General features: G+C 71.4%; 97 protein-coding genes, 3 tRNA genes and 2 pseudogenes (1 of these 102 cut by a window edge). 39 read left to right on the top strand and 63 right to left on the bottom strand.

Translation table 11 applies throughout. The annotated features are described in order from the left end of the window. Positions 1-50 precede the first annotated feature (50 nt). The 5 genes from ACK1X7_RS17150 to ACK1X7_RS17130 all read right to left on the bottom strand — a co-directional run bounded on the left by ACK1X7_RS17150 (position 51) and on the right by ACK1X7_RS17130 (position 4,884). Positions 51-1,229 carry a Cmx/CmrA family chloramphenicol efflux MFS transporter gene (locus ACK1X7_RS17150; protein WP_413115295.1) on the bottom strand — a complete coding sequence of 393 codons (1,179 nt, stop codon included), beginning with the start codon at positions 1,227-1,229 and terminating at the stop codon, positions 51-53. A gap of 285 nt (positions 1,230-1,514) precedes the next feature. Continuing rightward, positions 1,515-1,940, bottom strand: coding sequence for a Fur family transcriptional regulator (locus ACK1X7_RS17145; protein ID WP_137965691.1), 426 nt, complete (start codon positions 1,938-1,940; stop codon positions 1,515-1,517). A gap of 181 nt (positions 1,941-2,121) precedes the next feature. Further along, positions 2,122-2,994 (bottom strand): metal ABC transporter permease, encoded by an 873-nt coding sequence (locus ACK1X7_RS17140; RefSeq protein ID WP_361498550.1) that lies wholly within the window; start codon positions 2,992-2,994, stop codon positions 2,122-2,124. 1 nt (position 2,995) lies between these two features. Further along, positions 2,996-3,883, bottom strand: a complete 888-nt coding sequence (locus ACK1X7_RS17135; RefSeq protein ID WP_413115294.1) for a metal ABC transporter ATP-binding protein — start codon at positions 3,881-3,883, stop codon at positions 2,996-2,998. Positions 3,884-3,894: 11 nt separating this feature from the next. Continuing rightward, complete coding sequence (locus ACK1X7_RS17130) at positions 3,895-4,884, bottom strand: metal ABC transporter substrate-binding protein (protein WP_413115293.1); 990 nt, start codon at positions 4,882-4,884, stop codon at positions 3,895-3,897. A gap of 150 nt (positions 4,885-5,034) precedes the next feature. Between ACK1X7_RS17130 and ACK1X7_RS17125 the strand changes: the two genes are divergently transcribed. Together ACK1X7_RS17125 and ACK1X7_RS17120 are read left to right on the top strand one after the other, a co-directional pair. Further along, positions 5,035-6,417, top strand: a complete 1,383-nt coding sequence (locus ACK1X7_RS17125) for a glycine--tRNA ligase (RefSeq protein ID WP_361498544.1) — start codon at positions 5,035-5,037, stop codon at positions 6,415-6,417. Positions 6,418-6,554: 137 nt separating this feature from the next. Further along, complete coding sequence (locus ACK1X7_RS17120; protein WP_228052951.1) at positions 6,555-6,848, top strand: hypothetical protein; 294 nt, start codon at positions 6,555-6,557, stop codon at positions 6,846-6,848. Here the strand turns inward: ACK1X7_RS17120 and ACK1X7_RS17115 are convergent. After that, entirely contained in the window at positions 6,817-7,416 is a 600-nt protein-coding gene (locus ACK1X7_RS17115; protein WP_398160025.1) for a hypothetical protein, read from the bottom strand. The two genes, ACK1X7_RS17120 and ACK1X7_RS17115, sit on opposite strands and share 32 nt — an antisense overlap. A gap of 93 nt (positions 7,417-7,509) precedes the next feature. On the opposite strand from ACK1X7_RS17115, the gene ACK1X7_RS17110 reads away from it, so the two are divergent. Then, entirely contained in the window at positions 7,510-8,724 is a 1,215-nt protein-coding gene (locus tag ACK1X7_RS17110; protein WP_390793314.1) for a sensor histidine kinase, read from the top strand. Then, on the top strand, positions 8,712-9,356 hold the full coding sequence (locus ACK1X7_RS17105; RefSeq protein ID WP_413115292.1) for a response regulator: 645 nt from the start codon (positions 8,712-8,714) through the stop codon (positions 9,354-9,356). Before ACK1X7_RS17110 ends, ACK1X7_RS17105 begins: the two co-directional genes overlap by 13 nt. A 91-nt stretch (positions 9,357-9,447) precedes the next feature. Here the strand turns inward: ACK1X7_RS17105 and ACK1X7_RS17100 are convergent, their stop codons facing one another. Then, a complete protein-coding gene (locus ACK1X7_RS17100; protein WP_398160026.1) occupies positions 9,448-11,001 on the bottom strand; it encodes an MFS transporter in 1,554 nt (517 codons plus the stop codon). A gap of 111 nt (positions 11,002-11,112) precedes the next feature. Between ACK1X7_RS17100 and ACK1X7_RS17095 the strand changes: the two genes are divergently transcribed. Next, positions 11,113-12,057 (top strand): helix-turn-helix transcriptional regulator, encoded by a 945-nt coding sequence (locus tag ACK1X7_RS17095; protein WP_385142268.1) that lies wholly within the window; start codon positions 11,113-11,115, stop codon positions 12,055-12,057. Between the two features lie 202 nt (positions 12,058-12,259). On the opposite strand, the gene ACK1X7_RS17090 is transcribed toward ACK1X7_RS17095, so the two are convergent. Then, the gene (locus ACK1X7_RS17090; protein ID WP_390793317.1) at positions 12,260-13,750 is read right to left on the bottom strand and encodes an MFS transporter; all 1,491 of its coding nucleotides are present in this window, start codon (positions 13,748-13,750) and stop codon (positions 12,260-12,262) included. Positions 13,751-13,878: 128 nt separating this feature from the next. On the opposite strand from ACK1X7_RS17090, the gene dusB reads away from it, so the two are divergent. From dusB to ppdK, 6 genes are all read left to right on the top strand, one after another. Beyond that, entirely contained in the window at positions 13,879-15,078 is a 1,200-nt protein-coding gene (gene dusB, locus ACK1X7_RS17085; RefSeq protein WP_413115291.1) for a tRNA dihydrouridine synthase DusB, read from the top strand. Positions 15,079-15,191: 113 nt separating this feature from the next. Next, complete coding sequence (locus ACK1X7_RS17080; RefSeq protein WP_413115290.1) at positions 15,192-16,439, top strand: hypothetical protein; 1,248 nt, start codon at positions 15,192-15,194, stop codon at positions 16,437-16,439. Further along, positions 16,436-18,658: a caspase family protein gene (locus ACK1X7_RS17075; RefSeq protein WP_385146914.1), complete on the top strand. Its 2,223-nt coding sequence runs from the start codon at positions 16,436-16,438 to the stop codon at positions 18,656-18,658. The genes ACK1X7_RS17080 and ACK1X7_RS17075 overlap by 4 nt, the downstream gene beginning before the upstream one ends. Before the next feature lie 15 nt (positions 18,659-18,673). After that, on the top strand, positions 18,674-19,660 hold the full coding sequence (locus ACK1X7_RS17070) for an AAA family ATPase (protein WP_390793320.1): 987 nt from the start codon (positions 18,674-18,676) through the stop codon (positions 19,658-19,660). Beyond that, positions 19,660-23,172, top strand: coding sequence for an SAV_2336 N-terminal domain-related protein (locus ACK1X7_RS17065; RefSeq protein WP_385146920.1), 3,513 nt, complete (start codon positions 19,660-19,662; stop codon positions 23,170-23,172). Before ACK1X7_RS17070 ends, ACK1X7_RS17065 begins: the two co-directional genes overlap by 1 nt. 565 nt (positions 23,173-23,737) lie before the next feature. Next, positions 23,738-26,464, top strand: coding sequence for a pyruvate, phosphate dikinase (gene ppdK / locus ACK1X7_RS17060; RefSeq protein WP_398160029.1), 2,727 nt, complete (start codon positions 23,738-23,740; stop codon positions 26,462-26,464). A 158-nt stretch (positions 26,465-26,622) separates the two neighbouring features. Here ppdK and ACK1X7_RS17055 read toward each other — a convergent pair whose 3' ends face one another. From ACK1X7_RS17055 to ACK1X7_RS17025, 7 genes are all read right to left on the bottom strand, one after another. Then, positions 26,623-27,711 (bottom strand): methyltransferase domain-containing protein, encoded by a 1,089-nt coding sequence (locus ACK1X7_RS17055; protein ID WP_413115289.1) that lies wholly within the window; start codon positions 27,709-27,711, stop codon positions 26,623-26,625. A 207-nt stretch (positions 27,712-27,918) separates the two neighbouring features. After that, positions 27,919-28,110 (bottom strand): hypothetical protein, encoded by a 192-nt coding sequence (locus ACK1X7_RS17050; protein ID WP_413115288.1) that lies wholly within the window; start codon positions 28,108-28,110, stop codon positions 27,919-27,921. Next, on the bottom strand, positions 28,107-28,706 hold the full coding sequence (locus tag ACK1X7_RS17045) for a hypothetical protein (protein WP_413115287.1): 600 nt from the start codon (positions 28,704-28,706) through the stop codon (positions 28,107-28,109). Before ACK1X7_RS17045 ends, ACK1X7_RS17050 begins: the two co-directional genes overlap by 4 nt. 113 nt (positions 28,707-28,819) lie before the next feature. Further along, positions 28,820-30,031 carry a helix-turn-helix domain-containing protein gene (locus ACK1X7_RS17040; protein ID WP_413115286.1) on the bottom strand — a complete coding sequence of 404 codons (1,212 nt, stop codon included), beginning with the start codon at positions 30,029-30,031 and terminating at the stop codon, positions 28,820-28,822. Positions 30,032-30,347: 316 nt separating this feature from the next. After that, positions 30,348-31,553: a helix-turn-helix domain-containing protein gene (locus ACK1X7_RS17035; RefSeq protein WP_398160034.1), complete on the bottom strand. Its 1,206-nt coding sequence runs from the start codon at positions 31,551-31,553 to the stop codon at positions 30,348-30,350. Between the two features lie 75 nt (positions 31,554-31,628). Beyond that, the gene (locus ACK1X7_RS17030) at positions 31,629-32,825 is read right to left on the bottom strand and encodes a helix-turn-helix domain-containing protein (protein WP_385146938.1); all 1,197 of its coding nucleotides are present in this window, start codon (positions 32,823-32,825) and stop codon (positions 31,629-31,631) included. 211 nt (positions 32,826-33,036) lie between these two features. Further along, positions 33,037-33,354, bottom strand: coding sequence for a DUF6087 family protein (locus tag ACK1X7_RS17025; protein WP_398160035.1), 318 nt, complete (start codon positions 33,352-33,354; stop codon positions 33,037-33,039). Positions 33,355-33,619: 265 nt separating this feature from the next. On the opposite strand from ACK1X7_RS17025, the gene ACK1X7_RS17020 reads away from it, so the two are divergent. Both ACK1X7_RS17020 and ACK1X7_RS17015 read left to right on the top strand, forming a co-directional pair. Then, positions 33,620-34,525 carry an NADP-dependent oxidoreductase gene (locus tag ACK1X7_RS17020; RefSeq protein WP_413115285.1) on the top strand — a complete coding sequence of 302 codons (906 nt, stop codon included), beginning with the start codon at positions 33,620-33,622 and terminating at the stop codon, positions 34,523-34,525. A 434-nt stretch (positions 34,526-34,959) separates the two neighbouring features. Then, the gene (locus ACK1X7_RS17015) at positions 34,960-36,075 is read left to right on the top strand and encodes an ArsR/SmtB family transcription factor (RefSeq protein ID WP_390793326.1); all 1,116 of its coding nucleotides are present in this window, start codon (positions 34,960-34,962) and stop codon (positions 36,073-36,075) included. Positions 36,076-36,219: 144 nt separating this feature from the next. On the opposite strand, the gene ACK1X7_RS17010 is transcribed toward ACK1X7_RS17015, so the two are convergent. From ACK1X7_RS17010 to ACK1X7_RS16965, 10 genes and pseudogenes are all read right to left on the bottom strand, one after another. After that, the gene (locus ACK1X7_RS17010) at positions 36,220-37,083 is read right to left on the bottom strand and encodes a carbohydrate ABC transporter permease (protein WP_361510313.1); all 864 of its coding nucleotides are present in this window, start codon (positions 37,081-37,083) and stop codon (positions 36,220-36,222) included. Beyond that, entirely contained in the window at positions 37,083-38,024 is a 942-nt protein-coding gene (locus ACK1X7_RS17005; protein WP_390793327.1) for a carbohydrate ABC transporter permease, read from the bottom strand. Before ACK1X7_RS17005 ends, ACK1X7_RS17010 begins: the two co-directional genes overlap by 1 nt. Then, positions 38,024-39,289, bottom strand: a complete 1,266-nt coding sequence (locus ACK1X7_RS17000; RefSeq protein WP_413115284.1) for an extracellular solute-binding protein — start codon at positions 39,287-39,289, stop codon at positions 38,024-38,026. The genes ACK1X7_RS17005 and ACK1X7_RS17000 overlap by 1 nt, the downstream gene beginning before the upstream one ends. A gap of 101 nt (positions 39,290-39,390) precedes the next feature. Beyond that, positions 39,391-40,644: a 4-carboxymuconolactone decarboxylase gene (gene pcaC / locus ACK1X7_RS16995; protein WP_413115283.1), complete on the bottom strand. Its 1,254-nt coding sequence runs from the start codon at positions 40,642-40,644 to the stop codon at positions 39,391-39,393. Positions 40,645-41,214: 570 nt separating this feature from the next. Then, positions 41,215-42,504 carry a 3-carboxy-cis,cis-muconate cycloisomerase gene (gene pcaB / locus ACK1X7_RS16990; protein ID WP_385157037.1) on the bottom strand — a complete coding sequence of 430 codons (1,290 nt, stop codon included), beginning with the start codon at positions 42,502-42,504 and terminating at the stop codon, positions 41,215-41,217. Between the two features lie 25 nt (positions 42,505-42,529). Then, entirely contained in the window at positions 42,530-43,282 is a 753-nt protein-coding gene (gene pcaG, locus ACK1X7_RS16985; RefSeq protein ID WP_413115282.1) for a protocatechuate 3,4-dioxygenase subunit alpha, read from the bottom strand. After that, entirely contained in the window at positions 43,282-44,049 is a 768-nt protein-coding gene (gene pcaH / locus ACK1X7_RS16980; protein WP_413115281.1) for a protocatechuate 3,4-dioxygenase subunit beta, read from the bottom strand. The genes pcaG and pcaH overlap by 1 nt, the downstream gene beginning before the upstream one ends. A 66-nt stretch (positions 44,050-44,115) precedes the next feature. Beyond that, positions 44,116-45,324, bottom strand: a complete 1,209-nt coding sequence (locus ACK1X7_RS16975; protein WP_385110623.1) for a thiolase family protein — start codon at positions 45,322-45,324, stop codon at positions 44,116-44,118. Positions 45,325-45,458: 134 nt separating this feature from the next. After that, a pseudogene (locus ACK1X7_RS16970) lies at positions 45,459-46,223 on the bottom strand (CoA-transferase subunit beta); the annotation flags it as partial. Next, the gene (locus tag ACK1X7_RS16965; protein WP_385157049.1) at positions 46,220-47,044 is read right to left on the bottom strand and encodes a CoA transferase subunit A; all 825 of its coding nucleotides are present in this window, start codon (positions 47,042-47,044) and stop codon (positions 46,220-46,222) included. The pseudogene ACK1X7_RS16970 and the gene ACK1X7_RS16965, both read right to left, overlap by 4 nt. 232 nt (positions 47,045-47,276) lie before the next feature. Here ACK1X7_RS16965 and ACK1X7_RS16960 point away from each other — a divergent pair, with 232 nt between their 5' ends. Beyond that, positions 47,277-47,717 (top strand): MarR family winged helix-turn-helix transcriptional regulator, encoded by a 441-nt coding sequence (locus ACK1X7_RS16960; protein WP_078641284.1) that lies wholly within the window; start codon positions 47,277-47,279, stop codon positions 47,715-47,717. 344 nt (positions 47,718-48,061) lie between these two features. Here the strand turns inward: ACK1X7_RS16960 and ACK1X7_RS16955 are convergent, their stop codons facing one another. From ACK1X7_RS16955 to ACK1X7_RS16945, 3 genes are all read right to left on the bottom strand, one after another. Beyond that, positions 48,062-48,904, bottom strand: a complete 843-nt coding sequence (locus ACK1X7_RS16955; protein ID WP_413115280.1) for a putative protein N(5)-glutamine methyltransferase — start codon at positions 48,902-48,904, stop codon at positions 48,062-48,064. Between the two features lie 138 nt (positions 48,905-49,042). Further along, positions 49,043-49,891, bottom strand: coding sequence for a helix-turn-helix domain-containing protein (locus tag ACK1X7_RS16950; protein ID WP_385154782.1), 849 nt, complete (start codon positions 49,889-49,891; stop codon positions 49,043-49,045). A 21-nt stretch (positions 49,892-49,912) separates the two neighbouring features. Beyond that, positions 49,913-50,602 carry a DUF6879 family protein gene (locus ACK1X7_RS16945; protein ID WP_413115279.1) on the bottom strand — a complete coding sequence of 230 codons (690 nt, stop codon included), beginning with the start codon at positions 50,600-50,602 and terminating at the stop codon, positions 49,913-49,915. A 258-nt stretch (positions 50,603-50,860) separates the two neighbouring features. On the opposite strand from ACK1X7_RS16945, the gene ACK1X7_RS16940 reads away from it, so the two are divergent. Next, entirely contained in the window at positions 50,861-51,166 is a 306-nt protein-coding gene (locus tag ACK1X7_RS16940; RefSeq protein WP_361510461.1) for a hypothetical protein, read from the top strand. 340 nt (positions 51,167-51,506) lie between these two features. Beyond that, positions 51,507-51,923 (top strand): hypothetical protein, encoded by a 417-nt coding sequence (locus ACK1X7_RS16935; protein ID WP_361510464.1) that lies wholly within the window; start codon positions 51,507-51,509, stop codon positions 51,921-51,923. A gap of 1 nt (position 51,924) precedes the next feature. Here ACK1X7_RS16935 and ACK1X7_RS16930 read toward each other — a convergent pair whose 3' ends face one another. From ACK1X7_RS16930 to ACK1X7_RS16895, 8 genes and pseudogenes are all read right to left on the bottom strand, one after another. Then, a complete protein-coding gene (locus ACK1X7_RS16930; RefSeq protein ID WP_413115278.1) occupies positions 51,925-52,857 on the bottom strand; it encodes an oxidoreductase in 933 nt (310 codons plus the stop codon). Between the two features lie 100 nt (positions 52,858-52,957). Continuing rightward, a complete protein-coding gene (locus ACK1X7_RS16925; protein ID WP_413115277.1) occupies positions 52,958-53,878 on the bottom strand; it encodes an alpha/beta fold hydrolase in 921 nt (306 codons plus the stop codon). Between the two features lie 259 nt (positions 53,879-54,137). Then, positions 54,138-56,552: a glycoside hydrolase family 3 N-terminal domain-containing protein gene (locus tag ACK1X7_RS16920; RefSeq protein WP_413115276.1), complete on the bottom strand. Its 2,415-nt coding sequence runs from the start codon at positions 56,550-56,552 to the stop codon at positions 54,138-54,140. A gap of 72 nt (positions 56,553-56,624) precedes the next feature. Next, positions 56,625-57,440 carry a carbohydrate ABC transporter permease gene (locus tag ACK1X7_RS16915; protein WP_385154800.1) on the bottom strand — a complete coding sequence of 272 codons (816 nt, stop codon included), beginning with the start codon at positions 57,438-57,440 and terminating at the stop codon, positions 56,625-56,627. A gap of 104 nt (positions 57,441-57,544) precedes the next feature. Then, positions 57,545-58,489, bottom strand: a complete 945-nt coding sequence (locus tag ACK1X7_RS16910) for a carbohydrate ABC transporter permease (RefSeq protein ID WP_413115275.1) — start codon at positions 58,487-58,489, stop codon at positions 57,545-57,547. Beyond that, positions 58,489-59,847 carry an extracellular solute-binding protein gene (locus ACK1X7_RS16905; protein ID WP_385154797.1) on the bottom strand — a complete coding sequence of 453 codons (1,359 nt, stop codon included), beginning with the start codon at positions 59,845-59,847 and terminating at the stop codon, positions 58,489-58,491. Before ACK1X7_RS16905 ends, ACK1X7_RS16910 begins: the two co-directional genes overlap by 1 nt. A 291-nt stretch (positions 59,848-60,138) precedes the next feature. Beyond that, a complete protein-coding gene (locus tag ACK1X7_RS16900) occupies positions 60,139-61,182 on the bottom strand; it encodes a LacI family DNA-binding transcriptional regulator (protein ID WP_413115274.1) in 1,044 nt (347 codons plus the stop codon). A gap of 605 nt (positions 61,183-61,787) precedes the next feature. After that, positions 61,788-62,995: pseudogene (locus tag ACK1X7_RS16895) on the bottom strand (RNA-guided endonuclease InsQ/TnpB family protein). 174 nt (positions 62,996-63,169) lie between these two features. On the opposite strand from ACK1X7_RS16895, the gene ACK1X7_RS16890 reads away from it, so the two are divergent. From ACK1X7_RS16890 to ACK1X7_RS16880, 3 genes are all read left to right on the top strand, one after another. Beyond that, positions 63,170-63,763: an RNA polymerase sigma factor gene (locus tag ACK1X7_RS16890; protein WP_385156219.1), complete on the top strand. Its 594-nt coding sequence runs from the start codon at positions 63,170-63,172 to the stop codon at positions 63,761-63,763. Position 63,764: 1 nt separating this feature from the next. Continuing rightward, positions 63,765-65,018 carry a CU044_5270 family protein gene (locus ACK1X7_RS16885; RefSeq protein WP_413115273.1) on the top strand — a complete coding sequence of 418 codons (1,254 nt, stop codon included), beginning with the start codon at positions 63,765-63,767 and terminating at the stop codon, positions 65,016-65,018. 78 nt (positions 65,019-65,096) lie between these two features. Next, positions 65,097-66,353, top strand: coding sequence for a hypothetical protein (locus ACK1X7_RS16880; protein ID WP_413115272.1), 1,257 nt, complete (start codon positions 65,097-65,099; stop codon positions 66,351-66,353). A gap of 462 nt (positions 66,354-66,815) precedes the next feature. On the opposite strand, the gene nirD is transcribed toward ACK1X7_RS16880, so the two are convergent. The 11 genes from nirD to ACK1X7_RS16825 all read right to left on the bottom strand — a co-directional run bounded on the left by nirD (position 66,816) and on the right by ACK1X7_RS16825 (position 79,456). Then, entirely contained in the window at positions 66,816-67,187 is a 372-nt protein-coding gene (nirD, locus tag ACK1X7_RS16875; protein ID WP_385156211.1) for a nitrite reductase small subunit NirD, read from the bottom strand. Then, on the bottom strand, positions 67,184-69,820 hold the full coding sequence (nirB, locus tag ACK1X7_RS16870) for a nitrite reductase large subunit NirB (RefSeq protein ID WP_413115271.1): 2,637 nt from the start codon (positions 69,818-69,820) through the stop codon (positions 67,184-67,186). The genes nirD and nirB overlap by 4 nt, the downstream gene beginning before the upstream one ends. 71 nt (positions 69,821-69,891) lie before the next feature. Continuing rightward, complete coding sequence (locus ACK1X7_RS16865; RefSeq protein ID WP_413116884.1) at positions 69,892-71,403, bottom strand: FAD-dependent oxidoreductase; 1,512 nt, start codon at positions 71,401-71,403, stop codon at positions 69,892-69,894. Positions 71,404-71,532: 129 nt separating this feature from the next. Continuing rightward, complete coding sequence (locus tag ACK1X7_RS16860) at positions 71,533-72,798, bottom strand: cytochrome P450 family protein (protein ID WP_390793339.1); 1,266 nt, start codon at positions 72,796-72,798, stop codon at positions 71,533-71,535. After that, a complete protein-coding gene (locus tag ACK1X7_RS16855; protein ID WP_413115270.1) occupies positions 72,795-74,225 on the bottom strand; it encodes a cytochrome P450 in 1,431 nt (476 codons plus the stop codon). The genes ACK1X7_RS16860 and ACK1X7_RS16855 overlap by 4 nt, the downstream gene beginning before the upstream one ends. Continuing rightward, positions 74,222-74,965 carry a GTP-binding protein gene (locus tag ACK1X7_RS16850; protein WP_385156704.1) on the bottom strand — a complete coding sequence of 248 codons (744 nt, stop codon included), beginning with the start codon at positions 74,963-74,965 and terminating at the stop codon, positions 74,222-74,224. Before ACK1X7_RS16850 ends, ACK1X7_RS16855 begins: the two co-directional genes overlap by 4 nt. After that, on the bottom strand, positions 74,949-75,314 hold the full coding sequence (locus ACK1X7_RS16845; protein WP_385156700.1) for a DUF742 domain-containing protein: 366 nt from the start codon (positions 75,312-75,314) through the stop codon (positions 74,949-74,951). The genes ACK1X7_RS16850 and ACK1X7_RS16845 overlap by 17 nt, the downstream gene beginning before the upstream one ends. Further along, complete coding sequence (locus ACK1X7_RS16840; RefSeq protein ID WP_385156697.1) at positions 75,311-75,760, bottom strand: roadblock/LC7 domain-containing protein; 450 nt, start codon at positions 75,758-75,760, stop codon at positions 75,311-75,313. Before ACK1X7_RS16840 ends, ACK1X7_RS16845 begins: the two co-directional genes overlap by 4 nt. Then, entirely contained in the window at positions 75,760-77,229 is a 1,470-nt protein-coding gene (locus ACK1X7_RS16835; RefSeq protein ID WP_413115269.1) for an ATP-binding protein, read from the bottom strand. Before ACK1X7_RS16835 ends, ACK1X7_RS16840 begins: the two co-directional genes overlap by 1 nt. Before the next feature lie 102 nt (positions 77,230-77,331). Continuing rightward, positions 77,332-78,774 carry a sensor histidine kinase gene (locus ACK1X7_RS16830; protein ID WP_385156691.1) on the bottom strand — a complete coding sequence of 481 codons (1,443 nt, stop codon included), beginning with the start codon at positions 78,772-78,774 and terminating at the stop codon, positions 77,332-77,334. Positions 78,775-78,778: 4 nt separating this feature from the next. Next, on the bottom strand, positions 78,779-79,456 hold the full coding sequence (locus ACK1X7_RS16825; RefSeq protein WP_385156688.1) for a response regulator transcription factor: 678 nt from the start codon (positions 79,454-79,456) through the stop codon (positions 78,779-78,781). 89 nt (positions 79,457-79,545) lie between these two features. Between ACK1X7_RS16825 and ACK1X7_RS16820 the strand changes: the two genes are divergently transcribed. The 4 genes from ACK1X7_RS16820 to ACK1X7_RS16805 all read left to right on the top strand — a co-directional run bounded on the left by ACK1X7_RS16820 (position 79,546) and on the right by ACK1X7_RS16805 (position 85,145). Further along, on the top strand, positions 79,546-80,787 hold the full coding sequence (locus tag ACK1X7_RS16820; RefSeq protein WP_413115268.1) for an IS30 family transposase: 1,242 nt from the start codon (positions 79,546-79,548) through the stop codon (positions 80,785-80,787). 165 nt (positions 80,788-80,952) lie between these two features. Next, a complete protein-coding gene (locus tag ACK1X7_RS16815) occupies positions 80,953-81,552 on the top strand; it encodes a hypothetical protein (RefSeq protein WP_413115267.1) in 600 nt (199 codons plus the stop codon). Between the two features lie 110 nt (positions 81,553-81,662). After that, entirely contained in the window at positions 81,663-82,325 is a 663-nt protein-coding gene (locus tag ACK1X7_RS16810) for a maltokinase N-terminal cap-like domain-containing protein (RefSeq protein WP_390793345.1), read from the top strand. Positions 82,326-82,487: 162 nt separating this feature from the next. Then, positions 82,488-85,145 (top strand): fibronectin type III domain-containing protein, encoded by a 2,658-nt coding sequence (locus ACK1X7_RS16805; protein ID WP_413115266.1) that lies wholly within the window; start codon positions 82,488-82,490, stop codon positions 85,143-85,145. A 153-nt stretch (positions 85,146-85,298) separates the two neighbouring features. On the opposite strand, the gene ACK1X7_RS16800 is transcribed toward ACK1X7_RS16805, so the two are convergent. Then, positions 85,299-85,658 (bottom strand): cupin, encoded by a 360-nt coding sequence (locus tag ACK1X7_RS16800; protein WP_385145298.1) that lies wholly within the window; start codon positions 85,656-85,658, stop codon positions 85,299-85,301. 136 nt (positions 85,659-85,794) lie between these two features. Here ACK1X7_RS16800 and cutA point away from each other — a divergent pair, with 136 nt between their 5' ends. After that, a complete protein-coding gene (gene cutA / locus ACK1X7_RS16795; protein ID WP_078641256.1) occupies positions 85,795-86,118 on the top strand; it encodes a divalent-cation tolerance protein CutA in 324 nt (107 codons plus the stop codon). A 54-nt stretch (positions 86,119-86,172) separates the two neighbouring features. Here cutA and ACK1X7_RS16790 read toward each other — a convergent pair whose 3' ends face one another. Next, positions 86,173-86,868, bottom strand: a complete 696-nt coding sequence (locus ACK1X7_RS16790; protein WP_390793346.1) for a SanA/YdcF family protein — start codon at positions 86,866-86,868, stop codon at positions 86,173-86,175. Between the two features lie 73 nt (positions 86,869-86,941). Then, positions 86,942-87,577 carry a Uma2 family endonuclease gene (locus tag ACK1X7_RS16785; protein ID WP_385145295.1) on the bottom strand — a complete coding sequence of 212 codons (636 nt, stop codon included), beginning with the start codon at positions 87,575-87,577 and terminating at the stop codon, positions 86,942-86,944. A 167-nt stretch (positions 87,578-87,744) separates the two neighbouring features. Here ACK1X7_RS16785 and ACK1X7_RS16780 point away from each other — a divergent pair, with 167 nt between their 5' ends. Beyond that, on the top strand, positions 87,745-88,731 hold the full coding sequence (locus ACK1X7_RS16780; RefSeq protein WP_385145308.1) for an adenosine deaminase: 987 nt from the start codon (positions 87,745-87,747) through the stop codon (positions 88,729-88,731). 12 nt (positions 88,732-88,743) lie between these two features. On the opposite strand, the gene ACK1X7_RS16775 is transcribed toward ACK1X7_RS16780, so the two are convergent. Further along, entirely contained in the window at positions 88,744-90,957 is a 2,214-nt protein-coding gene (locus ACK1X7_RS16775) for a molybdopterin oxidoreductase family protein (protein ID WP_413115265.1), read from the bottom strand. 243 nt (positions 90,958-91,200) lie between these two features. On the opposite strand from ACK1X7_RS16775, the gene ACK1X7_RS16770 reads away from it, so the two are divergent. From ACK1X7_RS16770 to ACK1X7_RS16750, 5 genes are all read left to right on the top strand, one after another. Beyond that, positions 91,201-92,217 (top strand): sirohydrochlorin chelatase, encoded by a 1,017-nt coding sequence (locus tag ACK1X7_RS16770; RefSeq protein ID WP_390793388.1) that lies wholly within the window; start codon positions 91,201-91,203, stop codon positions 92,215-92,217. After that, positions 92,214-93,575, top strand: a complete 1,362-nt coding sequence (locus tag ACK1X7_RS16765; protein ID WP_385145291.1) for a deoxyguanosinetriphosphate triphosphohydrolase — start codon at positions 92,214-92,216, stop codon at positions 93,573-93,575. Before ACK1X7_RS16770 ends, ACK1X7_RS16765 begins: the two co-directional genes overlap by 4 nt. 298 nt (positions 93,576-93,873) lie before the next feature. After that, complete coding sequence (locus ACK1X7_RS16760) at positions 93,874-95,169, top strand: NAD(P)/FAD-dependent oxidoreductase (protein ID WP_385145289.1); 1,296 nt, start codon at positions 93,874-93,876, stop codon at positions 95,167-95,169. Positions 95,170-95,244: 75 nt separating this feature from the next. Further along, positions 95,245-97,260: a DNA primase gene (gene dnaG, locus ACK1X7_RS16755; protein ID WP_385145287.1), complete on the top strand. Its 2,016-nt coding sequence runs from the start codon at positions 95,245-95,247 to the stop codon at positions 97,258-97,260. 350 nt (positions 97,261-97,610) lie between these two features. Next, a complete protein-coding gene (locus ACK1X7_RS16750) occupies positions 97,611-98,846 on the top strand; it encodes an RNA polymerase sigma factor (RefSeq protein WP_390793350.1) in 1,236 nt (411 codons plus the stop codon). A 46-nt stretch (positions 98,847-98,892) separates the two neighbouring features. Here ACK1X7_RS16750 and ACK1X7_RS16745 read toward each other — a convergent pair whose 3' ends face one another. After that, positions 98,893-100,509 (bottom strand): FGGY family carbohydrate kinase, encoded by a 1,617-nt coding sequence (locus tag ACK1X7_RS16745; RefSeq protein WP_413115264.1) that lies wholly within the window; start codon positions 100,507-100,509, stop codon positions 98,893-98,895. 25 nt (positions 100,510-100,534) lie between these two features. Then, positions 100,535-100,804, bottom strand: a complete 270-nt coding sequence (locus ACK1X7_RS16740) for a hypothetical protein (RefSeq protein ID WP_014060441.1) — start codon at positions 100,802-100,804, stop codon at positions 100,535-100,537. Between the two features lie 247 nt (positions 100,805-101,051). On the opposite strand from ACK1X7_RS16740, the gene ACK1X7_RS16735 reads away from it, so the two are divergent. The 3 genes from ACK1X7_RS16735 to ACK1X7_RS16725 all read left to right on the top strand — a co-directional run bounded on the left by ACK1X7_RS16735 (position 101,052) and on the right by ACK1X7_RS16725 (position 101,453). After that, positions 101,052-101,124: transfer RNA gene (locus ACK1X7_RS16735), tRNA-Asn, on the top strand. Between the two features lie 5 nt (positions 101,125-101,129). Then, positions 101,130-101,202, top strand: a tRNA-Asn gene (locus tag ACK1X7_RS16730). 174 nt (positions 101,203-101,376) lie between these two features. Beyond that, positions 101,377-101,453, top strand: a tRNA-Ile gene (locus ACK1X7_RS16725). Between the two features lie 130 nt (positions 101,454-101,583). Here ACK1X7_RS16725 and ACK1X7_RS16720 read toward each other — a convergent pair. The 6 genes from ACK1X7_RS16720 to ACK1X7_RS16695 all read right to left on the bottom strand — a co-directional run bounded on the left by ACK1X7_RS16720 (position 101,584) and on the right by ACK1X7_RS16695 (position 106,182). Continuing rightward, positions 101,584-101,880: a hypothetical protein gene (locus ACK1X7_RS16720; RefSeq protein WP_390793352.1), complete on the bottom strand. Its 297-nt coding sequence runs from the start codon at positions 101,878-101,880 to the stop codon at positions 101,584-101,586. A 49-nt stretch (positions 101,881-101,929) separates the two neighbouring features. Beyond that, a complete protein-coding gene (locus ACK1X7_RS16715) occupies positions 101,930-102,298 on the bottom strand; it encodes a hypothetical protein (protein ID WP_385142581.1) in 369 nt (122 codons plus the stop codon). Continuing rightward, complete coding sequence (locus ACK1X7_RS16710) at positions 102,298-102,606, bottom strand: DUF6545 domain-containing protein (RefSeq protein WP_413116883.1); 309 nt, start codon at positions 102,604-102,606, stop codon at positions 102,298-102,300. The genes ACK1X7_RS16715 and ACK1X7_RS16710 overlap by 1 nt, the downstream gene beginning before the upstream one ends. Positions 102,607-102,657: 51 nt before the next feature. Beyond that, positions 102,658-103,197, bottom strand: a complete 540-nt coding sequence (locus ACK1X7_RS16705) for a transposase (RefSeq protein WP_390793353.1) — start codon at positions 103,195-103,197, stop codon at positions 102,658-102,660. A 324-nt stretch (positions 103,198-103,521) separates the two neighbouring features. Next, positions 103,522-103,650: a hypothetical protein gene (locus ACK1X7_RS16700; RefSeq protein WP_361496191.1), complete on the bottom strand. Its 129-nt coding sequence runs from the start codon at positions 103,648-103,650 to the stop codon at positions 103,522-103,524. An 18-nt stretch (positions 103,651-103,668) separates the two neighbouring features. Continuing rightward, entirely contained in the window at positions 103,669-106,182 is a 2,514-nt protein-coding gene (locus ACK1X7_RS16695; RefSeq protein WP_413115263.1) for an SdrD B-like domain-containing protein, read from the bottom strand. A gap of 849 nt (positions 106,183-107,031) precedes the next feature. Between ACK1X7_RS16695 and ACK1X7_RS16690 the strand changes: the two genes are divergently transcribed. The 4 genes from ACK1X7_RS16690 to ACK1X7_RS16675 all read left to right on the top strand — a co-directional run bounded on the left by ACK1X7_RS16690 (position 107,032) and on the right by ACK1X7_RS16675 (position 110,440). After that, on the top strand, positions 107,032-107,820 hold the full coding sequence (locus tag ACK1X7_RS16690) for a YHYH protein (RefSeq protein WP_413115262.1): 789 nt from the start codon (positions 107,032-107,034) through the stop codon (positions 107,818-107,820). Positions 107,821-108,021: 201 nt separating this feature from the next. Then, the gene (locus ACK1X7_RS16685; RefSeq protein ID WP_398160151.1) at positions 108,022-108,468 is read left to right on the top strand and encodes a GntR family transcriptional regulator; all 447 of its coding nucleotides are present in this window, start codon (positions 108,022-108,024) and stop codon (positions 108,466-108,468) included. After that, positions 108,465-109,421: an ABC transporter ATP-binding protein gene (locus ACK1X7_RS16680; RefSeq protein WP_398160152.1), complete on the top strand. Its 957-nt coding sequence runs from the start codon at positions 108,465-108,467 to the stop codon at positions 109,419-109,421. Before ACK1X7_RS16685 ends, ACK1X7_RS16680 begins: the two co-directional genes overlap by 4 nt. Positions 109,422-109,426: 5 nt before the next feature. Next, positions 109,427-110,440, top strand: a complete 1,014-nt coding sequence (locus tag ACK1X7_RS16675; RefSeq protein ID WP_413116882.1) for an ABC transporter permease — start codon at positions 109,427-109,429, stop codon at positions 110,438-110,440. 56 nt (positions 110,441-110,496) lie between these two features. On the opposite strand, the gene ACK1X7_RS16670 is transcribed toward ACK1X7_RS16675, so the two are convergent. Further along, positions 110,497-111,030, bottom strand: a complete 534-nt coding sequence (locus tag ACK1X7_RS16670; protein ID WP_385142563.1) for a GNAT family N-acetyltransferase — start codon at positions 111,028-111,030, stop codon at positions 110,497-110,499. Positions 111,031-111,128: 98 nt separating this feature from the next. Further along, entirely contained in the window at positions 111,129-111,569 is a 441-nt protein-coding gene (locus ACK1X7_RS16665) for a VOC family protein (protein ID WP_385142559.1), read from the bottom strand. Positions 111,570-111,755: 186 nt separating this feature from the next. Between ACK1X7_RS16665 and ACK1X7_RS16660 the strand changes: the two genes are divergently transcribed. Further along, positions 111,756-112,199, top strand: coding sequence for a protein-tyrosine phosphatase family protein (locus ACK1X7_RS16660; protein ID WP_385142556.1), 444 nt, complete (start codon positions 111,756-111,758; stop codon positions 112,197-112,199). 109 nt (positions 112,200-112,308) lie between these two features. On the opposite strand, the gene ACK1X7_RS16655 is transcribed toward ACK1X7_RS16660, so the two are convergent. Beyond that, positions 112,309-113,103, bottom strand: coding sequence for a polysaccharide lyase family 7 protein (locus tag ACK1X7_RS16655; protein WP_361496216.1), 795 nt, complete (start codon positions 113,101-113,103; stop codon positions 112,309-112,311). A gap of 360 nt (positions 113,104-113,463) precedes the next feature. Between ACK1X7_RS16655 and ACK1X7_RS16650 the strand changes: the two genes are divergently transcribed. Further along, positions 113,464-114,237, top strand: a complete 774-nt coding sequence (locus ACK1X7_RS16650) for a GNAT family N-acetyltransferase (protein ID WP_413115261.1) — start codon at positions 113,464-113,466, stop codon at positions 114,235-114,237. 68 nt (positions 114,238-114,305) lie between these two features. Here ACK1X7_RS16650 and ACK1X7_RS16645 read toward each other — a convergent pair whose 3' ends face one another. Next, on the bottom strand, positions 114,306-114,663 hold the 3' portion of the coding sequence (locus tag ACK1X7_RS16645; protein WP_382945729.1) for a CatB-related O-acetyltransferase. The gene runs 284 nt beyond the window's last position; only the last 358 of its 642 coding nucleotides appear in the window; the start codon falls outside the window, past its right edge — the gene reads right to left on this strand; it ends in the stop codon at positions 114,306-114,308.

The following is a 114,663-nucleotide window of genomic DNA, read 5'->3' as shown; positions in this document are numbered from 1 at the left end:
CAGACCCCCTGCTGGTTGTCCGACGTCGCACTCGACCCCGGGCCGGTGTGTTATCCGGTTTCCTCGGCGCCCACGCCGGCAACCCCTGCCCGCGAAGCGGCAACAGCAGCCACCGCCGTCGCGGCCAGCGCGGCGCTGACCCATACCGCGCCCCGGTAGTCGCCAGCCGTCTCTGTCACGACGCCCGCGATCAACGGGCCCAGGAAGGCGCCCGCGTTCAGCGCGACCGTGGCGAACGAGCCGCCCAGTGAAGGGGCCTGGGAGGCGGTACGCATGACCCGGGTGACGAGGGTTGAGCCGATGCCGAAGGACAGGCCGCCCTGGAGGATCGTCACGATGAAGAGCGGGGCCGTATAGGGGCTGGCCAGCGCCAGCAAAGCCCAGCCCACGGGCAGGGTGCACAGCGCCAGGAGCAGGCCCCTCCCGAACTCGCCGTCGGACCCGCCGTCGGCCCTACGGCCGGCCGTGGTCACCCCTGCGAAGGCGCCCACTCCGAACGCGGCGAGAAGGGCGGGGACGGCGGCGTCGGGGAGGTGGGTGATGTCCGTGGCGATGACGGCCAGGTAGGCGAAGGTCGCGAAGGTCGCCCCGTTGACCACGGCCGCCAGGACCATGGCCCACTGCACCGGGCGCGATGCCAGCACACGCGCTTCCCGCCTGATCGACACATCCTCCTGACCAGCCGCGTCGGCGGGCGCCTGGCGGAAGACCAGGGCCAGTGCGGGCAGGCACAAGACGGCCACGGCCCAGAACGCGGAGCGCCAGCCGGACCACTCCCCGAGCAACGCCCCCGCGGGGACGCCCGCGACGCACGACAGCGTGACCCCGGACAGCAGAACGGCGGTGGCCCTGGCGTGCCGCGCCGCCGGTACGAGGGCCGTCGCGACGGACATCGCGACCGCCAGGAAACCGGCATTGGCGACCGCGGCGACGATACGAGTACCGAACAGCACGGCGAAGTCCGTCGTCACCGCGCCGATCACGTGCACGACGACGAACGCCGTTAGAAACGCCGCCAGCGCGCGACGCCGGGGCCAACGCGCGCTCAGCGCGGCCATCACCGGGGCGCCGACGATCATCCCGATCGCGTACGCGGACGTCAGGCTCGCCGCGGCTCCCACCGACACGGAGAGGTCTTGGGCGATGCCCGGTACGAGGCCGGACAGCATGAACTCGGATGTTCCTTGCGCGAAGACAGCGAGCGCGAGGACGTAGAGAAAGACAGGCAAGAGGTCGACTCCAGCGAAGAGCGGATGCGGGCGGGAACAGCCGCGTGCTGGATGTCGGACTACGCCATGACGAGCCATGAATACGTCATGACTACGCCGTGGATACGACGAGCCCGAGAGGGAACCAGACACACGGAGTCGTGTCCGGTCGCTGGAAGCGAGATCGACCCAAAAAGTCAGGTCAGCGGTTCAGACAACTGCTCGCCGCCGAACGACCGGCGGCTCCGCTCTGTCCGATTCAGGGCTCGTCACATCGGGCACCGTATCCACAACGCCCGACCTGGATCAATCCTGGGCAGCCTTCGCCGCCGCGCAGTCGCCGCAGGTGCCGAAGATCTCGATCGTGTGGGCCACGTCCACGAAGCCGTGCTCGGCGGCGATCGCGTCGGCCCATTTTTCGACGGCGGGGCCCTCCACCTCCACCGCCTTGCCGCAGGCGCGGCAGACCAGGTGGTGGTGGTGCTCCTCGCTGTTGCAGCGGCGGTAGACCGCCTCGCCCTCGGTGGTGCGGAGGACGTCGACCTCGCCGGCGTCGGCCAGGGACTGGAGGGTGCGGTAGACGGTGGTCAGGCCCACCGAGTCGCCTCGGTGCTTGAGCATGTCGTGGAGCTCCTGCGCACTGCGGAACTCGTCCACCTCGTCCAGTGCCGCCGCCACCGCGGCGCGCTGCCTGGTGGACCGGCCGCGTACTGGGGGACCCGCGGTCACCACGGCTGCCTCCTCAACCTCACATGCTCCGTCGCTCTCAGGGCTCTCTCCGCGCCCACTGCGTCTTCTGCCCGGCCATTGTGCCAGTTAACGCTCGGGGGACGGACGAGAGCGACAGACTGGGGGACGGGCCGAGCGGTGGGCCGTGGGGCGGGTCGTGCGGTGGGCCGTGCGAGTACGTGGACTATACGAGTACATCGTCCCTCACCGTGCACCCTTCCCCGGCCGCTGCCACCCGTTGGGCGCGTCTTTTCGCCAGGGGTGCGGCCAGGGCCGTGATCGCGGCGAAGACGCCGATGGCGAGGACGACGATGCTCGCGCCGGGCGGGACGTTCTTGTAGAAGGAGAAGACCGTGCCGGACAGGGTCACCACGACGCCGATGGTGATCGCCAGCGCGAGCGTCATCGCGAAGCCCCGGGTGGCCTGCTGAGCGGCGGCGACCGGGACCACCATCAGGGCGCTGACCAGGAGCAGGCCCACGACGCGCATGGCGACGGTGACCGTGACGGCCGCGGTGACGGCCAGCAGCAGGTTGAGTGTGCGCACCGGGAGGCCGGTCACCCGGGCGAACTCCTCGTCCTGGCAGACCGCGAACAACTGGCGGCGCAGCCCCAGCGTGATCAGTACGACGAAGGCGGCCAGGAGGGAGATCGCGACGACGTCCTCGGGGGAGACCGTGGTGATCGAGCCGAAGAGATAGGTGGTGAGGTTGGCGTTGGAGCCGGTCGGCGAGAGGTTGATCAGCAGCACACCGCCCGCCATCCCGCCGTAGAAGAGCATCGCGAGGGCGAGATCGCCACGGGTCTTGCCGTACCAGCGGATCAGCTCCATGGCGATCGCGCCGAGTGCGGAGACGGCGACGGCGGTCCATACGGGGTTGGCGCCGGTCAGGAAGCCGAGGGCGACGCCGGTGAGGGCGACATGGCCGATCCCGTCGCCCATGATCGCCTGGCGGCGCTGGACGAGGTAGATGCCGACGGCGGGCGCGGTGATGCCCACCAGGACGGCGGCGAGCAGGGCCCGCTGCATGAAGGCGTAGTCGAGGATCTCGAGCATCTCAGGTCAGCAACCCTGTCCGGATCGGTTCGGCGTCGGGCGCCGCATGGGGATGGACGTGATCGTGGCCGGGCAGCGCATGCTGGCCCACGGCCTTGGGCGGCGGTCCGTCGTGGACCACACAGCCGTCGCGGAGCACCACCGCGCGGTCGATCAGCGGCTCCAGCGGGCCGAGCTCATGGAGGACGAGGAGGACCGTGGCGCCGGCGGCGACCTGCTCGCGGAGGGTGCCCGCGAGGATCTCCTGGCTGGCGAGGTCCACCCCGGCCATCGGCTCGTCCATGATCAGCAGTTCCGGTTCGCCCGCGAGGGCGCGGGCGATCAGCACGCGCTGGTGCTGGCCGCCGGAGAGGGCGCTCACCGGGTCCCGGGCGCGGTCGGCCATGCCGACGAGCTCCAGGGCCCGCTGAACGGCCGCCCGGTCCGCCTTGCGCGGCGGGCCGAACCGGCGGCGGGCCAGCCGGCCCGCCGAGACGACCTCGCGTACGGTCGCGGGGACGCCGCTGGCGGCGGTGGTGCGCTGCGGTACGTAGCCGATCCGGGCCCAGTCGCGGAACCGGCGGCGGGGGGTGCCGAAGAGGGCCAGCTCACCGCCGGTGAGCGGCACCTGGCCGACGATGGACCGTACGGCGGTGGACTTCCCCGAGCCGTTGGCGCCGAGCAGCGCCACGACCTCGCCGCGGCGGACGGTCAGATCGATGCCGCGCAGCACGGGGCGGCCACCGAGGGTGGCGGTGGCGCCGCGCAGGGATATGGGGTCCGCGGTCGTGTGGGGACCTGGATGTCGGGCCGTGGTCGGGGCTATGTCCGGTTCCTCGGCCACCCCGGTTTCCCGGGCCACCCCGGTTTCCCGGGCCACCCCGGTTTCCCGGGCCTCCTCGGCTTCCATGGCTTTCTCCCTCACTTGGCGCCCAGCGCCTTCTTCAGGGCCTTCAGATTGGATCGCATGACCTGGAGGTAGTCGTCGCCCCTGGACTTGTCGCCGATGCCCTCAATGGGATCGAGCACATCGGTCCGCAGATGGAGATCGCCCGCCAGCGTCTTCGCCGTCCGGTCGCTCACCAGGGTCTCGAAGAAGACGGTGTTGACCTTGTCCTTCTTGGCGACGCTGTGCAGCCCCTTGATCCGGGCCGGGCTGGGCTCGGACTCGGGGTCGAGCCCGGAGATCGCCTCCTGCCGCAGGCCGTAGCGCTCGGCGAGATAGCCGAAGGCGGCGTGGGTCGTGATGAAGGTGTCCGAAGAACGGTCCTTCAAACCGCTCCGGAAGTCCTGGTCGAGCGTGGTCAGCTCCTTGACCAGGGCGGTGGTGTTCTTCTTGTACGTCGTGGCGTGATCGGGGTCGGCCTTCTCCAGCGCCTTGCCGACGCCCTTGGCGACCTGGGCGTAGCGCACCGGGTCCAGCCAGATGTGGGGGTCGGCGGCGGCGTCGCCGGAGTGGGCGTGGCCCTTGTGCCCTTCCTCGCCTTCATGGCCGCCTTCGCCCCCGTGGTCGTGGTCGCCCTCGACCTCGGTGCCGTGGTCCTCCAGCGTGGTGTACGAGGCGGCGTCGGCGACGTGCTTCGGCTCGGCCTGTCCGATGGCCCGGTCGACGGAGGGCTGGAGCCCCTTGAGATAGACCACCAGACCGGCCTTGCTGAGATCGGCGGTCTGCCGGGGGCTGATCTCCAGATCGTGCGGTTCGACACCGGGCTTGGTCAGGGAGGACACATGGATGGCGTCCCCGCCGATCCGCTGGGCGAGGAACTGTAGGGGATAGAACGACGCCACCACGTCCAGCTTGCCGTCCGTCCTTCCGTCTCCGGTGTTGGAGGAGCAGGCTGTGAGGGTGGTCAGACCCAGTGCGGCGGCTCCGACGAGGGCGGTGGTGGGCCTGAGGCGGCGTATGTTCATGACTCTCATTTTCAACAAAGATGGAAACGATTGTCAACAAGTGTCCTCTTGCTGATCGCTTCGACTACCGATTTGATCCGGGGGGTGCCGCCGCCGGTAACCTGAAGCATTCGCTTCGTCGTCAATGTCGTCATCAATGAAGAGAGCACCGTGGCCGCCGACAAGATCGACACCATCGTCAGCCTCAGCAAGCGCCGTGGCTTCGTCTACCCGTGCAGCGAGATCTACGGCGGCCAGCGAGCCGCCTGGGACTACGGACCGCTCGGTGTGGAGCTGAAGGAGAACATCAAGCGGCAGTGGTGGCGTTCGATGGTCACCTCTCGTGACGACGTCGTCGGACTCGACTCGTCCGTGATCCTGGCCCGTGAGGTGTGGGAGGCGTCCGGCCACGTCGCCACCTTCACGGACCCGCTCACCGAGTGCACCTCCTGTCACAAGCGGTTCCGCGCGGACCACCTGGAGGAGGCGTACGAGGCCAAGCACGGCCGGCTCCCCGAGAACGGCCTGGCCGACGTCAACTGCCCGCACTGCGGCAACAAGGGCAGCTTCACCGAGCCCAAGCAGTTCTCCGGGCTGCTCTCCACCCACCTCGGCCCGACCCAGGACTCCGGCTCGGTCGCGTATCTGCGCCCCGAGACCGCCCAGGGCATCTTCACCAACTTCCTCGCCGTCCAGCAGACCTCGCGCCGGAAGCCGCCGTTCGGCATCGCGCAGCTCGGCAAGTCGTTCCGCAACGAGATCACGCCGGGGAACTTCATCTTCCGCACGCGTGAATTCGAGCAGATGGAGATGGAGTTCTTCGTCAAGCCGGGCGAGGACGAGACGTGGCACGAGTACTGGATGGAGCAGCGCTGGAACTGGTACCGGGACCTCGGTATCCAGGAGGCGAACATCCGGTGGTACGACCACCCCAAGGAGAAGCTCTCCCACTACTCCAAGCGCACCGCTGACATCGAGTACCGCTTCAGCTTCGGCGGCTCGGAGTGGGGTGAGCTGGAGGGCGTGGCCAACCGCACCGACTACGACCTGAAGGCGCACTCGGCGGCGTCCGGCCAGGACCTGTCGTACTTCGACCAGGAGGCCGGCGAGCGCTGGACCCCCTACGTCATCGAGCCGGCGGCGGGCGTGGGCCGCGCGATGCTGGCCTTCATGCTCGACGCGTACGTCGAGGACGAGGCGCCCAACGCCAAGGGCAAGATGGAGAAGCGCACCGTGATGCGGCTCGACCCGCGGCTGGCGCCGGTCAAGGTCGCGGTGCTGCCGCTGTCCCGCAACCCGCAGCTCTCGCCGAAGGCCAAGGGGCTCGCGGCGGACCTGCGCAAGCACTGGAACATCGAGTTCGACGACGCGGGCGCGATCGGCCGCCGCTACCGTCGCCAGGACGAGATCGGCACGCCCTTCTGCGTCACGGTGGACTTCGACACCCTCGACGACAACGCCGTGACGGTGCGTGAGCGCGACACGATGAAGCAGGAGCGGGTCTCCCTCGACCAGATCCAGTCCTACCTGGGCGGCCGTCTGATCGGCTGCTGACCTGGCTCGGGCCAGCGCGCCCGGACCACGGGCACCGGACACATACCCGACGACGGGCTCCGGCGCCGCGGACGCTATGTCCGTGGCGCCGGGGCCCGTCGGCTCGGCAGAACGGGGGTTCACCAATCGTGCGAGGCGTGACACATCACATCACCGCCACCCGCGAGGACGGCACGGTCTTCGAGGTGAGCTACGGCTACGGCCCGGGGCAGCGGCGGCTGCTCGGCTGCGAGCACTGCGACTGGCAGGAGCGGATCACCTCCGGCGGTGCCCGCCACAAGGGCCTCGATCACCTCGCCCAGGCGCACGGAGCCCTCGGCTCGCCGCGGATGACCGCCGACGCGGCGGCACGGCGGCAGGTCCTCCTGATCATGCTGGCCTGTTTCGCGGCGGCCGCGGTCATTCTGTGGTGGGCCGCCTCGCAGGGGTGAGCGGCCTCGCAGGGGTGAGCCGCGGGTCGTCGCGGACGGTCCGCCGTCCCCGGCCGAGCGCCAGCGCCGTGCACAGCGCCGCCAGCGGCAGCTCCGCGCAGGCCGCCATCGCGACCGCCATCGCCAGTTCCCCGCCCGGCGCGGCGGTCACCGTGTCGAACCACGCGTCCACCACGAGCAGCGCTCCCGTCGCCGCCGCGGTCAGGCGATGGCGGTCGTCACCGCGTCCGCGGAGCGCGGCGGTGGAGAGCAGTCCGAGCGCCTCGAGGGCGTCCAGGCCCACCCACGCGACGTTCCAGTGGCCGACCTGGGCCGTGGACGGCACCGTCCGGGCCAGTACGTACAGCCAGGGGAGCAGCGCCGCACCCGAGGCCAGCAGCACCGACTCCGGCCGTATGCGCCGCGGCGGAAGCGCGAAGCGCGCCTTCCGCGCGGTGCGCGCGTCGGTGGCCGGGGCGGCGGCGGGAGTGGGGGCGTACAGGGCGGTCATGGGGCGGATCTCCTTCCGGGCCCGCTCGTTGTCGGGCATGCCCTCAGCCTTGTCGGCGCCGCCGCCGGTGTCGGTCACACCAGTTGCCGACTTGGGGTGGCACTAGTTGCACCCCGAATCCGGGCATGTGGTCCAGCGCGCGGCCGATCGGGCCCGCTCTAAGGTCGTCGCATGAGCCTCCTCACCGCGATACGCCCCGCGTTCGGGCGTTCGCTGCACCGGCTGCGGCGCGACCTCGGTTTCGGTGTCGCGGGTGCGGCGGTGCAGTTCGTGGCCTGGGCGATACCCATGAGCGCTCCGTGGCTGATCTACGAGGACACCTCGGCCCTGGGGGAGATCATGCTCGCCCTCACCGTCCCGCTCGTCGTTCCGGCCGTGGCCACGCCCGTGCTGACGCGCGTCCAGCGGTGGCGCTTCAAGGCGCTGCTCGACATCGAGATCACCGGGCCCAAGAGGGCCCCGCGGCAACTGTGGTACCACCTGCTGGCCGGACCGGCGGTCGCCTGGGGAGGGGTGCTGGCCGTCACGATGGCCCTCGTCGGCCTCGCGGCCGCCACGGTGTACATCTGGATATGGGGCGCCCCGCTGTCCTGGCGGGTCGAACATGTCGGGTACTCGACCAAGGCCGCGTATGTCACGGTCGGCGGCGTGATCCTGCTGGCCCTCGCCTACGCGCTCGTCGGCGCCCTCGTACGGCTCGACACGCGTGCTGCCACCGCGCTGCTGGGCCCCGTCCCCGCCAAGGAGTTGGAGCGCCGGGTCGAGGATCTGACCGAGAGTCGTGCGGGCGCGGTCGACGCGGCCGATGCCGAGCGCCGCCGTATCGAACGCGATCTGCATGACGGTGCCCAGCAGCGGCTGGTCTCCATGGCGGTCAACCTGGGCCTGGCCAAGGCGACGCTGACCGATCTGCCGGACGAGGCCCGGCAGGTGATCGAGGAGGCGCACCGGGAGGCCAAGGGTGCCATCGAGGAGCTGAGCGCTCTGGTGCGGGGCCTCCACCCGGCCGTCCTGGACGAACTCGGCCTGGACGCCGCCCTCTCCGGCATCGCGGCCCGTGCGCCGCTGCCGGTGCGGCTGCATGTCCATGTGCCGGAGCGTGCCGCCCCGACCGTCGAGGCCGTCGCGTACTTCGTCGTATCCGAGGCCCTCACCAACGTCGCCAAGCACGCCCGGGCGGAGCGGGCCGACGTCACGGTCGTCCGCACCGGGGACATGCTCCGGGTCGTCATCGCCGACGACGGGGAGGGCGGGGCCGACGCCGCCCGGGGCAGCGGTCTCACCGGGCTCGCCAAGCGGGTGGGCTCGGTGGACGGCACGTTCGGGATCAGCAGCCCCCGCGGGGGCCCGACCGTCATCACCGTGGAGCTGCCGTGCGTGCTGTGATCGCCGAGGACTCGGTTCTGCTGCGGATCGGCCTCGTCAAGGTGTTGCAGATGGCGGGCTTCGAGGTGACCGCGGAGGCGGCGGACGCGGAGGGGCTGCTGACGGCGGTGGCGGAGCACCGTCCGGACATCGCCGTGGTGGACGTACGGATGCCGCCGGGCTTCACGGACGAGGGCGTCCGGGCCGCCCTGCTCATCCGGCGGCAGTGGCCCGACACGGCGGTGCTGCTGCTCTCGCAGTACGTGGAGGAGCGCTACGCGGCCGATCTGCTCACCGCGCACACGAGCGGGATCGGCTATCTGCTGAAGCAACGCGTCGCGGACGTGGAGGACTTCATCGACGCGCTGCGCCGGGTGGCGGGCGGTGGCACCGCCCTGGACCCGCAGGTCGTCTCCCAGTTGCTCGTCCGCCGCCACAGCGACCCGCTGGACCGGCTGACGCGGCGGGAGCGGGAGGTGCTTGAGCTGATGGCGGGCGGCCGGTCCAACGCGGGGATCGCGGGGGCGCTGGTGATCAGCGAGTCCGCGGTGGCCAAGCACATCAACTCCATCTTCGGGAAGCTGGACCTGCCGGTCGCCGACGCGGACCACCGCAGGGTGCTGGCCGTACTGCGGTTCCTGGGTGTGGGCTGAGGTGCGCCCCGAAGGGGCGCGGGGCTGTGCCGATGTGCGGCTCCGCCGCGGCGGCGTTCACCGGGACGGCCTCCTCGATGGCGGCCACCTGCTACGCCACCGCACGCGGCAGGCGCAGGCTCAGCAGCAGCGTCAGCGCGATCGCCGCGAGCTGGGCCGCGAGCGTGACGACCAGCGCGTCACCCATGCCCATCGACGGCTCCAGGGACAGGAAGAGCGTGCCGAGCGTCGCCACGCCCAGCGCCAGCGCGGACTGCTGGGTGGTGACCATCACGCCGCTCCCCACCCCGGCCCGCTCGTTCGGCACATCGGCCAGCACGATCCGGATCAGCACCGGAAGCTGAAGCCCCTGCCCGAACCCGGCCAGCGCGACCCCCGGCAGCAGCCCGGCCAGCGACAGCCCCTGCCAGTCGCGCCATACGGCCAGCATCAGCACCGCGATGCCCACGGCCTGGATCAGCCCGCCCGCGGTCACCACCCGGCTGCCGAACCGGCCCACCAGACGCGGACCCATCAGCGAGGCCACGAAGAACGTCGTGGCCATCGGCGCCAGCGCCAGCCCGGCCTCGACCGGCCCGTACCGCAGCCCCTGCTGTAGGGCGACCGCGATCACGAACATGAAGCCACCGAAGCCGATCGAGAACGGCACCACCATCGGCAGCCCGCGCCGCAGCCCACTCAGCGCGAACAGGCTCGGCGGCAGCAGCGGCGTGCGGCCAGCCCCTCGCCCGCCACCACCCTCAGCAGAGCTGCGCGCTGCCTGGTCTGCCCGGTCGGCGCGCCGCTCCACGACGTAGAACGCGGCGGCCACGAGGGGGAACGCGCCCAGCGTCAGCCAGGTCCACAGCGGCCAGCCCGCCGCCCGCCCCTCGGTCAGCGGCACCATCAGCGTGATCAGCGACAGCGCCAGCAGTACGGTGCCCGGCACATCCACCGGCGCGGGCCGCTCCGAGCGGGTCTCGGGGACCGTACGGACCGCGAGGATCAGGCCGATCACCGCGACCGGCACATTGACCAGGAAGACCGCGCGCCACCCGGTGCCCGCGATGTCGGCGGCCACCAGCACACCGCCCAGGATCTGCCCCGCCACCATGGACAGACCGGCCGTCGCGCCGTACATGCTGAGCGCACGGGCGCGGCGCGTACCGCTGGTCGAGGAGTGGATCGTGGCCAGCACCTGGGGCAGCATCAGCGCGGCCGAGGCGCCCTGCGCCACCCGGGCGCCCACCAGGCTCCAGGCGTCGGGTGCGAGCCCGCAGGCCAGCGAGGTCAGCCCGAAGGCCGCCATCCCGGCGAGGAAGAGCCTGCGCCGTCCGAAGGTGTCGCCCAGCCGGCCGCCGAGGACCAGCAGCACCGCGTAGGCCACGCCGTATCCGGCGACGACGAGCTCCAGGACGGCCGGACCGGCGTGGAGATCGCGGTCCATGGTGGGCAGGGCCACGTTGACGATGAAGAAGTCGATCAGCGGCAGCGCCGCGCCCAGCAGCACGGTGAACAGCCCGAGGGGGCTCAGCGCGGGGCCGGACTTCCCGTGGGTGGTCGTCCCGCCGGTGGTCCTCGTGCCGGTGGTCTTCGTGCCGGTCGCCTTCGCTGCGTCCGGGGCGAGGGTTCTCGTTCGTATCGTGGAAATCTGCGTTTCGGTCACGCTTACGAAGATCCGTGCTCGCTCAGGCTGGTACCAGAGTGTCTTTATCCTGGTACAAGAAGTACCTGGCAACCGGCTGAGCCCTTCAGGCACCCTGGAACCATGACCACGATGGTGCGGGAAACCACGGCCGGTGCCACGACGGGCGCCAAGGCCGAGAGCAGGAGTGCGGGGGCCGAGATACGACGGGGCGAACTGGCCGCGTTTCTGCGCAGCAGGCGGGAGCGGATCACCCCTGAGCAGGTGGGGCTGCCCCGGGGCCGCCGGCGGCGCACCCCCGGACTGCGCCGCGAGGAGGTCGCGCAGCTCTCGACCGTCGGCGTGACCTGGTACACATGGCTGGAGCAGGGCCGCGACATCCATGTCTCGGCGCAGGTCCTCGACGCCATCGCCCGCGCGCTGATCCTGGACCGCAGCGAGCGGGCCCATCTCTTCGCACTCGCCGGGACCGTCGACCCGAGCCCGGCGAGCGAGTGCACGGGCGTTCCGCAGTCGCTGCGGCGCATGCTGGAGCAGTTGGAGCCGTTCCCCGCCTGCGTCCAGAACAGCCGCTTCGACCTGCTCGCCTACAACCGCACCTACCGGCTGATGATGTGCGACCTCGACCAGGTGCCGCCGGAGGACCGCAACTGCCTGTGGCTGGCCTTCACCCACGACGAGTGGCGCTCCAGCATGGTGGACCGGGACGAGACGATCCGGCTGATGGCGGCCAAGTTCCGCGCCGTCATGGCCGAGCATGTCGCGGAGCCCGCCTGGAAGGCGATGGTGAAGCGGCTGGAGGACGCCTCGGCGGAGTTCCGGGAGATCTGGGCGCGGCATGAGGTGGTCCGGCCCGGCGACAAGGTCAAGGTCTACCGCCAGTCGCAGGTGGGCATCCTCCGGCTGGCCTCCACCAGCCTGTGGACCGGCCCGAGGCAGGGCCCCAAGCTGCTCACCTACACCCCGGCGGACACGGAGACGCATGAGCGCCTGGAGCGGCTGCATGCGCTGGCGCTCGAGGCGGGCGCCGCGACGGCTGAGGCCGCGAGGGCCGAGGCCGCCCCGGCGGCGGTCTGACCCGGCGGGCCCCGGGGCCGCCGGGCAGCATCGATATGCGGCTCCGCCACGTGGTGGATTCCGCCCCAGCCCTCGGGCCGGACGACCCGGAGGGGGTCCAGGGGCGCAGCCCCAGGAAACGGGGCCCAGGGGCGGAGCCCCTGGTTACGGGAAGGGGCGGGGAGGGGAAAGATCCGCAGCACGCCCGCCCCCCTCGCGCCGACTACGCCTTCGCGTCCGCCGCCGCCCGTCCCGTCGGCGCGCTCTCCTCGAGCAGCGCGGCCGCGCGCCGGGTCGTCTTCTCGGCCCAGCGGCCCGTGGTCACCATCCCCAGCAGCAGGATGACGGCACCGCATCCGGCGATGATCCACCAGGCCGGACGAGCGGCGTCCACGAACGCGGCAGCGGCCGCGGGTGAGGCGGCGTGCCCCATCCGGCCCACCGCCGCGGAGGCGGCGCCCGCCGCCAGCACCGCGCCGATGACCGCGACGCCGAGCGACTGGCCCACCTGGCGGCTGGTGGAGGCGACGGCCGCGGCGACTCCGGCCTGGGAGCGGGGCATCCCGGAGACCGCCGTGTTGGTGATGGGCGCGTTGACCATGCCGAAGCCGAGGCCGAACATCGCATAGCCGAGCAGCAGCCCGATATCGGTCGTCTGGACGTCGAAAACGGCGAACATCACCCCGCTGGCCGTTATGGCCACCCCGGCCACCAGCATCGAAGGCCGGGGCCCGCGGGCGCCCACCAGCCGACCGGACAGCGGCGCGCAGACGAAGCACATGAACGCCATGGGCAGCATCCACAGCCCGGCGTGCAGTGCGTCGAGCCCTCGTACGTCCTGTAGATAGAGCGTGTTCATGAAGAGATAGCCGCCGAGGGCCGCGAAGGCGCACACCGCGACGACCGTCGCCCCGCTGAAGGGCGCGCTGTGGAAGAACCGCACATCGATCAGCGGTTCCTCACGCCGCAGCTCGTAGCGGATCAGCGCGATGAGCCCCACGGCGGCGATGGCCACGAAGGTCACGATCAGCGGCGAGTCCCAGCCGCGGTCCGGCGCCTCGATGATCGCGTAGGTGAGGGTGCCCAGCACCGCGACGACGAGCAACTGGCCGATGGGGTCGGCCCGGCGCGGCTTGGGGGCACGCGACTCCGGTACGTAGCGGGCGGTGAGGAGCAGCGCCGCGATCCCGACCGGAAGGTTTATCCAGAAGATCGAGCGCCAGCCGACGGACTCCACCAGCACGCCGCCCACGATCGGCCCGGCCGCCATGCTGATGCCGACGACCCCGCCCCAGACACCGATGGCGCGGGCCCGCTCCTTGGGCTCGGTGAAGACATTGGTGATGATCGACATGGCGACGGGGTTCAGCATCGAACCGCCGATCGCCTGCACCATGCGGAAGATGACCAGCGTCTCCAGATTGGGCGCGAGGCTGCACAGCCCCGACCCGAGGGTGAAGATCACCAGCCCGGTCTGGAAGGTGCGCTTGCGGCCCACTCGATCGGCCGTCGAGCCCGAGAGCATCAGCAGCGCGGCGAGGACCAGGGTGTACGCGTCGATCGTCCACTGCATCCCGGAGACGGAGGCGTGCAGATCGCTTCGGATCGAGGGCAGGGCGACGTTGAGGACGGTGTTGTCGAGGCTGACGAGCAGCAGGCTCATGCAGCAGATCGCCAGCACGAGCATGCGCCGCCGATGGCTGAGCTCACGCATGGTTGAACGCTACATCGATACTGTCGGTGCGGCGGTCATAACCGCCCTGTCGGTCCCTCTGGCGGGTGCGGGACAATAAGAGATCGGCCCGTTCTCTCCACCGTAGTACGCACAAGGAAGCTGACCCCATGACGCAGACGCCGCAGCCGCCGCAGACTCCGCATCAGCCGGGGACGCGGCTGCGGATCGGACCGCATATGGTCCAGCCGCCGGTCGTTCTCGCACCGATGGCCGGGATCACCAACGCTCCGTTCCGCACCCTGTGCCGGGAGTTCTCCGGTGGTAAGGGGCTGTTCGTCAGCGAGATGATCACCACCCGGGCGCTGGTGGAGCGGGACGCCAAGACGATGCGGCTGATCCACTTCGACGGGAGCGAGAAGCCGCGCTCCATCCAGTTGTACGGGGTGGATCCGACGACCGTCGGCAAGGCCGTCCAGATGATCGTGGACGAGGATCTCGCCGACCATATCGACCTCAACTTCGGCTGCCCGGTGCCCAAGGTGACCCGTAAGGGCGGCGGCTCGGCGCTTCCGTACAAGCGGCATCTGCTGCGCTCGATCCTGCGCGAGGCGGTGACCGCCGCGGGCCCGCTGCCGGTCACCATGAAGATGCGCAAGGGCATCGACGACGACCACATCACCTTCCTCGACGCGGGCCGGATCGCGGTCGAGGAGGGCGTGACCGCGATCGCCCTGCACGGCCGCACCGCCGCCCAGCACTACGGCGGCACCGCCGACTGGGAGGCGATCGCCCGGCTGAAGGAGGCCGTCCCGGAGATCCCGGTGCTGGGCAACGGCGACATCTGGTCCGCCGACGACGCGGTCCGGATGATGCGCGAGACAGGCTGTGACGGCGTCGTCGTGGGGCGCGGTTGCCTCGGGCGGCCCTGGCTCTTCGGCGATCTGGTGGCCGCGTTCGAGCCGGGCCAGGCGGGGCCGGTGGACGGCTCCGAGGCGCCCAGCTATGCCCGGCCGACGCTCAAGGAGGTCGCGGCCGTGATGCGCCGCCATGCCGAGCTGCTCGCCGAGTGGCTGGAGGACGAGGAGCGCGGCGTGATCGACTTCCGTAAGCATGTCGCCTGGTACACCAAGGGCTTCTCGGTCGGCTCGGAGATGCGCAAGCGGCTGGCGATCACCTCGTCCCTCGCCGAGCTGGACGCCCTGCTGGCCGAGCTGGACCTGGACCAGGAGTGGCCCCCCGGCGCCGACGGCCCGCGCGGCCGCACCTCGGGCCGCAACCGCGTGGTGCTGCCCGACGGCTGGCTGGACGACCCGTACGACTGCGCCGGGGTCGGCGCGGACGCGGAGCTGGACACCTCGGGCGGCTGAACCCCCCCATCCAGCCTCCAGCAGTCCCGTAGTCCAGGGGTCACACGAGGTCATCACGGGTTAAAGTAATGGGCTCGTGGTCGCGGTGGGTTCTGGACGATCTGGGGGGATCGGTGACAAGCGTCGTCTTCGTCCACGGCACGGGGGTCCGGGCCAAGTCGTACGAGAAGAGCTTCGCGCGGGTCGTGAGCGGCCTGGGGCGGGTGAGAGCCGAGATCAGGGTCGCCCGCTGCCTCTGGGGCGAGCAGCATGGAGCGTCGCTGGGGCTGGACGGGGTGTCGATCCCGGTGCGGACGAAGCACCGCGGCGTCGGCGCCGACGAGCTGCTGGACGAGGACGATCCGCTCGCCGTATGGGCGCTGCTGGAGGTGGATCCGCTAGCCGAGCTGCGGGAGTTCGCGGAGGCGGCGAAGGCGCGGCGCGGCCAAGGCGCGCGGGCCGGTTTCGCCCCCGGCCGTCAGGACCCCTGGCAGGCCGTCGCCGATACGGCGCGCGGGCTGAGCCTGGAGGCCGTGACCGACGGCGGGGGGAGCCTGGACGCGTTGGTGTCCGACCTCGCGCCGCACCTCGGCACGGCCGGTGGCCGCGTGGCCCAGGAGATCTCCCGCACCCTGGGCGGTATGCCGCCCGCCGACGGTATCGAGGCGATCGCGGCCCGCGCCGTGTACGCCCTGGCGGTCCAGCGGGCCGAGGGCCCGCACGGCGACGATGAGCCGCTCGCGGTGGACGGCGCCGACCGGGACACCGTCGTCGGCGCGCTCACCGGTCAGTTGGGCGGCGCCGACCGGGGCGGATTCGCCGCCCGTGCCGCGAAGGGCGTGGCCGTACGGGCGCTCAACTCCTACCTCTCGCCGCTCTCTTCACTGGCCCATACCTTCCGTGGCGGGATCACCAAGGGATCCGTCCCGGCCAGTGGCGACATCCTCCGCTACCAGGTGCGCGGCGCCGGGGTGCGTGCCGCGATCCGGGAGGCCGTGCGCGATGCGGTCGCGGCAGGGGGCGGCCCGGTCGTACTGCTCGCGCACAGCCTCGGCGGTATCGCCTGCGTCGATCTGCTCGCCGAGCCCGATCCGCCCGCCGGGGTGGACCTGCTGGTGACGGTCGGCTCGCAGGCGCCGTTCCTCTACGAGCTGGACGCGCTCACCGCGCTGCGCCGTGGCGAGCCGCTGCCCGCCGGCTTTCCTCGCTGGATCAATGTCTACGACGAGCAGGATCTGCTCGGTTTCGTCGGGGAGAAGGTCTTCCCCGACCGGGTCACCGATCTGCGGGTCGACACCCGCCAGCCCTTCCCGCGCGCCCACACCTCGTACTTCGCCCACCAGCGGCTGTACGAACTGCTGGCCCCGGAGCTGCCGAAGTGACAGCGGTGGAGCACGACTGGCGCCGCACCCATGCCGTGATCGTGGCGGTCGAGCGGTACAACGGCAGTGACGCCCTGAACCTCGACGGCCCGGTGCACGACGCCATCGGCATGCGGAAGTGGCTGACCGGGCGGGGCGTACCGCCGGAGAACATCCAGTTACTGGCCTCGCCCATGGAGCGCAACAGGGCGGCCCTGGAGGCGGCGCACCCCGACTACCACCCGGCGGAGCGCGCCAATGTGCGCAAGGTCTTCCGGGAGGGGCTGCGCGAGATCGACGGCGACTGGCTGTGGATCTACTGGGCCGGGCACGGGGTGCAGGCACCGGGCGGCCGGTGGAGCCTGCTGTACCCGGAGACCTCCGACACCGACCTCCAGGGGCTGGACGCCGACAGCCTGATGGACCTGGTGCGCACCGACCATGTGCACTGGGACGGAGCGGACCGGGTCACCGTGGTCATCGACGCCTGCCGGCGGGCCCTTCCCCTCGGGGTCCACGAGCTGGCCGACGTCCCGCAGCCGCTCACCAATGTGGCCCAGACCAGATCCGAGCGGCCGGTCTTCTGGATGCGGGCCTGCCAGGCCGGGGCCGTCGCCATGGAGCAGGACGGCGCCGGGCGCTTCACCTCCGCACTGCTGCGGCAGCTCGAGGCGGCGGGCACCGGCGCGGACGGGGACGCGGACGGGGCGGGGCTGGATCTGGACCGGGTCTGGAGGGGTGTCCAGGACGAGTTCGCCCAAGTGCGCGCGACCGGGAGCAGTCGGCAGTACCCGACGATGCACGTCATCAACTGGGAGCAGGAGGAGCGGACGGTCCGGCTCGGCCCGCCCGCCCCGCCCCTCGATCCGGAGAAGCGGCGGTTCCGGGAGACGCTGGTCCTGGAGGCGTCCGGGCTGCTCGGGGCGGATCCGGCCGGATCGGCGGGGAGGGTCGCCGCCCGGCTCTGCGAGCACTTCACCACCGGCCCGCCCGCCACGACGCCGCCCTCGGCCGAGGAACTGGTCGACTGGGCGCTGGAGAACCCGCATGGCACCGTCACCCTCCTCGCCGAGCTGAGCGCCCACACGCCGGTCCGCACCGAGATCCGCAAGGCGTGCCATGTCCTTCAGGACCAGTGGCTGACCCACGCCGAGTACACGGAGCTGGTCGCGCTGCTGGGGCGGCTGGACGAGCGGGGCCGGTACGACGTCGCCGAGGAGGCCCGTGCGCTGTTCGGCCTCGTCGATCTCTCGTGCCACGATCCGGCCGTGCTCGCCGACGCGCTGGAGGAACTGCTCCCCAAACCGGATCAGCTTCCCCAACTGCTCAGGGTCGTGGAGCGCTTCGCGGCCGTCGACGAGGGGGCGGTCGCGGCCGATCTGCGCGCCTGGTCGCTGCGGTGCGCCGAACGGCTTGGGCTGAAGGGCCAGTTGATGGAGCGGCGCGGCGAGGCCGAGGAGTACGCCGAGGGCGTCAAGGCCGCCGGTCTCGCCCAGGACCAGCGGATCCAGATCCGGCTCCACCCGTCCAACGACGCCGGACAGCGGCGTCGGTACGAGGTGTGGACGCGGCGCGGCGAGGACGTCAACGCCCTGGCCAAGGAGGACACCCCCGCCTCCCTGGAGGAGATACAGCGCGGCATCGATGAGCTCCTGAAGACACATGCCCGTACGCGTGACACCCTCGTGGAGTTCTTCGTGGCCCCCACCGACCTCGAACTGGCCGTGCACCGCTGGCAGCTCGACGCCGATAAGCCCCTGGAGCGCTCACTCGGCACGGACTATCCGGTCGTGGTGCGCTGCACCGAACTCCGGGACAACCAGCGGCACGTCTGGAAGCGGCGCTGGGAGCGGGTCGACTCGGCGGGGACCGAGGATCTGGAGTGGCTGCCCGCCCACCTGGACACGTTCAAGCAGGTCCACGGCGTCCTCCAGGGGCAGGAGGACGTTCCGGGCCTGGTGCTGACCACTCCCTCGCGGGCCCGGTCGGATGTCTTCAACGCCTGCCTGTTCGACGGGGTACCCGTCCTCATATGGCATGGCGAGGCGGAAGCCGCCACCGCGCGGGCCGAGTTGACGACCCTGCTCGGCAGCGAACGGCTGCGGTCCCTGCCCCAGCATCTGCGCAAGCTCCGGTCGGCGAGCGAGGCCGACGAGAGCCACCATGGCCGCCATATGGCGCTGCTGTGGGACGATCCGCACCGCCCGCTCCCCGACCAACTCGACCTGTCCGCACCCTGAGGAGAGACGAAGAAGATGGCACAGGACTGGCGGCTCTTCCAGGGCGGCGACACCGAGCCCCACGAGGTGGAGACCTGGCCCACCGCCCCGCCGTGGCGGCGCTTCGGCGACGACGCGCGGCGCCGGGACCAGCAGCGGCCGCTGCCGTATCTGATCTCCGACGAGGACCGCGACGTCGTCAACATGGCGCTGCATCTGCACCGCCCGCTGCTGGTCACCGGCCGCCCCGGCACCGGCAAGTCGACCCTGGCCCACGCCATCGCGCGTGAGCTGAAGCTGGGCGAGGTGCTGCACTGGCCGGTCAACAGCCGCTCCACGCTGACCGAGGGCCTCTACTCGTACGACGCGGTGGGGCGGCTGCGCGAAGCCTCCCTCAAGCGGCGCGCCGACGAGACCGCGGGGGGCACCGGGGCCGCCAAGACCGCCGAATCCGAGCCGGACATCGGCGACTATCTGCGGCTCGGCGCGCTCGGCACCGCGCTGCTCCCGGCCGACCGGCCGCGCGTGCTGCTCGTGGACGAGCTGGACAAGGGCGATGTCGACCTGCCCAATGACCTCCTTACGGTCTTCGAGGAGGGCGAGTTCGAGATTCCGGAACTGGCCCGCCTGGGGGAGGACACGGGGATCCACGTGCAGTTCGCCGGCTCCCGGGACAAGGTCGAGATCACCGGCGGCTGGGTCAGTTGCAGTGTCTTCCCCGTCGTCGTCATCACCAGCAACGGCGAGCGCGAGTTCCCCCCGGCGTTTCTGCGCCGCTGCGTCCGGCTCGACCTCAAGCAGCCCGATGAGCGGCAGCTCCAGCGGATCGTCACCATGCATCTGGGCGAGGAGATCGGCGCCCGGGCCCAGGAGCTGATCGCCGACTTCGTGTCCCGGCGCAACGAGCGGGAGCTGGCCACCGATCAACTCCTCAACGCGGTCCGGCTGCGGTCCTCCGGGGTGCGGGTCGACCAGGACGTCCTCGACAAGCTGTTCCGTTCGCTGAACGAAGTCGACGCGTAATGATCGAGCGGCTGTGTGCCCTGCTGGAGGACGCGGGCGTCGAGCTCTCCGAGGAGGAGCTGCGCGACGCCCTGTGGTTCGCCGCGACCACGGCCCCGGCGCGGAGCGAGGAAGGGGAACCCACGCCGTCCCCGGGTGTCACCGGTCCCGCCTCCGGCGCGGCCGACGGCGACGACGACGGTAAGGGCGACAAGCGGCAGCTCACCGGGGCACCCGCCGAAGGCGGGCCCGAGCCCGGCCCGCTCGCCCCCGCCGGGCTCTACGCCCCCGGTGCCGCCCGGCCCGCCGCGGCCCGCCCGGCGCGCGCCGTCGGCGTCCGGGGCGTCCGGGCGCTCCCGGCGGCGCGCGGGCTCTCCCGCGCGCTGCGGCCGCTGCGGCGGAGCGTGCCGTCCCGTACGTCCTTCTGCGTGGATGAGACCGCCACCGCCGAGTGGATCGCCGAAACCGGGCTGCCGGACGTGGTGCTGCGCCCCCGCCCCGAGCGCTGGCTGAGCGTCGCGCTCATCGTGGACGACGGCCCGTCGATGGTGCTGTGGCAGCAGCTCGCCGCCGAGGTGCGCGGACTGCTGGAGCGGCAGGGCGCCTTCCGCTCCGTACGGACCTACGGCCTGGACAGCGCCCAGGGCCTGGACGGCGCCCAGGACGCCGCACCCGTGCTCAGGGCGCGCCCGTACGCCCCCGGCGCCCCGCGCCGCACCGCGCGCCAGCTCACCGACACCTCCGGCCGCACCGTGATGCTGGTCCTCTCGGACGGGGTGGGCCCGGGCTGGCGCGGCGGCGCGATTCCCCGGCTGCTGCGCCGCTGGGCCCGCCACTCGCCGGTGGCGGTCCTCCAGCCGCTGCCCGCGCGGATGTGGCCGGAGCGCGGCATGCCCACCCAGCGGCTGCTGGTCGACGCCGGCGGCCGGGAGGGCAGCCCGGGCCGCGCGCTGTCCGTGCGCCATCCGGTGCTGCCGCGCGGCATGGTGTCGTACGACGGCAAGACGCCGGTGCCCGTGCTGGAGCTGGCCGAGGGCGAGCTGGGCGCGTGGGCGGCGCTCACCGGTACGGGCGGCGGCGCGCCGCTGCCGGTCATGCTGCTCGACGGCGCGGAGAAGCCGGTGGCCGCGCGGGCCACGGCCCATGTCCCCGAGCCCACGGCCGAGGAGCGGCTGCGCCGCTTCCGGGGCGCCGCCTCGCCCGAGGCCCAGCGCCTGGCCGGGGCGCTGGCCACGGTCCATCCGCTGACGCTGCCGGTGATGCGGCTGATCCACCAGGCGGGGGCGGGCCGTGGGGAGCGGTTCCACCCGGCGCAGTTGGCCGAGGTGTTCCTGGGCGGGCTGCTGCGGAGGCGGGCGGTGGGCGCGGAGGAGTACGAGTTCCATTCGGGGGTCGCGGATCTGCTGCTGGACGCGGTCCGGACGACGGACGCGCTGGAGACGGCGGCGCAGGTCACCGCGTTCCTGCTGCACCGGCAGGGCAGCGGCCCCGAGTTCCGCGCCCGGCTCTCCGGCGACCACGGGGACTCCCGCGTCGCCGAGGAGGCCCGCCCGTTCGCGGCGGCGTCCCCGGAGCTGCTGTCGCGGCTGGGGCTGCTGGAGGAGGGCCCGGACGATCCGGCGCCGCCGCCGGAGGTGCCCGAACGGCGGCCGGTGGCACCGGCCGTCGCCTTCCCGCCCCGCTCCTACACCTCCGAGCAGGTCCAGCCGCCGGTGATGGCGGTGGTGCGGCGGATCGCGGCGGACGAAGGGCTGCCGAAGTCGGTGCGTGACTACGTCGACAAGATGCTGGCCGAGGCCGACCAGCGCAACGACGAAACCGGCTGGTGGGGAGTGCGGACCCTGCCCGATATGGCCGAGCAGCTCATCGACGCCGGGTGGGCGGAGCACGTGGCCGAGCTGCGGGAGGTGGCGCGGGAGCAGATCGAGGGGCTCAGGTCCCGGGAGGACCTCGAATCCCGCAACCTCCGCGGGCATCTGGCGATCACCCTGAACAAGCTCGGGGAGCACGAGGATGCGGAGCGCGAGCTGCGCGCGGTGGTCGCGATCTCGGGAAGGGTGCACGGCGCGGAGGACGACTACACGCTCTTCGCCCGCGGCTATCTCGTGGACCTGCTGAGCGACGCCGGGCGGGCGGACGCGGCGGAGGAGGAGTGCCGCACGCTGATCGAGGCGTGGGAGCGGCGGGGCGACGACTCCCGGTCGCATATCGAGGCCAAGCACTTCAGGCGCGGGCGTCTGCTGCTGGACCTCGGGCGGGTGGCGGAGGCCGAGGAGGAACTCCGGGTCTCGCTGTCCATGGCGCGGGAACTGCACGGGCCCACGAACCACGAGACCGTCAACGCACGGGCCTGGCTCACCACCGCGCTGCGGCGGCAGAACCGGCTCGACGAGGCGGAGGCCGAGATGCGGGCGGCGGCCGAGGAATGCGCGGCGTCGGCGGAGTCGGAGGTGGACTCGGCGCTGATGACGGCGCTCTTCACGCTCGGCGACATCCTGAACCTCGGGCAGCGCCACGAGGAGGCGGAGTCGCTGTGGCACGACCTGGTCGACAGGACGTCGGCGGCCCTGAGCCCCACCCACTGGCGGGTGCGCCGGGCGCGCCGCAACCGCATCGACCGCCTGCGCAGCCTGCGGCGGTACACCGAGGCGGAGGCGGAGGCCGACGCGCTGGTGGCGGAGACGTTCGCCTCCGTCGGGGAGCGGCACGACGAGTCGTTGACCGCCTTGCGGATGCGAGCGCTGATCCTGGACGATCAGGGGCGGCACGACGAGGCGCAGGCGGCCCATCGCGACCTTCTGGAACGGCAGACCGCCGTGCTCGGGGGCGACCATCCCAACGCCCTCACCACCCGGCACTATCTGGCGGTCAGCATGGGGTTGGCCGGGCGGCACGAGGAGGCGCTGGAGGCGTTCACCCAGGAGCTCCAGGACCGGATCCGCGTGGTGGGACCGGAAGCGCAGGCGACGCTGGTCGCGCGCTACAGCCGCGCCGGGGCCCTGTCGAGCCTCGGGCGGGTGGCGGAGGCCGAGCGGGAGTACCGCCTGACCATGGAGGGGGAGGCCCGGGTGCTGGGCCCGGACGACCCGAGCGCCCTGCTGACCGTCGTCCAACTGGCGGCCCTGCTGCGTGATCAGGAGCGCTACGAGGAGTCCGAAGCCCTGTACCGCCGGGTGGTCGAGGGGCGCACGCGGTCCATGGGAGCCGAGTCCAGGAACACCCTGGCCGCCCGGCACAGCCTGGGCAATGTGCTCAACAAGCTGGGCCGGTTCGCGGAGGCCGAGACGGAGATCCGGGAGACGCTCACCGCCCGGCAGCGCGTCCTGGGACCGGAGCATGTCAGCACCCTGTGGACCCGGCACAACCTCGGCACCACGCTCAAGGGCCTCGGCCGCCCCGACGAGGCCGAGGCCGAGTGGCGGGCCGTGCTGGAGATCGCCGAGCGCGTCCTGGGCGAGGAGCACAACTGCACGGTCAGGACTCGCGAGGCCCTGGCCGGGCTGCGGGGGCCGGAGGACGACCGGGCGTCCTGAAATATGGCGCGATTCGTTCGCGGGGAACGCCGGGCCTTGGCCCTCCGAAACGGAGTGGGGCCGGGGGAGGGGGCGGCAGCGAAGCTGGTCCGCTGCCCCTCGGCGTCCTCAGAGGTGGTCGGCCGCCCCTCCGGCGTGTCGCTCGTTTGAGCAGCACCCCTCTCGTTGTATCCAAAACGCGAGACAATGGGCTCTGACAAGGCGTGATTCTCGCCACTCTGATCGGGGCGTCGCTCATATGAGCAGTGGTCGAGGGGTGATCCGGTGGTCCTCCGCTGCGCTCACCTCTCCAATGCGTGGCACTCAGTGCCACCCACTTGATGTTCGACACCTCGAACCAACGGTTACGTATAGTGAAATTCCAAGCGTCCGCCACGGGCGGAGGGTGGGTGTGTGTTCGAGGCTTGAAGGCACTTCAAGCGAGCCTCGATCGGGCACCGTACTTTCGAACACGTGGCAGGCGGGTGGTTACGGTCGTATGACGGTGGAGTGGACCTGCTCAGGGGCCTTTGATCTGGGTACGCTCCCCGCCGTCAGGGCAGCCGAGCCGAGGAGATCGAGTCCCGTGCCGGAAACACAAGATCAGCAGAAGTTCGTTTACGACTTCACCGAGGGCAACAAGGATCTCAAAGACCTGCTCGGCGGTAAGGGAGCCAATCTCGCCGAGATGACCAATCTCGGTCTCCCCGTGCCACCGGGCTTCACCATCACCACCGAGGCATGCAAGGTCTACCTCGACAGCGGTGAGGAACCCGCGGCCCTGCGCGACGAGGTGAGTGCGCACCTCGACGCCCTCGAAGCGAAGATGGGCAAGAAACTCGGCCAGGCGGACGACCCCCTCCTCGTATCCGTACGCTCCGGCGCCAAGTTCTCGATGCCCGGCATGATGGACACCGTCCTCAACATCGGCCTCTCGGACCAGTCCGTGGCCGGGCTCGCCGCGCAGGCGGGTGACGACCGGTTCGCCTGGGACTCCTACCGGCGCCTCATCCAGATGTTCGGCAAGACCGTGCTCGGTGTGGACGGCGACCTCTTCGAGGAGGCCATCGACGACGCCAAGCAGGCCAAGGGCGTCACCGTGGACGTCGACCTCGACGCCGCGGACCTCAAGAAGCTGGTCGGCGAGTTCAAGAACATCGTCGCCAAGGAGACCGGCCGGAGCTTCCCGCAGGAGCCGCGCGAGCAGATGGACCTCGCCGTACGGGCCGTGTTCGACTCCTGGAACGGCGACCGCGCCAAGCTCTACCGCCGCCAGGAGCGCATCCCCCACGACCTCGGCACCGCGGTCAACATCTGCTCCATGGTCTTCGGCAACCTCGGCCCCGACTCGGGCACCGGCGTCGCCTTCACCCGCGACCCGGCCAGCGGCCACCAGGGCGTCTACGGCGACTACCTCCAGAACGCCCAGGGCGAGGACGTGGTCGCGGGCATCCGCAACACGGTCCCGCTGGCCGACCTCGAGCAGATCGACCAGCGGTCCTACGACCAGCTCATGCAGATCATGGAAACCCTCGAGACGCACTACAAGGACCTGTGCGACATCGAGTTCACCATCGAGCGCGGCAAGCTGTGGATGCTTCAGACCCGGGTCGGCAAGCGCACCGCCGGTGCCGCCTTCCGCATCGCCACCCAGCTCGTCGACCAGGGGCTCATCGACGAGGCCGAGGCGCTGCGCCGGGTCACCGGGGCGCAGCTCGCCCAGTTGATGTTCCCGCGCTTCGACGACGAGGTGGCCTCCGGCGACACCGTCCAGAAGATCGGGCGGGGCATCGCCGCCTCCCCGGGCGCCGCCGTCGGCAAGGCCGTCTTCGACTCGTACACCGCCGTCAAGTGGTCGCGCTCGGGTGAGAAGGTCATCCTCATCCGCCGCGAGACCAACCCCGACGACCTCGACGGCATGATCGCCGCGGAGGGCATTCTGACCTCGCGCGGCGGCAAGACCTCACACGCCGCCGTCGTCGCCCGCGGCATGGGCAAGACCTGTGTGTGCGGCGCCGAGGAGCTCGAAGTCGACACCAAGCGGCGCCGGATGACGGTCCCCGGCCGGGACGGCAAGGACGGCGTCGTCATCGAGGAGGGCGACGTCGTCTCGATCGACGGCTCCTCCGGCAAGGTCTACCTCGGCGAGGTCCCGGTAGTGCCCTCGCCGGTCGTGGAGTACTTCGAGGGCCGCATGCACGCGGGCGCCGACGACGCGGACGAGCTGGTCGGCGCGGTGCACCGGATCATGGCGTACGCGGACCGGGTGCGCCGACTGCGCGTACGGGCCAACGCGGACAACGCCGAGGACGCCGCCCGCGCCCGGCGGTTCGGCGCCCAGGGCATCGGGCTGTGCCGTACCGAGCACATGTTCCTCGGCGAGCGGCGCGAGATGGTCGAGCGGCTGATCCTCGCCCACACCGACGAGGAGCGGGACACGGCGCTCGACGGGCTGCTGCCCCTCCAGCGGGACGACTTCGTCGAGCTCTTCGAGGCGATGGACGGGCTGCCCGTCACCGTCCGGCTGCTCGACCCGCCGCTGCACGAGTTCCTGCCCGACATCACCGAGCTGTCGGTGCGCGTCGCGCTCGCCGAGTCCCGCAAGGACCACAACGAGAACGACCTGCGGCTGCTCCAGGCCGTGCACCGGCTCCATGAGCAGAACCCGATGCTGGGCCTGCGCGGCGTACGGCTCGGCCTGGTCATCCCCGGCCTGTTCGCCATGCAGGTACGGGCCATCGCCGAGGCCGCCGCCGAGCGCTGCAACGCCAAGGCCGACCCGCGGGCCGAGATCATGATCCCGCTCGTCGGCACGGTCCAGGAGCTGGAGATCGTCCGCGAGGAGGCCGAGCGGGTCATCGCCGAGGTCGAGCAGGCCCACGGCGTGGACCTCAAGCTCACCCTCGGCACGATGATCGAGCTGCCGCGCGCCGCGCTGACCGCCGCCCAGATCGCCGAGTCCGCCGACTTCTTCTCCTTCGGCACCAACGACCTCACCCAGACCGTCTGGGGCTTCTCCCGCGACGATGTCGAGGCCAGCTTCTTCACCGCCTACCTGGAGAAGGGCATCTTCGGCGTCAGCCCGTTCGAGACCATCGACAAGGACGGCGTCGGCGCCCTCGTCCGCGACGCCGCCCAAGCCGGTCGCGCCACCCGCCCCGACCTCAAGCTGGGCGTCTGCGGTGAGCACGGCGGCGACCCGGAGTCCGTCCACTTCTTCCACGAAGTGGGCCTGGACTACGTCTCCTGCTCCCCGTTCCGCATCCCCGTGGCCCGCCTGGAGGCGGGCCGAGCGGCGGCGAACGGGCGGTAGGCCACGAGCCGTTGAGGCCATGAGCCGATAAGGCCACCGGAGCCGGCGCCGGGAAACACCCACCCTCATCCCCGGCAGCGGCTCCGGATCTCAAAGGGGGCGGCACCTTGTGCGGAGGTGCCGCCCCCTTCATTCGTTCCTCAGCCGAGTTTTGTCCGTCAGCCGAGGGGCGCGTCGGGTGAGCGTAGCCAGAGCCGCTGTCCGCCGGGGAACACGGTCAGCCCGAAGTCGCCGGAGTCCGGGCTGCCGTCGTTCACGTATGCGGTGTGCACGGCGGTGGCCTCGTCCCACAACTGGCGTGGGCCGTACTGCCACACCTCCTCCTGGGTGACCGTGGCCGCCGACCCACTCCGATCGTGGAGCCAGATCTGATATCTGCCGTCGGGTGCTCCGTCGGCCATGACCACGCCCGGCAGTTTCGCGCCCGCGTAGAGCGCGAAGCCGAGGCCCGCCATGGTGTCGGCGGGAAGCGGGCCGGTGCTGCCGCGCCGCCCGGTTCCGCTGTCCACCGGGAGGTCCGGGCCGGGGCGCTCCGAGCGCATCGGCATGAACCGGGCACCGCCGATGAACCGGCCGGAGGCCACCCCGTCGCCGCCCACGTCGAGCCGTACCAGCGCCCCGGACCAGAAGTCTCCTGCCAGCGGGGCGAGGATGCGCCCGCCAGGTGTGGTCTGCCGTACCCATGCGTGGGGGATGCGGCGCACCGAACAGGTCGCGATGATCCGGTCGTACGGCGCCCCGGATTTCCAACCCCGTGCGCCGTCGCCCCATACGACGTCAGGGCTGTATCCGGCCTCCTTGATGGCCTTCGCGGCCTTCTCCGCCAGCACCGGATCGACCTCGACGGTGGTGACGTTCCCGCTCCCCAGGCGCGCGGCGAGGAGTGCGGCGTTCCAGCCGCTGCCGGTGCCGATCTCCAACACCCGCTGCCCGTCGGCGACATCGAGCGCGGTGAGCATGCGCGCCACCATCGTGGGCATGGAGTTGGACGAGGTCGCGATTCCTGGGCCGTCGCTCTGCCCGTCGTCCACCTGCGTCACGATCGGCACATCCCGGTGGACGAGGTCCCACCAGGCCGCGTCCGTCGTGACGGGAACGCAGGTGGCCCGCTGCTCCCAGATGTCGCCGGGGATGAAGCGGTGGCGTGGCACGGCGTCGAAGGCCGGACGCCATGCGTCAGGCAGTTCGCCGGACGCGGCGAGGGCTTCCACCAGTGCCGCGTGACGTGGTCGCCAGTCCTCGGTCATGGGCCCTCACTTCTCCCTCGGGGGCGGTGTGCCGTCCGGCGGGGGCGGCGGCGGGGGCGTCCACGGCTTGATCGGGGCGGGATCACCCTTGTGCTTGTTCTCGACAGTCACCGTTCCACCTCCTGAGTACGGGCGCCTGGGCGTCCGTCCGTGTGAAGTCCCGCCCCGGCCGGGGCGGGGGGCTTTTCTGTGCGGGTTGGCGGTGGCTCATATGGCTTCCGCCGACCGGGCTTGTCGCGTGGCCGTCTCGTAGGCGCGGAGCAGTCGTTCGCCGGTTACGCATTGGGCGCCGGGTGTGCGGCAGGCGGGGCAGCCCGCGGCGTGTTCGATGGCGGCGCGCCAGGCTTGGTCGGAGAACGGGTCGGGGGTCTGTTCGGGGGTGTGCTCGGGGGCTGTCATCGGGTTCTGCCCCGGTCGAGGGCGCGGCGCATGGCGGCGGCCTGGGTTACCGCGTCGCGCGGGTAGTCGCGGGCGTGGGTGGGGCAGGCGTAGATGGTCGCGCCGGCGACGCTGCCGGTGTGCTCCATCGTTACCGGGACCGGTTCGTCGGTGGGCAACTGGCAGCGGTAGCAGAGCTGGCGGCCTTCCGGGACGGGGCCGAGTACGTCCTCGGTGGCCTGGCGCAGGGCGGGGGCCAGGTGGTCGGGGTCGGTGAGGTAGCGGTCGGGGCCGAGCGGGATCCGCCAGTGCGTTTGGTGCTCGGGCCCCCATGTGGCCGGCGGCACGCCGAGGAGGGTGCTTTCGTCCGCGAGTTCGGTGAGTACGCGGATCTGCCGCATGCACCAGCTTCGGGCGGCGCCGCTGCCGATGAGCCAGTAGGTCTTGCCGTAGGCGCCGTCCTGGATGACGGCGCCGGACCGGCTGCCGAGCAGCTCAAGTGCGCGGTCCGCGACGGCGATGGGCGCGGACACGACGTCCCACCATCTGCCCACCGGTAACGGCTCGATGTCCTCGGTGTTCGGCGGTGTCCACGGCAGGTTTCTCGTCGTCGTCATGGTCGGCTCCGTGCACGGTCTGTGTTCTGACCGTCACATGCTGCCTACGCAGCAAGACCCTGGTGTCCACAGACTGTGAACGCCAGGGTCCTTGACTTAGGGTGATTGACTCGCTACACACCGCACCACAGGGAGAACTCGCGCAACGGATCGGGCACCCGCGTCCGCGCCCTGCGCAACGCCGCCGCCGTCTCGTGCACCTGCGGGTGATGCCGCGTCATCTGCGGCGCCGTCTCCCGTGCCTTGAGCAGGGACTCGAACGCCTCGTCATGGCGGGCGGTCCACGCCTGGGCCCTCGCCAGATCGATGTAGAAGTGCCCGGCCCGGCCCGGTGGATAGTCCTGCGGGATCTCCACCTTGGCCGCACGCTTCAGCGCCAGCCCGTGCTTGTCCTGGTCCGCCGCTGCGGCAACTGCGTGCAGTTCCACGTTCGTCGGCCCGAATGTCAGCTCGTAGACGCGCGTCTCGCCCGTCTCTTGTGCCATCCCGCGCGCTTCCTCCAGCCACGCGTCGGAACCGTCCTTGTCTCCCTGGCGGGAGGCGAGGATGGAGCCCTTCAAGTGCAGCGCCCCGCGTACCGCCAGGGTCTCCGAGGAGCCGTCGTCGTCCAGTTCCTTGAGGGCCTGGTTGACCAGACGGAGCCCGGTCTCGACTCCCGGGCGCCCACCCTCGACGCTGGTCTGCGCACGCATCCATCGTTCGACCGCGGCCTGCCGTGGGTCACCTGACTGGGCCGCGGCCTGCGCCATACGTGACAGTGCCAGGCGGGCAAGGTGCATCTCTCCGACCCGGTACGCCACACGCCACACGCCGCGTGCCGCCTCGGCCTGGAGGCCGTACAACTCCTCGCGCGCATGACCGAGGTCGTCCTGGACGTGGATGGCGTGAAGGATCTCGGCAATGAGGGAGGGCAGTTTCTCGGCGAGCCCGCCCAAGTTGGCTGCGGCGCGCATCTGGATCGTGCGCGCCACGTCGGCGCGCAGGTCGGCGAGCGGGCGTGGCGGGGGTGCGGCCGGGTCGGGGTCGAGGTCCCAGTTGTCGAGGGCCCCGCCGAGAGGCTCGATCATGCGGTCGATGCGGTCCTGCTGAAGCTGCTGGCGGTAGGGCTGGCCGCGCAGGTTGGACACGCCTACGTCGAGGGCGCGGGCCACAGCCGCCACGATCTCCTCACTGGCGTTCCGGTCCCCCTTCTCGATCATCGAGAGCATGGACGCGGAGACGTGCGAGCGTTGCCCTAGCTGTCGTAGTGAGTAGCCACGGACGGCGCCCAGTTCGGCGATGCGCTGCCCGATTCCGCCGGTATGTTCGTCGTTGCCGTATGGCATGCTGAACTCCGTTCTGACTCCGACACTCAGAACGGTACCCGCGCCCCGCTCCGCCGGTGCGGCTGAGCGGCCCCCATTTCGGTGAGGGGCGTCGCGCCTCCTTGACGCGGCGGTAGTCCCCTCCAGGCCGTAGGTCAGAGGGGTGCGGCTCGTCAGATGCGTCTCCGCTCGGACCGACACGGGTGCCTGTCGCCTTTCGCCAGCGTCTCCGTCATGGTCGGCTCCGTGCGCGGTCTGTGTTCTGACCGTCACATCGTGCCGACCAGCAAGGCCCTCAGTGTTCCCAGATACGGAACAATGGGGCACCTTGGCGCTGTTACATGCCCACCCACGCGGCCAACGACGACAGAGACTCAGGCGCCCGCCGCTGACGGCGCACCAGGACGCCGATGGTCTCGCGCATCAGCGGGTGATACCGGGCCTGCTGCGGCGCTACCTTCCGTGCCCGTACCAGGAACCGCTCGGCAGGTTCCGTCTTGCCCATCTGCGCGTAGGCACGGGCCATCTCGATGTAGTACCGGCCGACCCGCATGCGAGGGTGCGTCTCCGGGAAGTGCAGCTTCTTGGACAGCTTCACCGCTTCGCCGAGTTCACCGAGCTCCACGCTCGTCGCGACGTCGAAGTGCTGCACATTCGTCAGGCCGAACGACGACCAGTAGACGTCCGGCACATCCCGGCCGATCTTCTTGGCCATCTCGCGTGCCAGGCCCATGTACCCGGTGACGGCGTCAGCGTCCTTGGCTTGGGCGGCCGCGATAGCCGACGCGAGATGCAGGCTGCCGGTCACCGCGAGCGCCTTCACTGACTTGGGCTGCTCGACCTGGCCGATGAGTCGATGGCCGCGCGTGATGACCTGGAGCGACATCTGGTTGTTCCCGCGTCGGAGCAGCATGCTCGACCGCTTGTTCAGGCGGATGGCGAGCAGCAGCGGGTCCTGTGCCTGCTCGGCCATCCACCCCATACGCTCCAACGCGATGGTGGCGAGATCGTGGTAGCCGACCCGGTAGGCGAACTCGTACGCGACCCAGTAGCACCAGCTCAGCGACGAGGCAGCGCGCCGGTAGTTCTCGCCTGGCGACAGCAGGCTGACCATGGTGGTGAGTTCGCCGAGCAGACCAGGCAGCTTCGATCCGATGTCCTTGTACTCGGTGGCGGAGGCCCCGGCGCACAGCGCCCGCACATCGCTCTCCACCTGGTCGATGGGCCGGGGGGTGATGTGGGGGTCTGGCCCGAGGTCGTACATGTCGAGCGCCTCGGACAGTGGGGAGATCAGGCGGTCGAGATGGTCCTGCTGCAACTCGGAGGTGTACGGCTGGCCGTTGAGCACAGCGACGTCCACCTGAAGAACCCGGGCGACGGCGGCTACGACGGAGGGCGTGGCCGGAGCCAGGCCGCGCTCGACCTTGGCGATGGTCCCGCGGGAGAGGAACGAACGTTGCGCGAGTGCGGTCTGGGTGAGTTGACGCAGTTTCCGATAGTCCGCGATGCGTGCGCCGGTGTGTTCCTCATGACTCTGCGGCATGGTGGACTCCGTTCTGGCCTCGGCGTCTTCGTCATGGTCGGCTCCGTGCACGGTCTGTGATGGCGATTGTCCGTGCTACACGCCGATCCAGGCGGCGAACTCGGCAAGCTCGCTGCCGCGCGACCGCTCACGTGACCGCAGGGCATTGACCGCCTCACGGGTCGTGGGGTGGTACCGCGTCTGCTGCGGCGCCGTCCGGCGCGCCTTCTGTAGGCAGTCGAGTGCCTGCGCCGAATCCCCGGTCCATACGTTGGCCCTGCTCAGGTCCAGCCAGTGATGCCCTGCCCGGGACCGGTCCCAGCGCTTGGGGAACCGTACGTCGTCCGCCAGTTGGACCGCCTGGTCGTACTCCTCCAGGTCGCAGGCGATCGCGATGGCGTGGACGCCGACGTTCGTCGGACCCCAGCCCACGCCGTAGGCCGAGGTCTCGCCGGTCCGCTCCGCCAGTTCGCGGGCCTCGGTTACGCGGGCATCGACCTGACCTGGGTCCTTCATCCGTCCGGCGATCACGGCCGCCCGGAGCTGAAGGACGCCAGCCATCGCGGCGAGACCCTCCGCACTCCGTGAATCCTGGCCTTCCAGGTCCCGGAGGGTGCTGTCCACGATGCGCATGCCCAGGTCGTACCGGCTGGAGGAGAGGGTGGTCTGGGCGCGCAGATAGCCGTACATGGCGGCGAGGCCCGGTTCGTCGGCGCGTGGGGCCGCCCAGTCCAGCCGTTGCAGGGCAACGGTGGCCAGGTCGACATAGCCGAAGGACCAGGCCAGCGTGAACACGCATCGGAACGCCCACGCCAGGCATTCGTGGGCCTGCCGCTGTTCCTCGCCGCTGGTGGTGTGTATGGCCTGCACGCATTCGTCGATGAGCGCTGGGAGGTCGACAGCCATGGGCAGGTACTCGGCTTGGCGCCGCTGCACCAGGACCTTCTCCATGTCGGCGCGGATAAGCGCGACGGGGCGGGCCGGGACCTGCCAGTCGAGGGGGATGTCCCAGTTCTCCATGCTGACTCGGATGGGCTGTATGACCTCGTCGAGCCGCTCGCGCCGAAGCTCCTGCGTATACGGCTGGCCGAGGAGGTCCGAGGTGGTCACGCTGAGCGCGCGTGCGCAGGCCGCGATGAGGGACGGCGAAGCGGGCCGCTGGCCGCACTCGACCTTCGACAGCAGGGACTTCGAGACGTTGGCGCGCATGGCCAGACCTTGCTGGGTCAGGTCGCGTTCGCGGCGGGTGCGAGCGATGCGTGCGCCGGTGTGTTCCTCGATGCTCTGCGGCATGCTGAACTCCGTTCTGGCCTCGACACTCAGAACGGTACCCGCGCCCCGTTCCGCCGGTGCGGCTGATCGGGCCCCATTTCGGTGAGGGCTGTCGCGCCTCCTTGACACGACGAAAGCCTCCCCGGGCCGTCGGGGCGTGGCCGTCGCCGAGGCTTGCGCACTCGAAGCCGTAGCGACCGGCAGGGCGCATGGGTGTGCGCCCCCCTACGCGTCAGGGCCGGTGGAACCGTTCGGTCGGCCGCCATGGTTCGGGCAGTGGGGGCAGCTTGTCGAACGACGGGAGGGGGACCCGCTCGGCCCGGCGCGTCGCGTCATCGCCGACCTCGCCAAGGGCAGCCGCGAGGTCATCGGCGACCCCGGCCGGGACCCACTGGTGCCCGTCCCACTCCTGGATGCCCCGAGGAGCGTCAGGGTTGACGTGGGAACCCTGCTCCGGCTGGTCACCGAGCGGGGTGATCCGCCGCTCCCCGCGCGTGGGGCGACGTCGGTCACGGCGTGCCGCCCACTCCTCAAGGGACTCGTCGTCCATGCGGGACGCTCCGTTCTCGTCGGCTTCGCCCAGTCTGCCGCGTAGGCCCGGTGGCCGGGAACCGGCCGCCTGGCCCACAGCCTTGCCGCCCAGCCCCCGCGCGACAGCGTGGTCCGCGCGACAGAGTGGTCTCGCCGGGCGGCCCGCCCGGCTTGCACCTGACGCCGACGTCAGGTTTTAGCGTGGTGGGCGTCGGCGCCCGCCGAGAATTCACCCACTGATCTCATGAACGGCCGGTTCAGGCCGTGTGGAAGGGCAGAACGTCATGCGCGCAGTCCGTTATCACGAGTACGGCGGTGTGGAGACCCTTGTGGTCGAGCAGGTGCCGGACCCGCATCCCGGGCCCGGCGAGATCCGCGTCCGTGTCGCGGCGGCGGCCGTCAATCCCATTGACTGGAAGGTGCGTTCCGGTGCGGCGCGCGAGATGCTCCCCGTGGACCTGCCCGCGATTCCCGGGCGTGATGCCGTCGGTGTGGTCGACGAGATCGGTGCGGGCGTGCAGGGGGTGAGCATCGGCGACCGTGTCTTCGGGCTGGGCGGCGTCACCGGCGCGACAGCGGAACTGGCCGTGTTCTCGGCCTGGGCCCCCGCGCCTACCGCATGGACCGACGAGGAGGCCGCCGGTGCCGGGCTGGCATCCGTGACCGCGATGGGCGGGCTGAAGGCGCTCGGTCCGCTGCGGGGGCGCACCCTTCTCATCGAGGGCGCCGCCGGAGGCGTGGGCAGTGCCGCGGTCGAGATCGCGGTGGCTCAGGGCGCCACCGTGATCGGGACGGCCGGCGAGCGCAACCATGAGTTCCTCAGCTCTCTCGGAGCCGTTCCGACCACCTACGGCACCGGCCTCGCGGAGCGCGTCGCCGCCCTGGCTCCGGACGGTGTCGACATCGCGCTCGACACCGCGGCCTCCGGGTCCCTGGCCGATCTCGTCGCGATCGTGGGCGACCCCGCTCGTGTGGCGACGGTCGCCGACCACGCCAACGCGCATCGACTGGGCGTGCATCTGGCCAACGCGGAGAACGACTCCACGCTCCTCGCCGAAGCGGGCGAACTCGGTCGGCAAGGCCGCTACACACCGCGCATCGAGCGGACCTACCCGCTCGAACGGATCGCGGAGGCTCACGCATACGCCGAGCGCGGGCACACACGGGGGAAGATCGTGGTCTGCGTCTGAGCTTGTCCCACCGTTCGGGGTTTCCCCCTCGGCTTCCCCTCGGCTTCGCCACCCCCACGCGTCATCGCGACCCGCGGGAACTCAAAGGGGGCGGCACCTTGTGCGGAGGTGCCGCCCCCTCTCACTCCCCCCACGGGAGCTGTTGCCGCGCGCATCGGCTACGTGCGGCAACACAAGTGCCCAGTCGCCGTAACGTACTCGTCACCCCCCACGGGAACGAGCAAACTGGCTCTGAGCACCGCCTGTTGAATTCCGGACGGCCCCTGGAAGTGTTTACCGGCGGCCCCCGGTTTTCCTGGGGAACAGCTTTCCTCTTCCGGCCTCCGCGGCGCTCCCCGTTTCACATCTGGCCAAAAGGGCGTGGTGACTGACCGTGCCAGCGTGCATACTCATCGGTGATCGGGGGAGGTCGCAATGTCACGTGTGGGGGTCTGGTGCTCCGTGTTCATTTCAGTGAACTCGATCTGGCCCGGCTGCGGATGGCGGTCAGACCGGACGCGCTCTGGGAAACCGTTTTAAGTTTCCATAGGCTGCGGGAGAACCGGGCGGAGTCCGTATACGGAAAATGGCGTTCGGAGGCGCGAAATCGACTCAACGGCGAAGCACGGCTGCTCGCGCCGCTCATTCCCTCGCGCGGCTATTTCCCGGACTTCCTGACCCCCGCCGAAGGGGTAATCGGTTGCGACGCGGCGATGTCCGCGCTGCGCGCCACCCCGGGGGAGCGGCTGAACGCGGAGCTCGCCGGACTTCCGGCGGCCCGGGCGCTTCCAGGGTGGATACGGGATCTGGGGGAGGGCGGACGAAAGTCGCTGGACCGGCTGATCGGCACGCTACGCGCTTACCATCAGGCGGCCGTCGCGCCGTACTGGCCGCATATACAGGCCCGGATCGAGGCCGACCGGGTGGCCCGGGGCCGGGCCCTGCTGGACGGGGGCGCCGATGGGCTGCTGGCCTCGCTGCCGGCGACGATGCGGTGGCGGGCGCCCGTGCTGGAGGTCGACTATCCGGTGGACCGCGATCTGCGGCTGCGCGGGCGGGGGTTGCTGCTCCTGCCGTCGTTCTTCTGCCGGGGGACGCCGGTGACCTTCCGGAATCCGGATCTGACGCCCGTACTGGTCTACCCCGTCGAACACGCCCCGTGCGGGCTGCCACTGCGCCCCGGGCAGCGGCCCGCCCTCGCGTCGGGGGCCGGGGCCGGGGCCGGGGCGGCATCCGCGTCCGCGTCCGGGGCCGGGTCCGCCCGGACGCTCGGCAAGCTGGTCGGGCAGACCCGCTCGGCGGTGCTGCTGGAGGTCAGCGGCGGCTGTACGACCAGTGAACTCGCCCGCCGGGTCGGCGTATCGCTGGCCTCGGCCAGTCAGCACGCCAGTGTGCTGCGCGAGGCGGGCCTGGTGCACACCCTGCGCCAGGGCAGCGCCGTTCTGCACACGCTGACGCCGCTGGGGGCGGCGCTGCTGCGTGGCGGGGCGCCCGGAGAGCGCGTCTTCGGCTCACCGGCGCAGCTTCCGCCGGTCACCGCGGGCGGGCGATGGCCGTCCGGGCGCGGATGAGGCGTTTCGGCCCGGTCCGCTACGGTTCGGGCAGCGCCCCGAAGGGGCGCGGGGCTGTGTCGATGTGCGGCTCCGCCGCGTGGGACCAGCCACGACGGTGCCGCAGTCGGCCGACGGCGCATCGCGACACTTCCAGCGGAGCGCTTAGTCGTCGATACCGCTGCGCTCGACGCCCGCGACGATATGGCGCTGGAGGACGAGAAAGACCACCAGCAGCGGCACGATCGACACCGCCGCCGCCACGAACAGCTCATGGATGTTGACGGTCTGGGCGGTGGTGAACGTCGACAGCGCCACCTGCACCGTCCACGCGTCCCGGTCCTGGCCGATGACCAGCGGCCACAGGAAGGAGTTCCAGGCGCCGATGAAGACGATCGTGCCGACCGCCGCGAACACCGGCCGGGAGTTCGGCACCACGACCCGCCAGTACGTACGCCAGTAGCCGAGACCGTCCACCCGCGCCGCGTCCTCCAGCTCCCTCGGAAAGCCCAGGAAGTACTGGCGGAAGATGAACGCCGCGACCGCGCTGAACAGCGTCGGCACCACCAGACCGCGCAGGGTGGACACCCAGCCGAGCGAGCTGACCAGCACAAAGCTGGGCACGAAGGTGACCGCCGCCGGGACCATCAAGGTGCCCAGGATCCAGTAGAAGACCACATTGGCGTAGGCGTACGGGATGCGGGCCAGGCCGTATCCGGCGAGCGAGGCCAGCAGCAGGGTGCCCACGGTGGTGAGGACCGCGATCAGCGAGGAGTTGAGCAGCGCGTGTGCCATCGGCACATTGGGGTCGTCGAACAACTCGCGGACGTTGGACCAGTGCAGCTCGCTCGGGAAGAACCGCCACTCCGGTGAGGTGATGTCCGCCTCGCTCGACAGACCGTTGCGCACCAGCAGATAGAAGGGGATCAGGAAGAGCAGCGCGAGCGCGAGCAGCAGCACCAGCCGCACGGCGCGCCCCACGCCGACGAGGGCGTCCCGGACATCGCGCGTGCTCTCACGGGTTTGCATCAGTCCTCCTTCCGGCCCAGGCCGAACCAGCGCGCCTGCACCACCGTCACCACGGCGATGATCAGCGCCAGGATCACCGCGCCCGCACTGCCCAGGCCCAGGTTCTGCCCCTGGCCCAGCGCCGTGTAGTAGAGGTAGACCAGCGGCGGACGGGCATAGGGCGGATAGCCGCGCGAGTCCGACAGCAGGTTGTAGAACTCGTCGAACGCCTGGAACGCGTTGATCACCAGCAGCAGCACCACCGCGACCGAGGTCGCCCGCAACTGCGGAAAGGTGATGTACCGGAACACCTGCCACCCCGGCCGCGCCCCGTCCACGGCCGCCGCCTCGTAGAGCCGAGGGGGGATGCGCTGGAGCCCGGCCAGGAAGAGCACCATATAGAACCCCGCCTGTAGCCACAGCCGTACGGTCACGATGACCAGCCAGTACCAGGGCGGGTCGGTGGTCGACAGCCAGGCGATCTGATCGGCGCCGAACCAGTCCAGCACGGTGTTGGCCAGCCCGAAGCGCACCCCGTTGAAGATCGACATCTTCCAGATCAGCGCCGCCACCACATACGAGCACGCCACCGGCAGGAAGAACACCGACCGGAAGAACGCCTGCGCCCAGCGCAGCCGGTTGACCATCAGCGCGAGCGCGAGCGAGAGCACATAGGTCGCCGGGACGATGAACGCCGTGAAGACCAGGAAGGTCACCAGGCTGCCGGTGAACGCGTCGTCGCCCAGCATCGCCGTGTAGTTGTCGAAGCCGACGAAGTCCGTGGGCGAGACGGTGTTGTGGGCGTCGAAGAAGCTGAGATACACGCTCCAGGCCAGCGGGACATAGGTGAAGAGGGTCAGCCCCAGGACGAAGGGGCCGACGAATATCCAGAACCACAGATGGCGGTTCTGCGGACCCAGCAGCCTGCGTGTCGGTGTGGTGGTGGTCAGCGGCCCCCGCATCAGTTCTTCTTCTGCACGCGCCGCAGTTCGGCCTCGGTCTTGCGGACCACCGACCGCAGCTCGCCGTCCGGGTCGGCGCCGCCCTTGATGATCCGGCTCAGCGCGTCCTGGTAGGCCGTCCTGCTCGCCGAGGTCCACAGCAGCGGCTCGGCATGGCCGTGGTCGGTGACGTAGCGCACCGCCTCACCGGCCGCGCCCTGCCGCAGCTTGGCCGCCTTCGTGGCCAGCGAGATCCGGGCGGGGATGTGGAAGCCGTAGCGGAGCGCGAAGTCCTCCTGGTAGTTGGTCCGCTCCACCCACAGCCACTTCACATACGCCTTCGCCACCGCCTTGTGCCGGGACCGCGCGCTGACCGCCGCCCCATACGCGCCGACCGGCACCGCGGGCGCGCCATGCGCCCCGTCCCGCGGGAACGGCAGCACCCCGAAGTCGTCCCCCAGCGCCTTCCTCACCTGCGGCAGCGCCCACAGCCCGGACCACTGCATGGCGGTGAGCCCCTGGGTGAACGCGGCCGGATCCGACCAGTCGGAGGGCGCCCCGAGCAGCAGCGACTTCTCGGCGTAGAGCTGACGCAGCTTGCCGAGGGTGCGGGCGGCGGCCGGGTCGTCGAAGCCGACCTTGCCGTCCTCGGTGACGAGCGTGAGCCCGGCGGCGTTGAGCGGGGTGCCGCCGAGGACGCCGGGGCCGCCGTCATTGCCCAGGAACAGCCCCTTGACGTCCTTGGTGGTGAGCTTCTTCGCCGCGTCGATCAGCGCGTCGAGCGTGCGCGGCGGCTCCACCCCGGCGTCCTCCAGCATGCTCTTGCGGTAGTAGAGCAACTGGGTGTCGATGACCTGCGGAATGGCCCAAATCTTGCCCTGATACGTCTTCGGGGCGAGCACGGCCGGATTGAAGTCGCCCTTGGCCTCGCTGAGGAGATCGGTGAGGTCGACCACCTGACCGCCCTGGATCTGGTCCAGCGTCGGGCCGTTGACCTCGAAGACATCCGGGCCGGACTTGGTGAGCAGCGCGGCGGCGGTCTGCTGGTCGTAGGCGCCGGGCCGCCACTGCACCTGGACGTCGGCCTGGTCGAACGCGTCGGCGTAGCGCCTGACGGCCTGCTCGGTGCCGGGCTCGCCGTACTGGTGGTACCACTGCTCGAGCACGGGCTGGCCGGCGTGGTCATCGCCGTCCCGCCCGTTGTTCGACCCGCAGGCGGAGGCCAGCGCCCCCGTCAGGGCCAGCCCCCCGCCCGCACCCAGCAGCCTTCGGCGGCTCATGGACATTGGTGTGTGCCCCCTCGTCTCCCGGTCTCCGTTCCCGGTCTCCGTACGACCCAACGATCAACGATGGAGGCGGATTACGACAGAGGTATTGCGAAGGGATGTCACTTTTCGGTACGGGAATGTGACGCTGAGTCGACGTCGGGGGTGGCATCCATCTCGTCGAAGACGCGCTGGGCGGTGGCGAAGGCGGAGTTGGCCGCCGGAACACCGCAGTAGATCGCTGACTGGAGCAGCACCTCGCCGATCTCCTCCCGGGTCAGCCCGTTGGTGAGCGAGGCCCGGATGTGCATGGCCAGCTCGGCGTCATGGCCATGGGCGATCAGCGCGGTGAGGGTGATACAGCTACGGGTCCGCCGGTCCAGGCCGTCGCCGGTCCAGATCTCGCCCCAGGCGTAGCGGGTGATGAAGTCCTGGAAGCGGGCGGTGAACGGGGTCGTCCGGGCCACCGCGCGATCCACATGCGCGTCCCCGAGGACGGCCCGGCGCACCGCCATCCCGGCGGCGTGCCGGGAGGCGTCGTCGCCGGGCTGCGGTGGCACTGTGCTGGTGAGGTGGGCGAGCAGCGCCGCCGTGCTGGTGAAGTGGGCGAGCAGCGCCGCCGTGACCGCCTCTGGGCGCTCGACCCCCGCCAGATGGGCCGCCCCGGCGATCTCCACCAGACTCGCGCCGGGCACCGCGTCCGCGATCTGGCGGGCGTGTGCGGGCGGGGTCGCGGGATCGTCGCGACCGGCCACGACGAGGGTGGGTGCCGTGATCTTCGCCAGGTCGGCCGTCATGTCGTACGTGGCGAGGACGTCGCAGCAGGCGGCGTAGCCCGCGCGGTCCGTGGCGCGCAGATCCTCGATCAGCGCGGCGCCGACGGGGGATTGGGCGAAGCGGTGCGAGAACCACGTGCCCGGACGGCTGGCCACCATCGCCTCCGTCCCCTCGGCCCGCACCAGCGCGGCCCGCTCCCGCCAGACTGCGGGGTCCCCGAAACGGGCCGAGGAGCAGACGACGGAGAGGCGGCTCACCCGGTCGGGGTGGTGGGCGGCGAGATACAGCCCGACCGCGCCCCCTATCGAAATTCCCGCGTACGCGAACCGCTCCCACCCCTGATCGTCGGCGAGGCGGAGGACGAGGGCGGCGAGTGTGCTGATGGTGGCCGAGCTGTTGGCGGTGCCGTCGGAGGGCAGCAGTGTGGCGGGGGAGCCGCCGTGGCCGGGCAGATCCCAGCGCAGGACGCGGTGTTCGCGGGCGAGCGCGGGAAGCTGGGGCTCCCATACGGCGAGGGAGGTGCCGATGGAGGGGCCGAGGATGAGGGGTGGGGCGGTGGTGGGGCCGGTGAGGTCGTGGTGCGGTCGGGTGTCGGTCACGTGCTGCTCCGGTCGGTGGGTGGTGGGTGGTGGGTGTGTGCGGGTGCGTGGGTGGTTGCGGCGGATTGTTCTCCCCCACCCCGCCCCTTCCCGAAACTGAGGGCTCCGCCCCCAGCCCCCCGTTCCGGGGGCTTCGCCCCCAGCCCCCCGTTCCGGGGGCTTCGCCCCCTGGTCCCCGTTTCGGGGCTGCGCCCCCGGCCCCCCGTTTCGGGGCCTGCGCCCCCAGAGCCTCCGTTTCGGGGCCTGCGTCCCCAGCCCCCCGTTTCGGGGGCTTCGCCCCTGGCCCCCGCCTCGGGGGCCTCGCCCCTGGGCCCCAGGGGGTTCGCCCCAGAGCCACGGGCTCTGCCCTCGGACCCCGGGGCGGGGCTTTGCTGCCTGAGTGCGGGCCGGTGGGTGGATTGTGCCCACTCGTTCCGCCCTGCGGCACGATTGCCCACAACGGTGCACATTCCAGCCCCTCCGGCGATTGAGGAGCGGGGGTCCGGGGGCGGAGCCCCCGAAGTGGGGGGCTGGGGGCGCGGTCCCCAGTTTCGGGAAGGGGCGGGGTGGGGAACTTGCCGCCCAAGGACACTACGCATCGCGCCCCAGCGCCCGATCGACCAGCGCCGGGGCCGAACCCACATACGTGCCCGGATCCATAAGCTCACGCAGCCGCTCCGGAGGCAACGCACCCCCCAGCGCCTCCGCCAGCCCCACACCCCCCTCCGCGACCCGCCGCGACGCCTCGGTCAGCAGTTCCTTCGCACGTGCGCGGCCAACCACCTCCCCCAGCGCGGCCGCGATCCGCTCGCTCACGATCAGACCGCCCGTCAGCCGCAGATGCTCGGCCATCCGGTCGGGAAACACGCGCAGACCGGACGTCAGCTCCACCGCGTCCCGGGCGGAGCCCCCCGCGAGCCGCAGCAGCTCCCGTAGCGGCTGCCACTCGGCGTGCCACGCCCCGCCCGGCCGTTCGTCCTCCGCGGCCAGCGCGCCCAGCAGGGTCGCGGCGAGCCCCGGGGCCTGACGGGCGGCGGCGGCCATCAGCGTGGCACGCACCGGGTTCGACTTATGCGGCATCGCGGACGATCCACCACCCGCCCCCTCGGCCACCTCCCCGATCTCCGTCCGCGAGAGCACCAGCACATCCGCCGCCACCTTCCCCAGCGCCCCCACGGCGAAGGCGAGCGCGGAGCCCAGGTCGGCGACGGGGGTGCGCAGGGTGTGCCACGGGAGGTCGGGCTCGGCCAGCCCGGTCGCCTCGGCGAAGCGCGTCAGCAGCCCGACCCCCGCGACCCCCGCCCCAAACGCGGCCAACGTGCCTGCCGCGCCACCCAGTTGGGCGGGTGGCCGCAGCGCCGCGAGCCGGTCACGGGCGTCCAGGACCAGCGCCCGCCAGCCCGCCGCCTTCAGCCCGAAGGTGGTGGGCACGGCGTGCTGGGTGAGGGTGCGGCCGGGCATCGGAGTGTCGCGATGCGCGGCGGCGAGCCGCGCCAGCTCCGCCGCCGTACGGTCCAGATCGGCCACGATCAGCGGCAGCGCACGCGCGGCCACCAGCATCGTGGCGGTGTCCACGATGTCCTGGCTGGTCGCCCCCCGGTGCACATACGGCGCGGCCTCGCCGTCCGTATGGGCCACCGCCGCCGTGAGATCGGCGACCAGCGGGATGACCGGGTTGCCCCCGGAGCGGGCGCGCAGCGCCAGATCGCGTACGTCGTACAGCTCGACCCGGGCCGCGGCCGCCACCGCCTCCGCCGCCCCGGCCGGTGCCACCACCCGCGCCAGCGCGGCCTCCGCGTCCAGCATGGCCTGCACAAACGCGGTGTCGCTCGTGGCGGCCTCCACCGCCGACCCGGCCCGCACCGGGGACAGCAGCCCCACGTCGTGGCCGTCCGAAGGACGAGAACTACCGGAACTCAAGGAAGACCGTCTCCCCTTCGCCCTGCAAACGGATGTCGAAGCGATACGTCCCCGGCGGGGACCCCGCCGTCGCCACCAGCGTCTCGCGGCGCGCCGGATCCAGCGAGGCGAGCAGCGGGTCGGCGGCGTTGGCCTCGGCGTTCCCGGGGAAGTACACGCGAGTGAAGAGGTGGTGCAGCAGCCCGCGGGCGAAGACGCACACGCTGATGTACGGGGCGGCGGGCGCGGCCGGATCGCCCGGCGGCAGCGTACGGGCCGTCCAGTGGCCGTCCGCGTCGGTGGCGATCCGGCCGAAACCGGTGAAGTCCACACCGTTGCGCCCGAGGTAGCCGCCGGTCACCGGGTCGCGCCGCATGGACCCGCCCGCGCCGGTGAGGGAGCCGTCCGGGCCCGCCTGCCACAGCTCGATCAGCGCGTCCGGAACGGGCGCTCCCTCGCCGTCGTGGACATAGCCGTGGAGCGTGATGGCGCCGGGGTGGCCCGCGGGGGCCATCTCGCCGCCGTCGGGGAAGGGCAGGGCGTAGCCGTAGAAGGGACCCACGGTGTGGGACGGGGTGGGTGCGAGCTTCTCGCCCGGTACGAGCTTCTCGCCGGGTACGGGCTTCTCGCCGGGTACGGGCTTCTCGCCGGGTACGGGCTTCTCGCCGGGTACGGGCTTCTCGCCGGGTACGGGCTTCTCGCCGGGTACGGGCTTCTCGCCCGGCACGGGCTTCTCGGCGGGTACGAGCCTCTCGGCCATCAGCGGCCCTCCTCGATCCAGGTGGCGGACGGCCCGTCCAGCACGATGTCCCAGCGGTAGCCCAGCGACCACTCCGGCTGCGACAGCGCGTGGTCGTACGCCGCGACCAGCCGCTGCCGCGCCGACGGATCCGTCACCGACTGGAGGATCGGGTCGTAGCCGAAGAGCGGATCGCCGGGGAAGTACATCTGGGTGACCAGGCGCTGGGTGAACGCCGAGCCGAAGATGGAGAAGTGCAGATGCGCGGGGCGCCACGCGTTCTCGTGGTTGCGCCACGGATAGGCGCCCGGCTTGATGGTGGTGAAGCGGTACGAGCCGTCGTCGTCGGTCAACGTCCGCCCCACACCGGTGAAGTTGGGGTCGAGCGGCGCGGGGTGCTGATCGCGCAGATGGGCGTAGCGGCCGGACGCGTTGGCCTGCCACAGCTCGACGAGCTGGCCCCGGACGGGGCGGCCCCGGCTGTCCAGGAGCCGTCCGGAGACGGTGATGCGCTCGCCGAGCGGTTCGCCCTGGTGCTGCGCCGTGAGGTCGTTGTCGATCGCGGTGATGTCGGTGTGGCCGAAGACGGGGGTGTGCAGCTCCACGGTCTCCGGGTCGCCGTGGACCGCGACCAGCGGCTGCTTGGGGTGGCGCAGCACACTGCTGCGGTACGGGGGGAAGTCGCGCGGCGGATGGTCGGCGGCGGGCGCCCCTTCGGCGCGCGCCTTGTCGTATGCGTCCCGTATGTGGGCGAGTTCGCCGTCGATGTCGGACTGGGTGAGAGTCATGTCTGCTGTCAGCCTTACCTTTCAGCCTTTCCAGAGCCATTACCAGCCTTGCCGTTCCGGTCCGGATCACCGCTCCAGGACGAGGGCCAGGCCCTGTCCGACGCCGATGCACAAGGTGGCCAGGCCCGTCCCCGAGCCGCGGGCGGCGAGCTGATGGGCGACGGCCCCGGCGAGCCGGGCCCCGGAGGCGCCGAGCGGATGGCCGATGGCGATGGCGCCGCCGCGCGGGTTGACGATCGCGGGGTCGAAGCCGGGGTCCTGGGCGGACCATTCGGCGAGGCAGCCCAGCACCTGCGCGGCGAACGCCTCGTTGAGTTCGAGCGTGGCCAGATCGGCGAAGGAGCGGCCCGCCTTGGCGAGGGCGCGGCGTACGGCCTCTACCGGGCCGAGCCCGAAGTACTGCGGCTCGATACCGGTGACGGCGGAGGCGCCGATCCGGGCCAGGGGTTCGCGTCCGGTGGCCTTCAGCCCCTCCTCGTCGACGAGGAGCAGCGCGGCCGCGCCGTCGTTGAGGGGCGAGGAGTTGCCCGCGGTGACGGTGCCGTCCGGCTTGCGGAAGGCGGGCTTGAGCTTGGCCAGGGCCTCGGTCGAGGTGGTGTCGCGGATGGACTCGTCGCGGAGCAGGTCGCTGTCCGGGTACGGCAGCACCTCGGCGTCGTACGCCCCGTCCTTCCACGCCCGCGCCGCCTTCTCATGGCTGCCGAACGCGAACGCGTCCTGTGCCTCACGGGTGATGCCGTGCTTGTCGGCGATCAGTTCGGCGCCCTCGCCGAGGGCGACGGTCCACTCCGGCGGCATGTCCGGGTTGGTCATCCGCCAGCCCAGGGTCGTGGAGTACATCTGCTGATGCCCGGCGGGGAAGGCGCGTTCGGGCTTGGGCAGCACCCAGGGGGCGCGGCTCATCGACTCCACCCCGCCCGCCAGGGCGATATGCGCGTCGCCGACCGCGATCGCGCGGGCGGCCTGCAACACGGCCTCCAGGCCCGAGGCGCAGAGCCGGTTGACGGTCGCGCCGGGGACGGTGACGGGCAGCCCGGCCAGCAGCACGGCCATGCGGGCCACATCGCGGTTGTCCTCGCCCGCGCCATTGGCGTTGCCGAAGTAGACGTCGTCGATGCGTGCCGGGTCGAGGTCGGGGGTGCGGGCGAGCAGGCCGCGCACCACATGGGCGGCCAGGTCGTCGGGGCGCACTCCGGCCAGCGCGCCGCCGTATTTGCCGACGGGGGTGCGGACGGCGTCGACGATATAGACGTCACGCAGGGGAGTGGGGGTCATCGGGTCTCCTTCCCGGGCTTTCCGGCGGCTGCGGGCTCTCCGGCGGCGCCGGGCTTCCTGGTCGCTCCGGACTCTTCGGCCGCTTCGGGCTTCTCGGCCGCTCCGGACTTCCCGGCGGCTTCGGGCTTCCCGGCGGCCTTGAGGGCGCGCAGCGCCGCCAGCTCATCGGGGGTGGGCGGCTCGGTGGTGCCCACGGTGTCGGCGACGGTCAGCTCCCAGCCGGTGGCGGCCCGCACCTGCTCCACGGTGACGCCCGGGTGCAGTTCGGTGAGCACCAGCTCGGCGGTGGCCGGGTCGGGGCGGAGCACTCCGAGGTCGGTGATCACGGCGACGGGGCCGGCGCCGGGCATACCGAGCTTCTTACGGTCGCCGGGGCCGCTGCCGTGGCCCAGGGTCGTCACGAAGTCCAGCCTTTGCACGAAGTTGCGGGTGGAGTGGCGCAGCACCATCAGCACCTTGCCGCAGTTGGAGGCGATCTCCGGGGCGCCGCCCGCGCCGGGGAGGCGGCCCTCGGGCCTGTCCGGGCCGCGGTCCACGACGGTGGTGTTGATGTTGGCGTAGCGGTCGACCTGGGCGGCGCCGAGGAAGCCGACGTCGATCCGGCCGCCCTGCAACCAGTAGTTGAACACCTCCGGGACCGGGATCACCGCGTCGGCGGTGTCGGCGAGTTCGCCGTCGCCGATGGACAGCGGGAGCCGGGTGGGCTTGGAGCCGATGGTGCCGGACTCGTAGATGAGGACGAGGCCGGGGTTGACGGTGGCGCGGGCGAGGTTGGCGGCGGTGCTGGGGAGCCCGATGCCGACGAAGCAGGTGGTGGCGTCGGCGAGCGCGCGGGCGGCGTTGACCTCCATCAGCTCGTCGCTGGTGAAACCGGTCGGGCCGGCGGGGGTCGCGGTCATCGGGTGAGAGCTCCCTCGGTGTTGCGCACGTTGTCGTCGATCCACTGCGTGAACGCCTCGCGGTCGCGGGCGATCGGGTCCCATGCCTGGTAGAAGGCGTTGTCGCGGGTCGAATACCCGGCGGCGTAGGAGGGGTGGGCGCCGCCGGGGACGACGGAGACGGCGTCGATCACCCAGGTCGGCAGGACGATCCCGCCGGGCCGTGGCGTCAGCTCCTCGACGATCTCCTCCACGGTCACCAGCACCCGGTCCGCCGCGAGCGCCGCCTCCTTCTGTACGCCCGTCAGCCCCCACAACTGCACATTTCCGGCGCGGTCTGCCTGCTGGGCGTGGATGACGGTGACGTCGGGGTTGAGCGCCGCGACGGCGGCCAGCTCCTCCCCGGTGAAGGGGCAGACGACGGTGGAGACGGTGTCCGTACGGGTCGGGATGTCGCTGCCGCGATAGCCGCGCAACACGGCGAACGGCAGCTTGGAGGCGCCCGCCACATAGCGGTTGGCCATGCCCGCGTGGCTGTGCTCGTCCAGCTCCAGCGGGCGGGGCCAGCCGTTCTCGACGGCGTCACGGAAGCGGTGCAGCGAGCCGACGCCGGGGTTGCCACCCCAGGAGAACACCAGCTTGCGGACGAGTCCGGCGCCGATGAGCTGGTCGTAGATGACGTCCGGAGTCATCCGGACGAGGGTCAGATCGGTGATGCCCTGGCGGATGACCTCGTGCGCGGCGGCGTACGGGATCAGGTGGGTGAAGCCCTCCATCGCGATGGTGGCCCCGTCGTGGACGAGGTCCGCCACGGCGTCATGCAGGCTTCGGATGTCGGCCATCGTCACTCCGCTCATTCCGCTCAGTCCGCGGTCAGGATGCTCAGCTACTCAGCTATCTCAGATGCTCAGTGTGCTGACTAATGTGGTGTCGGTTCCGCACGTTGCCATTGGCTGGTGCGCTCGTCAAGGGAGTCTAGGGTGAATGTCGGCCTCTCGACATGGGGTCTTCCACAGGGCAGAATCACTCAGTGCACGGAGTAATGGCGTAGCGGGAAGGCCAGGAGGGCACGGCATGGGCGGCGCGGTGGATCTGAACACGCACCCCGGGCATCTGGCCCGCCGCTTCCAGCAGGCGCACTCCCTGCTGTGGGGCGCGATGGTCTCCGAGGAGATCACCTCGCCGCAGTTCGCGGTGGTCAACGCGCTGACGGAGAAGCCGGAGATCGACCAGCGGACCCTGAGCGAACACGTCCACCTCGACCGCTCCACCATCGCCGACCTGGTCGCCCGGCTGGCCCGCCGCGGCCTCCTGGAACGGGTCCGCGACCCGAACGACGGCCGCCGCAATGTCCTGCGCCTGACGGAGGAAGGCGCCCGGGTCCACCGGAAGCTGGTCACACGGACGGCCAGAATGAACCGGGTCTTCCTCTCCCCGCTGGACGAGACGGAGCGGGAAACGCTGCTGCGGCTGATCGCAAGGGTCACGGACGCGGCGGAGGAACTGCGCGCGTAGGTGCGTGGGGTGCGTGGGGTGCGTGGGGTGCGTAAGGGGGCGGCGCGCTGCCGCTCCAGCCGGGTCCCGCTGGGTGTCCGGCGGATCTTTCCCCTCCCCGCCCCTTCCCGAAACTGGGGCTGCGCCCCAGACCCCCGCCGGGGCTGCGCCCCAGACCCCGCCGGGGCTGCGCCCCAGACCCCGCCGGGGCTTCGCCCCAGACCCCGCCGGGGCTTCGCCCCAGACCCCGCCGGGGCTTCGCCCCAGACCCTCGCCAGACCCTCGCCGGGCCCTCGCCGGGGCTTCGCCCCTGGGCCCCGCTCCTCAAACGCCGGAGGGGCCGGGCGGGCTCCCCGCCTCAGGCGTCAAGGTGCGTCGGAGATTCCCCGAGGCGCCGGCGGCCTCGTCCCGATGATCACTGTCGCCTCCAGCTCCCCGCACTCGGCCAGCCGAGGCTCCAGCCCGTCCCCGGCAACGATGTCCATGGCCGAGGCCGCCTGCCGCCCGCTCGTCTCGAACAGCAGCGAGCCACCCGGGGCCAGCCATCGGCCCGCCTCGGCGGTCACCCGGCGCAGAACGTCGAGCCCGTCCGCACCGCCGTCCAGCGCCACCCGCGCCTCATGCACCCGGGCCTCCGGCGGCAGCAGCCCGACCTCCTCGGTCGGCACATACGGGACGTTGGCCAGCAGAACATCGACCCGGCCGCGCAGCACGGCGGGCAGCGGTTCGTAGAGATCGCCCTCGTACACCGTGCCGCCCACGGGCTCGACATTGCGCCGCGCGCAGGCCACCGCGACGGGGTCGATATCGGCCGCGTACAGCTCGACCACATCCAGAGCCGACGCCAGCGCGGCACCCAGCGCGCCCGAGCCACAGCACAGATCGACCACGACGGCCCCGGGCCGGGCCAGCGCCTCGGCCTGCTCGACCAGGAACTCGGTGCGCCGGCGCGGCACGAAGACCCCGGCGTCGACGGATATCCGAAGCCCCCGGAACTCCGCCCAGCCGAGCACATGCTCCAGCGGAAGCCCGGCAGCGCGCCGGTCCACCATGGCGAGGAGCCCGGCCGGGGTACGAGCCGTGGCGAGGATCAGCCGCGCCTCGTCCTCGGCGAACACACACCCGGCGGCGCGGAGCCTGGAGACGACGGCAGGAAAGGTGACAAGTGAAGACGAAGCTGAAGCTGCTGAAGCCGATGAAGCGGACATGGAAGCCTGGAAGCCTTTCGGAATCCCCGAGGGCACTCCCGGCAGTCAGCTATCCCGTGTATCCCTGCGGCGAGAGCACCCAGCCTGAACTGGCATTGATGGGTCTCACCTCCTCGGTGCGTACGGGCGACGGCCACACTACCCGATCAGCGTCCGCCGGGCCTCGTTGATCAAGCGCTGGGCATCGGCCCCGAAGACGGCGGATTCGCGGAGGGTGTTCCAGGCGCGCAGATAAAGGGCGATGCTGTCGGCGTCGTTGATCCAGAGTTCCGCATGCCAGTCCTCGACAAGCACCAGCCGCTCGTCGTGGACCCAGAATCCATTGGCGGGCTGGATCTTCAAAGGCGCGGCGAAGGGCACGATGCCCAGCTCGACCGTGTCCAGGCCGACGACGCTCATGAGCCGGTCGAGCTGGGCTGCGAGCACCGACGGCGGGCAGACGAGGGCGCGCAAGGCGCCCTCCCACATGAGGATGTGGTGCCGCTTGCGCGAGTCGTACAGCCCTTCCTGGCGCCGTAGCCGACCGCGTACCGCAGCCTCGGTGTCCCGTGGAGACTTGTGCAGGTCTGCGTTCCGGGTGAAGACCGCTCTTGCGTAGTCGGCCGTCTGGAGCATGCCCGCCACGAGACAGTTTTCCCAGATGCGCAGTGTGGCTGTGCGGTCGTGTTCAGCGGTGATCGCGTCCTGTACGGGCTTGTGCCCGGCCGCCAGTTGGCGGCGCCACGACCGGATGCGGGAGTCCAGTCCGTTGAACCGGGAGAGCAGTTCCTCGGCGGCTTCCGGCTGGTCGGTTGCCGTGGCCCAGGCGCGCAGATCCTCGGCTGTCGCTGTCTGGCGCCCGTTCTCCAGCTTGTAGATCTTGGAGTGCGGCCAGCCCAGCCGCCTCGCGAGTTGTGGACCGGTGAGCCGACCTTCTGGGCGTGACACACGCAGCTCCCGAAGCCGCGCTCCTAGGGCCACCCGCGCCTGTTGAAAGTCAGTGCTCACCGGGCACACGGTACTTGCAACCTACGTGGTCAGTCCCGCCGCGAACTTCTCGTATCGCACCGCGTAATGCCACGCCGCGTCACGTACCTGAAGGTAGCGGTTGACCTCGGCCGGCTCGGTGATCAGCTCGACGTCGATCAGCTCGTCGTCCTCATCGAAGTTGAGGAGAGCGACCAATCGGGAGTCGAAGACCCAGAAGTCCTCGGCGGGCAACCGCAGCCGGTCGGCCTCCTCGCGCCACAGGTTGCGGATGTCCTCTCCGACGTCACAGTTGCGCTTGGCGTTGTTGAGAAGAAAGAGCTGCCCGGGAGTCGGCGGATTGTCGACGATGCGGACGCGCTCGAAGCGCTTGCCTTCCTCCGTCTGCGCCCGGACGTTGGTGCACCACGGGTGGTTGTAGTCCCATTGCACTGTCTCGCCCGCGATGAACTGCGCGTACATGTCGGTGGCCTCGTCCGACGCGAACCGGCGGCGGGTCTCCAGCCGCCACGCGGTGTGGTCGAAGTTCTTGAAGAGGTCGCTGAAGGCGTCCAGATCGATGATCCGGCGCGTCCGGGTGACCTCCTTGGGGCCGAAGTCGACCAGCAGCTCCCGTGGCACCACGATCGGCACTTCTCCCTCGCCCAAGTGCTGGAGTTGGGCCATGTCATCCGGGTCGGTGAGCGGTGTGCCTTGGACGACGATCTCTCCGCTGTCCAGGTCTTCATGCACAGCAGGGCAGGCGCCGTTGGATGACCCCGTCCCGTTGAAGCGCAGTCGTCACGCCATGATCACGTCCTTCCTTGTTGATCTGGACACCACGAGCATGCCGCACCTACGGGCACGCTCGGTATGCCTTCTGTGACCCTGCGTGAGATCAATCAAGAACATTCAACAGGGGGGCGAGAACATTCGAGAACATCGCGTGGCACCCGCCAGCTACCCCTCCCTAGCGTCCTGTTCACGCAGAACACGGCGGAAGTGGGAGCGATGAGAATCCGCGAACAAGACATCGAGGCGATGAGTGCCGATGGGCACGCAACGCCCAGAGCCGAGGCCCAGGCCGTGGCCGATCTGCTGCGCCAAGCCCTGCACCGCCTCGGCTTCACCCCGGACGTGCCGCACGGCGTCGAAGGCGGGGAGCTGTACTGGCCGACCCTGCGGGGCGAACTCACGGTGTCCGGCTATCCGCTGGTGGCCCTGGGGCGCATCCCCCTCGACAGCGCGAACCGGCTCGCGGATGTCCTGATGCGGGCCGCGCTGGAGGAGCAGACGAAGAACGCCACCCCGGCGTAGGCGGTACGGATCCCGCCTCCCCCTTGAACCCCCGTACCGACTGGACCGGAGCCCTGGCAGGTCGAGCCCAGCCGGAACGGGTGCAGGTGCACGACGGCGCGAGGAGAGCCCCCGTGCCGACAGCACAGAAGGGATCATCCCGATGCGGTCGACAGGACACAAGACCGTCTTACGGCAGGACCCGGAGGACGGCGACACCATGCCCGACTCCGACGCACCGTCGCCCCCTTCGGGCGGCGACTGCGGTGGCGGTGACGGCTGCGGCCGTCGATAACCCCGGTAGGCAGGGCAGTCCCGGCCACCGCGGGGGCTGCCCTCTTCGGTCAGTGAAGGCGGCACATTGCGGCACCACCACGGCTACACCTGGCTCGGCTCGGGCCACGAACTTCTCAAGGACGGACCCAGACGACCCATCCACCCCGAGTTCAGGAGCGCCAAGGTCGTCCCTCTCGAACTCGCCCACTGGCTGCTCAAGCCGCCCACCTTCATCCAGGGGACCTGGACCGACCCCACCCAAGCCGCCGACTGGTTCGGCACCCGGGCCCGCGAACACGTCGGCTCCTTCGCGTCCGTCCACGACCGCGCGCCCGAGACACTGTCCGCGAGGGTCCAGGGCGCCGCCAAGGCGGTGGCGGGCGGGGAGGACGTCGTCGGAGGGTGGTACCTCACCGGGCAGCGGTTTCTCTCCGTATGCCTGATCTCCTGCGGCCCCCACTGCTTACGCCCCGAGATCGGCTGTCCGCAGCGACCGACGTGAATCAGCTCGTGAGCGCCTCGTACCGCACCCCCGTCAGCCGCTCGGACGCGGCCCACAGACCCCGGCCCGCCGGGTCGCTGCGGGTCCACTTGGCGCGGGTCGAGTGGACGGGGGAGCCGTGCCAGAGGCCCTGGAGTGGGGGGCCGAAGAAGTCGTTCTGGCGGACGTCCGGGGCGGTGGCCGCGTACAGGGTGGGGAGGGCGCCCTGGTCCGGGGTCTGGGCGAAGTAGCGGTTGCCGATTTCCATGAATCGCTCGGTTGCCCGGCGGCCCTCCATCTTCGGGGCGGCGGTCTGGAGGTTGGTCGAGGCGTAGCCGGGGTGGGCGGCGGCTGCCACCAGGTGGGCGTTTGTCGCGCGCAGGCGGCGGGAGAGTTCGTGGATGAAGAGGAGATTGGCGGACTTGGAGCGGGCGTAGGCGGTCCAACGGCGGTAGCCGCGCTCCATGTTCAGGTCGCGCGGGTCGACCGTCCCCAGCATGTGCATAAAGCTGGACACGCTGACCACCCGCGCCCCCGGGCCCGCCTCCAGCAGCTTCGGCAGCAGCAGGCCGGTCAGCGCGAAGTGCCCCAGGTGGTTGACGCCGAACTGCATCTCGAAGCCATCGGCGGTGCTGCGGCGCGGGAGGGCCATCACGCCCGCGTTGTTGATGAGCAGATCGAGCCGGTCGCCCTGGTGCTCGGCGGCGAAGGTGCGTACGGACTTCAGATCCGCGAGGTCCAGCGGCGCGACCCGCACATACGCGCCCGGCGCCTGCGCCCGGATCCGCTGCGCGGCCTCGGCCCCGCGCGCCTCGTCGCGGCAGGCGAGCACCACCTGCGCGCCGCGCCGTGCCAGCTCCCGGGCGGTGATGAAGCCGAGGCCGCTGTTGGCGCCGGTCACCACGGCGGTGCGGCCGGTCTGATCGGGGATGTCGCTCGCGGTCCAGCCCTTCATCACGTGCTCCTTCGCGGTGTGCCCTACGCGCCGGTAGCCCCGGTGTCCGGCGACAGCCTAGGGTCGCGGCCGCAAGGGTGCGAGGCGGAGGGCTGGTTGGTTACCGGTCGGTTGGCCGCCGGTCGGTTGGCCGCCGGTCGGGTGCGGCCTTGTTCAGGAGGGACGTGAGGATGGGCTCGGCGTGGGTCCACAGCACCGCGCCGCCGATCCCCGGGACGACGCGGCGGCGGGCGCCGGGGATGCGGGTGGCCAGGAACGCCCCGTTGTCCGGCGAGTGGCCGGTGTCCCGTTCGCCGTACCAGATGTCGACTGGGACGGTGATCTCGGTGAGATCGAACGGCCACCGCCCCATGGCCAGGACCGTGTCGCGAGCGTAACCGGCCGCCCCCTGGGCGAAGCCCTCGGCCAACGCGAGGCGGTAGGCGGCCGCGAAACCGGGTTCCCGGTACACGGCCAGATCGCACTCCGGGCTTCCGGCCATCACCATGGCCGACATCGCCTCGGCGTCGAGTCCCGCGAAGAACTCCTCGGCGCCGGCCGGGTCCCGCGCCGTCCGGTCGACCAGGCCCCGCAGATCCGGAGGCAGGGCGGTGGCGAACTCCGGCGTGGCGAACTCCGGCGCCGCGACCTCGTCCGCCCCGGAGACGACGACCAGCGCGGAGACGACGCCCTCCACGGCACAGGCGAGCGCGAACGGCGCACCCTGGGAATTCGCGACCATGGCCGGGTGCCCCAGCCCGCGCAGCGCGGCGAGTTGGCGGATGTCGTCGGCGAAGTCCGAGAAGCTCCGGCCGGGCGCGGGGGTCGAGACGCCCAGTCCGGGACGGTCCACCGAGACCAGCCGCACCCCGAGCGCTTCGACGGTAGCCGCGCCGAAGCCGAGCCACCGGCTCGTGGCGGCACCGGGACACAGCACCACGGCTGAGCCGTCCGGCGGGCCCCACTCGGCCCACCCCAGCGACCGCCCGTCGGACAGCCGTTCCTCGCCGAGCCGTGCGGGATCATCGATGTACAAGCTCATGGCCCTGATCCTTGCCGCTGTCAGGGCGCCGCGCAGGCGAGTTTCGCCAGGTGCGGGTCGCTCCGAACCGGTGGCGGCTTCTGTCGGACGTATGAGCGATGATCTGCCCGTGGCGTATTCGACGGGGGAGGACGGGGGAGCCCGCTTCCGCTGCCCGGCCGCACCCTGCCCGAACCGTTCGCCCACGCCTGGGCGCTGGTGGAGAAGGGGGAAGGGCCGGTCTGAACCGGCCCCGCCCCGTCCGCGACTTCACCCGCCCCTACTTCACCCGCGCCTCGCACACCATCCGCCGCCGGTGGTCCACCGTGCGCTCGGGTCCGGTCAGCGTCAGCGGGACCGTGTGCCGTACGCCGGAGTCGGCGCTGGAGGAGGCCAGCCGCAGCTCCAGCGCGCCCGGTTCCACCACCCTCGTGCCGTCGGCCCGCAGCGGATACGAGGCGAGGTCGGCGTGGAAGGCGAAGTGGACCTCGGCCGACTCGCCCGGCCGCAGCGGCACCCGTGCGTAGCCGATCAGCCGGGACACCGGCCGGGCGATCCGGGCCACCGGGTCATGGAGGTAGAGCTGGACGACCTCCGTCCCGGCGCGGTCACCGGTGTTGCGCACGGTCAGCCGGACCGTGGTCTCCCCGTCGGTCGGCACCTCGGCCGCGTCGGCCTCCGGGCGCTCCCAGGCGAACGAGGTGTACGACAGCCCATGGCCGAAGGGGAACAGCGGGGTCGGGTCGATCGAGCTGGCGTCGCCCCGCAGTCCGAGCGGCGGCTGTGCGTACGTCCAGGGCTGGCCGGCGGACGCGTACGGGACGCTCACCGGCAGCCGCCCCGAGGGGTTGACCCGGCCGCTCAGCACCCCGGCCACCGCCGGGCCGCCCTCCTCACCGGGGAAGAACGCCTGCACGGTGGCGGCCAGCAGCCTCGACCAGCGGCCGAGGGCGTACGGCCGACCCGTGAACAGCACCAGTACCACCGGGGTCCCGGTGGCCACCAGGGTGTCCAGCAACGCCCCCTGGTCTCCGGGAAGTTCGAGGTCGGTGGCGTCGCAGCCCTCGCCCGAGGTGCCCCGGCCGAACAGCCCCGAACGGTCGCCCAGCACCGCGACACACACATCCGCGTCCGCCGCCGTCCTGGCCGCCTGCGCCAGCCGGCTCTCGGCGGTGAGCGCCGCCGCACCGGCCGAGGCCACCGCGCCCGGGTCCCCGGCGAACCCGGCCGGACCGGGCGCGGCGCACCCCTCGGCGTGGGTGATCCGCGCACCGGGCAGTTCGGCGCGCAGTGCGGCGAACAACGTAGGCACCTCGATGCCCAGGGGCAGTTCGGGGTGTTCCACCCCCACATGGCGGGGGAAGGTGTAGCAGCCGAGCATGGCGGCGGGGTCGTCGGCGAGCGGGCCGACCACCGCGATCCGGGCGTCCGGCGCGAGCGGCAGCACATCGCCGTCGTCGGCGAGCAGCACCACCGACTCCTCGGCCAGCTCGCGTGCCACGGCCCGCATCCCGGGCGGATCGAGATCGAGGCCGGGGGTTCCTGCGGTTCCCGCGGGCCCGGCGGATTCCGCGGGCTCCGCGAGCGCCGACGGCATCGGCGACCAGTCCGCGTCCAGCAGCCCCAGCTCGCACTTCTGCCGCAGCACCCGCAGCGCCGCCCGGTCCACCAGCGCCTCGTCCACCTCCCCGGCCCGCACCGCGTCCCGCAGCGGGGTGCCGAAGCAGCGCACCGCGGGCAGTTCCACATCCACCCCCGCCGCCAGGGCGAGCCCGGCCGCGTCGCCCCGGGTGGCGGCGACCCGGTGGGCCAGCTCCAGGAAGGACACCCCGAAGTAGTCGGCGACGACGGTGCCGGTGAAGCCCCAGGTGTCGCGGAGCAGTTCGGTCAGCAGCCAGGGGTTGGCGGCCGAGGGCACACCGTCGATGTCGTTGTAGGAGTGCATGACCGACCGCGCGCCCCCGTCCCGCACCGCCAGCTCGAAGGGCGGCAGGATGACGTCGGCGAGTTCGCGCGGGCCGATGGAGACCGGTGCGTGGTTGCGGCCGCCCCGGGAGGCGGAGTAGCCCGCGAAATGCTTGAGGGTGGCGACGATCCCGGCGGACTCCAGGCCGCGGACATACGCGGTGCCGATGGTCGCGACCAGATACGGGTCCTCGCCGATGGACTCCTCCGTACGGCCCCAGCGCGCGTCCCGCACCACGTCCAGCACCGGGGCCAGACCCTGGTGGATACCGGCCGACCGCAGCGAACCGCCGATCAGCTCGGCGGCCCGCCCCACCAGCGCCGGGTCGAAGGACGCGCCCCAGGCGAGCGGGGTGGGGAAGACGGTGGCGCGCCAGGCGAAGAAGCCGGTCAGACACTCCTCATGGGCCAGCGCCGGGATCCCGAAGCGGTTCCCGGCGGCGATCCGGGTCTGGAGGCGGGCCAGCGCGGCGGCGCCCTCGGCCGGTTCGACGGGGGCGGTGCCGAAGGGGCGGGTCAACTGGCCGACGCCATGGGGGAGGAGGCCATCGAGGTCCACGGCCTCGGACACCTCGTGCTGGAGCGGGGCGACGTCCTCGCCCTCCTCGGCCTCGGATCCCGGCCATACGCCGGCGAGTTGGGCGAGCTTCTCCTCCAGCGTCATCGAGGAGAGCAGGGCCGCCGCGCGGTCCTCGGCGGAGAGGGAGGTGTCCTGCCAGGGCTGAGGCATGAAGCTCCTTGTCGAGGTGGGGGAACGGCTCGCCTGCCGCCGGAGGCGGCCTGCGCACGCGCCGGGATCGGCCTATTTGCCGCCCATGCCCATCAGTCCGTTGATCAACTGACGGCGGGCGAAGAGATAGACCAGGAAGATCGGGAGGATGGAGAGCACCACGGCGGTGAGCAGCGCCGGGGTGTCCACCCGGAACTCGCCCACGTAGTCGTACAGCCCCAGGGTCAGCAGCCGGTTGCTCTTGGACTGGGTGAGCAGCAGCGGGAAGAGGAAGCCGTTCCAGGCGTGCAGGGCCGACATCACCCCGACCGTGGAGATCCCGGACCGCGACAGCGGCACGACGAGCTGGAGCAGCACCCGGGTCGGGCTCGCCCCGTCCAGCGCCATCGACTCGTACAGCTCCTCGTCGATATCGCGCACCGTGCCGACCAGGATCAGCACGCTGACCGGGAGAGAGAAGGCGGCCGTCGGCAGGATCACGGCGAGCAGGGTGTCGTACAGATGGAGCTTGGTGATCACCAGATAGACCGGGATCACCACCGCCTGGGAGGGGATCGCCAGCCCCAGCAGGAAGATCTGGAAGATCCGGCGGGAGGCCCGGCCACGGGCGCGTACGACGGTGTAGCCGACGGTCACCGACAGCGTGATCACGATGGCCGCGCATACGGCCGTGACCAGGGCGGTGTTGAGGAGGTAGGAGAGGAAGTCGGAGCGCAGCACCCGCCGGTAGTTGGCGAGCGTGGGGTGGTCGGGCAGGGCCAGCGGCCCGTCGTCGATATAGCCGTCGCGGGTCTGGAAGGTGGCGGCCACCAGGACGTACAGCGGCAGTCCGACGATGCCGAGCCAGATCAGGGAGCCGAGCCCGGCGGGGTAGTTGGCACGCGGCAGACCCCGGCGGCGGAGGCGGGGGCGGGGGCCAGGGGCCGCCGGGGTCCTGTTCGGTGTACGGACGCCGTCCGGGGGGTGGCTTTTGCGGTCGTGGAGGACGTCGGTCACATCCCCTCCCGGGTGCTGCGCATCGCGGCGAAGCCGGTGAGCCGCACCAGCAGCAGCGAGACGGTGGTGGCGACGACGACCAGGATGGTGGCGACCGCGCTGGCGTAGCCGAGGTCGAACGCCTGGAAGCCGTTCTTGTACATCAGATACGGCACGATCGTGGTGTCCGTGCCCGGCCCGCCCTTGGTGAGGATCAGGACGGTGTCGAAGAAGGTCAGCGCGCCCACCACCATGATCACCGAGGAGGTGACGATGGTGTTGCGGAGCTGGGGCAGGGTGATCGCGAAGAACTGCCGTACGGTCCCGGCGCCGTCGATCGCGGCGGCGTCGTAGAGCGAGCGCGGGATGGCCCGGGCGCCGCCCTGGTAGATCAGGGTGTGCAGCGGGATGAACTGCCAGGCGGTGACGAAGAGCACCGCCCCGAAGGCGCCCTTGGAGCTGCCGAGCAGATCGCCGTCCGCGAAGCCCAGGGCGGGCCCGATGTCCGCGATCAGGCCGAAGTTGGGGTCCAGCAGCGACTTCCAGACCAGCGCGAGCGCGACGGAGGAGCCCAGCAGCGGCAGGAAGAAGATCGCCGACAGCACGGCCCGGTTGCGCTGCCGACCGGCCGCCCATACGCCCAGCAGCAGGGCGAGCGGGGTCTCGAACACCCAGGTCAGCACGGTCAGCACCAGGCTGAGCCAGATGGCCTGATGGGTTTCCGGGTCGTCCCACAGCCGGGACCAGTTGCTCATCCCGGTCCAGCTCGGGGTGCCGATCCCGTCCCAGTCGGTGAAGGCGAGGGCGCCGACCAGGACCATCGGGGCCACCGCGAAGAAGACGAAGAACAGCGCCCCGGGCAGGGCCCAGACGACGCCGGGCCGACCGACGCCGGGCCGGCCGACGCTCCGGCGCGGTTCGCGGGTCGGGGGCCGCTCGCGCGTCGCGGCGGCGTCCGCCATCACATGCCCTTCAGGGCGTCGACGAACTCGGTGGGGCCGAGCTGCCCGTTGAACAGCTTCTGCACGGCGGTGTGCAGCGGCGGGGTGTACTTGGCGGGCAGCGCCTGGTCCCAGGAGAGCGTGAAGTCGGGGGCCCGCTTGACCAGGTCGTACTGGAACCGCGCGTAGTCGGGATTCTCATGCTTCCCGAGCAGGGAGGCGGCGTCGGAGGTGGCGGGCACGTCCCCGTTGGCGATGAGGTCGCCGGAGTAGTCCTGCCGGGCGGCGAACTTCACGAATTCCAGCGCGGCCTTCTGCTTGTCGCCCTTGACCTTGGCGTTGATCGACCAGTAGTTGGTCGGATTGCCGACGACGCTCTTGGGGTCACCGCTGCCGCCGGGGACGGCCGGGAAGGTGGTCCAGCCCAGCCCCGACTTGGCGAACGCGGGCTGATTGGCCTTCTGGTTGGCGTACTCCCAACTGCCCATCAGATGCATGGCCGCCTTGCCCTTGGCGAAGAGCGTGGAGGCCCCGTCGGCGGTGTAGTTGACCGACTTGTAGTTCTTCCCGAACGCGCCCCGGTCCACCAGATCCTTGATCGTCTGCGCCGCCTTGAGCACCGCCGGGTCGTCCCACGCCGCCATGCCCTGGCTCTGGATCTTCCGGAACACCCCGGCCCCGCCGTAGCGGTCCACCAGGTACTCCACCCACATCAGCTCGGTCCACGGGTCGGTGCCGGCCAGCGCGAACGGGGTGACGCCCTTGCCCTTGAAGGTGTCGATGAGCTCCAGCAGCTCGTCCCAGGACTTAGGGGGCCCGGCCCCGGCGGCCTCGAAGACGTCCTTGTTGTAGAAGAGGATCACCGGCTGCATCCCGCGCATGGGGATGCCGTAGTGCTTCCCGTCGATCGCGCCCGCGTCGAGGATCGTGGGGAGGAACGCCTTCTTCAGCTCCGGGTCCTTGGCCATGGCCGGGTCGAGGCCGAGCAGCATGTCCTTCTTGACGAAGTCGCTGATGCTGCCGCCGCCCCAGTTGAAGAAGACATCCGGTGCGTTGGGCGTGCCCATGGAGGTGCGCATCTTGTCCGAGTAGCCCTCACCGGGCACCTGGGTGAGCTTCGCCTTGATGTCGGAGGTCTCGTTGAACCGCTTGACGACCTCGCGCTGCACCTTGGTCGAGGCGTCCTGGTAGACCCAGACGTCGAGGGACCCGCCGTCATCCGAACCCCCGGGCCCGCCGCTCCCGCAGCCGGCGAGTGCGGTCCCGAACAGCAGCAGGGCCGCCGCGAGGGTGGACGCGCGAAGGGTGGACCTTGACCTTGACCTTGTCCATGTCTTTGAACTTGACCTTGAACTTGACCTTGACCGAGGTATGCGCATCGTGTGCCTTCCGGAAGTAGCCCGATAATTCTCGGAAGTGGTTGCGTGGAAGGTATGGGGGTGCTGATGCGGTGTCAAGGGCTGTGGCGGGGGCGGGCTTTGTTCCCCACGCCGCCCCTTCCCGAACGGGGGCCGCGCCCCCGCCCCCGAACACCCTTCGGGCGTGTTCTCAAGCGCCGGACGGGCTGGAAAATCCAGCCCGTCCGGCGCTTGAGGACCGGGGTCCGGGGCGGAGCCCCGGCGGGGGGTCGGGGGCGCAGCCCCCGGTTCGGGAAGGGGCGGGGCGGGGGATCAGCCGGCCGCGGGCGGAGCGGTGCTGGCGCGCACAACCAACTGCGCAGCCAGCTCCACCCTCGGCGACTCGATCTCCTCCCCCCGCGCCTGCCGCAACACCGTACGAGCGGCCAACTTCCCCATATCCGCGAGCGGTTGACGAACCGTCGTCAACGGCGGCGCCGACCACCGCACCTCGGGCAGATCGTCGAAGCCGACAATGCTCACATCCTCCGGAACCCGCAGCCCCCGCCGCCGCAGAGCCTCGATCGCGCCCAGAGCCATCTGGTCACTGGAGGCGAAGACGGCGGTGGGCGGGGCGTCGGCGTCCATCAACTGATCGCAGCCGTGGAAACCGGACTCGTGGTAGAAGTCGCCCTGTGCCACCAGCGCCGGATCGAACGGCACACCCGCCGCCTCCAGCGCCGCACGGTGCCCGTCCAGCCGGGCGCGGCTGCACAGCAGCCGAGGCGGACCGGCGATCAGGCCGATCCGGCGGTGGCCGAGGCTCAGCAGATGTTCGGTGGCGGCCATGCCGCCCGCCCAGTTGGTGGCCCCCACGGTGGGCGCGTCCAGCGCGGGGGAGCCGGCCGGGTCGACGACCACGATCGGCACGTTCAGCCGCCGTAGCTCCTCGTGGACCACCGGCTCCAGTACGGACGTCACCAGGATCACCCCGTCCGAGGCGCGGGCCCGCAGGTTCTTCAGCCACTGCCGGGCCGAGCCCGCGCGGCCGTGGATCGCCGAGACCACCGTGCCCACCCCGTCCTGGTGGGCGACCTCCTCCACGCCTCGGATGATCTCCACCGCCCACGGGCTGTCCAGGTCGTTGAAGACCAGGTCCACCAGGGCGGCGCGATCGCCGGGCACGCGCTGGCGGCGGCGGTAGCCGTGGACCCGCAACAGGTCCTCGACCCGGGCCCGGGTCTCGGGCGAGACATCCGAACGGCCGTTGACCACCCGGGAGACCGTGGGCACCGACACCCCGGCCTCCTGCGCGATGGCCGTGATCGTCACCTTGGGCCGGGCGCCGCCCTCGGCGCCCCTGCTCTCCGTAGCCATTCCGCCTCCTCGGTTGACGGGAGCCACCCCCGCCTCTCACTTTCCGGGGCGCACCCTCGGAACCTTGCAGAAGTCTTCCGGAAAACCGGATCGGACGTGAAGAGACGAGAGAGGGACGTCCCCACAAGCTCCTGAGCTTACGCAGCGCCGGGGGGTCGGCGGCCGCCGCCGTCACACCACCGTGCGGGGCGGCTACGGCCCTCGGCGGGGCCGCCCGCACGCTCGGCTGAGCGCCGTGGTCCGCTGGGTCGTTGGCGCCGCTCGGCCGGCTGGGCGCAGCCGCCCGCCTAGCGGTTGGCCCCGTACGACCGGCTGAGGGCTGTCGTCTGCTTGGTCGTTGGCCTGCCGCACCGGCCGTGCGCCCTCGTCCGCCTGGCCGTTGGTCCCGCTCGACCGGCTGAGCGGCTTCGTCTGCCTGGTCGTTGACCCCGTGCCACCGGCTGAGCGCCGCCCTCCGCCTAGCCGGTCACGCCGCACCACTTGGCCGGTGGCCCCGCTCCAGCGGCCATGCACCGCGCCGCCCAAACTTTCCTCTCCCCGGGTGTAAGAAAGCGCGGTCCTCGACCATTGCATGGTGAGAGAGCCGAGTTGACTTCTTCCCCCGCTTAAAGGTGGGGGGTTCCAGCGGTCGCCCGCTGGGTTTCCTGCTTCACCGACGACCGCCCCGTCCGGGAGGACTCCCGTTGAGGTCTTACACCGTCTCCACAGGCAGACGCCGCCAGCCCGGCGGCCAGGATGTTGCGTGCCGCGTTCACGTCGCGGTCATGCACGGTGCCGCAGTCGCACGTCCACTCACGGACGTTCAGCGGCAGCTTCTCGCGGACCGTGCCACAGGCCCCGCACAGCTTCGAGCTGGGGAACCAGCGGTCGACCGTGACGAGTTCACGCCCGTACCAGGCGCACTTGTACTCCAGCATCATGCGCAGATCCGTCCACGCCGCATCCGAGATGGCGCGCGCGAGACGGCCGTTCTTCAGCAGGTTGCGGACGGTGAGGTCCTCGATCACGACCGTTTGGTTCTCACGGACGAGACGAGTGGTCAGCTTGTGCAGGACGTCCCGGCGCCGGTCAGCGATCCGCGCGTGCACCTTGGCGACGCGGCGGCGGGCCTTCTCCCGGTTCGCCGAGCCCTTCGCCTTGCGGGACAGCTCCCGCTGCGCCTTCGCGAGCCGCTTACGGTCGCGGCGCTCATGCCGGGGGTTGGCGATCTTCTCCCCGGTGGACAGGGTCACCAGGGAGGTGACCCCGGCGTCCAGGCCGACCGCCGCGTTCGTGGCGGGGGCCGGGGTGATGGTGTCCTCGACGAGCAGGGAGACGAACCAGCGCCCGGCGGCGTCGCGGGACACCGTCGCAGTCGTGGGCCGGGCACCCTCCGGGAGGGGACGCGACCAGCGGATGTCCAGCGGCTCGGCCGTCTTCGCCAGGGTCAGGCGCCCGTCGCGCCATGTGAAGGCGCTGCGGGTGTACTCGGCCGACGCCCGGGACGTCTTCCGCGACTTGTAGCGCGGGTACTTCGCACGCCTGGCGAAGAAGTTCCCGAACGCCGTCTGAAGATGGCGCAGCGCCTGCTGGAGCGGGACCGAGGACACCTCCGCCAGGAAGGCCAGTTCCTCGCTCTTCTTCCACTCCGTCAGCGCGGCGGACGACTGCACGTAGGAGATGCGGCGCTGCTCGCCGTACCAGGCCCGCGTGCGCTCGTCCAGCGCCTTGTTGTACACGAAGCGGACGCAGCCGAACGTGCGGGACAGCTCGGCTGCCTGCTTGTCCGTGGGGTAAAGCGGTACTTGAACGCCTGCTTGACCTGCTGCGTCACGCCTCACAACCTATCAGCTCCCATGTGAGGGGCGGGTGTCGGCCGGATCTCGGTGAACGCCGAATCACCCTGACGGCGATCCGGCTTTCCCTGCCCTGCTCCGCAGGAGCTTCATTTCCTCCCCCGGCTGAAGCCGGGGGTATCCACGAAAGAGAACCCCGATGAGGAGACGGCGTGACCGACGCCCAACGCTTTCGGGACCTTTACGAGGAGTGCCAACCCCGTGTGCTGGCCTACGCGGCCAGCCTGGTGGGTCGGCAGGTCGGTGAGGACATCACCAGCGAGACCTTCACGGTTGCCTGGCGGCGGATGCGGGACATCCCGACGCCGCCGTTGCCGTGGCTGCTCGGCGTGGCCCGCAATTTGACCCGCGAGCTGCGGCGCCGCGACGGCAGGCAGTACGCCCTGGCCGCCCAGGAGGCCCAGCGCGTCATCACCTCCGGCGCCCAGGTCGAGGACGTGGCCGCGGGGGTGACCGAGCGCGCGGTGGCGCTACAGGCGCTGGCGGGGCTGTCCGCCGCCGACCGTGAGCTGCTGACGCTGGTCGCCTGGCATGGGCTCGGCCCGCGACAGGCGGCGCGCGTCCTCGGCTGTTCCAGCGCCACGTTCGCGGTGCGGCTGCACCGGGCCAGACGGCGGCTGGAGCGGGCCGTGGACGGGGTGAAGCCTTCCCACGACCCCAGCGTCGGCCCCGGCCCCGAGTCCCGCCCCGGCCCCGCCCCTCGCCCTCGCGCCCCTCGTGCGAACGTGACAGTGAAGGAGACCTGAGATGGCACGCAAGCGGCACGATGTGATGAAGACCCTGGCGGACGCGCGGCCTCCGGAGCTCGATCCGGACCACCTGGCCGGTTCCGTACGCGCCCGCCGCGACCTGGAGACCATCCTGGCCGGTCGGGCCGACACGGCCCGTACGGCCGAGACGCCGGAACTCCGCCGGGCCCCGCGGATGTTCACCTGGCGCTGGGCGCTGCCCGTCGCGGCGACGGCGGCCGCCGCCGGAGTGCTCGTCGCCACCCTGCCCCAGGGCGGCTCGGACGCCAAGGGCTCCCGGGCCTCCGTCGGCCCCACGGCGGACGGCGCCCGGCACATCCCGGCCAACGGCCGTCTGGCGCTGCAACACGTCGCCGACCGGCTGGACCGGCTGGACCGGACGGGGGCGGACGAGGGCACGTACTGGCAGGTGACCACGCGGTCGGGCTCGACCGCCGTCGTCGACGCGTCCGGGGAGACCTTCGCGGTGTCCACCTCCGAGAAGCAGCAGCGGTCCTTCGGGGTACGGCCCGGCACGGAAAGCCTCAACATCATGGGGATCGACGCCACCACCAAACCCCGCACCGAGCGTGATACTGCGCGCTGGCAGGCCGCCGGTTCGCCGAATGACCTCACGCTCGCCGACACCGGACAGGGCGGCGGCAGGCTCGGTCTGCGGATCGAGACCGGGACCGGGGCCGGGAAGCGGCCGACGGTGGACCGGATCAACTCGGGCGACCGCATCGCCGCCCTCGGCGCACGCAATGTGACCTACGAGGACCTGCGGAAACTCCCGGGCGACAGCACGAAGCTGAAGCAGGTGCTGGCGGATCTGTACCGGGAGGACGGCGGGAGCGAGGTCCGCGGCCGCACCGAGTGGATGTGGCGGCAGGCGGCCGGGCTGATCGGCCTGCCGGTGAAGGCCGAGGTACGGGCCGCCGCGTACCGCGTGATCGCGGGGCTGCCGGGCATCCGCGCGCTCGGCGAGGTGACCGATCCGCTGGGCCGCGAGGGCGTCGGCTTCGCCCTGCCCGCGTCCGACCGGCCCGGCTACGGGACCGGACGGTCCGAGCTGATCGTGGACCCGTCGACCGGGGCCCTGCTGTCCGAGCAGGAGGTGCTGTCCGAGCCGGACGCGAAGGCCGCGAAGGCGGGGCTCACCTCGGGCATGGTGGTGAACTACACCGCCACCGTCAGGTCGGAGTGGACCGACCGGCAGCTCAAGACCCCGGAAGCCCCGGACGCCCCGGAAGCCCCGGAAACCTCGGAATGACCGGTCGGGGCGGGCTGTAAGAACGGCCAGTCGGCGGCCATTTCCTTCTGAGAACCCCACCCGAGCAGAAGGAAGGTCATGGACAGAACCACAGGACGGCCCAAAACCCGCCGGATCTGGCTGCGCGACGCGGTCACGGTGTGCGCGGTCGCACTCGGCACACTCGGTACCTTCGGCACCCTCGCCGCCCCGGCGAACGCCGCCAACGCCGCCAACGCGGCGCCCGGCGGCACGTCCGCCCCGGCGGCCCGCGCCGCCACCCCGTGGACGCTGCGGACACCGCTGAGCGAGACCGTCTCGACGGAGTTCCAGGACGTCGCCGCGACCGGCGCCAAGGACGCCTGGGCGGTGGGCCGGAAGACGGATGGCGCCGACGGGCCCACCCCCGCGATCAAGCACTGGAACGGCACCACCTGGACGGACGTGCCCGCCGCCGGGGCCGGGGACAAGCCCGGCCAGTTGGAGAGGGTCAGCGCCGCCGCACCCGACGACGTCTGGGCCGCCGGAGTCCAGTTCGGCGACACCACCTCACCGGTCGTGGTGCGGCACTGGGACGGCGAGAAGTGGGCCGACACCGCCCACGCCACGCCCCCGGAGGGGCAGATGAGCTTCGTCGGCGACATCGCCGCGTTCGGCGCGAAGTCGGTCTGGCTGACGAGCTTCGACTGGGACCAGAACAGCGGCGCTTCCACGTCCCACCTGGAGCGCTGGACCGGCTCCGCGTGGCAGCAGGTGTCACTCCCCGCCGCCCCCGGCGGCGGTGAGGTGCGGCCGTGGGACATCACCGGCACCGGCCCTGACGATGTGTGGGTCACCGCCGAGGCCGCGACCGGCGATGTGTCCGTCCCGCTGCTCTACCACTGGAACGGCCGCGGCTGGACGGTCCGCGAGGTGCCGACCCCGGCCGAGCACCCGACCGGCTGGGTCGCCAACCACGCCGTGGCCACCGGCCGCGGTTCGGTCTACGTGGTCGGCAAGACCAACGACGCGCAGGCGCCCGAGGCCACCATGGCCACCCGCTGGACCGGCAGCCGCTGGCAGTCGCTGCCCGCGCTGCCCGTCGACGAGGCCAACGCCGCGGGCGCGGACGGCGCCGGGCGGCTGTGGATCGCCGGCTGGTCCGCCGGCGGCCGCCACTCCGTGATGTCCCGCTGGACCGGTACGAAATGGGCCACCGAGCAGTTGCCCGCCGACGTCACCGAGCACAGCGAGATGTCCACGGTGTCCGGCATCGCCGCGGTCCCCGGGACGAACGGGGTGTTCGCCGCGGGAACGGCGGGCTGCCAGAGCGATCCCGTGCTCTGCGGAGTAGTGGTCTCACGCGACGTGCGCTGACGCTCACGGGACGGGTGCCGACCCTCACGGGACGGGCGCTGACCGCCTGAGGCGGAGTGCGCGGCCCCGCGCAAGGGGAGGCCCCGCTCATGGGGCGGCCCCGCGCAAGGGGAGGCCCCCTCACGGGGCAGGTGGTGACTCCCTCAAGTGGAGGGCACTGCCCCGGGTACGAGGCTGCCCCTCAAGTGGAGGGCACTGCCCCGGGTACGAGGCTGCCCCTCAAGAGGCGTGCGCTGACCTCTCGCGGGGCGGGCGCTGATCCCTCAGGCGGAGTACGCGGCCCCCTTCAGACGACGGCGCTGACTGCTCAGGCGACGGCGCTGCTCGTCTCACGGGGCGGGCGTTGACCCCTCAAGGGGCGTGCGCTTACCGCTCACAGGGCGTGCACTGGCCCCCTCGGGCGACAACGCTGACTGCTCAGGCGGACGGCACTGCCCGCCTCGCGGGACGTGCGCCGCCCTCTCAGGCGGCATGCGCCGCCGCGTCCCGCGTGCGCGTGACATACGCCTGGACGGCGACCCCCTCGTCGTCCAGGCATCGTCCCGTCTCCAGGTCGAAGCGCTGCTTCAGCAGCGGGGAGGCGGCGAACGGCCGCCCGGCCGCCGAGCCCAGCAGCCCCCGGGAGAGGACGTACGCCCCGGTGAACGGGTCGCGGTTGGCGATCGCGTACGCGCGGCCCGACCGGTCCAGGAAGACCGCCACCTGGGTGCCGTCCGGCAGCAGGGCGGCCACGCCGCGCCCGGGGGTGAGGTCGGTCAGCTCGCAGACCGCGAACCACCGCTGGTCGAGGAGGAGTTCCACGCGGACGGCGGTCCGCTCGGGTGCCATGGTCATCGGCTGGCGGTCCCTTCGAGAGTACGGACGGGGAGGGTGGGGCCGGAGAGGATGGTCAGGTCCGGCTTGACCTGGTCGCGTTCGGGCACGAACTTCACGGTCGGGTCCGGCGCGTCGGGCGCGTTGACGAAGGAGACGAAGCGCCGCAGCCGTTCCGGGTCGCCCAGGGTCTCGGCCCACTCGTCGCGGTAGCCGGTCACATGGGCGGCCATCATCGCCTCCAGCTCGGCGCACAGCCCCAGCGAGTCGTCGACCACCACATCGCGCACATGGTCCAGGCCGCCCTCGATCCGCTCCAGCCACGCCGAGGTGCGTTCCAGACGGTCCGCGGTGCGGATGTAGAACATCAGGAATCGGTCGATGAGCCGGATCAGCTTCTCGTCGTCCAGGTCCTGGGCGAGCAGATCGGCGTGGCGCGGATCGGCTCCGCCGTTGCCGCCCACGTAGAGGTTCCAGCCGGTGGAGGTGGCGATCACGCCGAAGTCCTTGCCGCGCGCCTCCGCGCATTCGCGGGCACACCCCGAGACGGCCGACTTCAGCTTGTGCGGTGAGCGCAGCCCCCGGTAGCGCAGTTCCAGGTCGATGGCCATCCGGACCGAGTCCTGCACGCCGTAGCGGCACCAGGTCTGCCCCACACACGACTTCACGGTGCGCAGCGCCTTGCCGTACGCGTGGCCCGACTCGAACCCGGCGTCCACCAGCCGCGCCCAGATCAGTGGAAGCTGGTCCACCCGGGCGCCGAAGAGGTCGATCCGCTGACCGCCGGTGATCTTCGTATAGAGCCCGAAGTCCCGGGCCACCTCGCCGATCACGATCAGCTTCTCCGGGGTGATCTCCCCGCCGGGGATCCGGGGCACGATCGAATACGACCCGTTGCGCTGGAGATTGGCCAGGAAGTGGTCGTTGGTGTCCTGGAGCGCGGCCTGCTCGCCGTCCAGGACGTAGCCGCTCGCGCCCAGGGTCGGGGCCAGCGAGGCGATGATCGAGCCGACGGCGGGTTTGCACACCTCACAGCCGTCGCCCCGCCGGGCCTCGGCCCGGCCGTGGCTGTCCAGCAGTTGGGCGTAGGTGGTGATGCGCAGGGTGCGGACGATCTCGTACAGCTCGGCGCGGGTGTACGCGAAGCAGCCGCACAGCCCCTTGTCGACGCTGACGCCGCCCGCCTCCAGCTCGTCGTTGACGAGTGCGGTGAGCGCCTTGACGCAACTGCCGCAGCCCGTGCCCGCCTTGGTGCACTTCTTCACCTCCGGGACGGTGGTGCAGCGGTGGTCGGCGACGGCCGAACGGATGGCGCCCTTGGTGACGTTGTGACAGTTGCAGACGACCGCCTCGTCCGGCAGCGCCGACGGCCCGAGCGCGGCGGGCGCGCCCAGCCCCGCCGGGAGGACGAGCTGTTCGGGGGCGACGGGCGGCACGGAGCCGGTGAGCGGGCGCAGCATGCCGTACGCCTCGGCGTCGCCCACCAGCACCCCACCGAGGAGGGCGCCGTCGGCGCCGACCACCAGCTTCTTGTAGACGCCCGTGCGGGAGTCGGAGTAGACGACGTCCAGGCAGCCGTCGGCGGTGCCGTGGGCATCGCCGAAGCTGGCCACGTCGACGCCGAGGAGCTTGAGCTTGGTGGAGGTGTCGGCGCCGGTGAACCCGGTCCCGTCCTCGTGTGTGTCGACGATCGCGTCGGCCGCGACCTCGGCCATCTCATAGCCGGGCGCGACCAGCCCGTACACCCGGCCATCGGCGGCCAGCGCGCATTCGCCGATCGCGTACACCGCCGGATCGCTGGTGCGGCACCGCTCGTCCACCGCGATCCCGCCGCGCTCGCCGACCTCCAGACCGCAGTCGCGGGCGAGCTGATCGCGGGGGCGCACGCCCGCCGAGAAGATGACGAGGTCGGTGTCGATGGACGAGCCGTCGGAGAGCGCCATGGCGGTGACCGCGCCCGCGTCGTCCGCCGTGATCTCCTCACCGCCGACGCCGGTGTGCACGATCAGCCCCATGTCCTCGACGGTGCGGCGCAGCGCCGCGCCGCCGCCCTCGTCCACCTGGATGGCCATCAGCCGCGGGTTGAACTCCACGATGTGCGTGGTCAGCCCGAGCCCCTTCAGCGCCCCCGCCGCCTCCAGGCCCAGCAGCCCCCCGCCCACGACGACACCGGTGGTGCGGTGTTCGGCGTACGCCTCGATCGCGAGCAGATCCTCGACGGTGCGGTAGACGAAGCAGCCGTCGCTGTCCTTGCCGGGCACGGGCGGGACGAACGGATACGAGCCGGTGGCCAGCACGAGCGTGTCGTACGCCACGGTCAGCCCGGAGCGGGCGGTCACGGTGCGGGCGGCGCGGTCGATGGACTCGGCCGGGTCGCCGAGATGCAGCTCGATGCCGTGCCGCGCCATGAAGCCGTCCTCGACGAGGGAGAGTTCGGCGGGGGTGCGGCCGGAGAAGTACGAGGTCAACTGGACGCGGTCGTAGGCGGGCCGGGGCTCCTCGCAGAACACGACGATGCGGGCGGCGGCCTCGGTGACGTTCCGCTCGACGAGCGCTTCGAGGAAACGCTGGCCGACCATTCCGTGGCCGATCAGCACGATGGTGGGGGCGGCGGGGGGCGCGGCCTCGGGCGCGCTCGTCATTGCCGTCGTCATCGGTGCGCTCGTCATCGTCGTCGGTGTGCTCGGCGTGATCGGTGCACTCGGCGTGATCGGTGCGCTCATCGTCAGGAGCCTCCATCGTTGGTCAGCAGGTGGAGCAGGGGGGTGGCCGGGAGCGGTTCATCGCCCTCCCAGGCACGGGCGAGCGCGCCGACGGTGCCGAGATCGCCGAGAAGGATTCCGCCGAGGAGGCGGTCGCCACGGACCACGACTTTGCGGTACGTGTTGCGGGTGGCGTCGGTGAGGTGGATGACGTCGTCGCCGGGGGCGGGGGTGGGGGTGCCGAAGGCGGCGAGGTCGAGGGGGCCCGTTCCGGCGGGTCCGGCGGGTCCGGTGGGTCCGGTGGGTCCGGTGGATCCGGTGACCGGGCTGGGCGTAGACGTGAGCGTCAGGCGGGTGAGGGTGCGGGTGCCCGTGTAGCGGGCCGGGGTTTCGTCGCCGGGTGCGGCCCGGTGGCCGGGTTGTGCCCACCCGTTCCGCCCCGCGGAACGATTGCCCACAACCGGCTCCGCGGGCGCGGGGTCGGGGGCGGAGCCCCGGGGTTCGGTGCCCTGGCCGGGTCCGAGGGCGGGGCCCTGGTGGGGGTCCAGGGGGCGGAGCCCCCTTGTTTCGGGGAGGGGCGGGGTGGGGGATAGCAACTGCGCCAGCACGTCTGCCTGTTCGTGGGCTGGGCCTGCCAGGCCGTAGACGATGCCGTTGTGTTCCGCGCAGTCGCCGATCGCGAACACGCGCGGGTCGCTCGTCCTCAGCTCGTCGTCGACGACGATGCCGTGTGCCACCTCCAGTCCGGCCGCCCGTGCCAGCCCGACCCGTGGCCGGACCCCGCATGCGAGCACGACCAGTTCGGCCTCCAGGGCGTATCCGTCGGCCAGTTCGACGGCCTGAACCGTTCGCGCCGACTGCCCGCCTGTGCGCAGGCCCCGGGCCCGGCACTCGGTGTGGATCTCCACGCCCAGCGCCGCCATATGCCGCCGCAGCAGCCGTGACGCGCCCGGGTCCAGTTGGCGTTCCATCAGGTGTTCGCCCTGGTGCGCCAGGACCACCTGGGCACCGCGCTGGGCCAGCGCGCGGGCGGCGGAGACGCCGAGGAGTCCGCCGCCGATGACGACGGCCCGCGTCCCGGGGCGTACGGCCGCGCCGAGGGCCAGGCAGTCGTCCATGGTGCGGAAGGCGTGGACGCCGCCCGGGAGGGCGTGCAGGTCGCGGGCGTCCGGTTCGAACAGGCCCCGCAGCGGCGGCAGCACCGGGTTGGAGCCGGTGGCCAGCACCAGCGCGTCGTACGGCACGCGGCGGCCGTCGTCGCACAGCACCTCCGCCGTGGGGCGGTCGACGCGGACCACCCGCACCCCGGTGAGCCGCCGCACCCCGGCCCCGGCCAGTGCCCCGGCGGCAGGGGCGGGGAGGGCGATGACCTCCGGGGCGTACCGCCCGGCGAGGACCTCGGCGAGCAGCACCCGGTTGTACGCGGGGTGCGGCTCCTCGCCGATGACGGTGACGTCGAGGGTGGCCTCGCCCGCACTCACGACGAGCTGCTGCGCCAGTCTCGTGCCCGCCATCCCGCCGCCGACGATCACCACCCGCCGCCGCTGCGGGCTCCCGCTCCCCGGCTCCCTGTTCGACTCCATGCCAGGAAGCGTGCGGGGTGCCTGTTACCCGGCCGCATCACCCCCGTTTCCCGGAGGCAACGCTGCCCTCAGCGCATCGGCTCAGGCGCTGTGAGCCGCCCCGAGCCGGATGGGGAGCCGCTGCGGGCTGTTGCCGACGAAGCTGGGGTGCGGGACCAGTTCCTCGTCCGGGACGGCCAGATCGAGGTCGGGGAAGCGGGTGAAGAGCGCTTCGAGGGCGACCACGGCCTCCATCCGGGCCAGTGGGGCGCCCAGGCAGAAGTGGGCGCCGTGGCCGAAGGACAGATGCCGTGCGCCCCGGGTGACGTCGAAGCGATCCGCGTCCGGGCCGTACGCCCGCTCGTCCCGCCCGGCGGCGGTGTACGAGACGAGCACGGGCGCGCCCTTGGGGATGACCGTGTCCCCGACCGGGAGGTCCCTGGTGGGGTAGCGGAACGGGAAGTAGCTCACCGGGCCGTCGTACCGCAGCGTCTCCTCGACCACATCGCCCCAGGTCGCGGCGGAGGAGCGGACAAGGTCGAGCTGGTCGCGGTGGTTGCACAGCGCCCGTACCGCGTTGGTGATCAGGTTGAGCGTGGTCTCGTGCCCGGCGATGATCGTCAGCATCAGGGTGCCGATCAGCTCTTCCTGGGCGAGCCGGTCGCCGTCCTCCTCACGGGCCGCTATCAGCGCGCTGGTCAGATCGTCCCCGGGGTCCTTCGCCCGGGCCGCCGCCACCTGGCCGAGGATCGCGACCATCTCGCGGTTGGCGGCCGGGACCCGCTCCGGGGCGGTGTGGGTGGAGACGATCTCGTTGGACAGCTCGTGCAGCCGGTCCTGGTACTGGTCGTCGACGCCCAGGAGTCGGCAGATCACGCTCATCGGCAGCGGCAGCGCGAAGTGGCGGCGCAGGTCGGCCACCCCGTCCGGATCCGCGGCGGCGGCCCCCGCCAGCCGGTCCAGCAGCGTGCCGGTCAGCTCGTGGACCACCGGGTACAGCGCCTCCACCCGGCGCGGGGTGAACGCCCGGGTCACCAGGGACCGCAGCCGCTTGTGGTCCTCGCCGTCCGCGGTGATCATGCCCCGGACGGTGGCGAAGGTCCGCATCGGCCAGCCGGGCGGGAGCTCGTCCCGCTGGAGGGCGGCGAAGTGGCAGGCGTTCTTGGCCACGTCGGGGTGGGTGACGAAGTCCTTCAGCTCTTCGTGCCGGGTGATGGCGTACCCCGGTACGTCACCGGGCAGCAGGACCGGGACCGCGGCCCCGCGGGCGCGCAGCTCTTCGTTGACCGCGTGCTGGTGTGCCCCGGTGGGGTCCAGGCGGTGCGGTGCGAGGTCGGCGTGCGACACGGGGCATCGGCCGTCGGTCATCTGCGGTCTCCTGCGGGGGAGTCGGGGGCCGGGGAGGCGGGGGTCGTAGCCGGGGAGTGCGAGGTCGGAGGAGCGGGGGCGTGCGAGGTCGGAGGAGTCGGGGAGCCGGAGTTCCGGGCCGGGGAGCCGGAGTTCCGGGCCGGGGAATCGGCCGCCCGGTCCGGGGAGCCAGAGGCCCGGTCCGGGCAGCCGGAGGCCCCGCTCGCGGAGTCTGCCGCGAGCTGCGGCGCCGAGAACCGCACCGGCAGCTTGGCCAGCCCCTTGGACCACGGCGAGGTGATCCACGGAAGCTGCTCCTCCGGCACCGCGATCTCCATATCGGGCAGCCGGTGGCGCAGGGTGTCCACCGCGGTACGGGTGATCAGCCGGGCCGGGTCCCGCGCCGGGCAGGTGTGCGGGCCCGCGCCGAAGGCGAGGTAGGAGCGGTTGCCGACCACCGGCCGCCCGTCCTCGGGCAGCACCTCCGGATCGGCGTTGGCGCCCGCCAGGCCCAGGATGAGCATGTCCCCGGCGCGGATGTCCTGGCCGCCGAAGCGCAGATCGCGGGTGGCGTAGCGGCCGGGGAAGTTCTGGGTGGGCGGCTGGCGCCACAGCACCAGGTCCAGGGCGTCGTCGACGGTGAGATGGCCGTGGGTCAGCGAGGAGCGGAACCCGGGGTCGGTGAGCAGGATCTGGATCGTGGAGGCGATCCAGTTCACGGTGGTGTTGTTCCCCGCGACGATGATCACCACGAGGTTGTGCAGCACCTCCTCGTCGCTGAGCCCGACGGGGTGCTCCAGCAGCCAGGACGTCAGATCCGCGCCCGGCCGCCGCTTCTTCCCGGCGATCAGCTCCAGCAGGATCTGGCCCATCCGCTTGTTGGCGCCGGTGGCGGCCACGGTCGGGGCGACGATCGTGGTGAGCGTCTCGACCAGCCGCGCGCCGTTCTCCTCGTCGAGCCCGAGCAGTTCGGTGACGACCTGGAGCGGCAGGAGACGGGCGTAGCTCTCCACCAGGTCCGCCGCGTGCCGGTCGGCGAACCCGGCGACCAGCCGCTCCGCGGTGGCCCGCACCGTACGGATCAGCTCATGGCCGTTGACCCGCCCCAGCGCGTCGGCCACCGCCGAGCGCATCCGGCGGTGCGCCGCGCCGTCGGCGAACAGCAGCGCCGGGCGCCAGCCCACCAGCGGCATCAGCGGTGAGTCGGCCGCCACCCGGCCCTCGCGCAGCGGGCTCCAGCGGCGCGGGTCATGGGAGAAGTACTGCTCGTCGCGGGTGAGATGGAGCAGCTCGCGGTGGCCGATGACCAGCCATGCCTCGACCCGGGGCGCGATCTCCACCGGGACCACCGGACCGTGGTCGCGCCGCATCCGCTCGTACAGGTCGGTCAGCGGACCGTCGAGCGCGGTTCCGTACAGCGGCACCCGGGTGGGGGCCGGGGCGGTCATGACGCCTCCGTGAGCGTCTCGATCAGATGCGAGACGAGCGAGATCAGCGCCTTGACCGAGGACTGGTGCTCCCGGGCGTCACAGATGACCAGCGGGGTGTGCGGGAGCAGATCGAGCGCGGAGCGCAGATCGTCCTCGCTGTGCGGCTTGCTGTCCGGGAAGGCGTTGACCGCGACGGAGAACGGCACATCCAGGTCCTCCAGATGCCCGATGGCGTCGAAGGACGCCTCCAGATCGCGGGTGTCGACCAGTGCGAGCGCGCCCAGCGCGCCGCGCGCCAGGTCCTTCCAGGCGGGGAGGAACCGCTGCTGGCCGGGGGTGCCGAAGAGATACAGCACCAGCTCGCCGCCGAGCGTGATCCGCCCGAAGTCCAGCGCGACGGTGGTCGTGGTCTTCGACGGCCGCACCTTGGTGTCCAGCCGTGCCCCGGCCTGGCTCATCGTCGCCTCGGTGGAGAGCGGCTTGATCTCCGACACCGTGCCGATCAGCGTGGTCTTGCCGACGCCCATCGGGCCGACCACCAGGATCTTGGCGGCCCCGGCCACGCTGGACTGCACGTACATGACGGGGGTGTCGTCCATGTCGTCCATGTCGTCCGTATCGCCCGTCTCGTCCGTCTCGCCTGTCTCGTTGGTGTGGTCTGTGCGGGTCGTGCGGTCCGCGTCGTCCTGGCGGGCCGTGGGGTTCTTCTGCGTTGTGCCGTCCGTACCGGCCATCGAGATCTCAGAGCTTGCTCTCAAGCCCATCGAGCACCTTCCTCAGCAAGTCCAAATCGGCACGTTTTCGCTTGACCACCCGGATCGGCGGACGGGCCACGATGTGCCCCCAGTCGATGAGATCCGCGAGCAGCACCTGCACCACGGCCGGCGGCTGGCCGAGATGGGCGGCGACCTCCGCCACCGACAGCAGCCCCTGGCAGTGGTCGGCGATCCGCCGGTACTCGGGCTGGAGATGCGGTGGCAGTGCGTTCCCGGACGCCATGACGAGCGTTTCCAGCGGCAGAGCATCCCGTGAGGAACCGGCGCGCCCCCGTGTGATCACATAGGGGCGCACCGCGGCCGTCGTGCGTTCCTCGCCGGGCGAGCTCATGACGCCGGGCGGCCCATCGGGTCCCGCGGCCGACTGCTCAGATGGGCACCGATCTTCGCGACCAGTAACTGCATCTGCTGGGCCACCAGGCCGACATCCGTCTCGATGTCGGTGGCCACCCCCAGCGAGGCGCCCTGACCGGCCGAGGTGAACAGCACGAACCCGCTGTCGGATTCGATCATCAGTTGCCGCACCCCCGCCTCCTCGCCGAACAGCAGCGACACGGTGGACTGGCTGGTCACCGTCAGCGCGGCACAGGCGGCGGCCAGCGACTCGGCCTCGTCCACACCGAGCCGGGACACCTCGCCGGACAGCCCCTCGGCGGAGTCGTGGCCCATGCGCAGACCGTCCTCCGAGACGACGACGGCATGCCGCACCCCGGGGATCCCCGTCAGCGGACGCAGCATCCATCCAACATCGGGCAATTTGGATATGGTTCCGGCCACTACCGGCCCCCTTCTCGGTCTTCTCGGTCCGGACTCTGTTCTCCCGTCAGCGGTACGGCCCCGGCTCCGGCCCCGGCTCCGGCCCCGGCTCCGGCCCCGGCTCCGGCCCCGGCCTCGTCCTCCGCCTCCGCTTCCACCCGTCCGCGGCGGGTGCCGGAGACGACGCTGGTGATGGAGGCGCGGGCGGCCTCGGGCGTCCAGGAGGCACTGGCCCGCGAGGTGGGCGCGGCGCGGGCCGGGGCGCCGGCGGCGGTGGCCGGGTCGGCCGTGTCATCCAGGGCGGTTCCGGAGGCCGGGCGGCGGCGGTTGCGGCGCCGGGGCAGCCCGGTGCCGAGCGGCGCGGGGGCCCCGGGTACGTCGGGGGTGTCGTCCGCGGACAGGCCGCCCAGCGAGCCGCTCCCGGCCGGGTCCGCGGCGGCCGGGCCGAGGCCGGTGCCGCCCGCGTCGTGGCTCACCGTGCCGACGGTCACCGGCTCCACGACCACCGGCTTGTGGTCCGCCGCCCGGACCGCGCCGGTCGGCTCGGTCAGCAGCCGGTGCGGTACGAAGACCACCACCCGCGTGCCGCCGTACGCCGACGCCGTGGACAGCTCCACTCCGAAGCCCAGCTCCCGCGACCAGCGCCCGACACAGGCGAGCCCCAGCCGTGGCACGGCGCCGAGCTGGGCCAGGTCCAGGCCGTCCCGCAGTTGGGCCACGGCCTTTTCCAGTACGTCCGGCGGCATGCCGAGCCCGGCGTCGTCGATCTCGATGACCGCGCCCGCCGCGACCTCCCTTACGGCGACCGCCACTTGGGTGCGGGAGGGGGAGAAGACCGTGGCGTTCTCCAGGAGTTCGGCGACCGCGTGCATCAGGCCCTCCACGGCGGGTGCCACCGCGTAGAGGGTCTGCCCGCCGTGGACGTCCACCCGGCCGAACTCCACGATGCGCGACTGCGCGCCCCGCACACAGTCGAAGAGCGACACCGGCCGGGTCTCCCGCCGCGCGGGCCAGATCCCGCACATCACCAGCAGCGTCTGGGCCTTGCGGGTCATCTGGGCGGCCGCGTGGTCCGCCTTCATCACCTCGCCCATCAGCCGCGCGTCCTCGACATGCTGCTCGAGCCCGTCGAGGACCTGCTGCTGCACCATCGACATGGCGTGCATATTGCGGGCCACGGACTCGAACGACGCCTGGACGGAGTCGCGCAGCCGCCGTTCCCGGCGCGCCGCCTCGTCCAGATCGCTCTGTACGGCGGCCAGCCGCGCGACCTCTTCGCCGCGCTCGGCCGCCAGCGCTCGCTCGCGTGCGGTATTGGCTCGTTCCCGTTCGGAAACGGCTCGTTCTCGCTCGGTCGCCGTACGCGCGCCGGCGAGCGCACGACGGAGCCTGACCACCCAGGTGAGGCACAGCGACAGCACCAGTACCAGCACCGCGGACGCGGCCACGACGACGGCCTCCGTCCCCGACAGCACCTTTGACACCTCCATCTGGGACACGGCCAGGAAAGGGCAGATACTACTGACCAACTGATCAGTCTGGTCCGGTAGTTGCCAAACTCTCACGAGGGAGCCGCCGTGCCCGCACCGGGGTCAGGGTTGGGCGACGTCCGTTCGCGGCAGGCACAGCAGCAGGCGAGCCCCGCCGCGCGGGCTGGTGAGCACCGTAAGGCTGCCACCGTGGGCGTGAGCGATGTCATTGGCGATGGCGAGCCCGAGACCGGTGCCGCCGTCCTGACGGGCCCGCGCGTCATCCAGCCGGGTGAACCGCTCGAACACGCGCTCGCGGTCGGCTTCCGGGATGCCCGGACCGTCGTCGTCCACGGCCAGTTCGACCTGGCCGGCGCGGACCGCCACGGTGATCGAGACGGTGGTACGGGTGTGCCTCCGGGCGTTGTCGGCGAGGTTGGTGAGCAGCCGCGACAACTGCACCCGGCTGCCGGTCACGACGGCCGCCCGCTCCTGCTCCCCGGCCATCGTGAGCGCGCCCGGGTGGCGCCGTACCTCCTCGGCCGCCAGCGCGCCGAGATCCACCGCCGCGGTGCGCGGCGCCTCCTGCGCGTCCAGCCGGGCGAGCAGCAGCAGATCGGAGGCGACGGCCTGGAGCCGGTCGGTGTCCCGCAGCGCCTTGTGCACGGCGGTCGGCCAGTCGGTACGCGACGGGCGGGCCAGGACCAGTTCGAGCTGGGCGCGCACGGCCGCGATGGGGCTGCGCAGCTCATGCGAGGCGTCGGCCACGAACTGCCGCTGCCGGGTCATGGCCCGGTGCAGCCGGTCAAGCGTGGCGTTCATGGTCCGGGCCAGCCGGTGGATCTCGTCCCGCGCCCGGGGCACCGGCACCCGGCGGTGCAGATCGCGCTCGGTGATCTCGGTGAATTCCTGCCGCATCGCGGCGACCGGGCGCAGGGCGCGCCCCACGAGCAGCCAGGTGAGCCCCGCCACGAACAGCACCAGACCGGCGGCCGCGGGGGCGGCCTGGCGCAGCAGCAGACCGGTGGCGTTGTCGACGGCGGTGGTCGAGGGGCTCACCTTCACGCTGTACGGCTGGCCGGTGTCGAGGCGCTCGGCCGGAGTGGCCGCGGTCGACTCCCGCGGGGTGGCCTCCATCTGCTGCGAACCGGTCTCCGTCGGCATGGTGGGGGTGACCGTCCGGCCGGAGACGTCCTTGATCGTCACCGCGCCGGGGGCGACGATGAGCGCCCGCTGCGGCGCGGGGTGGGTCCGCGCCAACTGGCCCTTGATCGCCACGGCGGCGTTCCTCGCGTCCAGGTCGGCGCTGGCGCGGAGGTTGTGCTGAAGGGCCAGCACCAGGGCCAGCATGCACAGCCCGATCGCGAAGGCCACGGTCCCGGCGGCGGCCAGCACGGCCTTGGCGCGCACGCTCAACCCGGACGTCAGGCGCGGGCGGCGGCGTCCCGTGTCGCCTGGGGCCTCGCCGTCGGCCGGGTGCCCGATGTCCTGTCCGGCGTCCTGTCCGGCGTCCGCGATGTGCCCCGTGTTCGCGGTCCGCCCCGCGTCCGCGCTGACGTGCCCCACCGTCTCACCCTCCGTCGCGGGCCAGCAGATAGCCCGCGCCCCGTATCGTGCGGATCGACTGCCGTCCGTACGGCACATCGATCTTCCGGCGCAGGCTCCGGATATAGACCTCGACCAGATTGGCCCCGCCGTCGTACGCGGTGTCCCACACGCTCTGCACGATCTCGGACTTGGAGACCACCTGGCCCGCGCGCCGGGCGAGGTACTCCAGCACGGCGAACTCCTTGGCCGTGAGCGTGACCTCCTCCGTCCCGCGCGCACAGGCCAACGCGGCGGGCTCCAGCCGCAGATCGCCCAGTTCCAGCACATCGGGCCGGTCCAGCCCACCGCGCCGCACCAGGGCCCGCACCCGTGCGATCAGCACGACGAAGGAGAACGGCTTGGTCAGATAGTCGTCCGCGCCCACGTCGAGCCCATCGGCCTCGTCGTACTCGCCGTCCTTGGCGGTGAGCATCAGGATCGGCGTCCAGTCGCCCTTCTCGCGCAGCCGCGAGCACACCTGATAGCCGGAGCATCCGGGGAGCATCACATCCAGCACGATCGCCGCGTATCCGCCGGAGCGGGCGAGCGCCAGGCCACTGAGCCCGTCCGCCGCCGTCTCGATGGTGAAACCCTCCTGCTCCAGGCCCTCGGTGAGCAGTTCGCGGAGCCGGGCGTCGTCTTCCACCACCAGTATGCGCACGCGGTCAGGATGGCATGGGCAAGCTGAGGCCCCGCTGAACCGGCCTTGGGTTCTAGGAGTCGTCGCAACACCCCAGCTCAAGGGGTGCGATGGAGTTCGAGATCCGCAAGGTACGGACGGTGGCCCAAGGCCGTAAGAAGCTGGTCCGTGAGCGGGAGGAATACTTCCGGCTCATGGACCAGGGCCTGACCAGCTACGAAGCGTGCCGGATCGTCGGGATCAACTACCGCACCGGCAAGCGGTGGCGAAATGGCCGCACCCCGTCCGGCAGGACGAAGGGGGCGTCCCCGGCTCAGCGGCCGATGGCGCCCCCGGCGGGCCCGTCCCGGTACCTGCGGGAGACCGAGCGGATCTACATCGCCGACCGGCTGCGGGAGAAGGCCACGATCCGGGCCATAGCCGCCGAGCTGGGTCGCAGCCCCTCCACGGTCAGCCGGGAGATACGCCGCAACGGCATACCGCTGCGCGGGGATGCCTCCCGCTGGGCCTACCGCCCCTACGCCGCGCAGGCCCGCGCCGACGCCCGCCGGCCCCGGCCCAAGCCCGGGAAGATCGGCCAGAACGCGCTGCTGAGGAACTTCATCCAGCATCACCTGGACCTACGGTGGAGCCCGGAACAGATCTGCCAGGCCCTGCGGGCCCGGTTCCCCGACCGGCCGGAGATGCACGTGGTCCACGAGACGGTCTACCAGGCCCTCTACGTCCAGGGCCGCGGTGAACTGCGCCGGGAGCTGGCCAGGGCACTGCGCACGGGCCGGGTGCGGCGCAAGCCCCGCCGCCAGGCCCAGCGGCGCCAGCCGCGTTTCCGCGAGCCGATGGCCATGATCAGCGAGCGTCCCGCCGAGGCGGAGGACCGGGCAGTGCCCGGACACTGGGAAGGCGACCTGATCATCGGGAAGGACGGTGGCTCCGCCATCGGCACCCTCGTCGAGCGTTCCACCCGCTACGTGATGCTCCTGCACCTACCCGACGGCCGCAGCACCGAGCTGGTCCGCGACGCCCTGGTGGACACCGTCCAGACGTTGCCCGCCCATCTGCGGCGGTCGCTGACCTGGGACCAGGGCACCGAGATGGGCCGCCACCACGAGTTCACTCTCGCCACCGACATCCCGGTCTACTTCTGCGACCCGGCCAGCCCCTGGCAGCGCGGCTCCAACGAGAACACCAACGGCCTGCTACGGCAGTACTTCCCCAAAGGCACCGACCTCTCCGTCCACGCCCGGGACCACCTCGACACCGTCGCCGCCGAACTCAACAGCCGCCCACGCAAAACGCTCGACTGGGCAACCCCAGCCGAGCGCCTCGCTAAGCTCCTGGCCACAGCCAGTTGATCACTTGTGTTGCAACGACCCCTGGAATCCGCCGGCGGGCGGTTTCAGCGGGGCCTCAGGCGGTTCAGCGAGGACTCAGCATCGGTGCGCCACGGTGAGTGCGCCGACGGATCAAGGGTCCTTCGGCAGCCAGTTCCACTCCCCGAATCAAGGAGAGCTGTGCCCATGTCTCATTTCCTGCCTCGTGCCACGTCCGCGAAGCGGCGCGGTGTCGTGCTCGCCATGGCGGCCGGTGCCCTGGCGCTGGGTGCCGCGGTCCCCGCCTCGGCGTCGTCCTCCGCTTCCCCTTCCAAGACGAAGCCCAGTGACACGGTCACCTGCCGCGTGGTGCACGGCGCCAAGGGCGTCAAGCCCGCCAAGCCCGCGAAGCCCGCCAAGTCGGTCGAGCTGACCGAGGCGGTCAAGGCCACCGCGGCGGTCAAGGCCGACGGCAAGACGGTCACCGTGGCGCCGAAGGACGGTGCCCGCGGGCACGGCGAGATCTGCGACGTCCCCGCCATCCCCACCTTCCCGGGCAAGCCCGGGAAGGAGTGGTGCGAGGTCGTCATCATCAAGGGCAAGGCCGGGAGCAAGGACGACGTCTCCGCCGTCCCCGCCCGCCCCACGACGCCGACCAAGCCGGTCGAGCCGGGTAAGCACAGTGAGCCGACCAAGCCCGGTAAGCCGTCCAAGACCTGCGAGATCGTGACGGTCGAGAAGGGGCACCGCGCCGACGACCGGTCCGCGGACGCGACGGGCGCGGCGGTCGGGGCGACCCGCTCCTGAACCAACCGGCCGGCCCGTGGGGGGATCGGCCGGCGGCCCGGCGCGCATGGCGCGCCGGGCCTTCGCGCGTTCCGCGGGAAGCACACGCCGGGGCCGGGCGTTCTCCCATCATGTCGATCATTCACAAGACCACGATGAGTCCGACCAAGACGGAACTGCTCACGGGCTGGCTGCCCGGGCAGCCGTGGTACGCCGCCGCCCAGCGCGCGCCGGAGCTGTCCCGGGCCGGTGGCTTCCGGCTCGACGACCCGGAGGGCGAGGTGGGCATCGAGTTCATGGTGGTGCGGGACGACGCCGGTGACCGGCCCGCCTGGTACCACGTACCGATGACCTACCGCGCGGCGCCGCTCGACGGAGCCGAGCAGGCCCTCATCGGCACCACCGAGCACGGGGTGCTGGGGCAGCGGTGGATCTACGACGGGGCGCATGACCCGGTGCTCGTGGGTCAGTTGCTCGCACTCCTCCAAGGCCGTGCCGAACCGCAGGCGCAGAGCGTGTCCGACACCCCGGACCCCTCCGTCACCGCCGAGGTGACCGGAGCCGGGTTCGAGGTCCCGGCCGGGCCCGCCGAGGCACCGGCCGTCGCCAACGGGCCGGACGGCACCCGTCTGCTGCTGGGCGACGGGGCCGCCCTCCAGATGACGCGCGTTCTGCGTCCGGAGTCCGGTGCGGAGACGGCCGGGGTCCGGGGTCATGTCAGCGCGGGCTGGCGGCTGTCGGAGGACGACGAGGCCCGCGGCCGGTTCGCCGTCCTCTACGACACGACGCCCTGACACACCAATAGATCCAATGAATTGACGCCTTGGGGGCAAGGCGAGGCGGATTCTGCCGTCTATATTGACGTGTTCCTCTTATAGATCCTACCTTTCCCGGGGCCACTCCACGAGTTCCAGCAGGGTTCCAACAGGTTCCAGCAAGGTTCCGCAGGGAGGGACATGTCGGAGTACGTACGCTCACGCACCCGGACCGCCCGCAAGGCCCCGGGATTCGCCGCCGTCGCGGCCGTCCTCGCCACCCTCGGCGCCGCCTTCGGCGGCACCGCGGACGCCGTGGCGCGGGCGCCTCGCCCCGCCCCCGATGTGTATGTCGCGCCGAGCGGCGACGACCGCGCGCCCGGCACCCGCACCGCCCCCGTCCGCACCCCCGAGCGCGCCCGCGACCTCGTACGGCAGCGCACCGACCGCCTGGCCGCCGACCTCACCGTGCACCTCGCGCCGGGTACGTACCGCCTCGCCCGCCCGCTCGTCCTCGACTCCCGTGACTCCGGGGGCAATGGACACCGCGTCATCTGGCAGGGCGGCGAGGGCACCGTGTTCAGCGGCGGCCGGGCCGTCCAGCGCTGGAAGCCGGTCAAGGGCGGGTCCGGGCTGTGGTCGGCGCCCGCGCCCGCCGGGCTGGACAACACCCGGCAGTTGTATGTGAACGGCGTCCGCGCCCAGCGGGCCCGCGGGCCGATACCGGTGACGCTCAAGTCCACCGCCACCGGCTACACCGCGTCCGCCGACACCCTCGCCCGCTGGCGCAACCCGTCGGACATCGAGTTCGTCTACCCCAGCGGTGAGGCGCTGTGGAACATCCAGCAGTACGGACTCGGCCCCTGGACCGAACCGCGCTGCCCGATCGGCTCGATGAGCGGCACCACCGTCACCATGGCCCAGCCGTGCTGGGACAACTCCACCAAGCGCGTGGAGTTCCCCGACATCCCCGGCCGCAGCATCAACATGGTCGGCCCCGGCAAGCTCACCAGCGACGCACTGCCCGGCTATGTCGAGAACGCCTTCGAGGTCCTCGACCAGCCCGGAGAGTGGTACCTCGACCGGCACACCCGCACCGTCTACTACCGCCCGCGCGCCGGGGAGGACCCGCGCACCGCGGATGTGGAGGCACCGGTCCTGGAGAAGCTGATCGACGGGCGGGGCACGGGGAGCGCGCCGCTGCACGACATCGCCCTGCGGGGCATCCAGTTCTCGTACGCCACCTGGCTCACCCCCTCCTCATCCGAGGGCTTCTCCGAGGTGCAGGCTGGCTACACGGTGACCGGCGCGGAGGGCTGGAAGACCCAGGGGCTGTGCGAATACACCCCGGGCGGCACCTGCCCGTACGCGTCCTGGACCAGGATGCCCGGCAACGTGGCCATCAGCCACGGCCGCGACCTGGAGTTCTCCGACAACGCCTTTGTCCACCTCGGCGCGGCCGGGCTCGAACTCGGCACCGGAACGCGGAACACCACCGTGCGCGGCAATGTCTTCACCGACATCTCCGGCAACGGCATGGAGATCGGCGGGGTCGACGCCCCCCGGCCCGGCAGCGACGCCGACCTCACCCGCAAGGTGTCGGTGACCAACAACCACCTCTACGCGCTGCCCCGCGAGTACCACGGCGGTGTCGCCATCCTCAACGGCTACACCCAGAACAACACCATCGTCCACAACCAGATCGACCATGTCGGCTACTCGGCGATCTCCATGGGCTGGGGCGGCTGGCCCGACAAGATCGGCAAACCGGCCACCGCCAATGTGTCCCATGACAACTCGGTGGCCAACAACCTCATCCACGACTACATGCAGGCCCTCGACGACGGCGCGGGCGTCTACACCCAGGGCCTCACCGGCAGTTCCCTCGACAACGGCGAGAAGATCACCGGCAATGTCATCCACGACGGATGGGGGCTGGGCCGGACCGTCTACACCGACAACGGCTGCACCTACGTCACGGTCGAGGGCAACGTCCTCTACGGCGCCCAGGCCAACGTCCTCAGCGCACATGTCGACTACCGCGACAACCTCGGCAACAACGACCCGACCCGCATCGTCGGCAACTACTGGGAGCAGGGCGACCGCGACGGCGACGACAAGGGCGTGGTGACCTCCGGCAACCACATCCTGGCCGACCCCTCGAAGGCACCGGCCGGCATCGTGGCCGCGGCCGGTCTCGAACCCCGCTACCGAGGGCTGCTCGACCGCACCTTCGCCACCCGCTCCGTACCCGAAGCACCCACCCGCGTGGGCGACTTCGCGGCGGACGGCTCGGCGTACGTCACCTGGAACCCGTCGTACGTCGATGGCGGCTCCCCGGTCACCTCGTACACCGTCACCGCCACCAACGGCAGCCACACCGTCTCCACCACCGTCCCGGCGGCGCGCTTCAAGCGCACCGCGTACGCGGTGGTCGACGGGCTCACCAACGGCACGCCGTACACGGTCACCGTCACGGCCCGCAACCGGGTGGGGCAGAGCGAGCGGTCGCTGGCCGCCGCCCCCGTCACGCCCACCGCCGACGGCCCCGGCGCCCTGCCCGCCGTCTCCACCGGCGTGAAGGTCAACGCGGAGGCCACGGCCGCCAGGCTGTCCTGGACCCCGCCCAAGACCACCGGCGACACCCCGGTCATCGGCTACCGGATCACCGTCTCCGACGGCCGCACCATCACCGTGACCGGCCGCGACGTCCTGGTCGCCCAGCCCCGGGCCAAGGGCATGCTGCGGGTGATCGGCAATCTGCGCCCATCCACCGCGTACACCTTCTCGCTCGCGGCCCTGACGGCCACCGGCACCGGCCCGTCCGCCGAGGTGTCCGTCACGACCCCATCCCGATAGGCGCGCGAAAGCTCTCGACAGGGGCGCGAAAGCTCACCTGATCCCCACGCTGCTCCGCGGACCCGAGCCGGAGGCGAGCCGTGACCGGCTCGCCTCCGGTGGTCCGCTCACCCGGCTCCGGGGCGGGGGCGGCGACCAGGTCCCAGGTCGCCGTCAGGCGGTGGCCGCGTCCGCGTAGGGGGTGGGACAGCCCTGCGTGGCGGTCACGGCGGTCAGCAGCACCACCGAGTCCTCCAACGCCCGCAACCCGTGCCGCTCATGCGGGATCTCCTGCACCTGGCCCGCGATGAGATCCATCCGGTCGCCGCCGCCGGTCAGCCGTACATGCCCGAGCAGCACCTGGAGACTGGCCGCCGGAGGAGCGTTGTGCTCATCGAGCTCACAGCCGGAGACCATGGCGATCACGCTCTGCCGCAGCGGGCCGTCGTGCAGGAACAGATGTGCGCTGCGCCCGTGCGGATCGGCCTTGGCCTGGTCCAGATGGTGGCGCGCGAGCGTGGTGAGGTCATCCATGAGAGCCCCTCGATCGGTCCGGTCTGATCGTCGGCGGGTTCCCTCAATCCTCACCGGCTAGCGTGGTGGGCGCCAGTTCGCAGCCGCGCGCGGTGTCGGACCGTACGACCGCGCCGTGGAGAGGGGTACCGCAGCAGTGGCCGACTACCTGACCGTACTGACCACCACCGACACCCCCGAGAAGGCCGAGGCGCTGGCCCGCGGGGCGATCGAGGCCCGGCTGGCGGCCTGTGCGCAGATCAGCCAGCCCGTGACATCCGTGTACCGGTGGGAGGGGGAGGTCGAGACGGCGGCCGAGTGGCAGGTGCTGTTCAAGACGACCGCCGCCCGCTACGACGAGCTGGAGGCGCATATCCGCGAGGCGCACGACTACGAGACGCCCGAGGTCATCGCGATGCCCATCGTGAACGGCAGCGAGGACTATCTGGCGTGGGTGGTGTCGGAGACGACGATCGGCTGACGGCGACCGGCGACCGGCGACCGGCGACAGGGGGGCGAGGGGCGGGCCGATGGCTCAGCGGGAGCCGGAGTCCCCCCGCCCCGCCAGCGCCCGCTCGATCCCCCGCTCCCGCGGCCCCAGGAAGTGCGGATCCGGTTCGAACGCCGCGTCCAGGGCCGCCTTGCCCGCCGCCACGACCTCCCGCGTCCCACCGAAGTACCAGGTCATATCGTGCGGCTCGTCGACCGCGACCCCGTACGCGTCGATCCCCGCCGCCCCGCACAGCGCCAGCGCCCGCCGCACATGGAACCGCTGGCTGACCAGCACCGCCTTGTGCACCCCGAAGACCCGCCGGGCCCGGCTGCACGAGTCCCAGGTATCGAACCCCGCGAAGTCGCTCACGATCCGCCGGTCCGGGACCCCGCGCTTGACGAGATACCCGCGCATCGCGTCCGGTTCGTCGTAGTCATGGCGGCTGTTGTCCCCGGTGACCAGCAGCGCATGGACCCGGCCGTCCTTGTAGAGCCGTACGGCGGCGTCCAGCCGGTGCGCCAGATACGGCGACGGCTCCCCGTTCCACAGCCCCGCCCCGAAGACCACGCCCACCGGGGCCGAGGGCACATCGGCCACCGTATGGATCCGGTCGTCCGTGGTCAGCCGCAGCCAGGTCGCGGGGAGCAGGGCCAGTACGCAGACGAGAACGCACCCCTGCACCAGCCGCCGCCACCCGCGCCGCGTCCGCGGCAACCGCCCCCGCACCCACCCCAGCATGCGCTCCCCCTCTTAGCATCACCGATCCGGTCGCGCTGTGGGACGCGGGAGAGGGGGCGGCGGTTGCGTCGGGCTATTCGGCGGTTTCCTCCTCTTCGGGCTCTTCGGCCTCAAGGAAGATGTTCGTGTCGAGGTCGAAGTCGAACGGCGCGGGGACGGGCAATGGCTTGCCGAACGGAACGGTCATCCGTGCGTGGTACCCGCGGTCCGACGGGTCCCAGAAGGCCGTGATCTCCTCGGACTGCATGTCGACCACGAGGTAGATCGGCACATGGCGACCGTAGACCTCGAGCTTCTCCTGCCAGTCGACATCCCGGGTGGAGACTGACGTGAACTCGGCCACGAGGGACAGTGCCTCGCTGTCGGCATGGCGTCCCTCGACGCCCCGGAAAGCCTTGCCATCCGCGATGAACAGATCCGGGCCGAATGCCCGCTCAGCGGAGGGGAAGGTGAACAGGAACGGCGATGTCTCCGCGATATGCCCCTTGGGCGCATGGGGCTCCAGCCGCAGCCGAAGTTCCCGCATGGGCCACAGGTACGGCAGCCTCGACCACGGCGACACGACGATCTTCCCCCTGATGAGCTCGGCCTTGTAGCCGTCCGGTGTATCCAGTTCCTCCGTGGTCCGGAGCAGTTCCTCGAACCCCTTGCGGGGCTCCTCGGCATCCGGTGTTTCTGTGGTCATCGGCCGCTCCAATATCGCGGTCACCGTGTCCTCCATCTGCTACGGAGCGTACTGTCTCGCTCACCGTAGCGACGGCCCCCCGGTGCTATCCGTCTTCCGTTCGCATTACCCCCACAAGGGTGATGCATCCGCTCCCGCATAGCCTTGACCAGTCATTCCGCACCACCGAGGACCAGCAGGTGATCCCCTCCATGCCCCCGATCCCCACCGCAGAGCTCCATCTCCACATCGAGGGCACCCTGGAGCCCGATCTGGCCTTCGCGCTCGCCGAGCGCAACGGGGTCGAGCTGCCGTACGCCACCCAGGAGGAGCTGCGGGCCGCGTACTCCTTCAGCGACCTCCAGGACTTCCTGAACCTCTACTACGCGCTGATGACCGTGCTGCGCACCGAGGACGACTTCGCCGACCTCACCAACGCGTATCTCGCCCGCGCCCGTGCGCAGGGTGTGCGCCATGCCGAGATCTTCTTCGACCCGCAGGCGCACACCGCGCGCGGTGTCGAGATCGACACGGTCATCCGCGGGATCGCCCGCGCGCTGGACGCGGCGCCGCGGACGTACGGCATCACCACCCGCCTGATCATGTGCTTCCTGCGCGACGAGAGCGCCGAGTCGGCCCTGGAGACCTTCGAGGCGGCCCGCCCCCACCTGGACCGGATCGCCGCCGTCGGTCTGGACTCGGCGGAGGTCGGGAATCCGCCGTCGAAGTTCCGCGAGGTGTACGCGCTCGCGCGGGAGGCCGGGCTGAAGTGCGTCGCGCACGCGGGGGAGGAGGGGCCGCCCGCGTATGTGTGGGAGGCGCTGGACATCCTCGGCGTGGACCGCGTCGACCACGGGGTGCGCTGTCTGGAGGACGAGACGCTGGTGGCCCGGCTGGTCGCGGAGCGGACCCCGCTGACCGTCTGCCCCCTGTCCAACGTCCGGCTGCGCGTCGTGGACCGCCTGGCGGACCATCCGCTGCCCGCGATGCTGGACGCCGGTCTGCTGGTGACGGTCAACTCCGACGACCCCGCCTACTTCGGCGGCTACGTCGGCGACAACTACACCGCCGTACGGGACGCGCTCGGCCTCGACGAGACGACCCTGCGCACCCTGGCCCGCAACTCCTTCGAGGCCGCCTTCCTGGACGAGGAGACGCGGGCGGCGTACCTGAAGGAGGTCGACGGCTGGACCCGCTGAGCCCTGGGGCGGTCAGCCCTCGGCCAGCTCCAGCCGTACAGCGCACACCTTGAACTCCGGCATCCGCGACACCGGATCCAGCGCCGGGTTCGTCACCGTGTTGGCCCGCCCCGGCCCCGCCCAGTGGAACGGCATGAACACCGTGTCCGGCCGGATGTCCCGGCTGATCCAGGCCGGGGCCACGGCGCGGCCACGCCGGGAGACCACCGCGATCGGCACGCCCTCGGCCGCTCCCAGCCGCTCGGCGAGCAGCGGGTGGAGCTGGACGTAGGGGCCGGGCGCGGCCTCGTTGAGTTCGGCGACCCGCCGGGTCTGGGCGCCGGACTGGTACTGGGCCAGCACCCGGCCCGTCGTCAGCAGCACCGGATACGCGGCGTCCGGCTCCTCGGCGGCCGGGCGATGGCTCACGGGGGCGAAGCGGGCCCGCCCGTCGTCGGTGGCGAACCGGTCGAGGAAGAGCCGCGGCGTACCGGGGTGCGGGCCGACTTTCTCCGCGCCCTCCGTGCCCTCCGCGTCCGCACGGCCGGTCTCCTCCGCGCGCTCCGGGCAGGGCCAGAACACCCCGTCCTCCTCCTCGATCCTCCGGTACGTGATGCCCGAGTAGTCCGCCGGGCCGCCGGCCGAGGCCCGCCGCAGCTCCTCGAAGACCTCCTCCGCGTCGGCCGGGAACCCCTTCTCCCAGCCGAGCCGGGCCGCGAGCCCGCTCAGCACCCACAGATCCGTCCGGACGCCCGGCGGCGGGGTCAGCGCCGCCCGGCGGAGGATGACCCTGCCCTCCAGGTTGGTCATGGTCCCGGTCTCCTCGGCCCACTGCGCCACCGGCAGGACGACATCGGCGAGCGCGGCGGTCTCCGAGAGCACGACGTCGGCGACCGCCAGGAAGTCCAGCGACCGCAGCCGGGACTCCACATGGGCCGCGCGCGGGGCGGAGACCAGCGGGTTGGAGCCCATCAGCAGCAGCGCCCGGACGTCCCGCCCGAGCGCGTCCAGGAGTTCGTACGCGCTGCGCCCCGGCCCGGGGAGGGCGTCGGGCCCCACGCCCCATACGGCCGCCACATGGGCGCGCGCGGCCGCGTCGGTCAGCTTGCGGTAGCCGGGAAGCTGGTCGGCCTTCTGGCCGTGTTCGCGACCGCCCTGGCCGTTGCCCTGGCCGGTCAGGCAGCCGTAGCCGGACAGCGGGCGGCCCGCGCGGCCGGTGGCCAGACACAGGTTGATCCACGCGCCGACGGTGTCGGTGCCCTTGGACTGCTGCTCGGGGCCCCGGGCGGTCAGCACCATCGCGTTCTCGGCGTCACAGAACATCGTGACCGCCTTACGGAGCTCAGGAACGGGGACGCCCGTGATCCGCTCCACCAGCTCCGGCCAGTGGGCCATCGCGGCGGCCCGTGCCTCGGGCCAGCCGCTGGTGCGCCGTTCGACGAACTCCTCGTCCACCCGCCCCTCCGCGACCACCAGATGCAGCAGCCCCAGCGCGAGCGCGAGATCGGTGCCGGGCCGCGGCGCCAGATGCAGATCCGCCTGCTCCGCCGTACGGGTGCGCCGGGGATCGACCACGATCAGCCGGCCGCCCGCCGCCTTCAGCTCGGTCAGATAGCGCAGCGCGGGCGGCATGGTCTCGGCCAGGTTCGAGCCGACGAGGACGACGCAGCCGGTGCGGGCCACGTCCGCCAGCGGGAACGGCAGCCCGCGGTCAAGACCGAAGGCCCGCTGATGGGCGGCGGCGGCCGAGGACATGCAGAACCGGCCGTTGTAGTCGATCTGCGAGGTGCCGAGCACCACCCGGGCGAACTTCCCCAGCGCGTACGCCTTCTCGTTCGTCAGCCCGCCGCCCCCGAAGACCCCCACCGCGTCGCGGCCATGCGCCCGGCCGGTGGCCGCCAGGCCCTCGGCGATCCGGTCGAGGGCCTCCTCCCAGGTGGCCGGTTCGAGCCGACCGGAGTCAGGGCGGCGAACCAGCGGCTCGGTCAGGCGCACCCGGGAGGAGAGCACGGCGGGCGCGGTGCGGCCCTTACCGCAGAGCGCGCCGCGGTTGACGGGGAAGGCGGTGCGCTCGATGACCTCGACACCGCCCGGCTGCCCGTCGCCCGCCCCCTTGTCGGGAGGCAGCGGGCGCAGCGTCATCCCGCACTGGAGCGAACAGTAAGGGCAGTGCGTGTCGACGGGGACGGGGACGGGGTCGGGAGCGGATTCGGGGGCGGGGGAGTGCTCCCCGGGAACGTGCGCCATGCGAGGAGCGTGCTACGGCCGTGTTACGGCCCGCGTCGTCCCGGATTACGCCCGCGGGAAGCGGACCTCAGCGCGGGGCCCGGCAGCCGGTGAAATCGGCGCAACCACCCGTCACGGCGGCGCAACGGCGGTGCAATCCGGCGCTGCCAGGCTCTGGTCATGACGCCCCACTCCGGTTCTTCCGGCCCCGACGGCACGGCCGATATCGACAGTACGGCGGACTTCGACAGTGCACCGCGGCTGATGACCCGGTTCACCGCACAGCTCACCACCCAGCTCGACCGGCTGGGCCACGGCAACTGCCCCGGTGGCCGGCCCGGCAGCGGCCACGGCGTCCGCCGGAGCGGCCGCGACCGCCCGCCGACGCTTGTCGCCGTGGCCCACGGCAGCCGGGACCCCGAGGCGCTGCGCACCGTGACGGCACTCCTGGACCGCGTCCGCGCGCTCCGCCCCGGGCTGCCCGTACGCCTCGGCCATATCGAGCTCGACCAGCCGCTGCTGACCGACACGCTGGCCGCGCTGCGCGGTGAGGCCGTGCTCGTCCCGCTGCTCCTGAGCCGCGGCCACCACACCAAACAAGACATCCCTGACGCCGTCGCCGCCGCGCCCCACCTCGCCGTCCGGATCGCCGCCCCGCTAGGCCCGGACCCGCTGCTCGCCGAGGCGCTGCACGCCCGGCTGACGGAGGCAGGCCACCGGGCCGGGGTTCCACATGGGGTGGGCACGACGGCTCCGTACGGAACGGGCGCGGCGGCCGCGTACGGGGCAGGCGTCGCGGAGGTCGCGGCTCCGCACGGGGTGGGCATCGCGGGCGTCGCGGCTCCGCACGGGACAGGCGTACCGGCTCCGCACCGGGCGGGCGTCGTCCTGGCCGCGGCGGGCTCCCGCGACCCGGACGCGGCCGTCGACGTGGCCCGGACCGCCGCCCTGCTCAGCGCCCGGCTCGGCGGTGTGCCCGTGCTGCCCGGCTACGCCTCCGGCTCCGGGCCCACCGTGCCCGAGGCAGTACGGGCCCTGGCCGCCCTCGGCCATGACCGGATCGCCGTCGCCTCCTACTTCACCGCGCCCGGCCGCTTCGCCACGCAGTGCGCGAACGCCGCCCCGGGCGCGAGCGCCGCGCAGGGCACAAGCGCCGCCCCCAGGATCGCGGCCGCCCCGCTCGGCGCCCACCCGGCGGTGGCGCGTCTCATACTGCGCCGGTACGAACAGACCCTCGCTTTTGCGCCCTTGTCACCCCCGGCGGCTACCGTCGGTGTATGACCCGCAGCGCACCCCCTGAACCGGATCCGGCCTCTCCGACCGGTGCCCCCGAGGCCGACACCGGCCACGTCCCCGGCTATGCCCCGGCGGACCTCGAGCGCTGGGCGCCGGAGCCCGACAAGCGGCCGGGCCGGACCGCCTTCCAGCGGGACCGGGCGCGGGTGCTGCACTCCGCCGCGCTGCGCAGGCTGGCCGGGAAGACCCAGGTGGTGCCCGCCACACCCGCCGTCGACCCCGGACCGGCCGGGCGCGCCCTGGCCTACGACGCCACGCCCCGCACCCGGCTGACCCACTCCCTGGAGTGCGCCCAGGTGGGCCGTGAGCTGGGGGCCGCACTCGGCTGCGACCCGGATCTGGTGGAGACGGCCTGCCTCGCCCATGACCTCGGCCATCCGCCGTTCGGGCACAACGGCGAGCGGGTGCTCAACGAGATCGCCGAGCCCTGCGGCGGCTTCGAGGGAAACGCGCAGTCGCTGCGGCTGCTGGCCCGGCTCGAACCGAAGCGGTTCGTCCCCGGCCCGGAGGCCGGTGAGCCGGTGAGCGTCGGCCTCAACCTCACCCGCGCCGCGCTGGACGCCGCCACCAAGTACCCCTGGTCGCGCGGCGGCCATCCGTACCGCCCCCGCTCCCCGAAGTTCGGGGTCTACGAGGACGACCTCCCGATCTTCGCGTGGTTCCGGCGGGGCGCCCCCGAGGGGCGTAAGACCTTCGAGGCCCAGGTCATGGACTGGGCCGACGATGTCGCGTACTCCGTCCATGACGTCGAGGACGGGCTGCACGCGGGCCATCTCGACCCCGCGAGCCTGCTCTCCGAGCCCGAGCGCCGCGAGGTCTTCGCCGTCGCCGCCGACGGCTACGCCCCGGGGGCCGAGCCCGAAGAGCTGGCCGAGGCGCTGGACCGGCTGCTGGACCAGGAGTGGTGGCCGCACCGCTACGACGGCTCGTCCGTCGCCCAGGCCCGCCTCAAGGACGCCACCAGCCAGCTCATCGGCCGCTTCTGCCTGGCCGCCGAGGGCTCCACCCGCGCGGCGTACGGCACGGGCCGGTTCACCCGCTACCACGCCGAGCTGGTCGTCCCCCGCGCCGCGCGCCTGGAGTGCGCGGTCCTCAAGGCGGTGGCCGACCGGTATGTCATCCAGCGCCCCGACCAGGAGCTGGTCCGGGCCGATCAGCGCGTCGTTGTCGCCGAGCTGGGCGAGGCCCTGATCGCCCGCGCCCCCGACGGCCTGGACCCCCAGTTCCGCGCGATCTTCGACGCGGCCGGGGACGACCGGGGCCGGCTGCGGGCGATCGTCGACCAGATCGCCTCCCTGACCGACACCTCGGCCCGGTGGCTCCACGCCCGGCTCACCGCGTGAACCGCCGCCCGCCGCGTGAACCGCCGCCCGCCGGATCCGGCTCGCGTGCACACGTCCGGCGTACGGGCCCTTCCGGACGCACTCGCCGTGCGGGAGGCTCCCCTGTGACACAGCTTTCGCCACAGGTTTCGGGCTCGGATTTTCGGCACAGCCGTGGGCACGGCCATGCGCACGGCCTCTGGCACAGCCATGGGCCCAGCATTTGGCCCCGCTTTCGGAGCGCACGACCTGACGCGACCGGGGTAAGGCACTCATAGAGGCACTGCTCGGCACTGCTCGGCAGCGAGGAGGACAACAAGTGGTCGACGCACACCAGACATTCGTCATCGTCGGAGGGGGGCTGGCCGGGGCGAAAGCCGCGGAAACCCTGCGAGCGGAGGGCTTCACCGGGCGGGTGATCCTCATCGGTGACGAGCGCGACCACCCCTATGAGCGGCCCCCGCTGTCCAAGGGCTTCCTCACCGGCAGCCAGGAGCGCGACAGCGTCTTCGTCCACGAGCCCGCCTGGTACGCCCAGGCCGATATCGAGCTCCACCTCGGCCTGCCCGCCGTCCACCTGGACCGCGCCGCCAAGGCCGTGACCCTGGGCGACGGCACCCGGGTCCACTACGACCGGCTGCTGCTGGCCACCGGCGCCGAGCCGCGCCGCCTCGACATCCCCGGCACCGATCTGGCCGGGGTCCACCATCTGCGCCGGCTCGCCCACGCCGAGCGGCTCAAGGGCGTCCTCACCACCCTCGGCCGGGACAACGGCCAGTTGGTCATCGCGGGCGCGGGCTGGATCGGCCTCGAAGTCGCCGCCGCCGCGCGCGGCTACGGCGCCGAGGTGACCATCGTCGAGCCCGAGCCCACCCCGCTGCACCCCGTCCTCGGCCCCGAGCTGGGCGCCCTTTTCGCCGACCTCCATGGCGAGCACGGCGTCCGCTTCCACTTCGGTGCCCGCCTTACGGAGATCACCGGCCAGGACGGCATGGTGCTGGCCGCCCTTACCGACGACGGCGAGGAGCACCCCGCCCACAGCGTCCTGGCCGCCATCGGCGCCGCCCCGCGCAGCGCCCTCGCCGAGGCCGCGGGCCTGGAGGTGGTGGACCGCGCGGCGGGCGGCGGCATCGCGGTCGACACCTCGCTGCGCACCAGCGACCCGGACATCTTCGCGGCGGGCGACGTCGCCTCCGCCCCGCTCGGCTTCCTCGAGGGCACCCCCGTACGGGCCGCGCTTCCGCGCAGCGCCCGGCTGCGCGTCGAGCACTGGGCCAACGCCCTGAACGGCGGCCCGGCGGCGGCCCGCGCCATGCTCGGCCAGGACGTCGCGTACGACCGGGTGCCGTACTTCTTCTCCGACCAGTACGACGTCGGCCTGGAGTACTCCGGCTACGCCCCGCCCGGCAGTTACGACCAGGTGCTGGTGCGCGGCGACGTCGGCAAGCGGCAGTTCATCGCCTTCTGGCTGAACGACGGCCGGCTGCTCGCGGGCATGAACGTCAACGTCTGGGACGTCACCGAATCGATCCAACGGCTCATCCGCGGCGGCGACCAGCTCGACACGGCGGCCCTGGCCGACCCGTCCGTCCCGCTGGCCTCGCTGCTCCCGTAGGTCCTCGGGCGCGTTCCCACCGGGGTCCGGCAGGCGACGGACAGCCGTGTCGGACCCCGGCCGTAGAATTCGGGCGTGGCAGGCAGGATCAACGATGACGACGTGAAGGCGGTCCGGGCAGCGGTCCCGATCGACGCCGTCGTGTCCGAATACCTCCAGCTACGCAACGCGGGAGGTGGCAATCTCAAGGGCCTGTGTCCCTTCCATGACGAGAAGTCCCCGTCCTTCCAGGTCAGCCCCAGCAAGGGGCTCTACTACTGCTTCGGCTGCCAGGCGGGCGGCGACACCGTCGACTTCGTGATGAAGATCGACCACCTCTCCTTCGCCGAGACCATCGAGCGGCTGGCCTCCCAGGCCGGTATCACCCTGCGCTACGAGGAGGGCGGCTACACCCCAGGCCGCCAGCAGGGCGAGCGCACCCGGCTGGTCGAGGCCCATAAGGTGGCCGCGCAGTTCTATGTCGAGCAGTTGGAGCGCCCCGAGGCGGAGATCGGCCGCACCTTCCTGGCCGAGCGCGGCTTCGACCAGGCCGCCGCGCAGCACTTCGGCGTCGGCTACAGCCCGGCCGGCTGGGACCACCTCGTCCGCTATCTGCGCGGCCGCGGTTTCACCGACAAGGAGCTGATCCTCTCCGGGCTCGTCCAGGAGGGCCGGCGCGGCCCCATCGACCGCTTCCGGGGCCGCCTGATGTGGCCGATCCGGGACATCTCCGGCGAGGTCGTCGGCTTCGGCGCCCGCAAGCTGCGCGACGACGACAACGGGCCGAAGTACCTCAACACCCCCGAGACCCCGCTCTACCGCAAGTCCCAGGTCCTCTACGGCATCGACCTCGCCAAGAAGGACATCGCCAAGGCCAGCCGGGCGGTGGTGGTCGAGGGCTATACGGACGTCATGGCCTGCCATCTCGCGGGGGTCACCACCGCCATCGCCACCTGCGGTACCGCCTTCGGCGGTGACCACATCAAGATCCTCCGACGGCTGCTGATGGACAACGCGGGCGCGGAGGTCGTCTTCACCTTCGACGGCGACGCGGCCGGGCAGAAGGCGGCCCTGCGCGCCTTCGAGGACGACCAGCGGTTCGCCGCCGAGACCTCCATCGCGATCACGCCCGACGGGATGGACCCGTGCGAACTGCGGCTGGCCCGCGGCGACGAGGCCGTGGCGTCCCTGGTCGAGAGCCGTACGCCGCTGTTCGCCTTCGCGCTGAAGTCGATCGTCTCCCGGTACAACCTGGACACCGAGGAGGGGCGCATCGCCGCCGTCGACGAGGCGGTGCCGGTCGTCGCGGCGATCAAGAACCCCGGGCTGCGGGACCGCTATGCGATCCGGCTGATCGGGATGGTCGGCATCGCCACCCAGGCGGAGGAGCAGTCGATCATCCGCCGGGTGCGCGGGCTGGTCCGCAGCAGGCAGAACGGCGGCCCGGGCGGCCCGGAGCACGGCGGCCGCGGCGATCAGCGCGGCGGCGGCCCGCGCGGGTCCCGGTACGGCGGCCGGGGTGACCAGCGCGGCGGCGGCCCGGGCGGGCATGGCGGTCCGGGTGGCAATGGCGGGCCGGGCGGGCCCGGAGGCCCTGGCGCCGGGGGCGCGCCGCCGGTCCCGCGCGGCCCGGCGCTGAATCTGCGCAGCCCCGCCCACCGCGTCGAGCGCGAGCTGCTCAAGCTGGCGCTTCAGCATCCGGACCTGGTCTCCCCGGCCTTCGACGCCTACGGCATCGACGAGTTCACCGCCCCGCCGTACGCGGCGGTGCGCCGCACCATCGAGGACGCGGGCGGTACGGCCGCCGCGGACGCCGACTATCTCGCCCGGGTCCGGGAGGCGGCCCCCGACGACACGGTCCGGGCCATGGTCACCGAGCTGGCCGTCGAGCCGCCGCACACCCGCCGCGACCCGGACGAGGTCTACGCGGGCGTGCAGTTGGTGGCCGTACGGCTGGCCGCCGTGAATCAGCGCGTGACCGAGGTGCGGGGCGCCCTCCAGCGCCTGGGGCAGCATGCGGACCCCGCCCACCTGGCCGCCGTGCAGAACGAGCTGTGGGTGTTGCAGCAGTACGGCCAGTCCCTCCGGGACCGGGGCGCGGCGGCGCTGTAGGCCGGGCGGGAGCTCAAGGCAGTGCGGGCGGTAAGGGGCTCATGGATGGGTTCCGGCCGGCCCGTTCATGCCTCGGCGGGCGGGCCGGAGGGGGCGCTGTAGCCGCCGGGTAGTCGTACGGTCACGGGCCGCTGAGCAAAAAATGCCCGCACGCCCCTCGTGGCGGGCCTGTGTCGTACTCCACACTGGGGTGCGGTGCCTGAGTCCTCGGAGCGCGGCGGTGTTGGTCAGGTAGGGCCGGAATCCCCCGCAGATCCGCTCATGATGTACGGGACGGACGGCGGCGCGGCCGCCGTGCCGTGCCCGATCGTTCTGCCCCCTCAGCAGCGATCACCCTGGAGGTCGCCCCCGTGCAGACCCAGACCCTCACCGACGCGGCCCTCGCGGCCTCGCCGCACCCCGTGTCCGACCGCCCGCCCGGCGCCGCACCGGTAGCGCCGGCCGTGCCCGAGGACCCGGCGGACCTCGCTTCGGAGGGTGCACCGGAGACCGACCAGGACGCCGCGCCGGACGCCATGGCCGACGTAGCCGCCGACCCCGATCCCGACTCCGGCCCCGAAGCGGAATCCGTCGAGCCGGTCGAGCCGGTCGAGCCCGCCGAGCCAAGCGAACCCGTCGAAACCGTCGTAGAGCCCGTCGAACCGATCGAGCCGCCCGCCCGCGCCGACACCAGCGGTCCCTCCGCCGACCTCTTCCGCCAGTACCTCCGCGAGATCGGGCGGATACCGCTGCTCTCCGCGGTCGAGGAGGTCGAACTGGCGCGCAGGGTCGAGGCGGGTCTCTTCGCCGAGGAGAAGCTCGGCAACACCCCCGACCTCGACTCCCAACTCGCCGTGGACCTCGACCGGTTGGTGGTCCTGGGCCGGATGGCCAAGCGCCGGCTGATCGAGGCCAACCTCCGCCTCGTCGTCTCCGTCGCCAAGCGCTATATCGGCCGCGGCCTGACCATGCTCGACCTGGTCCAGGAGGGCAACCTCGGCCTGATCCGCGCGGTCGAGAAGTTCGACTACGCCCGCGGGTACAAGTTCTCGACGTACGCGACCTGGTGGATCCGCCAGGCCATGTCCCGCGCCCTGGCCGACCAGGCCCGGACGATCCGGGTCCCGGTGCATGTCGTCGAGCTGATCAACCGGGTGGTGCGGGTCCAGCGACGGATGCTCCAGGAGCGCGGCTACGAACCCACCCCCGAGGAGGTCGCCGCCCATCTCGACCTCCTCCCGGAGCGGGTGAGCGAGGTGCTGCGGCTGGCCCAGGAGCCGGTGTCGCTCCACGCGCCGGTGGGCGAGGAGGACGATGTGGCCCTCGGCGACCTCATCGAGGACGGCGACGCGGCCTCACCCGTGGAGTCCGCGGCCTTCCTGCTGCTCCGCGAGCATCTGGAGGCCGTGCTGTCGACGCTCGGTGAGCGCGAACGCAAGGTGGTGCAGTTGCGGTACGGACTGGCCGACGGCCGCCCCCGCACGCTGGAGGAGATCGGCCGGATCTTCGGGGTGACGCGGGAGCGGATCCGCCAGATCGAGTCGAAGACGCTCAACAAGCTGCGCGACCACGCCTTCGCCGACCAGCTCCGGGGCTACCTGGACTAGCGATCCGGGCATCGACCCCGCGTCCCGAGGCCGCGGGGCCTGGGCCTCACATGGCCCCGTACCCGCCGCCTGCCCCATGGCCATGACCGCCCCCGGTCTCGAACCCCCCGGCCTCGAACCGTCCGGCCTCGAACCGTCCGGCCTCGAACCCTCCGGCCTCGAACCCACCGCCCGCCGCGTGCCCCACGGTCTCCTGGGCTCCCGGCTCGACGGTCCCGGGTTCGAAGGCGTCGGGCTCGAAGGCCCCGGGGTGGGTCTGCTCCCGCACCGCCACGTACTGCTGCCGCACCGCCTGCCCCACCGGCAGCTCCTCGCCCGGCTCGAAGACCTGGCTCGCCGCGGCCGGCCAGCGCGGCGGCTCGTGCGGCGACTGGGTGCCGTGCGAGGCGCCCAGCGCCCACGCGGCCTGGCGGGCCGCGCCCAGGGCGGCGTAGTCGGCGGGCTGGGGCACGACGACCTGCACCCCCAGCAGTGCGGGCGCGATCGCGCGGACGGCCTGAAGATCGGCCGCGGGCCCGAGCAGGAAGACGCGCCGCACCTGGACACCGCGCCCGCGCAGCACGTCCAGCGCGTCCGCGAGCCCGCACAGCATCCCCTCGAACGCGGCCCGCGCCAGATGTTCGGGCTTCATCGACTCGCGCCGCAGCCCGGTCAGCGTGCCGGCCGTATGTGGCAGATGCGGGGTCCGCTCACCCTCCAGATAGGGCAGCAGCACCAGCCCGGACGACCCCGGGGTGGACTTCATCGCGAGCGCGGAGAGCCCGTCGAGATCCGTACCGAGCAGCTCCGCCGTACCGCGCAGCGTCCGTACCGCGTTGAGCGTATGCACCACCGGCAGATGCATCCCGGTGGCGTCCGCGTACGAGAGGATCGTGCCGGTCGGATCGGCCAGCGCCTCGTGGTGGACGGAGAAGACCGAGCCGGAGGCGCCGAGCGAGATCACCGCGTCGCCGATCCCCACCCCGAGCCCGAAGGCGGCGGCCATGGTCTCGCCGGTACCGGCGGAGATCAGCAGCCCCTCGGGGGTGTGCCCGGCGGCGTCGGCGGGGCCGATGACCTCGGGCAGCCGCACCTGGTGACCGAGGGCCAAGTGGACCAGGTCGGGGCGCCAGGATCCGTTCGCCGCCGACCAGTAGCCGCTGCTGGAGGCCGTGCCGCGGTCGGTCGTACGCCGCACCGGCCGCCCCAGCAACTGCCACACCAGCCAGTCGTGCGGCTGCATCAGCTCGGCCACGCGGTGCGCCGAATCCGGTTCGTTCCGCGCCAGCCAGCGCAGCTTGGCGACCGGCTGCGAGGCGGTCGGCACGGCGCCGACCGCCTGGGCCCACGCGGTGCGGCCGCCGAGCGCCTCGGTGAGGTCGGCGGCCGCGGACTGGGCGCGCTTGTCGTTGCCCATCAGCGCGGGGCGCACCAGCACCCCGCCCGCGTCCAGCGCCAGCAGCCCGTGCTGCTGCGCCGAGACGCCGATGGCCTGGACCCCTTCGAGCAGCCCGCCCTCGGCGGCCTCGCCGAGGGACATCAGCCACGCCTGCGGATCCACATCGCCGCTGCCGCCGACCGGGTGCGGGGCGTACCCCTGTTTGATCACGGCACCCGTATCGGTGTCACAGACGACGATTCGTGTGCTCTCGGACGAACTGTCCAACCCGGCGACTATCCCCATGGATCAGATCATGCCACCGCCGCGGCTAGGTGTTGCTGGTGCCCCAGTCGTCCTCGCCCACCGCGCGGGCATCGCGCTGCCCGATCTTCTCGCGCAGCGGCCGGACCTTGTCCAGCGCCCGCACGGCGGCCAGTCGGCCTCCCTGCGCGGCCGACTCGGCGGTGTTGCGGACGGCCGGATTCCGCGCGAACTTCTGCGCACAGGCGCGCAACTGCTCGTACCGCTCATGGCCCGCTCGCGTGCCCAGCACGTAACCCACAGCCATCCCAGTGATGAACGTCAGCCGGTAGCGCATCGACCTGCCCTTCTCGCTGTCCTTCACGTCCGGACCCCGGGGTCGTGCTGCGCGCCTACCCGCCCGCGCCGCAGATCACCCACGATCACGTAGAAGATCATCCCTGGAACGGCCGCGGATCGCCCGAGGGCGGACGCGGCGAACCGATTGGCGGAGCACCCCCCTGCTTGCGCTAATGTATGTGTCGCAGCGAGCGCACGCCGTCCGGAAGCCCCGGGCGGGGTCACGGTCGCGGCACACGGAGCAATCCCCTGTAGCTCAATTGGCAGAGCAGCCGGCTGTTAACCGGCAGGTTACTGGTTCGAGTCCAGTCGGGGGAGCTCGGTCCCCTGTAGCTCAATTGGCAGAGCATTCGGCTGTTAACCGGAGGGTTACTGGTTCGAGTCCAGTCGGGGGAGCAGTGAGGAGGACCCCTTGAGGGGTCCTTTTTCATTTCCGGGCCCCCGTGGACGTGATCTACGCCATGATCGAAGCCAGGGGGGCTCCCATCACCGGCCCTTCGAAGCAGCAGATCGTATGAGCGGCTATGCTGCGGCAGACGGCGCGCGCAGATGTGTACGACGCGCCGTTACGGGGCGGTAGCTCAGCCGGTTAGAGCAGCGGACTCATAATCCGTCGGCCGTGGGTTCGAGTCCCACCCGCCCCACCAGGGCACTACGCGGGCAGACCCATCCTGACCTGCGCAGACGCAGGAACGGGAGTCGCCGCGCCGATGCGGGGACTCTCGTTCATCCGTTCAGACGAAGATCCAGTGGACACGTAGTGGACGCGGGGACGCATCAGCGGACGGCAGGGGCCGTCGCCGCCTTCCGACGACCCTTCGGAGCCCGGCGGGCAGTCCGGGCTGCCGCGGGCGGCAGACCCGTCGGCAGCGCCCAGCCATCCAGGCCCGGGGGATCGGAACGGGCGATCGTAAAGCGCGTGAGCGAGAAGACCGCTCGCTGCTCCTCCGGGTACCGGTCGCTGAAGTTCTCGACCCGGACCAGCTCCAGGTCGTTCGCGGTGCAGTGATCCCGTATCCACTTCACGGCCGCGTTGGCGGCGTCGTCCCGGCCCCGCCCGGCCAGGGTGATCATGCCGAGGCGATCCGAGTCGGGTTGCGTCTGCGCTCCAACGGCCCATGTGTCACCTGACTGCTGTGCGCCGTGGGCGAAGAAGACGGCGATGTCGCCTTGCCAGGCACTTTCGGGGATCACCAGCGGAGTGCGCATCGGGGTGCAGCGCCTCGCCGTTCTCGTGCGTCCACACGCGGCCGGTCTCGACGTAGGCGTCTCCCCACTCCTGGCGCTTCCTCTCCTGCTTCGTGCGGAAGCCGACGAGGTTGTCGGCGGACTCCAGGCTCAGGGACAGGGTGCGTACGCTGTCGGCCTTCGGTGCCTCGCCGTAGAGCTTGTACGCGACCTCCACGATCTGCTGGGAGATCCGCAACCAGAGGGCATCGGTTAACGCGGCGTCGAAGGGCTCAGGTAGGTGTCCTACCGGGAGGCCGGTCATCAGATGGGCTCCTGCGTGGTCGGGCGGCTGCGAACCGTAGGGGTGAGGACGGCCGCGACGATGGGGGAAGCCTTGAAGGCGGCGGCGACCTTGCGCTGGAATGCGATCTCGGCAGCGAGGTCCTGCGGTTCGGCTGCAAGCGGAGAGCTCGGGTACTCCATTGGCCGGATCCCTTGGTCCTTCGCCTGTATCGCTGCGGCGAGCTGGGCGGCTTCAACCGTCGCGGCAAGCTCCTCGTCCTGGAGGCCAGCAGCCACGGCCTGCTTCCGGGCCTCTTCAGCGGCAGTGGGCGTCATCCAGGTGCGCAGTCTCCACTGGGCAACATGACTGCTGAACAGGTTCCTCCACTTGAAGGGTAGTCAGGTGCGGATATGGCACTGACCTACGGGTCTTCCGTATCGCGCGGGGCCGAGTCTCCCGTGAGGCTGGGTAGCGCAGGGCGCGCGTCGCCGGTCGGGCGAATATGGACAGAGTGGATACCTGGGCTCCTGGATATGTGGAGATCTTGAAAGGGTGCCGGGTCGGGGTGGCGAGAACGTCTCGGTGCCAGGCAGGAAAGTCGTTTGCGCCTCGGGGTGGCCGGGTGTCGGGGGGCCTTCGGCCTCGGTGACCAGTTCCAGCCGGGTCAGGTCGCGCACCGCGGCCAGGGCATGAGTGGAGTCCGTGCGTTGGGTGGTGCGCTCGCGGACGAGACCGGCCTTCTTCAGACGCGCGAGCGCGAGGTCGAGGAGACGGTCGGCTCGGCCGTCCTCGATGAGACGGTCGCGGAAGTCGGCCAGCACGCTGTGGTGGAAGCCGGGATCGTCCAGTTCCATGGCCAGCGCGTATTTGAAATCGATGCGGCAGCGAACCTCTTCGGCCGCCTGCCGGTCCGACAGACCGAGCAGGAACTGGAGCACACAGAGGTGGCCAGATGGGCGGGCGAGAGCCCTGGGCGGCCGTCGCGCGGGTACCAGTTGGCGAAGTCCTCGTCGCGCCACGGCCCGCCCAGGCGGTCTCTCACCCACATCGCCGTTGTACCGCCCGAGTTGCTCGCTCGCGCCATCTGCACGGTCAGAGAAGGGACTTGCTCACCAGAACGGGGGTGGAGCGACAACGGGCACCTCGACAACTGCATCGGTCCTTGAACAGAGCCGAGCATGCCCGTTGATCATGCTGCCCCGCCGGGAATCCTCAAGATCCCCGACAGAGCCGGCGTCCGGATATGGACGGGGCTCGTGCGCTTACTCGGCGGTCGCCGCGCGGCTTTCGCGATCAATGCCCGCGACGTCGATCGACCGGTCGTCGAACGTGATCCGCCGGGAGTGGTCCGCCCGCTCGCGCCCCTGCGAGGTCGCGGGCGGGCGGATCACCCGTCTTTCCGTGCTGTCTCAGTGTGTCTTGGCGCGACGCTTCCGGGTCACGAAGGCGAATGTCGCGCCTGTGCCGAGCAGCAGGGCACTGAGGGAGGCGATCTTCATCAGGCCGGACGACGTACCTGTGTGGGCCAGCGAACCTGTGCCACCTGTGCCACCTGTGCCACCTGTGCCTCCGCCGGTCTGGGGGCCCGGCTGGTTGGGCGGTGCGGACGCGGGCGGCTCATGGGCCGGCGGTGCGGACGCGGGCGGCTCATGGGTTGGCGGCTCAGACGATGGCGGAGTGGGTGTCGGCGTAGGAGTCGGCGGTGTTTTTTTGGGGATGTACACGCCGGCGTCGATCGTGTGATCGACCTCTCCCGGCTTGTCCGGCGCCGTGACAGGTGCGCGTCCATTACACAGTCGCCCGGTCGTCGGCGGGGTCACATTGGAGTCATGTGCTCGGTTGGCGCCGGCCCGCGGGAGCGTGAACCGCAGTTTGGTGGCCGCCGGCTGCCTCGGCACCTTGCTGGTGTCTGCGGTGCACACATCGAACTGCACTGTGTACTTCGCACCCGGCTTGAGCTCGTAGGCGGCGCCGACGCCACCGAAGTAGTACTCGCCGGCGGCGTCGGTCTTGGTCGTGGCGACCTGCTTGCCGCTGGTGTCCAGCAGGTTGATCGTCGCGTCCGGCAGCGGCACTTCGTTGGGACCCTCGGGATCCTGGATCCCATTGTGGTCGCCGTCGAACCACACCCGGTTGCCGATCTGGATCGGCGCGTTCGCCGCCTCAAAGGCGATATCGCCGAGCCCACCGGCCTTACCGAACCCATTGTCGGTCGGACTGACGAACTGGTACGCGTTGGCGGAATGGTTGTTACCGGGCCCTTGACCCGTCTGGATGTCGTAGTAACCGGTCCCGTCGGTGCTGTAGTTGTCGGTCGGGTCGAGCTGCGTGCTGATGACCCATTGCTGCTGCGGGATGTAGGCGACCGCCCCTTGGGAGGCTTCGTTGTGCACCCCGCGGGGGTCGTTCGGTGCGCCGTTGTTCCGCACGTAGTCGCCCGGGAAGTATTCGACGACACCGCTGTTCTGGCCGCCGTCGGTGGCGGGGTCGGCGTGGTTGGGGCAATTCCCGGTGCCTTCCCACGCGTATCCACCGTCGGGATTGGCGCAGGCCATGTTGATGTCACCACCGGACATGCCGTTTTCCGGCGTGTCATTGCCCGGCCGGGGGTCCAGCCCGCCTCCACTGACCACGTCCATGAACCGGTCGCGGAAACCGACGATCATCGAACCGTCACGGGCGAAGGCGAGGGTCGCGAGCTCCGGCTGTGGATTGACGAGGGTACTTCCTCCGTTGACTTTGAATTGGTCCCAGGTCGCCAGGTTGGTGTTCCACGGGTTCCAGTGGTTTGCCTGGTCGTTCCCCTCGGCACCGGCATAGACGGTGCCGCGCTCGCCGGTGAGCGGCTGGGTCAGCACGGTGTCGAATTGTTCGCCGTCGTAGGTGTAGACGACGGCCTTCAGGTCTTCGCGCTTCTGCGTGCTTTCCGCGCTGCACACGCCACCGACGTAGAGCTTGTTGTCGTGTGTGGCGAGTGCGAATGGCCGCCAGTCGGTGGATGCCGCGCAGCCCGGGTCCGGGATGCGCACCGTCGCTTCGGGTGCGGATGCGGTGGTCCCGGTCGCGTCGAAGCTGACCAGGCGCCGGGTCAGCAGGTTCACCGCGTACAGCGTCGAGCCGTCCTCGGACAGGGCCAGCCCGCCGATGCTCTCCTTGCCGGGCGCGTTGGTGAACCCGGCGTCTTTGATCATGTTGGTGGCGTCGTGCGGTGTCACCGTGGCGTCCGGCACCTTCGCGAACAGGGTCGGCGCGCTCCCACCGTCGGTCGGCGTGGTGTAGATCGCGTTACCGCCGTCCGGCCCGTACGGGGTGTACCGCCGGGCGAACTCGCCCTGGAACACCCGCTTCCGGTACTTGTCGTAGGCCAGTGCGAACGTCGTGCCCACTTGGTCCTGCGTGTTGATCGTGGTCGGGCACGCCGTCTGGTCGGGACACGTACCTCGTTTGTCCGTCCCGAACGCCACCAGTGCCCGGGTGTCTTTCCCGCTGGAAGCATTCTGGATCGGCACGTAATACCGCGTGTCCGGCAGTGCGTAGTCGGCCGGGTTCCAGACTCCGGTGATGACCGAGTCGTCCTTGCCGTCCGACACGTCCACGAACGTCGTGAAGCTGTCGAAGTGGTTTTCCGCCGTCGAGGCCGGCGCCGCCCGCAGATACTTGTTGTACGGCGCCGGGACGGTGACGTCGACGCGGTACTGGCCGCCGGTCAGTTCGGTCGACTTCGAGACCACCACCTTTCCGGTGGCATCCGTGGTGCCGGTGACCCGATGGCCGGCAGGGTCGGTCACCCGAACCTTCATGCCCCGCTGCGGCACATCCATGGTCGTGTTGATCACGCCGGTGCCGAAGAAATCGCGCAGCACCTGAACTGTCAGGGTGCCATCGCCAGTCGAAGCGGCGGCCGTCCCGGCCGTCGCACCCATGGCACTGCCCAACAGCAAGAAACCGGATAAGCCCACTCGTGCCAGCGGGCCCGTACGTTTCCCGGCTGTCCGGCGTAGTCTTGTACACGCTCTTTTCACAGCCATCACGCTCCCCTCGTCATGTGAACGGAACACCCGATTCCAGTTGCACATCGGCTTCCCGACCCCGGGTGACACGTCGGCCATGAAAAGGGCCCACCGCTGTTTCGGTGGACCCGGTCGTTCTTAGTCATCTTGGCGGATGTGGCGAATTCAGGGACTCGGGAGTGCCTCCCCCAGGCCAGTTGCACTCGTCCTCGCTTCCCCACGCGGAAACAGCACAAGAGTCTGAATAGTCATCCTGAACCGCCCCACCAGCGACGATACTGTACCGGGTGTGCGTCAAGATCGGGGGCGCAGAGGAGGAATGGGCGAAACATGTTATCAATGCGCCGCGTGCGGAGTTGAGAATCAAACAGGGGCTCGCGCGGCGTGCGGCCGGTCGGCGCCGATGGCTGCGACCACGCTGGGTGGCAGCCGTCATCGGGGGCGTGGCCGTCCACATACGGACGAGCCCCATCCATATCCGGACGCTGACTCTGTCGGGGATCTTGAGGATCCCCCCAGCGGATACGGAGGTCGCTCCGGATCCAGGCCCCGCGACTTCCCCCACGCAGACTCATCGAGCGCATCTTGCTTGCGCATCACGACGTTTCCTACCACTTCGACACTGGCTTGCGTCCGGCCACACGGTGGGAGGTCGCTCCGCCGACCGATCCAAGCACCCACCACTGACACCGTGACCCGACTGCTGTCATCCGACGGCGGACGGCGGGAACCGGGCCGGGATCGTCGAGGCGAGGAGCGTCCATGTCTGGCGTGTACGGCGTGCTCGGATCCGTTGCCGTGGCGGCTGGTGCCGCCGCGCTCATGGGTCCGGCGTTGGCTCCGGCCGACTCCGTAGCTCGAGCGCCCCTTCGTGTCCGGGACCATGCACTGGCACAAGGCGCTGCGGATGGGGACGACGGCAACCGAGAGGCACTTCACCCCTCGCCCGGGTACCCCAACGCCGCGGCGATCCCGATCAAGCCGTGGAACCTCGACGTCACGGTTCCCCGCGATCCGACCGTCGTGGCACAGCCCACGTGCATCGACCAGCTCACGACGGGGATGGCTCTGGCGGGCGGCACCTTCCACCTCGAGGTGGCGACCGACGCGGAGGACCGCGCGGTCGACCCGAACGCGGCCCTGCCCCTCGACCGCTGCTGGGGGCACCCGTACGAGACTCAGTACCACTACCACGGCCCCTCGCAGACCTGCTTCGGCAAGGGGGCGGGACGGCCGGAGCGAGGCGCTGCCGGGCACTCACCGCTCGTGGGGTACGCCATCGACGGCTTCGGGATCTACGGGCCGCGCGGCGAGGACGGAAGGATCGTCAGGAACAAGGACCTGGACGTGTGCCACGGTCACACGCACGCGATCATGTGGGACGGCAAGAAGGTCGTCATGTACCACTACCACCTCAACGGGGAGTGTCCGTACTCGATCGGATGCTTCCGGGGGACGCCGGTGACGGTCCCCGGGTCCGGGCATGGCTGGTGCCACCAGTGGGACCGCGGTTCCCGCCCTGCGGCGGCAGGCGCGCGCAGACGCCACTGAGGTGGGCCGGGACACGGTCTCCCCCTGAACCCGCTTGGTTCCCGCTTCATTCCGGAGCCGCGCCGGTGCCCCGCCGAGGGTGCCGGCGCTTTCGTGTGCGCGCGGCCGGGCCGCCCGCGTGCGGAGGGCTCGACCGTCGGCGCGTTTGACATCGGGCCGTCCCCCTCTGCAATATTCAGCTACTTAACTAGTGGACTAGCGGTGGGGTGGATGCGGTACTACATCGAGAGACGCCGTGGCGTGGCGGCCTACCAGCAGATCGTCGAGCAGACCAAACGGGCCGTCAGAGCGGGCGCGTTGAAGCCCGGTGACCGGTTGCCGACCGCCCGCGAAGTGGCCGAGACCTGCGCCGTGAACCCGAACACCACGCTCAAGGCATATCGGGAGCTGGACCGGGACGGCGTGGTGGAGCTGCGGCAGGGAGTGGGCACGTTCATCGCGGCCGCGGCCGCGGACCGGAGCCACGCGCCCGCCGCCGAGTCACCGCTCTACGCCGAACTGGCGGAGTGGACCGGGCGGGCGCTGGCCGCGGGTCTGCTGGAAGAGGACGTGCGGGATCTGGTCGAACTGGCGCTTCAGGAGCGTCAGCAGACGACGGCGGGCACCGCCCGCAGCAGTACGGACGAGGGGAACGGGGGACGGGGATGAGCGGGTCGACAGGAGGGGCGGCCGAGCGGACCGCCCTGGAAGTGCGCGGCCTCGGGCGGCAGTACGGGCGCCGCTGGGTGCTGCGCGACGCGACGTTCCGGCTGCCCGCCGGGCGGGTCTGCGGACTCGTGGGTCCGAACGGAGCGGGCAAGACGACGATGCTGGAGATCGTCGCGGGACTGCGCGAGGCGTCGGCGGGCGAGGCCAGAGTCTTCGGCGAACCGGCCGGCGGAGCGCAGGCGCGGCAGCGCGTCGCGTTCCTGCCGCAGGAGAAGCCGCTGTTCGCGCGCTTCACGGTCGCCGAGACGCTACGGCTGGGCCGTGAGCTGAATCCGCGCTGGGACCAGGAGCTGGCCGAGGGCTTCGTACGGGCCGGTTCCGTTCCGCTCGACGCCAAGGTGGGACGGCTCTCCGGCGGCCAGCGCACCCGGGTCGCCCTCGCGGTGGCCCTGGGCAAGCGCCCCGACCTCGTCCTGCTGGACGAGCCGCTTGCGGACCTGGACCCGCTGGTGCGCAGGCAGACTGTTGCCGCGCTGCTGGGCGAGGTGGCCGAGCGCGGGATCACCGTCCTGCTCTCCAGCCACCTGGTGGCCGAACTCGACACGCTGTGCGACTACCTGCTGCTGGTGGCCGAGGGCGGGTTGCAACTGGCCGGTGACGTGGACGAGATCATCAGCGTCCACCGGACCCTGTCCGCGCCCACCGACCGGATACCGACCGGCCCCGACGGGCTGCCCGCGGGCCTGGAGCACCACACGGTCGTGGAGATCCACGGCGACCAGCGGTACACCACCGCGCTGGTCCGCCCCGGCGGACCGGTCGGCGGCGTCTGGGAGGACAGCGCGCCGACCCTGGAGGAAGTGGTCCTCGCCTATCTGGCGCAGAACGGCTCCGCGCCGCTCATCAGCCCCAACTCCTACGTTCCCGGCATCGGTTCGGAGGTGGCGAAGTGAGCACGATGACACAGACGCACCGGGCGGACGGCGGCTCCCCCGGACTGCCGGGGCGTCGGACGCGGGCGCGCGGCTTCGGCCCGAGCGGGATGGCCTGGCTGGTGTGGCGCCAGCATCGGACGGCGTTCCTCCTGCTGCTCGCGACGGCGGCCGTAGCGACGGCGGGCCTGGCGTGGCTGGCCCAGGACGCGAGCAGCGCCGTGGCGGCCGCCGAGGTAGCGAACCCGTCCCCCGGCGCGACCGCGACCCTCGACACCGCGTACCAACGGCTCGAGTTGTTGGGTCTGGCGCTGGCGGGCCTGCCGGTGCTCATCGGGGTGTTCATCGGCGCCCCGCTGTTCGCGGGGGACCTGGAGACCGGCACCGCCAAGTTCGTGGGCGTCCAGTCGTACGGCCGCTGGAACTGGGTGGCGACGAAGCTCGGCATCGCCGCCGTATTCGCGGGCGCGGCGGCGCTCTCCACCGGAATCGCCATGAAGGCCCTGTGGACGCCGCTGGCGAACCACATGGCTGTCAACGCCGACTTCACCAGCGCCGGCGGGTTCGACACCACGGGACCGGTCGCGGTGGCCCTGGCCGTGCTCGGCCTGCTGATCGGTGCCGCCGCCGGGCTGCTGACGCGGCGCACGCTGCCCGCGATGGTGGTGACCTTGGTCGCCCTGCTGGCGGTGAAGACCGTCTGGTCGCGGATGCGGATGATGTTCGCGACCACGGTGACGAAGACCACGGGCGGCGGCCGGTTCGGCGACGGCGACTATCCGAAGATCCCCGACAACGCCTTGGAGGTGGACACCTCCTATGTGACCGGCGACGGCTCACTGCGCGGCTGGGGCGCCTGCACGAACGCGGACGACAGGCCGGCCTGCCTGCGGCGCGACGGGGTGGTCGGCTGGTCGACGGAATATCTGCCGTTCTCCCACATGGACGCCATGCAGTGGGCGGCGACGGGCGCGCTGACCGGGCTGATCGTGCTGATGGCCGGTGTGCTGGTGTACGCGGTGCGGCGCGCTCTGCGCTGACCGCGTGCCGAGGTGGCCTCTCTTGAAAGCGGATCTGGCCGCAGTTCGCGGCCGGTTCACGCCTGGAACTCGGTGAGATCGATGGCGCGAACGCGCAGCGGATAGCCGTACACCGGGTGCGCCGTCTCTCGCTCGGGCACCATGCCGAGCTTGCGGATGACGTTCTCGGAGGCGTCGTCACCCACCCGGTTGATGCTGATGACGCGGTCGAGGCCGCGGTCCTGGAGCGCGAACTCCAGCGTGGCGTGGGCGGCTTCGGACGCGTATCCCTGGCCCCAGAACTGTGAGCCGAGCCGCCAGCCAATGGCCACGGCGGGCAGTACCTCCGGCAGGAACTCGGGCACGGACAGACCCGTGAAGCCCGCCAGTTCGCCCGAGGCCAGCAGCTCGACGGCGAAGAGTCCGAAGCCCTCCTCGTCCCACTCCTCCTCCCACCGCTCGATGGCCTCTGCCGTGTGGTCCAGGTCGCGCACCGAGCCGTCGTCGATCCAGCGCATGACCCGCGGGTCCGCGTTGATGTCCGCCATCGGTGCGAGGTCGTCCTCATGCCAGCGACGGAGGAGGAGGCGGGGTGTGCGGATCTCGGTCATGGCGCCCATCCTGCCGAAGCAACGGCCGCATCGGTAATCCGGCGCGTACGACCTCGGCCGCCATGTCCTGGGGCTTCCGAGTCGGCTACCGCGAGTCATCAACGGTCGGCGAATACTCCGCGGAGCATTCCGGTGGCCTGGCCGACCTCGATGAGGTAGCCATCGGGGTCGCGCAGATAGCAGCGCAGTTCGGCCTTGCGATCGAGGGGCTCCGTGAGGAACTCCGCGCCCTTGGCCTTGGCGTCGGCGTAGAAGGCGCCGATATCGGCGACGCGGACGTTCAGGAAGCTGGACACGGTGTCGCCGTTCTCCGGCGGTACGAGCGTCACCTCGGGCTTGTCCGGGGTGGGCCCGCCGCCGGGGTTCATGATGATCCAGCTATTGGCCACCTGCACGATGGCCGGGTTCTCCTCCAGTACGACCTCGCCGCCGAAGATGTCGGCGTAGAAGCGTCTCGATCTCACGACGTCGCGCACGGTCAGGAAGTGGGTGAGAACGAGCCCTTGCTCGGGTGTGGGCAGATTGCCGGGAGTCGTCATGGCCGTGGCCCTTTCTTCCCAGTCCCAGTGGAGGAGTGGAGAGTCGAAGCGAGCACACCGGACCACTCTGCTCACGCCCCGCTCGTCTCCTGTGGGTAACCCCGCGCGAGCGGGATATGCGCCCGGACGGGCTACGCTGCCCAGAGTTTCGGGAGATGTGGGTCTTCGGACCGGGAGTGGGGGCCGATGAGTGACGTACCACTGACGGGTGCCCTTCGGCTGCCGGATGGTTCATGGGTCCGTGGCCGGGGGCTGCGCCATCCGCGACCGGAGGGGCCACTGCCCGGCTTCGGTCTCTATCTGGGGTCCACCCGGCTGCGCCGACGGCATGACGGAGAGCTGGAGTGGGAGCGGGCGTGGCTCGAGTGGCCCGATTTCGCGCTGCCGCGTGACCGCGACCTGGCCGTGCGGCGGATCCGCGCGCTGCATCAGCGGGCACGGGCGGGCACGCCCGTCGAAGTCGCCTGCGGAGGCGGCGTCGGGCGCACCGGAACCGTCATCGCCTGTCTGGCCATCATGGCGGGTGTGGCGCCCGCGGACGCGGTGGCCTGGACGCGCGCGCACCATCACCGCCGGGCCGTCGAGACCCCTTGGCAGCGGCGCTGGGTGGCGCGGTTTCCGGGCGGCTGACAAGGCTGACACCGGCGACCGGACGACCCGACGGCCGGACGACCCGACGACCCGACGGCCGGACGACCCGGCGACCCGGCGGCCTCCTTGGCCGCCGGGTCCTGGGTGCTCAGCCGTGGGAAACGGTCAGGCCGTAGAAGCCGACGCGCGCTCCGTTCGTGGTGCTGTCGGAGGACGACTGGTTGTAGGACCCGGCCTTGAAGTACTGCTTGTAGGGGAAGAACGACGACGGGATGTCGTAGTGCGTCGTCGTGCCGTTGACCGTCAGATCGATGGTGTCGCCGCCGGAGACGCCGATCGTGTAGTTCCAGGTCTTGCCGACCGACACATGGCCCACGTTGTGCAGTGTCTGGCCGCCCTCGGGAGAGTTCTCCGTTCCGAGGACGATGTCGCCGTTGGCGCGGTAGTACAGCTCCACCAGCGGCTTCGTGGAGGATCCGCCCGAGCCGAGGTGGATCTGCCCGACGCAGACGTTCTTCGTCACCGACACCACGCGCAGCGTCGCCTGGAGCTTGTGGGAGCCGCTCAGCGACCAGTCCGCCGCGCTGCCGTTACGGTTCATCTCGCGCAGTTCGGAGCGGGCGTAGTTGGAGTTCGGCGTGGTGACGCCCTTTTCCGGCGCCCAGAACGTCATCGCCCCGTCGCGCTTGTCGGTGTAGAAGTAGTCGTCCTGGAATCCGTTCGACCCTTGAAGCCGGGACGAGGGGATGGTCGTCGGCTTGCCGGGGGAGCCGACCGGTTCCTGGAGTTGCCACACCGAGAGGTCGAAGTTGCCGCCCGGCGCCTTCGACGGGTCGGCGAAGGGCGTGGCCGCGGTGGTGGCACCGGCGGGCATCGCGAGGGCCAGGCCACCGATGACGGCGGTCACGGTCGCCAGCGAGGCGAGCAGCGTACGGATGCGCATGGGAATGATGCCTTCCCGTGGGGGGTGGGGGTAGGTGCGCGTCCACATACCTGAAGAGCATGTTTCTTTGTGAACGACGAGACCTGTCGAGAAGGTAAGGTCGTGGTGTGTCCGCGTCAATCCTCTGAACGCAGAAAAGGCCAGGCACTCGGTCACGCCGTGCGATAGGTTCCGGATGGCGATTACTTCTGCCCGCTACCTGTCAAAGGACTGAAGCCCATGGACTCGGCGTCCCCCAGCGGCCGCCGTCGGCACTGAACGATCGGTGCCATACGCGTCTCCTCACGGCGGCCCCACGTATACGTACGCCATTCCTTTCGCGGCGCCTTCCGCCGCGCTTCTTCGTGAGGTCACATCACCATGGGCACCGACGTCCAGAGCTTTGCCGTAGCCAACCTCCGCCGCCGCCCCGTGCTTGTCGAGACCGGGGGCTTTGTGGCGGGGTTCGATCCCAGCACCACCAGCCCGTACATCAACTACGCGACCCCGCTCCCCGGCACCCGGCCCACCGACCGGGACGTCAAGGAGCTGATCGAGGCGTTCCGGGTACACGATCTCAAGCCCCGGCTCGAGTTCGCGCCGGACGCCGCGCCCGCCGTGGAGCCCGCGCTGCGGGAGGCGGGGTTCAGTGTGGAGGCGGTGCACGAGTATCTGGTGTGCACCCCGGACCGGCTCACCCTTCCCCAGGACGCGGAGTCCGGCACGGTGGCGGTCCCGGTCCCGGTCGCCGTCCCGTCCACGGACGAGGACTTCCGGGCGATCGACGCCGCGCTGTCCGAGGCGTTCGTCGGTGAGTTCGCCTCCTCCCCGGAGGGGGCGGCCCGGCTGCGCCGTATTCAGGAGGACGGGGGAGCGGTCCGGTTCGTCCGGGCGCCCGATGGGGGCTGCGCCGGTGGGGCCACCTGCTCGGCACCGGCCGTGGGCACCGCGGAACTGGCGGGCGTGGGCACCCGGCCCGCCTTCCGGGGCCGGGGCATCGCCGCCGCGGTCACCGCCGCGCTGACCGGGGCGATGTTCGCCCGAGGGGCCCAGTCGGTATGGCTGGAGTACTCGGGTGAGGGCTCCCGCCGCGTGTACGAACGCGTCGGCTACCAGCCCCGGGGCACCCGTCTGTACATGAGTCTCGAGAGCTGAGAAAAAGGGGGGCGGTTTGCTCCACGGCGGCACCGCCGTGGAGCAAACCGCCCCCCACCGCTCAGGGTTCAGCGCGGGGCCGCCGCCTCCAGCTCCGCCACGCTTCCGGACATGATCGTGCGGATATGGGCCGTGAGGTGCTCGATCGGCCAGTCCCACCATGCCAGGGCCAGCAGCCGGGCGATGTCCTGGTCGTCGTAGCGGCGGCGGATGAGCTTGGCCGGATTGCCGCCGACGATGCCGTAGTCGGGAACGTCGTCCACCACCACGGAACCGGAGGCGATGACCGCGCCGTGGCCGATGCGGACGCCGGGCATCACCATCGTCCGGTATCCGAACCAGACGTCGTGGCCCACCACGGTGTCGCCCCGCCCCGGCAGGCCGGTGATCAGGTCGAAGTGGTCGGTCCACGAACCGCCCATGATG

The organism is Streptomyces sp. CY-1 (assembly GCF_047218265.1).
Classification (GTDB): domain Bacteria; phylum Actinomycetota; class Actinomycetes; order Streptomycetales; family Streptomycetaceae; genus Streptomyces; species Streptomyces niphimycinicus.
Note: the sequence above shows the minus strand (reverse complement) of the source record. Positions and strands in the feature narration are given on the sequence as shown.

Coding starts and splice junctions, on each gene's coding strand:
- ACK1X7_RS17050 (WP_413115288.1), bottom strand. CDS start 28,110: ATGACAGCCCCCGAGCACACCCCCGAACAGACCCCCGACCCGTTCTCC.
- ACK1X7_RS16740 (WP_014060441.1), bottom strand. CDS start 100,804: ATGCGCTACCGGCTGACGTTCATCACTGGGATGGCTGTGGGTTACGTG.
- ACK1X7_RS16845 (WP_385156700.1), bottom strand. CDS start 75,314: ATGAGCTCGCCCGGCGAGGAACGCACGACGGCCGCGGTGCGCCCCTAT.
- dusB (WP_413115291.1), top strand. CDS start 13,879: ATGACGCAGACGCCGCAGCCGCCGCAGACTCCGCATCAGCCGGGGACG.
- ACK1X7_RS17005 (WP_390793327.1), bottom strand. CDS start 38,024: ATGCGGGGGCCGCTGACCACCACCACACCGACACGCAGGCTGCTGGGT.
- ACK1X7_RS16910 (WP_413115275.1), bottom strand. CDS start 58,489: ATGGCGGACGCCGCCGCGACGCGCGAGCGGCCCCCGACCCGCGAACCG.
- ACK1X7_RS16745 (WP_413115264.1), bottom strand. CDS start 100,509: ATGGGGATAGTCGCCGGGTTGGACAGTTCGTCCGAGAGCACACGAATC.
- ACK1X7_RS16955 (WP_413115280.1), bottom strand. CDS start 48,904: ATGTCCGCTTCATCGGCTTCAGCAGCTTCAGCTTCGTCTTCACTTGTC.
- ACK1X7_RS16835 (WP_413115269.1), bottom strand. CDS start 77,229: ATGGAGGTGTCAAAGGTGCTGTCGGGGACGGAGGCCGTCGTCGTGGCC.
- ACK1X7_RS16655 (WP_361496216.1), bottom strand. CDS start 113,103: ATGCGCATCCGTACGCTGCTCGCCTCGCTGGCGACCGTGACCGCCGTC.
- ACK1X7_RS17090 (WP_390793317.1), bottom strand. CDS start 13,750: ATGCGTGAGCTCAGCCATCGGCGGCGCATGCTCGTGCTGGCGATCTGC.
- ACK1X7_RS17095 (WP_385142268.1), top strand. CDS start 11,113: ATGGTGCGGGAAACCACGGCCGGTGCCACGACGGGCGCCAAGGCCGAG.
- pcaG (WP_413115282.1), bottom strand. CDS start 43,282: ATGGCCGAGAGGCTCGTACCCGCCGAGAAGCCCGTGCCGGGCGAGAAG.
- ACK1X7_RS17035 (WP_398160034.1), bottom strand. CDS start 31,553: ATGCCGCAGAGTCATGAGGAACACACCGGCGCACGCATCGCGGACTAT.
- pcaH (WP_413115281.1), bottom strand. CDS start 44,049: ATGACTCTCACCCAGTCCGACATCGACGGCGAACTCGCCCACATACGG.
- nirD (WP_385156211.1), bottom strand. CDS start 67,187: ATGACCATGGCACCCGAGCGGACCGCCGTCCGCGTGGAACTCCTCCTC.
- ACK1X7_RS16660 (WP_385142556.1), top strand. CDS start 111,756: ATGAGTGACGTACCACTGACGGGTGCCCTTCGGCTGCCGGATGGTTCA.
- ACK1X7_RS17030 (WP_385146938.1), bottom strand. CDS start 32,825: ATGCCGCAGAGCATCGAGGAACACACCGGCGCACGCATCGCTCGCACC.
- ACK1X7_RS17045 (WP_413115287.1), bottom strand. CDS start 28,706: ATGACGACGACGAGAAACCTGCCGTGGACACCGCCGAACACCGAGGAC.
- ACK1X7_RS16665 (WP_385142559.1), bottom strand. CDS start 111,569: ATGACGACTCCCGGCAATCTGCCCACACCCGAGCAAGGGCTCGTTCTC.
- ACK1X7_RS17010 (WP_361510313.1), bottom strand. CDS start 37,083: ATGCAAACCCGTGAGAGCACGCGCGATGTCCGGGACGCCCTCGTCGGC.
- ACK1X7_RS16790 (WP_390793346.1), bottom strand. CDS start 86,868: ATGCTGGGGTGGGTGCGGGGGCGGTTGCCGCGGACGCGGCGCGGGTGG.
- ACK1X7_RS16885 (WP_413115273.1), top strand. CDS start 63,765: ATGGCACGCAAGCGGCACGATGTGATGAAGACCCTGGCGGACGCGCGG.
- ACK1X7_RS16780 (WP_385145308.1), top strand. CDS start 87,745: ATGCCCCCGATCCCCACCGCAGAGCTCCATCTCCACATCGAGGGCACC.
- ACK1X7_RS16650 (WP_413115261.1), top strand. CDS start 113,464: ATGGGCACCGACGTCCAGAGCTTTGCCGTAGCCAACCTCCGCCGCCGC.
- ACK1X7_RS17020 (WP_413115285.1), top strand. CDS start 33,620: ATGCGCGCAGTCCGTTATCACGAGTACGGCGGTGTGGAGACCCTTGTG.
- ACK1X7_RS16675 (WP_413116882.1), top strand. CDS start 109,427: ATGACACAGACGCACCGGGCGGACGGCGGCTCCCCCGGACTGCCGGGG.
- ACK1X7_RS16925 (WP_413115277.1), bottom strand. CDS start 53,878: ATGAGCTTGTACATCGATGATCCCGCACGGCTCGGCGAGGAACGGCTG.
- ACK1X7_RS16855 (WP_413115270.1), bottom strand. CDS start 74,225: ATGACCGCCCCGGCCCCCACCCGGGTGCCGCTGTACGGAACCGCGCTC.
- ACK1X7_RS16810 (WP_390793345.1), top strand. CDS start 81,663: ATGTCGATCATTCACAAGACCACGATGAGTCCGACCAAGACGGAACTG.
- ACK1X7_RS17135 (WP_413115294.1), bottom strand. CDS start 3,883: ATGGAAGCCGAGGAGGCCCGGGAAACCGGGGTGGCCCGGGAAACCGGG.
- ACK1X7_RS16715 (WP_385142581.1), bottom strand. CDS start 102,298: ATGACCGGCCTCCCGGTAGGACACCTACCTGAGCCCTTCGACGCCGCG.
- ACK1X7_RS16770 (WP_390793388.1), top strand. CDS start 91,201: ATGACCCGGTTCACCGCACAGCTCACCACCCAGCTCGACCGGCTGGGC.
- ACK1X7_RS17055 (WP_413115289.1), bottom strand. CDS start 27,711: ATGACCGAGGACTGGCGACCACGTCACGCGGCACTGGTGGAAGCCCTC.
- ACK1X7_RS17130 (WP_413115293.1), bottom strand. CDS start 4,884: ATGAACATACGCCGCCTCAGGCCCACCACCGCCCTCGTCGGAGCCGCC.
- ACK1X7_RS16860 (WP_390793339.1), bottom strand. CDS start 72,798: ATGACCGACGGCCGATGCCCCGTGTCGCACGCCGACCTCGCACCGCAC.
- ACK1X7_RS16680 (WP_398160152.1), top strand. CDS start 108,465: ATGAGCGGGTCGACAGGAGGGGCGGCCGAGCGGACCGCCCTGGAAGTG.
- nirB (WP_413115271.1), bottom strand. CDS start 69,820: ATGACGACGGCAATGACGAGCGCGCCCGAGGCCGCGCCCCCCGCCGCC.
- ACK1X7_RS16800 (WP_385145298.1), bottom strand. CDS start 85,658: ATGGATGACCTCACCACGCTCGCGCGCCACCATCTGGACCAGGCCAAG.
- ACK1X7_RS16930 (WP_413115278.1), bottom strand. CDS start 52,857: ATGAAGGGCTGGACCGCGAGCGACATCCCCGATCAGACCGGCCGCACC.
- ACK1X7_RS16880 (WP_413115272.1), top strand. CDS start 65,097: ATGGACAGAACCACAGGACGGCCCAAAACCCGCCGGATCTGGCTGCGC.
- ACK1X7_RS17140 (WP_361498550.1), bottom strand. CDS start 2,994: ATGCTCGAGATCCTCGACTACGCCTTCATGCAGCGGGCCCTGCTCGCC.
- ACK1X7_RS17025 (WP_398160035.1), bottom strand. CDS start 33,354: ATGGACGACGAGTCCCTTGAGGAGTGGGCGGCACGCCGTGACCGACGT.
- ACK1X7_RS16720 (WP_390793352.1), bottom strand. CDS start 101,880: ATGATCACCCTGGCCGGGCGGGGCCGGGACGACGCCGCCAACGCGGCC.
- ACK1X7_RS16765 (WP_385145291.1), top strand. CDS start 92,214: ATGACCCGCAGCGCACCCCCTGAACCGGATCCGGCCTCTCCGACCGGT.
- ACK1X7_RS17040 (WP_413115286.1), bottom strand. CDS start 30,031: ATGCCATACGGCAACGACGAACATACCGGCGGAATCGGGCAGCGCATC.
- ACK1X7_RS16815 (WP_413115267.1), top strand. CDS start 80,953: ATGTCTCATTTCCTGCCTCGTGCCACGTCCGCGAAGCGGCGCGGTGTC.
- ACK1X7_RS16940 (WP_361510461.1), top strand. CDS start 50,861: ATGAGAATCCGCGAACAAGACATCGAGGCGATGAGTGCCGATGGGCAC.
- ACK1X7_RS16670 (WP_385142563.1), bottom strand. CDS start 111,030: ATGACCGAGATCCGCACACCCCGCCTCCTCCTCCGTCGCTGGCATGAG.
- ACK1X7_RS16695 (WP_413115263.1), bottom strand. CDS start 106,182: ATGGGTGCGACGGCCGGGACGGCCGCCGCTTCGACTGGCGATGGCACC.
- ACK1X7_RS16775 (WP_413115265.1), bottom strand. CDS start 90,957: ATGGCGCACGTTCCCGGGGAGCACTCCCCCGCCCCCGAATCCGCTCCC.
- ACK1X7_RS17065 (WP_385146920.1), top strand. CDS start 19,660: ATGATCGAGCGGCTGTGTGCCCTGCTGGAGGACGCGGGCGTCGAGCTC.
- ACK1X7_RS16900 (WP_413115274.1), bottom strand. CDS start 61,182: ATGGCTACGGAGAGCAGGGGCGCCGAGGGCGGCGCCCGGCCCAAGGTG.
- ACK1X7_RS16965 (WP_385157049.1), bottom strand. CDS start 47,044: ATGGCCGACATCCGAAGCCTGCATGACGCCGTGGCGGACCTCGTCCAC.
- ACK1X7_RS16960 (WP_078641284.1), top strand. CDS start 47,277: ATGGGCGGCGCGGTGGATCTGAACACGCACCCCGGGCATCTGGCCCGC.
- ACK1X7_RS16820 (WP_413115268.1), top strand. CDS start 79,546: ATGGAGTTCGAGATCCGCAAGGTACGGACGGTGGCCCAAGGCCGTAAG.
- ACK1X7_RS16805 (WP_413115266.1), top strand. CDS start 82,488: ATGTCGGAGTACGTACGCTCACGCACCCGGACCGCCCGCAAGGCCCCG.
- ACK1X7_RS17000 (WP_413115284.1), bottom strand. CDS start 39,289: ATGTCCATGAGCCGCCGAAGGCTGCTGGGTGCGGGCGGGGGGCTGGCC.
- ACK1X7_RS16920 (WP_413115276.1), bottom strand. CDS start 56,552: ATGCCTCAGCCCTGGCAGGACACCTCCCTCTCCGCCGAGGACCGCGCG.
- ACK1X7_RS17070 (WP_390793320.1), top strand. CDS start 18,674: ATGGCACAGGACTGGCGGCTCTTCCAGGGCGGCGACACCGAGCCCCAC.
- ACK1X7_RS16975 (WP_385110623.1), bottom strand. CDS start 45,324: ATGACCCCCACTCCCCTGCGTGACGTCTATATCGTCGACGCCGTCCGC.
- ACK1X7_RS17110 (WP_390793314.1), top strand. CDS start 7,510: ATGAGCCTCCTCACCGCGATACGCCCCGCGTTCGGGCGTTCGCTGCAC.
- ACK1X7_RS16690 (WP_413115262.1), top strand. CDS start 107,032: ATGTCTGGCGTGTACGGCGTGCTCGGATCCGTTGCCGTGGCGGCTGGT.
- ACK1X7_RS16905 (WP_385154797.1), bottom strand. CDS start 59,847: ATGCGCATACCTCGGTCAAGGTCAAGTTCAAGGTCAAGTTCAAAGACA.